The sequence below is a fragment of the Fictibacillus barbaricus genome, from assembly GCF_031457135.1.
GTDB lineage: Bacteria > Bacillota > Bacilli > Bacillales > Fictibacillaceae > Fictibacillus > Fictibacillus barbaricus_A.
This window is the reverse complement of the sequence record NZ_JAVDWA010000002.1, coordinates 461,372-576,358: the sequence shown is the minus strand read 5'-3', so window position 1 is coordinate 576,358 and position 114,987 is coordinate 461,372. Positions and strand designations below refer to the sequence as shown.

Genomic DNA, 114,987 nt, shown 5'->3' with positions numbered 1-114,987 from the left:
TATTTAGTAGGTTTTATGGGATGCGGCAAAACATCTGTTGGGAATCTCTTGTCTAAACAGCTGGAAGTTCCGCCTTATGATGTAGATACCACAGTTGAAAAACTTCGCGGTCAAACGATAAAAGAAATATTTGCGAGTGAGGGAGAAGAAGCTTTCCGGAATTATGAGTCCCTTGCTATAAGACAGCTGCCGCTTGAAAACGCTGTCGTTATGACAGGCGGGGGTGCTGTCGTTCGTGAGGAAAATTTATCTTATATGAAAAGCAAAGGAACCGTCATTTATTTAAAAACAAGCTTTCCTATATTATGGAAGAGGTTGATGAAGGAAGAGGAACGAAACAAACGGCCAATCCTTCTTACGAAAACCAAAGAAGAAGTTTTCGAACTATATCAAATGAGAAATGAGTTTTATGAAAAAAGTGATGTAACCATTATAACCGATCATTTAACGGCCGAAGAGATATGCATCCGTATATTGGATGAAATAAAACCGTTTAATTCCTGGAAATAAAGACAAGACTAAAAGTGATGTCTTAATAAAGGGGTTTAGAGATGGCTGCAGGAACGGATGTAGTGAAATATCTGACACAAAAAATCATAAAATATTTAGATGAGCCAAAAGCAGTAAGAACGGAAAGAAAACGTGCAAGAAAGAATGAAAAAGAACCAATGCTCACGTACTTATTTGGAATGGTTCCTATGGGAATAGGGATGGCAATGAAAAAGAAAAGGAAAAAAACGGAATAGGCTGGAAAAAGGTAGAGGATGATCCGATATTCGGGTCATCCTCGTTTTCGCTATCTTGCTAAATAAAATAGTCCGCCATTAATGATCTCAACCATGATTTTCGGCTCATATTGTGTACGGAGAGCTTCCTTTTCAACATGATAAGATTCGGGCTTTGTTTCAACTTCTTCATAAAAGCTTTCCAGTAATTCTTCATCTTCTTTCCACCGGTTTATCGCTTCATCTGCCCATGTATGTTCATCTTGGTTGATTGTCTCCTGAATTCTTCCTTCAATTCTTTTAAGGGCACTTTCGGGTTTTATAAATGGTGATAGGGTGTAACAAAAGTCAGGAATTCGCTTCGTTAATAATAATTTTTGGAGGCGCTGGTGGAATTGATTTTCAATCGTTCCATTGATCAGCTGAATCCCATAAGAAAGCACTTGGTCTTTCTTCTGATCACATTGATACGTCACTTTCACATTCAAACACAGCCAGGGTATAAGCGGAACTTGAGCACCTTGCTGAGGTACTGATTCATAAAGCCGAATAAAAGAAGCCAGTTTTTTTGATGATGCAAATATTTGATGAAGCCGAGGAGAGCCAAAATGGATAAACTCTCCTTTTCCATCCGGTGTTGGCTGTTGTCCTGTTACTAATGTAAGGGTCATCGGGTTAGGAGTGCCGCCTGTTTTTTCCAGGTAGTGCCAATAGAATGGACGGTTCATGAGCACTTTATCAAGATCGACAGTAAGCTGGACCTTCATATAGCTGAAATTTTTCTCGAGTATTCGGCATTCATTCGCATCAAAATACCTTTCAAGAAATCGATGAATCTCGTGCTGCTGCATGCTCTTCCCATCCTTTCTGTTTAATTCCGCCATCTAAGTTAATAAGGGAAGCCAGGTTATCCATCTTCACTCTTATTTCCCCTTCACTGTCGGAAGTGCTGAATATGTCAGCGATATGACGTTCAATGTTTTTAAGTTCAAACTTGGTTAAAATTTCATCGAGTTCACCGATTACACTCTCAAACAAATTAATCTTGTTATACAAAAGATTTAGAATGTGTTCTTCAATGGTATTTTGTGTGGCGAAATTATAAATATGAACATCACCTTGCTGGCCGATTCGGTGAATACGTCCTATACGCTGCTCGATTCTCATTGGATTCCACGGTAAATCATAATTAATGATGTTCTGGCAAAATTGCAGGTTGATTCCTTCGCCCCCAGCTTCTGTTGCGATTAGGACTTGAGCACGGGTTTTAAAAAGGTGTGTCATCCAATCCTTTTTGCTCCGTTTAAATCCGCCTCTAAAAGGAACAGATGAGATTCCATGCTGCTGCAGAAACCATTGAAGGTAGAGCTGTGTCGCCCGGTATTCCGTAAAAATAATGACCTTTGAATTGATCGATTGGATCAGTTCCAGTGCTTTTAAGGCTTTAGAATTTTGATCAACTAGTTCAATCTTTTTCATTAAGTTTAGGATTCGATTTTCCATAGCCGCTGTCGGGACATCTTTTTGAAGCATGTTCTTTAGTGTTAAGAATACAGCTTCTCTGGAACTGCAAGCTTCACGCTGCAATGTCACTATTGAAAATTTACTGCGGTCAAAATAGGAATCATTTTTTAAAGTAGTAATCTCATCATAAAGATCCCGTTCTGTTTTTGATAATGTAATAGGAATGGTTTTTACGATCCGTTTTGGCCATTCTAACCCAGTTTCTTCACGTCTGTTTCGAACCATCACTTTATTCACTAATTGCTTGAGCTTTTCTTCGTTTTTTAAAGAATGCTTATCTTCTTTAAAGTCCTTGTCAAAATTTTCTCGGTTACCTAAATGACCGGGTTTGAGCAAAGAAACAAGGTTGAATATCTCTTCTACACGGTTTTGAACAGGGGTGGCAGTCAGAAGAAGACAAAATTTCTTTTTGAGCAACTGGACAAACTCATAATTTTTCGTTTTCTTGTTTTTTAACTTATGAGCTTCATCGATAATGATTAAATCATAGTCCTGGTTTAGAACAATATCCCTATGTGGCGCACGTTTCGCTGTATCGATAGATGAGACAACAACATCGCATTGTTCCCATACGTATGCTTTTTTTTGAGCAACTGCAGGGATGAAAAATTTTGAGTTAAGCTCATTTGTCCATTGAATGACTAATGAAGCGGGAACTAAGATTAATATTTTCTTGGCCAGTCTTCGTATCATGTACTCTTTTAAAATCAAACCAGCTTCTATTGTCTTACCCAGACCAACTTCATCGGCAAGAATGGCTTTTCCGTTCATTTGTTCAATAACGGTCGTTGCAACGTCCAGCTGATGAGGAAGGAATGTCATATCCGGAAGATGATTGGGTGCCTGTAGTCCTAAAAATTCTGGGATGGCTAAGTGATTTTCAGCTTCAAGAGCTAAATTATATAATTCCCAATTAGCCCAAGGCCCATCTTCTTCTACACGTTTCAAAAATTCATCATGCCAATCACGCTGAAACTGAACGTCGATTTTCATACCGGATTTCCTTTCTTGTAAAAAAGTTCATTGCCTTTCCTTTTATAAAAATGATAGGATAATAATGTAGTAAACATAGTAATAGTATGTGCGACCTTGGACAATAACATACTCGCGAATGAAAGTAAGAGGAGAGACTGCGATTAGCGGCGCCGAAGGAGCAAACATATGTGAAACTCTCAGGCAAAAAGACTCTTACCCGACGCATCTCTGGAGAGTGCTTTTTTATAGATGAAAGCCACCAACGAAGAAACTCAGGTATCAATTTGAGAAACTTACCGGTTGCAGGACAGAGGACCTTTAAAAAACAGGGGTCTTTCTGTCCTTTTTTTGTCCAGAAGAATGATCGAAAATTTTAAGTTATGAAAAAGGAGGAGTTCACATGGCTACATTGCTGCGTACACCGTTGTTTGATATTTACAAAGAGCACGGTGGAAAAGTAATTGATTTCGGTGGTTGGGAATTGCCTGTTCAATTCTCAAGTATTAAAGAGGAACATGAGGCAGTTCGAACTAAGGCTGGATTATTTGATGTTTCACATATGGGTGAATTCGATGTTAAGGGACCAAACGCTTTATCATTCCTTCAGTACACGATGACAAACGATGTGTCCAAGCTGCAAAACGGACAGGCTCAATATACAGTGATGTGCTATGAGAATGGTGGTACAGTGGATGACCTTTTAGTCTATAAAAGAGCGGAAAATGACTACCTTCTAGTTGTGAATGCCTCAAATATTGAAAAAGATTTTGAATGGCTTCAAAGTCATATTACAGAAGGCGTAGAACTTATTAACGTGTCTTCTGAATATGCACAGCTTGCTATTCAAGGACCTAAAGCAGAAAACATTCTGCAGAAACTGACTGATACAGATCTATCTGAAATCGGCTTTTTCCGATTTAAAGATCAAGTTTCATTAGCAGGAATTACTGCTCTTGTTTCGAGAACAGGATATACCGGAGAAGATGGTTTTGAGATTTATCTCAACCAAGCAGATGCAGAGAAATTATGGACACAGATTTTAGATGCAGGCAGTGAAGACGGGTTACTCCCTTGTGGGCTTGGGGCCCGTGATACGCTTCGTTTCGAAGCAAAGCTTGCATTATATGGACAAGAATTAACAAAAGATATTACACCGCTGGAAGCTGGCATTGGATTTGCTGTTAAAACAGATAAAGCTGAAGACTTTATCGGTAAAGAAGTGCTTGCTCAGCAAAGAAAAGAAGGAGCGCCGAGAAAACTTGTCGGTATTGAAATGATCGATAAAGGTATTCCGCGTTCTCATTATGAAGTGTTTAAAGGTGACGTTAAAATTGGAGAAGTAACAACAGGTACACAGTCCCCAACATTAAAAAAGAATTTAGGGCTGGCGCTTCTTGATAAAGAACATAGTGAATTGGGAACTGAAGTTGAAGTTCAAATTCGCCAAAAACGTTTAAAAGCAAAAGTAGTAGCTTCACCATTTTATAAACGAGGAAAATAATCCTGAGTTAAGGGGGAGAAACCAATGACGTTCCGCTATTTACCTATGACAGACCAAGACAAAAAAGAAATGCTAGAAACGATTGGTATCGAAACGACAGAAGAACTTTTTCAAGACATTCCCGAGCAAGTACGTTTTAGAGGAAGATTAGATATTGAAGAAGCACTATCAGAACCTGCACTTGTAAAAGAAATGACTCGCCTTGCAGCAAAAAACAAGAACACGAAAGAGTATGCTTCATTTTTAGGTGCTGGTGTATACGACCACTACACACCTTCTATCGTGAACCATATGCTTTTACGTTCTGAATTTTATACAGCTTATACACCTTACCAGCCAGAAATTTCTCAAGGTGAGCTGCAGGCTATTTTTGAGTTCCAAACGATGATTTGTGAACTTACAGGGATGGACGTTGCAAACTCTTCTATGTACGACGGCGGAACAGCTCTTGCCGAAGCAGGGTTATTATCAGCAGCGCAAACACGCAGGAAAAAAATTGTTGTTTCCAAATCTGTTCATCCTGAGTCTCGTGACGTATTGAAAACATACGCAAAAGGCCAGCGTTTAGAAGTAGTCGAGGTTGAAACAGAGAATGGACTCACTTCATTAAGCGGATTACGCTCAGCTGTAAATGAAGAAACTGCATGTGTCATTGTTCAGTACCCTAACTTCTTTGGCCAAATTGAACCGTTAAAAGAGATTGAAGAAATTATCCACAGCCAAAAAGGAATGTTCGTTGTCTCGTCAAATCCACTTGCTTTAGGAGCAATAACGCCTCCTGGTAAGTTTGGGGCGGATATTGTTATTGGGGATGCTCAGCCGTTTGGAATTGCTCAAGGCTTTGGCGGACCTCATTGTGGCTATTTTGCAGTCACTTCAAAACTTATGCGTAAAGTTCCAGGCCGTTTAGTAGGCCAAACGGTTGATGAAGATGGGAAACGCGGTTTCGTATTAACTCTTCAAGCGCGCGAACAGCATATCAGACGTGATAAAGCGACGAGCAACATCTGTTCGAATCAGGCACTAAACGCACTCGCTGCCTCGATAGCTATGACTGCACTAGGGAAAAAAGGTGTGAAGGAAGTAGCTTATCAAAATATTCAAAAAGCGCATTATGCGAAGAAAGTAGTGGAAGAAAAAGGGTTGGCAGTTGCATTTGATGGCCCATTTTTCAACGAATTTGTTATTGAACTAAAATGTTCAGCAAAAGAAGTGAACAAGAAATTGCTAGAATCAGGAATGATCGGCGGATATGATCTAGGTCTTTCTTATCCAGAGCTGAAAAATCATATGCTGCTGGCAGTAACGGAAATGCGATCAAAAGAAGAAATTGACCAACTTGCAAATGTTTTGGAGGGATTATCATGCGTACAGAACATCAGTCATTAATTTTTGAATTATCGAAGCCGGGCCGTGTAGGTTACAGCATTCCTGAACTGGACGTTCCTGAAGTAGATGTAGAATCTATTATTCCTTCAGACTATTTGCGTGCGGAAGAAGCGGAACTTCCAGAAGTTTCGGAACTGCAGATTGTCCGCCACTACACAGCATTATCAAACCGTAATCATGGTGTTGACTCAGGGTTCTATCCGCTCGGTTCATGTACGATGAAATACAATCCGAAAATCAATGAAGATGTGGCCCGTTTCCCTGGATTTGCGAATATTCATCCGCTTCAAGATGAAGAAACCGTTCAAGGTGCGTTGGAAATGATGTATCGTCTTCAAACATCTCTTGCAGAGATTACAGGAATGGATGAAGTAACATTGCAGCCAGCTGCAGGAGCGCATGGTGAGTGGACAGGATTGATGATGATCCGTGCCTACCATGAAGCAAATGGAGATTTTAACCGTACAAAAGTAATCGTACCTGACTCTGCTCACGGTACAAACCCAGCATCTGCTACAGTTGCAGGATTTGATTCGATTACGGTTAAGTCAGATGAACGAGGACTAGTTGATCTAGAAGATTTGAAGCGTGTTGTAGATCAGGACGTTGCAGCACTAATGTTAACGAATCCAAACACACTTGGTCTTTTTGAAGAGCATATCCTTGAGATGGCAAAGATCATCCATGAAGCAGGTGGAAAGCTATACTATGATGGAGCAAATGCAAATGCTATTTTAGGTTTTGCACGACCAGGAGACATGGGCTTTGATGTCGTTCACCTTAACTTGCATAAAACATTCACGGGTCCACATGGCGGTGGCGGACCAGGATCAGGACCTGTCGGTGTGAAATCTGATTTGATTCCGTTCTTGCCAAAACCGGTTCTTGTTAAAGAAAATGATGTTTACAAGTTTGAGTACAACAGACCGCAATCAATCGGCCGTGTAAAGCCGTACTACGGAAACTTTGGTATCAATGTCCGTGCGTTTACGTACATTATGACGATGGGTCCAGATGGCTTGCACCAAGTATCTGAGAATGCTGTATTAAATGCGAACTATTTAATGCGCAGACTCGAGCCTTATTTTGATCTTCCATTTACACAGCATTGTAAGCATGAATTTGTATTGTCTGGACGCCGTCAGAAGAAATTGGGCGTAAGGACTTTGGATATGGCTAAACGTCTCTTAGACTTTGGCTACCATCCTCCTACAATTTACTTCCCGTTAAGTGTTGAGGAAGCAATCATGATCGAGCCTACGGAAACAGAGTCAAAAGAAACATTGGATGAATTTATCGATAAGATGATTCAAATCACAAAAGAAGCGGAAGAAAATCCTGAAATCGTTCAAGAAGCTCCGCACACAACAGTAGTAAAAAGATTGGATGAAGCAACAGCTGCAAGAAAGCCAATCTTAAAATACAGCAAGTAAAAATGAGAAGAGGCTGTTTCAAAAGTAATGTTACTTTTGAATAGCCTCTTTTGTTTGATGGTAGAATCTTTTTGTCTGAAGAGAGTGCATTTTTGTTTGGAGAGAGGTCATTTTTGTCTGAAGAGAGTTCATTTTTGTATGAAAGAAGAGTTTTTTTGTTTGAAGAGGAAACCAATTTTAATTGGTGAAGAATTTTATTGCTGTAATGTGCTTTTTTTAGGAAGAATTAATTAAAAAAAGCTAACTCTTTATGGCAAATTTTTAGCCTTAGAGTTAGCTTTCCATAATGTTTATGAATTTTTCACACGGCCTGTCCATTTTTTAAACCCGCCTTGCAGGTGGTGAAGCTGGCCGTATTTTTTCTTTTTTAAGAATTGTGCTGCACGTGCGCTTCTAAAACCGCTCTCACAATATAAATAAACAGGCTGATCGTTTCTCACTTCTTTTAACCTTTGTCTCATTTGAGATAGAGGGATGTTTCGTGCTCCGAGAATATGTCCTTTTTTAAACTCATCAGGTTCACGAACATCGATTAATTGTGCTTTGCGGTAACCAGCCTTGAACTCTTCTTCAGTTAATGTTTTTAAATATTTCTTTTGGTAAAATGCCATACCTACCATGTAGCCGATTACAGCTACTGCGATAACCAATAAAATAATCCATTCCATTACACTTGCACTCCTTTAAACAATCTACTCCAATTATAGCGATGACAAGCCATATAGGCAAAAGAAAAATAGATATTGAGCGATTGTTTTTGACACAACGAGTGTATTTGGTAAACTAGTTACGAATGAAGTGCAGGGAGACGAAAATACATGCAAAAAGAAAATTGGTATTTTATTGATTCAGGAAATTGTGAACCAGCGATTAACATGGCGTTAGACGAAGCACTATTAACGTGGCATAGTGAAGGGAAAATCCCTCCAGTTATCCGCTTTTATGGATGGAATCCGGCAACTTTATCGATTGGCTATTTTCAAAAAGTAGAAAAGGAAATAAATCTGGATGCTGTAAAAAAATATGATTTAGGTTTTGTTAGACGGCCAACTGGCGGAAGAGGAGTACTTCATGATAAAGAGCTGACGTATAGTGTCATTGTTTCTGAAGAACATGAAGCGATGCCCCAATCCGTTACAGAAGCATACAGGGTCATTTCTGAAGGGATTAAGGTAGGTTTCCAAAATCTCGGATTAGATGCGTATTTTGCAGTGCCGAAAACAGAAGAAGAACGTGAAGGCCTTAAAAATCCTCGTTCTGCTGTTTGTTTTGACGCACCCTCTTGGTACGAACTAGTAGTTGAAGGCCGGAAAGTGGCTGGAAGTGCTCAAACAAGACAAAAAGGTGTTATCTTACAGCACGGTTCCATTTTATTAGAGATAGAAGAGGATAAATTGTTCGATCTATTTAAGTATTCGAGTGAACGAGTACGGGAACGAATGCAAGCAGCTTTTAAGAAAAAAGCAGTTGCCATTAATGATTTAGTAGAGAAGCCTATAACAATAGATGAAGCCAAAGCAGCTTTTCAAAAAGGATTTGAAGAAGGACTTAATGTTAATTTAATACCTATGGCGCTTACAGATCAACAATGGGCTGAGGTAGAAGAAATCGCAAAAAATCGCTATCGAAACGATGAATGGACATATAGACGATAGACGGTAAAAATAGAAAATCGAAACCTTTAAACAAAGGCTTCGATTTTTTTATTTTCGAAACCTCTGCTGATAAAAACGAGTCAAGAAATTAATTTTTTTTCGAGTGAAAGAAGGAGATTTGCAAAAGTTTGGTTTGGTGCGGGTTACGAATAATTCCAAATAATACAAATCTAGTTTATAGCCAAATCTTTCATAAAATCATAAAAATTGATTTATTTTCACTAATTTTCGAGTGTTTACTCCTGATTTCAAGTTTGACAAGATTTTTTCTTTGACAGGCAGTTTACGTATATATAGTATAAGGGTAGAGGATATACATACAACATATAGATGATCAGCGTATGTACCATATTGGAAAAGGAGGAGTAAAATGGACACAGTTGCAACCGAAAAAAAAGGTATCGATTTTGATGCTTTAAATGCAGATATAGCCCATTTTCCACAAGTTCATCCCGTAACATCAGATATGAAAACAACCCATAAAGGTGTTTCCAGACTGGTGATGCTTGATCGATACAGCTTCAAAGACACGGAAAAGAAAACACTAAAGCCAGGTGACTTTGTCGTTTTAACCGTTAAGGAGGATCCAAAATTTCCAGCAAGAGGTCTTGGATTCATTCAATCTATTAATTGGGACGACAAAAGTGCAGTCGTTTTAGTAGAGGATGAATTTAAAGCCGCGCTTGATAAGCCGGAAGAAACAGAAAGCGGTCTGATTACACGTTCTCTTGATGTGATGGACAAGCCGTTGGAAGTTTATTACGAGCAGATTGCTCTCCGAAATGCAACAGGGCTTGCATCAGTGGAAACAACTGAAGAGAAGCGTCAAGAATCATTTGAGAAGTTTTATAGAGAGCTTTCAGAAATGAACTTTGTTCCTGCAGGAAGAGTCTTGTATGGAGCAGGCGCAGAAACAGACGTTACTTATTTTAATTGTTATGTAATGCCATACGTTAAAGATTCGCGTGAAGGAATCTCTGATCACCGAAAACAAGTCATGGAGATCATGAGCCGAGGCGGCGGTGTTGGAACAAACGGATCAACACTAAGACCAAAGAATGCTCTAGCACGAGGCGTTAACGGAAAGTCATCTGGATCGGTTTCATGGCTCGATGATATTGCGAAACTGACACATCTAGTTGAGCAGGGCGGTTCGCGCAGAGGCGCCCAGATGATCATGCTAGCGGATTGGCACCCTGACATCATTGATTTCATTATTTCTAAAATGCAGAACCCTAGAATTCTTCGTTATTTAATTGAAAACACAAACGATGAAAAAATTAAGCAAGTTGCTCAAGATAAACTTAAATTCACGCCTTTAACACCGGCTCAAAAAGCAATGTATGAAGGAATTCTGCGTTATAAAGATATTCCGGGAACAGGCGGTTTCGATTCAGACGTATTAAGAGATGCTGAAACAATGCTTCGTGATGGCGGGACTTACAGCGTTCATAATTCTGAATTCCTGACAGGGGCAAATATCTCTGTTACGATCACAAAAGAATTTATGGAAGCGGTCGAGAACGATGATGACTACTTGCTTCGTTTCCCGAGTGTAGAGTCTTACACACCTGAAGAAATGGAAGCTTACAACAACGAGTGGCATGAAGTTGGCGATGTTCGTGAATGGGAAGAAAAAGGCTATGGTATTCGTGTTTATAAACGCATCAAAGCAAACGAACTATGGAACTTGATCAATATTTGTGCAACCTACTCAGCAGAACCAGGCATTTTCTTTATCGATAATGCGAATGACATGACGAACGCTACAGCATATGGACAGAAGGTTGTAGCTACTAACCCATGTGGGGAGCAGCCACTCGCACCATACTCTGTCTGTAATTTAGCTGCAGTTAACCTTGGTAACATGGCAGATAAAGAAAGCAAAACGGTTGATTTTGATAAGTTGAAACAAACGGTTGAAGTCGGTGTTCGTATGCAGGATAACGTAATCGATGCAACACCATATTTCCTTGAGCCTAACCGAATACAAGCTCTAGGTGAGCGTCGTGTCGGTCTAGGGGTAATGGGACTTCATGATTTGTTGATTTATTGTGAGACTGTATATGGATCAGAAGAAGGAAACGCACTCGTTGATCAAATTTTTGAAACGATTGCTGTAACAGCTTATCGAACATCGATTGAACTTGCGAAAGAAAAGGGAAGCTTCCCATTCTTAGAAAGTACATCCGAAGAAGAGACTGCAGCACTTCGAAACCGATTTATCGAAACGGGCTACATGAAAAAACTGCCTCAAGATGTACGCGAAGGGATTGTAAAATACGGAATTCGCAACTCACATCTTTTAACTGTGGCTCCTACAGGATCAACAGGAACCATGGTTGGCGTTTCCACAGGATTAGAACCTTACTTCTCGTTCTCTTACTTCAGAAGCGGAAGATTAGGTAAATTTATTGAAGTAAAAGCGGATATTGTAAATGAATATCTCGATCGTAATCCTGAAGCGAATGAAAACAATCTTCCTGAATGGTTTGTTGCCGCGATGGAATTGAAGCCTGAAGCACACGCTGATACACAATGTGTGATCCAGCGCTGGGTAGACAGCTCGATTTCAAAGACGGTAAACGCTCCTAAAGGATATACCGTTGATCAAGTTCAAAAAGTGTACGAACGCCTATATAAAGGCGGTGCAAAAGGCGGAACAGTTTATGTTGACGGTTCTCGCGACGCACAAGTTCTAACACTTAAAGCTGAAGAGGCATTCGAACAAACTGAGATTGATCTAGGTATGGAAGAAGAAAAAAGCAAAGTTGTTATTTTAGATACGATCACAGATTTACGTGCGACTGATGTTACGATCGGTAATGAAGTAGGCAACACTTGCCCCGTCTGCCGAAAAGGGAAAGTAAAAGAAATCGGCGGCTGTAACACGTGTACAAACTGTAATGCACAGCTTAAATGTGGTCTGTAAAAATATTTAGGAAGGAACTGGAAAAGGTTCCTTCCTTTTCTTTTGGTTAAAAACGCACATACTAACTTCATCATTTTTTTGAAAAATTGTGGGGTGGAAATAGTATGGCCGGTGCTAATAAACCATTTATGCCGCAGCTTATTTATTTTGAGCCAAGAGCACTTGAATACCCTTTAGGGAAAGAGCTTTTTGAGAAATTCAGCAAGCTGGAAGTTGAGATTCGGGAAACAACATCACATAATCAAATACGAGATCTGCCGGGAGAGAATGATTTCCAAAAATATAGAACAGCCAAGTCTACATTGGTTGTTGGGATACGAAAGACGTTGAAATTTGATTCATCAAAACCATCTGCGGAATATGCGATACCGTTAGCAACGGGATGTATGGGGCATTGCCATTATTGTTATCTCCAGACGACACTTGGAAGCAAGCCGTATTTAAGAACATACGTAAATACAGATGAGATCTTTGCTCAGGCAGAAAAATACATGCAAGAGAGAGCTCCTGAAATCACACGGTTTGAAGCATCATGTACATCTGACATTGTAGGGATTGATCATCTTACTCATTCATTAAAAAAAGCGATTGAGTTTTTTGGTGCTACTGAACTCGGGAGACTTCGTTTCACAACGAAGTACCACCATGTTGACCATTTGCTCGATGCCAATCATCAAGGGAGAACGAGGTTCAGGTTCAGCGTGAACTCTCACTATGTGATAAAAAACTTTGAGTTAGGCACAAGCCCTTTAGAAGAAAGAATTAATGCCGCCATAAAAGTGGCTGAGGCAGGTTATCCGCTAGGTTTTATCGTTGCGCCTCTGTACCTTCATAAAGACTGGGAGGAAGGGTATAGAGAGCTTTTTGATATTTTAGAAGCAAAAATACCCAAGCATTTGACTAACGATCTTACGTTTGAACTCATTCAGCATCGTTTTACAAAACCAGCTAAACGGGTTATTGAAAAAAATTATCCAAAAAGCAAGCTGGAGATGAACGAAGAAGAAAGAAAATATAAGTGGGGAAGATATGGAATCGGAAAGTATGTATATCAAGATGATCAAGCGACAAAATTACGAGAGACCGTTGAAAATTACATTCAAACGATGTTTCCGAATGCAAAGATTGAATATTTCACCTAATTGAAGGTAAAGGACCTTCCCTTGTCACCTTTTTAGTTCTATAGTAAACTTTTAATAGACGCCATTAAGGTTCTAGTATAGGGAGGGAACATTTTGCCGCCAACCCCAAGTATGGAAGACTATATTGAACGCATCTATGCCCTGATCGAAGAGAAAGGTTACGCAAGAGTATCTGATCTTGCTGAAAACCTGGAGGTACATCCCTCTTCTGTTACGAAAATGATTCAAAAACTCGACAAAGGCAAGTATGTCGTTTATGAAAAATACAGAGGCTTTGTTTTAACTCCAAATGGGAAAAAACTCGGAAAGCGTTTAGTATACAGACATGAATTGTTAGAAGACTTTCTGAAAGTTATCGGTGTAGATGATGAAAATATCTTTCAAGATGTTGAAGGAATCGAGCATCATTTAAGTTGGAACGCGATCGACCGCATAGGTGATCTTGTTCAGTTTTTTGAAGAAGATAAAAATCGCATTAAAGATTTGAGAGAAGTACAAGCGAAAAATGAAGACCAAGAGCAATCATAATTTATTATGGTTGTTTTTTATTTGCCAAAAAGGCATAAAGGACATCTTCTGCATATTAGGATAATAGTGGAGGAGATGCTGAATGCGAATTGACGGCGTTTTTTCAGGCGGTGGAATCAAAGCTTTATCATTAATCGGCGCAGTGGAGGCTGCGGAAGATAAAGGTCTCAGTTTTGAGAGGGTTGCAGGAACAAGTGCAGGTGCGCTGATGGCTGCACTCGTAAAAGCTGGCTACAGGGCATCTGAATTAAAAGAAATCATCGACGGATTGGATTTTAGAAAATTTTTAGATAAGAGTCATACTTTTTTGCCTGTTCCGTTTACGAACTGGTTGAAGCTGTACTGGAAATTAGGGTTATTTAAGGGCGATTATTTAGAAAACTGGGTAGCTGCTTTGCTTGCAAATCGAGGGATCGTGACATTTGCAGATATACCGGAGGGAAGCTTGAAAATTATCGCATCTGATATTTCCAGAGGACGGTTAATTGTACTGCCTGATGATTTAGAGGAGTATGGACTTTTGCCAGAACGATTTCCGATTGCAAGGGCTGTCAGAATGAGCTGCAGTCTGCCTTATTTTTTTTATCCGATCAAGCTTTTCAATCGGGTCGGACAAAAAAGCTACATCGTTGACGGAGGTGTCCTTAGTAATTTTCCTATGTGGTTATTTCAAAGAAAGGACCGGATTCCGGTTCGGCCAGTGCTAGGGTTTCAGTTAAGTTCTTACCTGAATGATCATATTCCTGCCCATTATGTGAAAAATGCGTTTGATCTGTTTAGAGCGCTGTTTGAAACGATGATGCAGGCTCATGATAATCGGTATATTGATGCTTACGATGCGAGGGATATTATTTTTATGCCCGTTAAACAAGTATCTGTAATCGATTTTCAATTGTCATCTGAAGCAAAAAACGAACTTTATCAGTTTGGATATGAGCGGGCAGAACAGTTTTTGCAAGGATGGATCAATGAAAAAACATACCCTTCATACAAAAATCGAGCCTGATCCTTAAAAGGAGGCCCGATTTTTTTTCTTATTTTTTTTTCCTTCGATTACCGTTAGATTATGCTCCTTGACTCTCTTTTTCTGTGAGGCATTTTTCGTTTTTTTATTCGATGATAAAGGGGACGCTTTAGGTGATTTATTATTGGAACCATAGCGCTTCTGTGATTGTTTCACAGCTTTTTTGTATTTACCGTTAATTCCCGACGATGATGTTCTATTAAATATAAAGTAAAAAACGGCGATCACTGCTGCTCCAATCAGAAGGGTTGATATTAGTTGGCCTGGCGATGAAATCAATTGATAAAGGATTCCGACAACAGCAAGTACTATGACAAACCAAATGATAGGATGCAATCTTCTGCTATTTTGTTGCAACAGGCTCACCTCCTCATATTATACAATTTGAGTTGCGTTTTTCTCGTTTTCATAGGATGCATCACGTTTTAGCATTTCATTAAAAGAAAGAATAGATACTTCGATTTGTTTGTCATCAGGTTCTTTTGTCGTTATTAATTGCAGCCACAAACCGGGATACCCTAAGTATCTTAATACAGGTATATCTCGTAATTTATTTGTTAGCTGTAATACTTCAAATGATACCCCTAAAACGACCGGAATAAGCGCAAGCCGGGACAAAATTCTCAGCCAGAGCGGATTAAGCGGAAAGAAATAATAAATGAACATTCCTACTACGACAGTAAATAATATAAAACTGCTGCCGCACCGATAATGAAGTCTCGAGTGGCGCTTTACATTTTCAACAGTAAGTTCATCTCCTGCTTCAAATGTATTAATTACTTTATGTTCGGCTCCATGATACATAAATACTCTTTTTATAGCGGGTGTTAGTGAAACAAAATAGATATAGCTTAGTAAAAATAATAACTTGAACAAGCCTTCTAATAAGTTCTGTCCGAGATGACCAGGAACAATAAACTTGAATGACGCAGCTAATATTACGGGTACAAGCGTAAAAACAAACTTACCGAATAAAAAAGATAGGACACCAATGATCGCCATACTGAAGTATAAAGAAAGACCTGATGGTTTTTCTTCTTCTGCTGTTTGTTCTTCACCAGGTACTACGCCAAATCTTTCAGCTGAAAAGTTCAAGTGCTGTGTTCCGTTCATGCTTGCTTCAATGATGGCAATAACGCCTCTTAAAAAAGGTATCTTTTTTAATTTGCTAAGCATTGGAGCAGGTTCTTTTTTTATCTCAAAGTATTCTATTGAATCATCGTTTCTTCGAATTGCCGTTACATAGGTATGTTTTCCGGCAAACATAACCCCTTCCAGGACGGCTTGACCGCCATATGCGGGTTTTTTCTCTTTTGTCATGTTGAACCCCCAGCTATTATTTTGTAGGTACTTTCTATTCTACAGGAAAGCTGGTTAATCCTCCAGAAGGATTAAATGATTTGTATTTTTCCCATTTTATACAGGTTTTACACGGAATATGAATGAAAGGGCTGTTTCGTAATGGGTTGTGAAATTTGTGGCAATACTAGAAAGAGTCGGAGGTGTGTTCAAATGAATGAAAATATGCTTGAGCAAAATAAACAAGAATCCCAGTCTTCATTTTTCAGCCGTGTAGCGGGAATTGGTTTTTTTGGAGGTTTAATTTGGTCAGGGTTTGGATTTATTGCCTATTACTTAAACTTTTCAAAGGTGGGACCAGCATTAATTCTGGCACCATGGGCACTTGGCAAGTGGAAAGCTGAATGGCTTGGTCAGCTGATCAGTATCCTGATCGTTGCGTTGCTTTCTATATTAGTTGCAATCGGATATCGTTTTGCTTTTGCCAAAATAAACTCCATGTGGTCAGGTATTCTTTTTGGAGCTGGTTTGTGGGCAGTGGTATTTTATTTGCTGCATCCAATTTATCCGGGACTAGAGCCGATGAACGAAATTGGTAAAAATACGATAATAACAACTTTGTGCATTTATATATTATATGGTGTTTTTGTCGGATATTCTATCTCATTTGAATATAATGAGCGATTTGGTAAAACGGATGAGAAGAATCAGTCCACCCAGAGTACGTAACTATCCAAAGGATGAAAAGCTATGATAGAATGTTGTAAGAACATTCTATTTTTTTTGCCAAAAAGGTTAGGTGTAGTAAATGGAGAAAAGACAGCAAATCCTTGTCATTAATGGTCCTAATTTAAATCGGTTAGGGAAACGTGAACCAGCCATTTATGGTTCCAGCACGCTTGAAGATCTTCAAAAGGATCTTGAAAAAGAGGCAGCCGAGCTTTCTTTAAATGTTACTTTTAAACAGAGTAATAGTGAAGGAGATATCATTGATTGGATACATGATTCTGAAAATGTCCATCAAGGTATAATATTAAACGCAGGGGCTTTTACTCATTATAGTTATGCAATCAGAGATGCAATTGCCAGTGTGGATGTCCCAGTTATCGAAGTCCATTTATCCAATGTCCATGCGAGAGAAGATTTTCGTAAAGAATCAGTGATCGCGCCTGAGACAATCGGGCAGATTTCAGGATTTGGATTCTTGAGCTATAAGCTGGCACTTCAGGTATTTCGTTCGAAGTAGAGACAGGGGGAAATCATATGAATCGTATTGAAAAAGCGAGAGAACTGTTCAAGAATTTTGATCTGGATGCTTTGTTAATCACATCTTCTGCAAATCGTCTATATTTAAGCGGATTTACAGGAAGTTCAGGCGTTTTGCTGATCACAAAAGATGATGCAATACTGGTAACTGATTTTAGATACAGTGATCAATCCAGAGAGCAGGCAAAAGATTATAAAATCGTAATACATACAGCACCAATACCAGATGAAATTGCAAAACTTACAAAAGAACTTTCTATTAAAAAGCTGGGTTTTGAGCAGGATCATCTTACTTTTGCCGCATTTCGCACATATGAGGATCAATTAACTTCGTCTGATACAGAGCTTGTTCCTGTATCTGGACTTGTTGAAAAGTTGCGCTTGATTAAGGATGACTCAGAGATTAAGATAATAAAGGATGCAGCGTCAATTGCTGATGCCGCTTTTTCACATATTATTGAGTTTATACGTCCAGGAAAGACAGAACGTGAAGTATCAAATGAACTGGAGTTCTTCATGCGAAAAAATGGAGCAGCATCCTCTTCTTTTGATATTATCGTGGCATCAGGTTATCGCTCTGCACTGCCTCATGGAGTAGCATCAGATAAAATAATAGAAAAAGGTGAATTGGTTACTTTAGACTTTGGAGCATACTACAAAGGTTATTGTTCGGATATTACCCGTACTGTAGCGATCGGCGGCGTATCCGACGAGCTGAAAGAAATTTACCAAATTGTTTACGATGCACAAATGCTGGGAATGAAAGGCATTAAACCAGGAATGAGTGGAAAAGAAGCTGATGCATTAACGCGTGATTATATTGCTTCAAAAGGGTATGGCGATTATTTTGGTCATTCGACAGGACATGGAATTGGCTTAGATGTTCATGAAGGTCCTGCATTGTCATTTAAATCAGACACAATACTTGAACCGGGCATGATGGTTACAGTTGAACCAGGAATATATGTTTCAGGATTGGGCGGAGTGCGTATTGAAGATGATGCGCTGATTACGAAAGACGGGAATGAATCACTGACTCAATCCACCAAAACTCTTTTAACGATTAGTTAACCAAATCAGGAGGATTAAAACATGATTTCAGTAAATGATTTTAAAACAGGATTAACAATTGAAGTAGACGGCGGGATTTGGCAAGTACTAGAATTCCAGCATGTGAAACCAGGTAAAGGAGCAGCTTTTGTTCGCTCGAAGCTTCGTAACCTTCGTACAGGCGGAATTCAAGAAAAAACTTTCCGCGGCGGAGAAAAAGTAGCCAAAGCACATATTGAAAATCGCAAAATGCAATATCTTTATGCATCTGGTGATACTCACACGTTTATGGATAACGAATCATATGAGCAAACAGAACTGAATGCTTCACAAATTGAGTATGAGCTGAAATATTTGCTTGAAAATATGACGGTTCATATCATGACTTATCAAGGTGAAACAATCGGTGTTGAACTTCCGAATACGGTTGAATTAGTAGTAGCTGAAACAGAGCCTGGTATTAAAGGTGACACAGCTTCTGGCGGTACGAAGCCAGCTACGCTTGAAACAGGATTGATTGTGCAAGTTCCTTTCTTTGTTAACCAAGGAGACAAGCTTATTATCGATACAAGAAATGGAGCTTACGTGTCTCGTGCATAACAGAAATTAAATCATTAAATGAATCAGCCTCATTCCTTCAATGGAGTGAGGCTTTTTTGTATTCTTCCTTCCCTTCTTCTTCTCTTCTTCTCACAACTCTTCTAACCGGCTCATTATTGGCATAATACGAAAGAATCAGCCATACCTTTATAGTACGAGCCGTTAAAAGGAGATCCGGTTATGGAGAATATATTCAAACTTTTTCCAGATGAAATACAGCAACAGCTGAGAACTCAGTCTGTTCAAATTCTTCAGTCGATAGAAGAGATACGAATCAGGATCGGGCAGCCGTTAGAAATATTGTGCTCTGGAAAGCCAGTCTATCCGTCAGAAAGATTGATAACCGCCGAAGAAGCTCAAATTCTTTTGAATCGTTTAAGCCAGCATTCGTTATATGCATTAGAAGAAGAGCTAAAACGCGGATATATCACAATTGCTGGAGGCCACCGTGTCGGTCTGGCGGGGAAAGTCATCACAGAGCACGGCTTCGTAAAAGCCATTAAAGACATCAGTTCGTTTAATGTCAGGATAGCCCGACAAAAAATAGGAATCGCGGAACCGCTACTTCCTTATTTGTTTCAAAAAAATTGGATGAATACACTGCTGATTGGACCACCGCAAACCGGAAAAACAACATTGTTAAGAGACATTGCGAGGCTTGTCAGCAGTGGAGTCCGGCAAAAGAATATCCCTTCGTTTAAAGTCGGAATTGTTGATGAACGCTCGGAAATAGCAGGCTGCATAAAAGGTGTTCCGCAGCATACTCTTGGCAGGAGAGCAGATATTCTTGATGCCTGTCCGAAAGCTGAAGGAATGATGATGCTTATCCGTTCGATGAGCCCTCAAGTCTTGATCGTGGATGAAATTGGCCGAAAAGAAGACGGTGAAGCTATTTTGGAAGCGATGCACGCTGGCGTTCAGATGATTTTTACCGCACATGGAACCAGTATAGAAGATGCTTTGAAGAGACCTGTAATGTCTCCATTATCTGGTCTTTCATTGTTTCAGAGATACGTTATTTTAGGCAGAGAAAAAGGTCCGGGAACGGTACAAAAGATCTATGACGGTGATTTTAAAGAAATTTACCGGTCGTCAGGCGGTGCAGCATGATCAGCTGGATTGGTGCACTAGCTATATTGTCTGCTACTACGATTACAGGTTTTGAATTTGCCAAAAGAGTAAGAGAAAGACCAAAGAGATTGAGAGAATTAAAAGTGACCCTTCAGGCGCTTGAAGCTGAAATCATGTATGGCTCAACACCGCTGAATGAGGCATTTCAGCATATTGGAAAACCATTAAAAGAACCACTTTCTTCTTTTTTTCTAACCATTTCTGATCTGTTAAATCAAGGTGTTCTCTCTGTTCAAGAGGCCTGGGAGAAAGAGTTATCGGTTTTAGCGAAAGAGACATCCTTTAAAAGCGGAGAAATAGAAGTGCTTCGGCAATTTGGAGCAACACTCGGCAGACATGATAAGGAACATCAGCAAAAACAAATTCAATTGACGCTTGCGCACCTTAATCGTGAAGAAAAGGAAGCAAGAGACATACAGGAGCGTTATGAAAAAATGTGCAAAAGTCTTGGGGTCTTGATGGGACTTTTAATCATTATCCTTTTACTGTAACAGGAGGAAGCACGTATGGGCTTAGATGTAAATACCGTATTTCAGATTGCAGGGTTAGGTATTATTGTCGCGATGCTTCACACCGTATTAAAAATGATTGGGAAAGAGGATTATGCACATTGGGTGACATTATTAGGGTTTGTTGTAGCTCTTTTTATGGTGATCTCATTGCTTGATGACTTGTTTCAAAAAGTAAAGGATGTCTTTTTGTTCCACAGCTAAGGAGGGAGAACGCTTGGAAATCATCCAAATTGTTGGCTTTGGACTGGTTGCTGCTTTTTTAGCTTTAGTCCTTAAAGAACAAAAAGCTAATTTTGCCTTCTTAATAACACTTGTTGTAGGAGTAGGAATCTTTCTATTCCTAATCGATAAGATCGGACAGGTTTTATCGATGCTCGAGCGAATTGCGTTAAATGCCAATGTAAATATGATGTATGTAGAAACGCTATTAAAAATTATCGGAATCGCTTATATCGCCGAATTTGGTGCGCAGATTACAAGGGACGCCGGGCAAGGAGCCATTGCCTCCAAGATTGAATTAGGCGGAAAAATTCTTATACTTGTGATGGCTATTCCAATATTAACCGTCATTATTGAAACAGTTCTAACACTTATCCCCAAATAAGAAGGCGGGTTGTAAGTATGAAAAAACTTCTGATGCGGACAAGCTTTGTATTATTCATCTTCTTTTTATTCTTCTCAGAGGCGAAACCAGCAGCTGCTGCATCAAATAGTTCTTTTACAAAAGAAATTGTAGATCATCAAATTTCTTCGATGCAGCTTGATGAGGTTAAGGATTATTGGGACAGCATAACGAGAGAATATGGCGGTTTCTTGCCAGAAAGTCAAAAGGGTTCATTTTTGGAGTTTGTAAAAGGGGATAAACACTTTTCTCTAAAAGCGTACATGACAGGCTTGCTGAAATTTTCGTTTCATGAGCTGATTGTTCATGGCAAGCTTTTAGGTACTTTAATTTTACTAACCGTATTCAGCATGCTTCTTCAATCGATACAAAACGCATTTGATCGTTCGGCAATCTCGAAAGTAGCTTATGGAATCATTTATATGGTCCTCATTATACTGGCTCTTAATAGTTTCCATGTCGCAATTACGTATGCTGTTGATGCGATTGATAATATGCTGAATTTTATGATTGCCCTCATACCATTATTACTCGCTTTAATGGCGACTGTGGGAAGTATCGCATCGGTCGCTTTCTTTCATCCGGTAATTCTTTTTCTCGTAAATACGAGCGGATTGCTGATTAAAAATTTTGTACTTCCTCTTTTGTTTTTATCCGCTTTATTAAGTATTGTTTCCACAATGTCTGAACATCATAAAGTGACGCAGCTCGCAAAGTTATTAAGAAACATCGGGATTGGCACTTTAGCCATATTTTTCACCGTGTTTCTAGGTGTAATGAGCGTACAGGGAGCGACAGCAGCCGTTGCGGATGGAATTACGATTAAAACGGCAAAGTTCATAACCGGTAATTTTATTCCAGTGGTAGGACGTATGTTTACTGATGCAACAGATACTGTGATGAGTGCGTCAATCTTGTTGAAAAACTCTGTTGGAATAATAGGTGTCGTCATTCTCTTGCTGCTCGCTGTCTTTCCTGCTATTAAGGTACTGATCTTAGCATTTATCTATAACATCGCAGCGGCACTTCTTCAGCCACTAGGAGGAGGTCCGATCGTAGAATGCTTAGGAATAATCGGTAAAAGTGTCATGTTTATTTTTGCAGCTCTAATGACCGTATCCATCATGTTTTTTCTTGCAATAACCATTATCATAGCTGCTGGCAATGTAACAATGATGGTTCGTTAGGGGGTGCAGTGTGAGCTTTTTGACGGAGTGGGTAACCAATATTATCGTTCTTGTACTTTTGGCAGGAGTAATCGAACTATTATTGCCAGGAAACCAGTTTCAAAGCTATATCAAAATGGTGATCGGCTTGCTGATTCTTTTGGCAATGCTCTCACCAATATTTAAAATTCTCCATACAAATTTCGATCAAGTGTTTAAAGGAATGGATCTTCCTGCTGTTGCTAAAGAAAGTGAAATAAAAAATTCGATCGAAATAAATAAAAGTGAAATACAAGATACACAACGTGCATATATATTAAAGCAAATGGCTGTCCCATTGAAAGAACAAGTTCAGGAGGAGCTGAAAAAGACATATGGAGTAGAAATTGTCGATCTTCAAATCCAAACGGAGCGTAATCGTGAACCGTTAAAGCCTGAAGATATTTCCGGTGCAGAAGTGGTACTAGCACATTATAAAAAACAAGAAGGAATATCAGAAGTTTCGGAAGTGAATGTTTCTATTTCAAATTCGAAAAAAAGACAGCAAGAAACAGTCCCAGATGAGATTGTCCAATTTTTGGGTAAAGAGTGGGAGCTGGAAACGAAGCATATCGTTGTAAAAATGGAAGGGGGAGAGGAGTCATCCCAATGAAACATTCATTTTGGGAAGGGATAAAAAAATGGCTGCAGCTAAGTGACAAAGCAGGGAATAAACAAAAATATTTACTAATACTGCTTCTTATGGGAATTGCACTCATGTTCATCAGTAAAATGATAGACTCCCCTGCACAAACTAGCTCTATTGAAAACTTCAATACGGAATCAAAATCAAAAGCAGTTTTTAAGGAAGCAAAAGGCGTAACGAAAAAAAATATTAAATCCTATGAAGATCATTATTCAAATGAATTAAAGGATTTGCTTGAACAAATGCAAGGTGTTGGCAAAGTATCCGTCTGGGTTGAACTTTCTAGAACGGAGCAAAAAGAATACGCAACAGATGACAGCACACAGCGTCAAACGACCTCTGAAAATGATAAAAACGGCGGAAAACGAACGATAGAGGATCAAAAGGTAGATGAAAAGATTGTCATCATTTCAAATGATGGAAAAGAAGAACCCATTGTCGTTACGACTGAAAAGCCGAAGATCAAAGGTGTCGCTGTACTGGCAGAGGGTGCTGAAAAAATTCAAACAAAAGCAATGATTATTGATTTAGTAACAAAAGTTTTTGATATTGGGAGCAACGAAGTATTTGTCGGCCCAAAAAATTCTGAGGGGGAATAAAAATGTTATTAAAGAAACAAACGGTTTGGCTGTTGACGATGCTGAGTTTAATTATTGTTTTATCTGTTTATTACATTACTTCTCCAGGAAGTTCTGACGATTTAGCGTATTTGGAAGCAGGGAAGAAGTCAGGAAAAGATGCAACAGTCTCAGGAGTTGCCAGTGATGACATGTTCACGGCGCTTCGTCTAGAAAGAGATGAACTTCGTGATGAAATGGAATCAGATTATGTAGCAGTAGCCGGGTCAGAAGATGCATCAGCAGAGGTGGCAGCTGAAGCTTGGGAAAAACTGTCTGAGCTGCAGTCACTATCTATGAAAGAACAAACAGTAGAAACATTGATTAAGGCAAAAGGATTTAAAGACGCATTAGTAAATTCTGTTGATGATCATGCAGTAAAAGTAATTGTCAAAGCCGACAAACTATCTAAAAAAGATGTAGTCCAAATCATGAACTTAGCTAATGAACATCTAGGGGCAAATAAAACTGTAGCTGTTGAATTTCAAGCAGCTAAATAAGAGATGAAGAAAGCTGGATATTTATCCGGCTTTTTTCTTTTATTATCGTTTGTATTTCTTTATAATAGGTCAAAATAGATGAAAAGCTTCAATTTTTTCAGGAAACGCTTACAAAAAAACTCCCGGATTATGAAGCGTGATTGATGTATTCGTGAATCTCACTATCTATTAACAGAAAAATATGATATATTACTTTTGCTAATACCTAGTCACAAGAGATGGTACTAAAATATGGATAGGATATTAAAGGAGTCGAAATTTCATGCTAAAAATACAAGAAATTCGTGAATTAATTAAACTAATCGACAAATCAAGCATCAATGAATTTAAATTTGAAAATGACGGCGCAAAAATTGTTCTGAAGAAAAACAATTTAACGGTTGCTTCTTATCAGCAAGAAGAATCACAAGATCAACCTGTAGTACAACAAGCTGCACCTGCACCACAAGTACAGGCTGCTGCACCTGCAAAAGCAGAACCTGAAGCAAAACAAGAAACGCCAAAAGCAGAAGATGATGCTTCATTACATAAAATTGTTTCACCGATGGTTGGAACTTTTTACGCATCTCCATCACCAGACGCTGATGTTTTTGTAAAACCTGGTGATCAAATATCAAAAGACAGCATCGTTTGTATCATTGAAGCTATGAAATTATTCAATGAGATTGAATCTGAAGTGAATGGTGAAATTGTCAAGGTTTTAGTTGATAATGGACAATTAGTTGAATATGGACAGCCTCTGTTCCTTGTGAAAGCAGAATAGGGGGTATATTTATGATTAATAAGCTATTAGTAGCAAACCGTGGTGAGATTGCAGTACGTATAATTCGAGCGTGCAAAGAGCTGGGTGTTGAAACAGTAGCCGTTTATTCAGAAGCTGACAAAGATGCCTTGCATGTCCGTTTGGCGGATGAGGCTTATTGTATCGGACCGACTGCTTCTAAAGACAGTTATTTAAATTTCACAAATATTATGAGTGTAGCTACTTTAACTGGTTCAGATGCTATACACCCAGGCTATGGATTTTTGGCTGAAAATGCCGAATTTGCAGAGCTATGCCGGGAGTGCAATGTCACTTTTGTAGGCCCTAGTTCTGAAGCGATTAATAAAATGGGGATTAAAGATGTTGCAAGAGCTACAATGGCAGATGCTGGAGTGCCGATTGTTCCTGGTTCAGACGGGATCATCAGCGGGAAAGAAGAAGCCGTTGAACTAAGCGAGAAAATTGGATATCCTGTAATCATTAAAGCGACTGCCGGCGGCGGCGGAAAAGGGATCCGCGTTGCTAAGAACGAAGCTGAACTCTTAAAAGGAATCGCTATCACCCAGCAGGAAGCTGCAACTGCATTTGGAAATCCAGGTGTATATATCGAAAAATATATTGAAGACTTCCGTCATGTTGAAATTCAAGTATTAGCCGATAATCATGGGAATGTGATCCACCTTGGAGAAAGAGATTGCAGTATTCAACGACGATTGCAGAAGCTGCTGGAAGAAACACCATCCCCAGCAATTAATCCGGAAAAACGCCATGAGATGGGGGATGCTGCTGTTAAAGCCGCATTAGCTGTACAATATTCGGGTGCTGGAACGGTAGAGTTTATTTTTGACCATAATACGGGCGATTTTTATTTTATGGAAATGAATACCCGTATCCAAGTTGAACACCCTGTAACCGAGATGGTAACTGGAATTGATTTGATTAAGGAACAAATTAAAGTAGCTTCTGGCGAGAAACTAAAATATAAGCAAGAAGATATAGAATTTAATGGCTGGTCCATAGAATGCAGAATAAACGCTGAAAACCCTGATAAAAACTTCATGCCTTCAGCTGGAAAGATTGAAATGTATCTTCCTCCAGGCGGATTAGGAGTTCGTATTGATTCAGCAGTTTATCCTGGGTATACGATTCCTCCATTTTATGATTCAATGATTGCTAAAGTTATTACCTATGGAAATACTAGGAAAGAAGCGATCGATCGTATGAAGCGGGCGCTGAGTGAATTTGTTATCGAAGGCGTACACACGACTATCCCTTTCCACCTGCGTTTGTTAAACCATGAAACATTTGTAAATGGAGACTTCAATACGAAGTTTCTGGAAATCCATGATCTAACATCGAAAAGTAAATAATAGTATGGAGGTGCATGAAATGAACGAACTATCTTTTGAAATGGAAAGTTATGCTTCTGAATTAGGAAAAGTAGAAATTTCACCAGAAGTTATTGAAGTCATTGCAAGTATTGCAGCTTCGGATGTTGATGGTGTTGCTGCGATGAGGGGCAGTTTTGCAAGCGGCGTGGTAGAGCGTTTAGGAAAGAAGTCACATGGCAAGGGTGTTAAAGTTGAATTAACAGAAACGGGTATTTCCATAGACGTATATGTATCCATGAAATATGGCGTTTCTATTCCTGATGTGGCACAAAAGATCCAAGACCATATTCGCCAAGCTCTTTTAGACATGACGGCACTTGAAGCAACGGATATCAATGTGTTTGTAGTTGGGGTTCAGTTTGAGTCCAAAGAAAAACAACAAGAAGCACCTGAAATTTACTGATTAAAAGAAAATGCGAAAGAGCAGAATTCCTATTGTGGAAATCTGCTCTTTTTTAATTCCTAAAAAACTGAATGTTTTGAAGGGTTTTAGTTGTTTTGTTCGGATTGTAACCTCTGCTCTTAATATGGTATTATGCTAGATAGAAATTGTTCGCAAATAGAAAGGAAGTCGAAAGATGAAACGTAGACTTGCCAGAGAAAAAGCATTTCAATCGCTTTTTCAAATTGAAGTAAGTGACATTAGCGCCGACGAGGCAATGGAACATGTGCTGGATGGAGAACCATCTGATGAATTTTTGGAGAAAATCGTTAAAGGAACAGTAGAAAACAAGGAAGAAATTGAACGCTTTTTAACTCCATATTTAGAAAAATGGAGCTTTTCCAGACTAGCGAATGTAGAGCGTGTTGTTCTGCAAATTGCGGCATACGAATGGCTTTTCATGGACGATACACCGAAAAATGTAACGTTAAACGAAGCGATTGAAACAGCAAAAATATTTGGCGGTGAAGAAGCCGGCCGTTTTGTAAATGGTGTATTAGGAAAGATTGTTGCCGAAATCCGCAAAAAATAATTTTTTGAGGGGGAAATAGAATGACTGTTTTAGATGGAAAGCAAATTGCAAAAGAGATAAGAGAAAAGCTTGCTGATGAAATTAAAGAGCTTAAGCAAAAAGGAAATACTCCGGGCTTAGCGGTAATTTTAGTGGGTGATCATCCTGCCAGCCGCTCATATGTCCTTGCAAAGGAGAGAGCATGTAAAGAACTTGGCATGCACTCGGTTTTAAAAGAATTACCAGAGACCATTTCAGAAGGTGATTTATTAAACTGCATCCAATCCTATAACAGTGATGAACAAATTGATGGTATCCTTGTTCAGCTTCCCCTGCCTTCCCATATTAATGAATCAAAAATTATAGAAGCGATCATCCCAGAGAAAGATGTTGACGGTTTTCACCCTATCAATATCGGAAGAATGCACGCTGGCGATGAACATGCATTTATACCTTGTACACCTCTTGGTATTTTAGAGATGGTAAAGAAAACAGGCGAAGATATTTCGGGTAAGCATGTTGTTGTAGTAGGCAGAAGTAATTTAGTAGGAAAACCAGCTGGTCAATTGTTCCTTAAGGAAAATGCCACGGTTACTTATTGCCACTCAAAAACAAAAAATTTAAAAGAACAGACTCTGCAAGGTGATATTTTAATAGCAGCTGTTGGAAGACCGAATATCATTACAGAAGATATGGTGCGTCCAGGTGCTGTCGTTATTGATGTCGGTGTAAATCGGCTTGAGAGCGGTAAATTGTGCGGTGATGTTGATTTTGAAGCAATCAAATCAAAAGCAAAACATATAACACCAGTTCCAGGCGGGGTCGGACCTATGACAATCACGATGCTGATGAATAATACGGTACTTGCATCTAAATGGAGAAAGAAGATAAAGGAAGTACATTAATGCAAAACAATCGCTATGTTCCAATTTCTGCTGTTACTCGTTATATAAAGAGGCTATTTGAAAATGACGGCAATCTGCAAGAAGTTTGGGTGAAGGGTGAGCTGTCGAATGTGAAAATGCATAGCAGAGGCCATTTATATTTCACATTAAAAGATGAACAAAGCAGAGTAAGTGCTGTTATGTTTGCAGGCAATAACAAATATTTGAACTTCAAGCCCGAAGAAGGCATGAAAGTTCTGATTCAAGGCTCTTTTTCTGTTTACGAGCCACAGGGTCAATACCAGCTTTACGCAAAAACGATGCAGCAAGATGGTGTCGGAAATTTATTTTTAGCTTATGAAGCTCTAAAGAACAAACTGGAGCTTGAAGGATTATTTGATGTTTCACGAAAACGCCAGCTTCCAAAATTTCCTGTTCGTATTGGTGTTATCACTTCACCAACAGGCGCGGCAGTCAGAGATATATTCACGACCATTAAGAGGCGGTTTCCGTTAGCTTCCATTACATTATTTCCTGTACTCGTTCAAGGTCCAGGTGCTGCACCCTCGATTGTCAGGGCGATCGGTCAAGCCAATGAAATTAATAATGCAGATGTATTAATTGTTGGGCGCGGCGGTGGATCGATTGAAGAATTATGGGCCTTTAATGAAGAAATGGTAGCGCGTGCTATAGCTGATTCTAATTTACCTGTAATCTCAGCAGTTGGCCACGAGACAGACTATACAATTGCAGATTTTGTTGCAGATTTACGGGCTCCAACACCAACTGCGGCTGCTGAATTAGCGGTGCCTCACCTTGATGAACTAGGTGACAGGCTGCAGCATCGGAAAGTAAGGCTAAAACGGGTTATGGGGGAATATTACTTCGGTCTGCAGCAAAGCTTAATGCGCCTGCAAAAATCATACGCCTTTAAATATCCGACACAGCTGATTAGACAAAAAGAACAAGAGCTGGATAGAAGTATGGATAAGTTAAAGAAAACGGCGGCCATTTTTGTAGGTGAACAGCAAAAACAGCTTATACAGGCACAGAGACATCTAGCGCTGTTTTCACCAACTGGCCAGCTCAAAAAAGCAAGCGAAAGAGTAGAATCTCTTCATAAGGGATTAATAAAAGAATCTAACCGGCATTTAAAACTGCATCAAACAAATTTCTCTCATAAAATATCACGGCTCTCTTCTCTTAATCCATTGGCTATAATGGAAAGAGGATACAGTTTAACGTATAAAAAAGGGAAGACCGTGCTTGTGAAATCTATTAAACAAGTAAAAACCGGGGAAGCGTTAACGATTAAGCTAAAAGACGGACAGATCGATTGTCACATAATCGGAACGGAGGAATCCTTAAAAAATGGCAGAAAAAATGAGCAAAAAAATGACGTTTGAAGAAGCTATGGAACAGCTGGAGGAGATTGTTGAGAAACTCGAGCAAGGCGATGTTCCTTTGGAGGAAAGCATTGATCTTTATCAGCAAGGAATGAAGCTTTCAAAGCTTTGTCATACAAAACTTAAGAATGTTGAGAAAAAAATGGATACGATTTTACACGAAGATGGTGAAGAAGAGCCGTTCATCATTCAGGAGGAAGATCGTTGAGCGAATTTGAACGATATCTTAATGATAAAAAGAAAATAGTTGAAAACAGGATGTTGGATTACTTACAAGGTCTTCAAACTCCTGAAAATTTAAAAAAGGCAATGATTTACTCCGTAAGTGCTGGAGGGAAAAGACTGCGGCCTATTTTAACCTTGGCAGTTATGGAAGCTTTTCAACAAAACCCCATTCATGTTCTCGATGCAGCTTGTGCGGTTGAATTCGTTCATACGTATTCCCTTATTCATGATGATTTGCCCTCAATGGATGATGATGATTATAGAAGGGGCAAGTTAACGAGCCATAAAGTTTTTGGCGAAGCTAAAGCAATTTTAGCTGGAGATGCGTTATTAACAGAAAGCTTTACGCTTATTGCTGATAACAAGTATCTTAATGCAGATCAAAAGGTTAAAATTATTTCCCTGTTATCTGCTTCAGCAGGAGCTGCCGGCATGGTTGGCGGTCAAGTTGAAGATATTGAAGGGGAAAATAAAGAACTTTCCCTGGCTGAATTAGAGAGTATACATGAGAAGAAAACGGGTAAAATGCTGGAATGTTCTGTGTTAGCAGGCGGGATTGCTTCTGGTGCAACAGGTGATGAACTTACATATTTAAAGCATTATGCAAGACATATAGGGATCGCCTTCCAAATTCAAGATGACATTCTGGATGTAACCGGAAATCAAGAACAACTTGGTAAGCCTATTGGCAGTGATGAGGCAAATCGGAAGACAACTTATCCAAAGATTTTAGGGCTTGAAGGTGCAAAGAAAGAAATGGAAAATCACATAGAAGCCTCCTTAAGGTATTTAGGGAAAATAAACGCAGATACAGTCATATTAGTATCTATTGCGGACTACATTATAAAAAGAAACCACTAATGGATTGTTGAGTAATTGTAATTATGGTATGATATTATTTGCTTTGGAGTGGTGCAGTATTCTAGTCAGCCCCCCATTCCTGAAGGCGGGCCTAAAAATCCGCCAAAGGGCACATCGATGAAGTTCCTTGTGTTGGCTTGAGGCGCCCAGCCTTGGGTTAACGCTGGGAGTTAAGGTTGAAGGGCGATCCACAATGGCATGTGGGCGATGACCCTTCTTCCGCGGAGGCCCCCATATTTGCGGTTCGTGTTCAAAAGACCTTACTGCGAAATGGGGTTTGAACCTGCAAGGCCGCTTTTCTTGATTTCAGGAAAAGAAAAGGCGAGCAGCGTAGCCTGCCTTGAGTGGAGTTTGAGGGGATTATGGTGTGAAAAGCCAGTTTCGGTTGGCCGCTGATTTTGAGCTTTATACCATATGAAATCTTCTCTGCAAAAGAGGCTAGGGAATGTGCAAAAGGCTGTTGAGGAAAACTCCTAGACTGTTCTGTTATTTTGACACCTATTAGGGATTATAGTGCGGACTAAGTGGTAATCTAGTCTAACGTTTGGCGACAGCGTTAAGAAGAGAATAAAGGGAAACCGCGAATATGGCGACATTTCGTACTCTTCTGGGAAAACCTACTGGACCTAAGCCGCAGTCTTTACTTAATAAGGTGACCACTCCCTTATTACATAACGTGACCAAAAAAGAAGGAGTTATGCATGAAAAATTCCTTTTCAAAAACACTCAAATGGAGTACAAGCATTGCCGTTATCACTCTTGTGTTAGCGGCTATTTTTACAGTTGTATCTTCTTTCTTCTTAAATGGTGTTTCTTGGGCCATTGGGATGGGAATTGTTTTTTTAATTGTATTAAACGGTGTTATTTTTGATATTATAGGAGTTGCATCTACTGCTGCTAATGAAGTTCCATTTCATGCAATGGCATCTGAGAGGGTAACGGGTGCTAAACACGCAATTCTTATTACGAGAAATGCAGACAGGGTAGCCAATTTTTGCAACGATGTTATTGGAGATATTTCAGGTATAGTGAGCGGGACAGCTTCTGCTGCTGTTGTTGCAGAATTAACGGTTTCAATTGGAAATAACACGAGTTCCAACTTGGAATACATCGTGGCCATTATTTTTACAAGTGTAGTTGCAGCCATTACAGTAGGCGGGAAAGCACTTGGAAAATCATATGCGATTAATCACTCAACCTTTATTATTTTTCAGGTTGGGCGTTTATTATATTTTATTGAGGAAAAATTAAGAATTAAACTGCTATCGCCTGCTAAAAAAGAGAAGAAAAGGCGTTAATGGAAAGAGAGGTTTTATTCCATGAAACTGGAAGATATCCAAAATCCTCATTTTTTAAAAACTTATGAGACGGAAGACTTAAACAAAATTGCCGGTGATATCCGATCGTTTTTAATCGAAAGACTTTCAATAACGGGTGGTCATTTAGGGCCGAATTTAGGGGTTGTAGAACTAACCCTCGCCCTTCACAAGGTATTTGATAGTCCGAAAGATAAAATGATATGGGATGTAGGACATCAAGCTTACGTGCATAAAATCCTTACAGGAAGAGCTGCTCAATTTAATACATTAAGACAGCATAAAGGTTTGTGCGGATTTCCTAAACGGATCGAAAGTGAGCATGACGTATGGGAAACTGGTCATAGTTCGACTTCTCTTTCTGCTGCGATGGGAATGGCTGTTGCACGGGATTTAAAGAAAACGGACGATAAAGTCATTGCGGTAATTGGTGATGGGGCTCTTACGGGCGGAATGGCCTTAGAAGCACTAAACCATATCGGTCATGAAAAAAAGGATCTAATCGTTGTATTAAATGATAACGAAATGTCTATTGCTCCAAACGTAGGTGCACTTCATAATGTTCTTGGTCGTATGAGAACAGCAAGAAAGTACAACAAAGCAAAGGATGAACTGGAATCATTGATCCGTAAAATCCCTGCTTTTGGCGGAAAGCTTGCAGCGACGGCTGAACGGGTAAAAGACAGCCTGAAGTACTTGCTGGTCTCTGGTATGTTTTTTGAAGAACTTGGCTACACGTATTTAGGACCGGTTGATGGACATGATTTGGAAGACTTGATCGATAATCTGAAATATGCCAAAAAGACGAAAGGACCTGTCATCATTCACGTTCTTACGAAAAAAGGCAAGGGGTATGAACCAGCTGAAACCGATAAAAATGACAGCTGGCATGGTGTAGGACCTTATAAGATTGAGTCAGGTCAACAAATCAAGCCAAAACAAATTGGACCATCTTATAGTGGAGTTGTTAGCAAAACACTTGAAAAAATATCGGCAAAAGATGAGCGGGTTGTTGTCATTACACCTGCTATGACGATTGGATCTAAGTTAGTCGACTATGGAAAAGCTTTTCCAGACAGATTATTTGATGTAGGAATTGCAGAACAGCATGCTACAACTATGGCTGCGGGCTTGGCAACGCAAAACATGAAGCCTGTTTTATCGATCTACTCTACATTTTTGCAAAGAGGTTATGATCAAGTAGTTCATGACGTCGCCCGACAGAATCTAAACGTACTATTTACGATTGACCGTTCTGGATTAGTGGGTGCTGATGGAGAGACACATCAAGGTGTATTTGACATCGCATTCCTGCGTCATATTCCAAATATGGTCTTAATGATGGGGAAAGATGAAAATGAATTGCAGCATATGGTCTATTCTGCCCTTAAGTATGACGATGGCCCGGTTGCAATTCGTTTCCCTCGAGGTAATGGAATTGGAGTTCCAATGGACGAAGAGTTTGAAGACATTCCAATCGGCTCCTGGGAAGTGCTTAAAGAAGGTGATGACGTTGCAATCCTAACCTTCGGAACAACGATACCTATGGCACTTGAGGCGTGGGAAATCCTTGCAAAGTCCGGAATTTCAGCGCGTGTTATCAACGCACGTTTTATAAAGCCGCTTGATACAAAAATGCTGAATTTATTGTATGCGGAAAACATGCCGATCTTAACTCTTGAGGAAGCTGTCCTGCAAGGCGGGTTTGGAAGCGCAGTACTTGAACATGCGGCCGATCACCATGCAAATGCTATTATTGACCGTATGGGGATTCCAGATTGCTTTATCGAACATGGCAGTGTGACAAAACTTCTAGAAGAGATTGGCCTAACGACACCGGATCTAGTGGATCGCGTCAAGTCTCTCATGAAAAGAAAGACAGAGAAAGGCCTTTTTACATGAAAAAAGAACGGGTAGATGTTCTGCTTGTGAATCGAGGATTATGTGAAACGAGAGAAAAAGCGAAGAGGTCTGTTATGGCAGGACTCGTTTTTTCTGGTACATCACGATTAGACAAGCCGGGTGAAAAAATTGAACTAGATGCTCCATTACATGTGAAAGGTGATCTTATTCCCTATGTGGGAAGAGGCGGCTTGAAGCTTGAAAAAGCATTGAAGGTATTTTCTTTTGACGTAAAAGACAAGATCGGTATGGATATAGGGGCATCAACAGGCGGATTTACGGATTGCGCCCTTCAAAACGGAGCCAGCTATATTTATGCAATCGATGTAGGATACAATCAATTAGCATGGAAACTTCGCAACGATTCACGTGTTGCTGTTATGGAGAGAACTAACTTTCGTTATGTAACACCGGATCAGCTCGAAAACGGTACGCCGGAATTTGCTACAATTGATGTTTCCTTTATTTCTCTTCGAATCATTTTGCCTGTTCTAACGCAACTTATGGGCAAAGGTGAAGTCATTGCTCTCATAAAACCTCAGTTTGAAGCAGGTAGAGAAGAAGTAGGGAAAAAGGGTATTGTAAGAGACGAGAAAGTCCATGAAAGAGTTATCCTTGAAATTGTTGAATACGCAAAAATAAATGGAATAAATCCAGTTGATTTATCCTTTTCGCCAATTACGGGTGGGGACGGCAACATCGAATTTTTGCTTCATGGTGAAGTAAATAAAACAGAACGAACAGCAATTACGGATGAAAAGATTACACAAGTTGTTCGTGAAGCACATGATACATTTAAAAAGGAGCGGGGATAATTCCTCGCTTTTTTTGTGCTTCTTTTTTCTAAAGGTTTTTATCTGAAAGTTTGTTGCTAATAAGAGATTTTGGAGTGTTCTTCTTTGAACAGTTAATTGGAGTGGAGGGCGAGACTCCTGCAGGAAGAGTGGGACAGGTGAGACCAATCAATATCGCAAAGCGATGATTGGGCTCACCGCACACCCTGCGGAAAGCGAACCCTGGAGCGGAAATTAACCTCATTCAAAATGCAATTATTTCTTCTCATCATTGGGCAGTTGATTAGAGTGCAAAGTGTGAGACTCCCGCGGAAAGCGAGCAACCTGGAACGGAAATCAACCCTCACATAGTTTTCAAATGGAAAGGAAATTTACATCCTTTGCACAATAGTATAAGATAAAGGCAGAATGTGACAGTGTGAAAATTGAGGTGGAATTACTAGTGAATAAAGGACAACGACATATTAAGATTCGTGAAATGATTGCAAACCATGACATAGAGACACAAGATGATCTCGTTGATTTGCTGAAAAATGCAAATTTCAATGTTACACAAGCAACTGTTTCTCGTGATATTAAAGAGCTGCATCTCGTTAAAGTTCCGATGATGGATGGCAGATATAAATACAGTCTTCCTGCAGATCAGCGGTTCAACCCCCTTCAAAAGCTCAGAAGAACGCTGACAGACAGTTTCATCAGTATTGATCATGCAGATCATTTGATCATAATGAAAACACTGCCTGGAAATGCAAATGCCATAGGTGCTTTAATTGACAAGCTGGATTGGGAAGAATTAATGGGAACCATTTGCGGTGACGATACAATCTTGATCATTTGCCGTTCCAAAGATGTAAGTGAAGATGTTTCGCAGCGTTTCTTAGATATGCTTTAAAATTTTTAAATAAGGTGTGATGGATTTGCTGGCAGAATTAAGCATTCGTAATTTTGCTATAATTGATGAACTTAGTGTGTCATTTAATAAAGGGCTAACTGTGCTCACTGGTGAAACGGGTGCAGGGAAATCCATTATTATTGATGCGATCGGCCTTTTAATTGGCGGAAGAGGTTCTACTGAATTTGTCCGTTATGGTACTCCGAAAGCAGAAATTGAAGGTTTGTTTCATATTCATCCAGAACATCGTGTGTATGATAAATGCGGTGATGTTGGGATAAGTATTACAGATGAAATGGTTGTTTTAAAGAGAGACATCACCGATAGCGGAAAAAGCATATGCAGAGTAAACGGTAAGCTCGTAACCCTGTCTGTATTAAAAGAAATAGGACAAGCCTTAGTTGATATTCACGGTCAGCACGAAACGCAGTATTTAATGCAGCCTGATAAGCATTTGTTTTTGTTAGACAGTTTTGGCGATCGGGATTTTAAAGAAGAATTAGTGAAATACGAAAATGCATTTAAAGAATACAAAGACATTAACAAGCAATTATCCGAGCTCTCCAGAAATGAACAAGAAATTGCTCAGCGTATCGATCTTTTAGAATATCAATTAGAAGAGATAACCAGTGCAAATTTATTAACGGATGAAGATGTTAAACTGGAAGATGAGAAGAAAATGCTCTCAAATTTCGAGAGTATCCACGAACATCTTCAAGATGCATATTACAGTTTGTATGGAGAAGGTAAAGGACTTGAGTTAGTTTCTAAAGCTCTTGAAGAATTTTCTCAAGTGGCAGCCCTGGATGAGTCATTAAAAACGGATGAGGAGCAGTTCGGGAGCAGCTACTATGTTCTCGAGGAGCTTACATACAAAATTCGGGATATGTTTGATTCTTTAGAATACAATCCAGACCGGCTTAATCATATAGAAATGCGTTTAGATGAAATAAGCAAGCTCAAACGTAAATACGGTAATTCTGTGAAAGATATCATAATTTACGGTGATAAAATTTCTAAAGAGCTGGAGCTTATTCAAAATAAGGATAACCATATAGAAGAACTCAAAAGTAAACAGTCAAAAATTCTTACAAAGTTATCTGCATCAGGTAAGAAGTTAACAAAAAAACGAATAGACACAGCAAAAAAATTAAAGAATTCCATTCAGCAGCAATTGAAAGAACTTTACATGGAAAAAACGGAATTTGAGGTAATCATCAATCAAGTTGATGAAAATCAGTTTTTAAAAACAGGTATGGATAATGTTGAATTTTATATTTCTCCAAACCAGGGTGAACCATTAAAACCATTATCTAAAGTAGCTTCCGGCGGGGAGCTGTCCCGTGTTATTTTAGCATTGAAAACCATTTTTTCTGAAAATCAGGGAATTACCGCAATCATATTTGATGAGGTAGATACCGGTGTAAGCGGAAGAGTGGCACAGGCAATTGCCGAAAAAATTTATCGGGTATCTGTTGGTTCACAAGTATTGTGTATAAGTCATCTTCCTCAAGTAGCTGCTATGGCCGATACACATCTTCATATTTCTAAATTAGCCGCTCAAGGCAGAACTGTAACCAAAGTTCTTTCCTTGAAAACGGAAGAGAAGGTCAATGAAATAGGAAGAATGATCTCGGGTGTTGAAATAACAGACTTAACCAAAAAACACGCTGAGGAACTTCTTCAAATTGCCGAATCCATAAAAAAATCATCTTAATTATTTATGAAAAGCTATCCATTTAAGGAATAGCTTTTTCTTTTTTCTCGGTTATAATCTTATCCCCCGTAGGCTAAATTAAAGGTACAGCCATGGTGAGGGTGTGAGCTAGGAGCGAGGAGAGTGAAAGATGTATAGGGATTTTCTTCGGCGAATGATTGGCGTTATTCTCCTTGGGAGTTTGTTGGGGATTGGTTTTTTATCTCCAGTACAGGATTATGTTAAAATGCCTGATTCAATAACAGTTTTTGAAGGGCAAAATGTAAAACAGACGATTCCTGCAGGTACCAAACTGCAGCAAGAACAAAGGGATTTATATACAACTGAAATGGAAAGTTCGAAAGTCGTTTCGATTAAAGCCAAGAAATATGGTGATAATATGGCAACTCTCGAAGCATCAAGTTTTCCAATTAAAAAAATGAATGTAAAAGTATTATCTGAATTTAAGGTAATACCTGGCGGACAATCGATTGGTGTAAAATTAAATACACTCGGAGTACTTATTGTTGGTCATCACTTAGTCAATACTGCAGAAGGCAAAAGATCTCCTGGGGAAATTGCTGACATTCAAATCGGCGATATTATTACGAAAATAAATGGTAAATCCATTCAAAAAATGGGTGATGTCAGTCCATTTGTTAGAGAGTCTGGTGAACGAAGCCAGCCATTGGATGTTACGATAATCAGAAATGGTAAAACAGTGCATAAGACACTAACACCTCTGCAAGATAAAAATGATCATTCCTACAGAATTGGATTATATATAAGAGACTCTGCAGCTGGAGTCGGCACATTAACTTTTTATGATCCTTCTTCTTATAAGTATGGCGCTTTGGGGCATGTAATATCAGATATGGATACAAAACAGCCAATAAAGGTGAATAAAGGAGAAATATTAGGATCTACGGTCACTTCAATCGAAAAAGGGTCAAACGGTCATCCGGGGGAAAAATTAGCACGTTTCTCTGAAGATCAAAAAATCTTGGGGGATATTAATAAAAACAGTCCGTTTGGCATCTTCGGAACATTAAACCAAAAGCTAAGTAATGGAGGCTGGAATAAACCTTTGCCGATCGCTCTTTCGGATCAAGTAAAAGAAGGGCCAGCTAAAATTTTAACGGTGGTGGATGGCTCGAAGGTGAGAGAATTTGATGTCGATGTCGTAAGTTCTGTTCCACAGAAATTCCCGGCAACAAAAGGAATGGTTATAAAAATAACGGATCCTGAGTTATTGAAAATTACAGGCGGAATTGTTCAGGGGATGAGCGGAAGTCCGATTATTCAAAACGGAAGAATTATCGGTGCAGTAACACATGTATTTGTAAATGATCCAACTTCCGGCTATGGGGTTCATATAGAATGGATGCTGGATGAAGCAGGAATTAATATTTATGAAGAGAAAAAACAGGCGAGCTAATCAGTGCCTGTTTTTTTGATTTAGACATTTATAAGAAAATTTTGTATAATAAAAAACATAAAGAAAATTCGACAAAACTTAAGCTTTATATATCAATAACTGTCGAAAATGAAAGTAAAATAAAGAAAACAGCTTTTTCTACAGCAATTTTAAAATAATTTTAAAAAATTCACAACAAAATAAAGGGATTTAAGTTTAATTGTTGAAATCTTACATTGGGAAAACAAGAAATTGTTGGATGGGGAGGAAATAATGGTGCAAAACATTAAAGTGTGTTTAGCTGATGATAACCGGGAGTTAATTAGTTTATTGAGGGAATATCTCTCAAGCCAGGATGATATGGAGGTAATTGGAGTAGCCTATAATGGCCAGGAGTGTTTATCCGTTTTAGAAGGAAAAAATCCTGATGTTCTCGTTCTTGATATCATAATGCCGCATTTAGATGGTCTAGCTGTACTGGAGAAAATCAGATCCAGTGATGACTTGCCCCAGCCTAATGTAATTATGCTTACTGCCTTTGGACAGGAAGATGTTACGAAAAAGGCAGTTGATCTCGGTGCTTCTTATTTTATACTAAAACCATTCGATATGGAAAACTTAGCAAATCAGATTCGTCAAATTTGTGGGTCCGAAAAATCCAGCGTTAAACGTGCTTCAAACAATGTACGCAGCAATTTCCAAACCATGAATAAACCTCGTAACTTGGACGCAAGCATTACAAGCATAATCCATGAAATCGGAGTCCCTGCTCATATTAAAGGATATATGTATTTACGCGAAGCTATTTCTATGGTCTACAATGATATTGAACTGCTTGGTTCGATTACAAAAGTGTTATATCCTGATATTGCTAAGAAATTTAACACAACATCCAGCCGTGTTGAACGAGCAATCCGCCATGCAATAGAAGTCGCATGGAGCCGAGGAAACATTGACAGTATTTCATCTCTATTTGGCTATACCGTTTCTATGTCTAAAGCGAAACCCACGAATTCAGAATTCATCGCGATGGTCGCTGATAAATTAAGAATCGAACATAAAGCTGGCTGACTGCCATCTTATCATAAATGAATCAAAAAATGACTTATTGATCATTAAGATCAACAAGTCATTTTTTTTTGAACTTTAATTGAACTTTGTTTCTCTTTCGATCCCGATAGAAAATAAATCCCCCAACAAATGAAAGTCCTGCTGCAAAGCATAGAAAGCCGATTAAAAACTGAAGCCACAGAATAGGAAATGGAGCTTGCAGAACACCAAATAAAGTGTCTCTCATCCATTTTATCCCCATAACAGCCATAACTCCCGGTATTACGACTATGATTAATGCGATGTACCTGCCCATAACGACCTCTCCTTTACCGTATTATTGTACATAAACTTTAATTTATTGTCGATGCATTTTGGATTTGCAAACCCTTTCATGCTAATGTATGATTAGTGTATGAAGAATTTTGCACATGTTAAAAAAGATATGAAAGATTTGGAGGGGTGATGTTGCAAAGGGTTATATTAGCAGTAAATCATGATGAAACATTGCAGCTGCTCCATTTATTACGTTCTTCGGAAATATTTCAGCCTGTCGGTTTATATGTTCCAGATGACCGAAAGTCAGATACATACGCGCTAAATGACAAAATACAAAACTTTTCCTTGTCATCTGTTCCTGATATTGATGTGGAGTTTCTCGTTTTTTCTCACTCAAAAAAAAGGGAAGCAGAAGAGCTTCATAAACAGTTTCCTGATGCTTGTATGATTTCGTGTGATCAATTTCAAGGTCTTCTAAAACAAATGGAATCCGTATCAATGGAAACGAAAAATGACAGTCTGCATCAATTGAAAACGGTATTGGATAACACGCACGATGGGATGATTGTTATCAATAATCGGCTGGAGATTACAATATTTAATAAGAGTGCTGAGAAAATGACGGGCATTTCGAAAGAGGAAGCAATCGGTAAGTCCATTCTTAAAGTGATGCCGAACAGTCAGCTGCCTCGGGTCCTAAACTCAGGAATAGAAGAAATTAATCAAGAACAAATATTAGAAAATGGCACAAAGATATTTACGACAAGAACACCGATATTTGATCAGAATTCGAAAGTTCTCGGTTCATTTGCAGTCTTTAAAGATATTACTGAAATCGTAAATTTGGCTGAAGAAGTTACAAACTTAAAGAGTATACAAAGTATGCTTACTTCTATCATACAGTCATCCGAAGAAGCCATATCAGTTGTTGACGAACAAGGTAAGGGTATTTTAATTAATCCAGCTTATACAAGGCTTACCGGCTATACGGCTGAACAAGTTATTGGGAAACCTGCAACAACCGATATTTCTGAAGGTGAAAGTATTCATATGCAAGTGCTCAAGACGAGAAAGCCGATTAGAGGCGCACGGTTAAAAGTAGGACCCAACAGAAAAGATGTAATTGTAAATGTTGCACCGATGATTGTGGATGGACTTATAAAAGGAAGTGTCGGTGTTATTCTTGATGTATCTGAAATAAAGGGTTTAACTGAAGAATTGCATCGTGCCCGTCAAATCATCCGAACGCTTGAAGCGAAGTACTCATTTGAAGATATAATCGGCGAGTCTGAAGAAATGAAGTTTGCCATTGATCAAGGTAAACTCGCAGCATCCACTCCAGCTACGGTACTTCTACGAGGAGAGTCAGGAACTGGAAAAGAACTATTTGCGCATGCCATACACAATGCGAGCGATAGAAAATTCAATAAGTTTGTTAGGGTGAATTGCGCGGCTCTTTCGGAATCCTTATTGGAAAGTGAGCTTTTTGGATATGTTGAGGGTGCTTTTTCAGGTGCATTAAGAGGCGGTAAGAGAGGATTATTTGAAGAGGCAAACGGAGGAAGTATTTTCTTAGATGAGGTTGGAGAGCTATCCCAAAATACACAGGCTAAATTATTGAGGGTTTTGCAGGAGAATGAAATTCGCCGTGTGGGTGATACAAAAGCAATACCGATTAATGTACGCGTTATTGCAGCAACGAACGTGAATCTTGAAAAGATGATAGCGGAAAGTACATTCAGACAAGACCTCTATTACAGACTTAATCGAATGCCTATCTATATCCCGCCGCTTCGTCTAAGGAATAATGATATTTTATTACTTGCTAAACATTTATTGCAAAAACTAAATCAAGACTATGGAAGAAATATAGAAGTAATCAGCAAAGATGCGGAAAAATTTTTGCTCGATTATCATTGGCCGGGAAATGTTCGAGAGCTTGAAAACATTTTGGGTCGAGCAATTATTCACATGAGCCTTACAGATACACAAATAAATAGAAGTCACATTTCGTTATTATCCAATAATCATAATAAACTGAATGCAGCTTCCAAAAATGTTGCTGAAGCACAACTCCATGAAAAAACATTAACGGACCAATTAGATGAATTTGAAAAAGAAATTTTAATTGAGGCATTAAAGACATTTGACGGTAATAAAACGAGAGCAGCAAAATCTTTAGGAATTTCTCTGCGGAATTTTTATTACAAGCTTGAAAAATATGGCATAGATGATAAAGTGCGCAAATAATTTCATGCAAAAATTTTCATTATGCGCGCAAAAACTTGCAAGATTTAAAAGGGAAATGAAGTAATCGCGCATTTTTTCCTTTTGGCACGAAACTTGCATATTAGTATTACTGTAGTTAAGGGGGGATAAAATGCGTTTAGAACACTTGGTTAGCCAAGCCAAAAATCAAAAAGTGAAACCAGTCATCGCTGTGGCAGAAGCTGGCGATCAAGAGGTTATGGAAAGTGTTTTTAAAGCATATAAAGAGGGCTTAGCTCATTTTATACTTTTTGGAGATGGGGAAGAAATTTCCAAATTGTTAAATCAAAGAAATGAATCCACTCCTGGAATAAAAGTGGTTTCAACTGCGAAAGCCGCTCAAAATGCTGTAAAAGCCGTACATGACGGAGATGCTGATATCCTGATGAAAGGTCTCGTGCCTACTTCTGTTCTCTTAAAAGAAGTATTAAATAAAGAATATGGACTAAGAACAGGTAATGTCTTATCACATGTGGCCGCTTTTGAAATAGCAGGTTTTAACAAGCTGATATTTGTTACTGATGCAGCGATGAATATTGAGCCGGACCTTAATCAAAAAGCGCAAATACTGCAAAATGCAATGAATTTTGTTTTGCAAACAGGTGTTGAACAGCCAAAAGCCGCGGTTCTGACTGCAGTAGAAAATGTAAACCCTGCCATGCAGGCCACATTGGATGCTGCAAGCCTAACTGTAATGAATGCCAGAGGGCAAATTACAGGTGGAATCGTTGAAGGGCCACTCGCACTTGATAATGCGATTTCGAAAGAAGCTGCATCCCATAAAGGGATTACTGGAAAAGTGGCAGGTGATGCTGATATCCTGCTCGTTCCAACAATTGAAACAGGCAATGTTTTGTATAAGTCGTTAATTTATTTTGCTCGTGCAAAAGTCGGTGCAGTATTATGCGGTGCCAAGTCACCGATCGTACTGACGTCTCGGGCAGATTCAGCAGAAAGTAAATATTACTCAATTGCATTAGCTGTTAAATCAGTCATCACAGATAAAAAACTTTAGGAGGAAACAAACATGGAACTTTTTAAATATATGGAGACTTACGACTACGAACAATTGGTGATTTGCCAAGATAAACAATCCGGGCTAAAAGCCATCATCTGTATTCATGATACGACATTAGGACCTGCACTAGGCGGAACAAGAATGTGGACTTACGATTCAGAGGATGCAGCAATTGAAGATGCATTGAGACTTGCAAGAGGAATGACATACAAAAATGCAGCGGCTGGACTGAATTTAGGCGGAGGAAAAACGGTTATTATCGGAGATCCGAAAAAAGATAAAAACGAAGAAATGTTCCGTGCTTTTGGACGTTATATTCAAGGCTTGAATGGACGTTATATCACTGCTGAAGATGTTGGGACAACCGTTGAAGATATGGATTTAATTTATCAAGAAACACCATTCGTAACAGGAGTATCTCCAGCGTTTGGATCAAGCGGAAATCCTTCACCTGTAACTGCTTACGGCGTATACCGCGGTATGAAAGCTGCTGCTAAAGAAGCATTTGGAACAGATTCTCTTGAAGGTAAAGTGATTGCTGTTCAAGGTGTAGGTCATGTTGCTTATACATTGTGTAAACACCTTCACGAAGAGGGAGCTTCACTGATTGTTACGGATATCAATAAGGATGCGGTTCAGCGTGCCGTTGAAGATTTTGGTGCAAAGGCTGTTGATATTGATGACATCTACAGTGTTGACTGTGACATTTTTGCTCCTTGTGCGCTTGGGGCGATTATCAACGATTCTACAATCTCTCAAATTAAAGCAAAAGTTGTAGCAGGTGCTGCAAATAATCAGCTTAAAGAAACAAGGCATGGTGATGCTTTACATGAAATGGGTATTGTTTACGCACCAGATTATGTAATCAACGCTGGTGGGGTAATTAATGTTGCTGATGAACTTAACGGATACAATCGTGACCGCGCTATGAAGAAAGTTGAAACAATCTACGATAACATTGCAAGCGTTATTGAAATTTCTAAACGTGATAACATTCCAACTTATCTTGCTGCGGACCGTCTTGCAGAAGAGCGTATTGAGCGCAATAGAAATTCGAGAAGCCAATTTTTATTAAACGAAAGACATATCTTGTCTAATCGAGCTCGTTAAAAGGGTTCTGCAAATGGAGGTTTGAAACGTGCATCAAAAAGAATTTCGCATACTAGTGATCAATCCGGGATCAACCTCTACCAAGATTGGTATTTTTGATAACGAACGGCCTGTTTTTGAAAAAACAATTCGTCATGATACAGAGACCATCCATCAATTTGATTCTGTTATTGATCAATATTCATTTAGAAAAGACACTATTCTTGAAGCGCTTGATTATGAGGGGATTAATATCTCTAAATTAAGCTGCGTGGTTGGACGAGGCGGTTTGCTTCGTCCGATCGAAGGTGGAACTTATGGTGTTAATGAGGCGATGTTAGCTGATTTAAAGACTGGTTATGCAGGTGAACATGCTTCTAATCTTGGAGGTATTCTTGCCTATGAAATAGCAGAAGGACTCAATATCCCATCTTTCATTGTAGATCCTGTTGTTGTAGATGAAATGGATGAGATTGCCCGGATTTCGGGTGTCCCGGAAATGGAGCGTAAAAGTATTTTTCATGCGCTTAATCAAAAGGCTGTGGCAAGAAGGGTTTCAAAAATGCTCGGAAAATCTTATGAAGCATTGCGTCTGATTGTTGTTCACATGGGTGGAGGAATCACGGTAGGTGTTCATAAGGGTGGAAGAGTAATTGATGTAAACAACGGTCTACATGGTGAAGGACCGTTCTCTCCTGAGCGGGCAGGGACAGTTCCGATTGGGGATTTAGTATCGATGTGTTTTTCTGGAGAATACTACGCTGATGAAGTGATGAAAAAACTTGTCGGACAAGGCGGACTCGTTGCTTACCTTGGTACAAACGATGCTCGGACTGTAGAAGAAATGATAGAAAGCGGCAATGAGAAAGCGGAGCTTATTTATGACGCGATGGCATATCAGGTTGCAAAAGAAATCGGTTCTGCCAGCTCGGTATTATATGGACAAGTAGATGCGATTATTCTTACAGGCGGACTTGCTTTTGGCAAAGACTTCGTCAAAAAAATTACGGATCGCGTTGAGTGGATTTCAGATTGTATCATCCAGCCGGGTGAAAATGAACTTCAAGCTTTAGCAGAAGGCGGACTACGCGTCTTAAGGAATGAAGAACAGGCGAAAGAATATCCGGGAGCAAAAGCTTCAAAAGGATTGCAGCTGGACTAACAGCAAAAAGGAGATATGAGCGATGTCAAAAGATTTTGATTTGGTCATATTGGGTGGAGGAACTGGCGGTTATGTAGCCGCCATCCGCGCTGCTCAATTAGGAAAGACAGTAGCTGTCGTTGAAAAGGGAAAATTAGGCGGAACTTGTTTACATAGAGGCTGTATACCGAGCAAAGCTTTGCTTAGAAGTGCTGAAGTTTACAAAACGGCTAAAAAAGCAGCTGATTTTGGTGTGGAAATCGAAGGCTTAGGGCTTAACTTTGCGAAGATGCAAGAACGGAAACAATCGATTGTTAACCAATTGCATATGGGTGTTCAAAGTTTAATGAAAAAAGGAAAGATTGAAGTATATGAAGGAACTGGACGTATTCTGGGACCGTCAATCTTTTCCCCTATGCCTGGAACGGTTTCGGTAGAATTTAACGATGGAACAGAAAACGAAATACTAATTCCCCAAAACGTTATTATCGCAACAGGATCTCGACCGCGTTCTTTGCCAGGATTAGAAATTGACGGTAATTTCGTTATGTCTAGTGATGAAGCGCTGGAAATGGAAGCTTTACCAAGTTCAATTATTATTGTCGGCGGCGGTGTCATTGGAATTGAGTGGGCTTCAATGCTTAATGACCTTGGTGTGGATGTGACTGTATTAGAATACGCAGATCGTATTGTTCCGACTGAAGATGAAGATATTTCTAAAGAAGCTGCACGTGTATTAAAGAAAAAAGGAATCAAGTTAGTCACTTCTGCAAAAGTTCTCGCTGACACGTTAGAAATAGGCGATGGCGTGATGATTTCGGCTGAACACAAGGGTGATACAAAACAATTTTCTGCCGAAAAAATGCTTGTATCTGTCGGCCGTCAAGCCAACACAGAAGGAATCGGTTTAGAGAACACAACCATAAAAATTGAAAACGGATACATTTTGACAAATGAATACTTCCAGACTGATGAAAGCCACATCTATGCAATCGGTGATGTGATCGGTGGACTTCAGCTAGCTCATGTGGCTTCACATGAAGGTATTCATGCAGTTGAACATCTGAACAACATGAAAGTTGAACCTATAAACTATGCAAACATTTCAAAATGTATATACTCCAGCCCTGAAATGGCAAGTGTCGGGTTAACAGAAAATCAAGCAAAAGAACAAGGGTTTGAAGTTAAAGTAGGGAAATTCCCATTTAAAGCCATTGGGAAAGCACTTGTTTATGGTGAAAGTGACGGGTTTGTAAAAATCATTGCGAATAAAAACAATGATGATTTACTTGGAGTTCATATGATTGGACCGCATGTAACGGATATGATTTCTGAAGCTGGATTAGCAAAAGTACTCGATGCTACACCGTGGGAAATCGCTCATACAATTCACCCTCATCCGTCATTGTCTGAAGTGTTTGGTGAAGCAGCATTGGCTGTTGAAGGAAAAGCAATTCATTTTTAAGGAGGTCAAACAAATGGCAGAAACACGTCATGAACAATTAGGTTTATCAAACGAAGATGTTATTCATATGTACAGAACGATTCTGATGGCACGTAAAATTGATGAACGGATGTGGTTATTAAACCGAGCAGGTAAAATCCCGTTCGTAATTTCTTGTCAAGGCCAAGAAGCTGCTCAAGTTGGAGCTGCAATGGCTTTGGATAATGAAAAAGACTATGTATTGCCTTACTACCGTGATATGGGTGTTGTTTTGCAATTTGGCATGACAGCAAAAGATTTGATGCTCTCGGGATTTGCAAAAGCTGAAGATCCAAACAGCGGGGGGCGCCAAATGCCTGGACACTTTGGGTCTAAAAAGCTGCGTATCGCAACTGGATCTTCCCCGGTTACAACACAAGTACCTCATGCTGTGGGGATTGCGTTAGGCGGAGTTATGGAAGGAAAGGATCTAGTCACATTTACAACGTTTGGTGAAGGATCTTCTAACCAAGGAGATTTCCATGAAGGAGCAAACTTTGCCTCTGTTCATAAATTACCGGTTATCTTTATGTGTGAAAACAATAAGTATGCTATTTCTGTACCAATCTCTAAGCAATTAGCTTGTAAAAATGTTTCTGATCGTGCTATTGGCTACGGAATGCCGGGAGTTACGGTTGATGGAAACGATCCATTAGCTGTTTATGAAGCGGTGAAAGAAGCGGCAGACAGAGGAAGACGCGGAGAAGGCCCGTCCTTGATTGAAACGGTTGCCTACCGTCTAACACCTCACTCATCTGATGATGATGATCGTGCATACAGAACTCGTGAAGAGGTTGAAGAAGCAAAAGCAAAAGATCCGATTCATACATTTGCAGCTTACTTAAAGGAAAACGGAGTTATGTCTGAAGAGTTAGAGAAGCAAATGATTGACGAGATTCAAAAAGAAGTGGATGAAGCTACGGAGTATGCAGAGAACGCTAAATATGCTGATCCTGAAAGCGCGCTTCTTCATGTTTACGCAGAGTAAAGGGGGAAAACAAAATGCCGGTAATTTCATATATTGATGCAGTCACACAAGCTATTCGAGAAGAGATGCAGCGAGATAAGCGAGTATTTGTTGTAGGAGAAGATGTTGGTGTACGTGGAGGAGTTTTCCGTGCGACTACTGGTTTAATAGAAGAGTTTGGTGAGCAGAGAGTAATTGACGCTCCCTTAGCAGAATCTGCCATTGCAGGAGTTGGGATTGGTGCTGCCATGTATGGCATGCGTCCGATCGCTGAAATGCAGTTTGCTGACTTTATCATGCCAGCAGTAAACCAAATCGTATCAGAGGCGGCAAAGATTCGTTATCGCTCTAACAATGATTGGACTTGTCCAATTACAATCCGTGCTCCATATGGCGGAGGAGTGCATGGGGCATTGTATCATTCACAATCTGTAGAAGCTTTATTTGCGAATGTACCAGGGTTGAAAATAGTCATGCCTTCCACTCCTTATGATGTAAAAGGTTTATTAAAATCAGCTATTCGTGATGAAGATCCTGTTCTTTTCTTTGAGCATAAACGTGCATACCGATTGATTAAAGGTGAAGTGCCTGAAGAAGAGTACACATTGCCGATTGGTAAAGCAGATGTGAAACGTGAAGGCGAAGACATTACAGTTATTACATATGGACTATGTGTTCATTTTGCACTTCAGGCTGCTGAGAAGCTGGAGAAAGACGGAATTTCCGCTCATGTTTTGGATCTCCGTACGGTATATCCGCTTGATAAAGAAGCAATTATTGAAGCAGCTTCTAAAACAGGTAAAGTATTGCTTCTTACTGAAGATAACAAAGAAGGAAGTATCATGAGTGAAGTAGCAGCAATTATCGCTGAAAATTGCTTGTTTGAATTGGATGCTCCTATTCAGCGTCTTGCTGGTCCAGATGTTCCAGCAATGCCTTATGCACCTACAATGGAAAAGTATTTTATGGTTAATCCTGACAAGGTAGAAAAAGCCATGAGAGAACTTGCGGCATTTTAACATAAAGGAGGAACGTAAATGGCTACAGAAAAAATTACAATGCCTCAGCTTGGGGAGAGTGTTACGGAAGGGACGATCAGTAAATGGTTAGTTCAGCCTGGTGACACAGTAAAAAAATATGATCCTTTAGCTGAAGTCATGACAGATAAAGTGAACGCGGAAGTACCATCTTCTTTCAGCGGTACCATTAAAGAACTTGTTGCTGGAGAAGGAGACACACTCTCTGTTGGTGAGTTAATCTGTTATATCGATACAGAAGGAAGCGGAGGTTCTGAAGGGACTGAAGTTTCTGCCCCAGCTGATAAAAAGGCTGAACAAACAGAAGAATCGTCAGCGGCACCTGCAGAAAAAACAGCTCCTGCTCCCAAAAAGGATCAAGACGCTAGAGGACGTTATTCTCCTGCGGTAGTCCGAATGGCATCTGAGCACGGAATCGATTTAAATCTTGTTGAGGGAACGGGTCAGAGCGGAAGAATTACAAGGAAAGATCTTCAAAAACTTATTGATTCAGGTGAAATTCCAACTGCTGATTCCAAAGCTGTTTCAGCGCCAGTGACCGAACCAGCAGCTGATGCGAAACAAGAAACGCCTAAGCCGAAAGAAGCTTCGGCAGGCGGATTAAAGCCGATCTCAGTAGAAGCCATGCCTGGTGATATTGAAATTCCTGTTTCAGGCATTCGGAAAGCAATCGCACAAAATATGGTGCGCTCTAAACATGAAGCTCCACATGCTTGGACGATGGTCGAAGTAGATGTAACAAACCTTGTAGAGTACCGCAATTCCGTTAAAGGTGATTTTAAATCAAAAGAAGGCTACAACATTACCTTCCTGCCATTCTTCATAAAAGCTGTTGTTGAATCATTAAAAGAGTTCCCTCAGCTGAATTCGATGTGGGCTGGAGATAAAATCATCCAGAAGAAAGACATCAATATTTCTATCGCAGTTGCAACAGATGATGCACTGTATGTCCCAGTTATTAAAAATGCAGATGAAAAATCGATTAAAGGCATTGCTCGTGATGTAAAAGAGCTGGCTGATAAAGTAAGAACGAACAAACTTTCTGGCGATGATATGAAAAATGGTACATTTACTGTGAACAATACAGGTTCATTTGGATCAGTCATGTCAACTCCTATCATTAATTACCCGCAAGCAGCAATCCTTTCTGTAGAATCGATTGTTAAACGGCCCGTAGTAATGAATAACGGCATGATTGCAGTACGTGATATGGTTAATCTTTGTTTATCGCTGGATCACCGTGTACTTGACGGTCTTGTTTGCGGACGCTTCCTAGCTCGTGTGAAAGAACGTTTAGAAAACATGACAAAAGAAAATACATCAATTTACTAAAAAGAGGTTTATGAGGGGTTATTTCCGGGTACAGATTATCAGCAACACCTCCAAACCCCATACCCCCTAAGAAAAATGCCGTATATATAGCGGCATTTTTCTTTTTTATATGTCTATAATTGAGTACAATATAGAAGAAGGGAGCTGAATGAAATGAACTTTCAATTTAATTTATTCAATGATGTGGTAGAAACAGCTCGTAAAGAAATGGTGGAGGCTGGCTATACACAGCTATTTAATCCAGAAGATGTAAAAGAGGCTTTTCAAAAAGAAGGTACAACTCTTGTTATGATTAATTCCGTTTGTGGCTGTGCTGGAGGGATCGCACGTCCTGCGGCGTCATATTCAGTAAAGCAAGACGTACGCCCAAATCAGATCGTAACTGTATTTGCCGGGCAAGATAAGGAAGCGACAGAAACGGCAAGGTCTTATTTTACAGGGTATCCGCCTTCATCTCCATCGTTTGCTCTATTAAAAGATGGAGAAATTCAAATGATGGTTGAGCGTCATGAGATCGAAGGACATGAACCGATGGAAGTTGTAAATAAATTAAGAAATGCATTTGAAACTTATTGTAAGTAATAAGTAAAATGAAAAAGCTGGCTCGTGGGAGAGACTTGATCCCTTATGAGCCAGCTTTCATTTGGTCTAATTGTTGGTTCTAACTTAATCTTTTACAATCTTTTCTGAAGGATTGTGGCTTTTACTAACTTATTGTCTTCTTTGACAGTTGATTGGAGTGGAGGGTGTGAGACTCCTGCAGAACAGACGGGCAGGTGAGACACTTATACGTGAAACGTACGAATGTGGCTCACCGCCTGCCCTGCGGAAAGCGAGCAACTGAAACGGAGATCAACTACTTTCAAAAGCAACAATGAATGTGAAAACAGCCTAATCTTTTAAAGCAGAGTCCAGTAATTGTAAGGCTTCTTGTACAGCCCAGATATGAGAACGATGAAATAAAGTTTTCTCCGCCTCCGCAATATCCATCCATACGAGTTCATGATCGTCATCCACCGGTTGAATTATGAATTCCCCAAATGTGCCTGCATAATAACTGCCTTCATTCATAATATATTCGTCTTGTCTGGATTGAAAATATTGTTTTGCACTTCCTATATACTTTTCAATATGCAATGTATATCCTGTTTCTTCTTTACATTCTCTTTTTAAACACTCTATTAGCGTTTCGGGCTTTTTTAATCCTCCGCCAGGCAAGAAACCCTTCTTGTTATGAAGCATGACCGCCACCTTACTTGTTTGTTTATCCAATATCACTGCATAAACAGCCTTTCTAATTCTATAGGAAACACTTGGCTTTCTCTCTCCAAAATCCATAATAACCACTCCTATCTTTGAATAAAAATACATTCAGAATTATCTAAAAACTTAATTTAGAGGTTTTTTGTGTTAAAATTCATTTTGGTGAATAAATATAACTATTTTATAAGGAGATATAAATGATGATGAAGAAAAATTTCTTAATGATTTATTTTATCATAATTCTTGCTATGTTAGCGGGCTGTGGAGCTGTTGAAGATAAAGGTGCTTCAAATAGCGGCGGAGATGAGTCTGGTAAAACACTGATCATGGCAACTTCTGCAGATTATCCTCCGTATGAGTTTGTGGATACAGCAAAAGGCGGAGAAGTTCAAGGGTTTGATGTTGATGTGGCCAACCACATTGCAAAAAAACTTGGCTACAAAATAGAAATTAAAGACATGGATTTTAATGGACTTATCCCAGCCATTAACAGCGGGAAAGCAGACTTTGTTCTTGCAGGTATGACGCCAAATGCAGAAAGAAAGAAAAAAGTAGATTTCTCTGATGAGTATTATGCAGCTCAACAGTTAATCGTCACAAAAGACAAGTCAATAAAATCAGTCGAGGATCTTAAAGGTAAAACGCTTGGTGTTCAATTGGCTTCTATCCAGGAAAAAGAAGCAGATAAACTGTTGAAAAACCAAAAGTTTAATGTTGTAAAACGCAATAAGGTAACTGAACTTATACAAGAAATGAAATCAAATCGTGTAGATGCTGCGATTATTGAAGATGCAGTGGCATATGAATTTTTAAAGAAAAATAAAGAGTTAAGCTCTTTTGCATTGCCAAACACGGATGCAGCAGGTTCTGCAGTTGCATTTCCTAAAGATAGTGATCTTACAAATAAGTTCAATAAAGAGTTAAAGAAGATGAAAGAGGACGGCACAATGGACAAGCTTGTTGAAAAGTGGTTCGGAGTGAAAAAATAAGAAAAGAAAGAGAGTGATAGGCATGAACTTGGATTTTGCCCAGCTCGTGCCTTCTATTCCTTATATATTGTATGGAATATGGGTTACGTTGCAGTTTGTGGCTGTTTCATTAGTACTAGGTTTTTTATTGGGAACTGTCTTATCGTTTTTTAAGATTGGCAAAGTACGTGTTTTACGCTGGTTTGCAGATGCATATACTTCAGTTTTTAGAGGAACACCTCTCATTCTACAGATGCTGCTCATCTATTATGCAATACCGCAATTAACAGGTGTTGATATTGGGGCATTCACTGCAGGTGTATTAACATTCGCTTTGAATTCAGCAGCGTATGTTTCTGAAATTATTCGTGCAGGAATCAATGCCGTGGATAAGGGACAAAAAGAAGCTGCGATGGCTTTGGGTATTCCTTATCGAACGATGATGATGAAAATTATTCTGCCGCAAGCACTGAAAAATATATTGCCGGCATTAATGAACGAATTCATTACGTTAACAAAAGAATCAGCAATCGTTTCTGTTATCGGTGCTTTAGATATCATGAGACGCGCACAGATTGTTGGAGCAAGCAACTATGCTTTCTTTGAACCATTATTGCTTGCAGGTCTGATTTATTATCTCTTGGTAATGCTCTTAACAATAGCAGGAAGAGTATTGGAAAGGAGGTTAGCAAAGAGTGATTAACGTTGAAGGATTAAGAAAGAGTTTTGGTAAAAATGAAGTCTTAAAAGGGATTTCGACAAAAATCAATAAAGGTGAAGTGATTGCTGTGATTGGCCCATCAGGATCTGGGAAATCAACTTTTCTCCGCTGTATGAACCTCCTAGAAACGAGGGATGGAGGTTCTATCACAATTGAAGGTACAGACATTCAGCAGATGGAAGCTCATTTACGAAAAAAAATAGGTATGGTTTTTCAGCACTTTCATCTGTTTCCTCACTTAACAGTTTTGGAAAATATCACTTTTGCTCCTCTTCAAGTGCTTAAAAAGACAAAGAAGGAAGCAGAACATGCCGGTCTCGACTTACTTAATAAAGTAGGTCTTGCTGAGAAAGCACACGCATATCCTTCAAGTCTTTCAGGCGGACAAAAACAGCGTGTTGCGATTGCAAGAGCACTCGCTATGAATCCAGAAATCATGCTGTTTGACGAGCCTACGTCAGCACTCGATCCTGAAATGGTTAAAGAAGTGCTGCAAGTTATGAACGATCTTGCAAAAACAGGAATGACAATGGTTATTGTTACGCATGAAATGGGTTTTGCTAAGGAAGTAGCTGACCGTGTATTATTTATGGATGACGGAAAGCTTGTAGAAGATTCTTCACCACAGGTGTTTTTCGAGAATCCAAATACGGACAGAGCTAAAGCCTTTTTGGAAAAAGTGTTATAATGAGCGATGAGGACTTCAGTTGAGGTCCTCTTTTTCATTTTCATAAGTGACATTAAAGTCTTTGAAAATGGGAAAAGATGAAGAAAGAACTTTGAAAGTAGGCGTCAATCTATGAAATTCACAATTGGTTACCGAACGTTAAAAACTGCGATTGGTGCTGGTTTGGCCATTGCTTTGGCACAGTGGCTGAAGCTTGATTTTTATACATCAGCGGGCATCTTAACCATACTATGCATAAAGATAACGAAAAAACGGTCGGTCATTAGTTCTTGGGAGCGGTTTGCAGCCTGTCTGCTTGGTATTCTTTTTGCATCTCTTATCTTTTCGGTAATTGGCTACCATTTTTTCACGTTAACTATTCTTTTAACTTTGTTTATTCCGACTCTTGTCGCTTTTAATCTAAAAGAAGGGATTATTACGAGTTCCGTCATTATTTTACATCTGTATATGGTGGAAACGTTAAGCTGGCCGATCGTTTTGAATGAAGTTGGAATAATTGTTATCGGTATTGGCATGGGACTTATCATGAATCTTTATATGCCTTCAATGGAAAAGACGCTTTTAACGATGCAGCAGGACTTGGAGATTAAATATAAGAAGATTTTTCAAGAATTTCACTTATACCTCTCTCATGATGTGCACGAATGGGACGGAAAGGAAATTACGGAAGTAGCAGATTTGATTTCCCATGCAAAAAGCCTTGCTTTTCGTGATGTTGAAAATCACTTTTTACGCTATGAAAATCAGTACTATCATTATTTTAAAATGAGAGAAAAGCAATTCGAGATCATTCAGCGTATGCTGCCGAATATTTCTTCCATTGATAAAACGTATTTACAGGGTGAGAAGCTTGGCGCTTTTTTCGAACGATTAGGTGCTGCTGTTCATCCAGGAAACACAGCTGCTTATTTTTTGGAAGAATTAAATAATATGAGGCAGGAATTTAGAGAAATGCATCTGCCGAAGGACCGGCTAGAGTTTGAAACACGTTCGAAATTGTATCAGCTTCTTCAAGATATTGAAGAATATTTGCTCATAAAAAAGAAATTCAAAAAAAATGATCATGCTTGTGATGAGTCTTCCTGAATAATGAAATACTAATGAAAAAAGTCAAGGTGAGATCAACGAACGAAGAGTGCAATCCAACAAACACAAGGTGCAATCCGACAAACAAGGTACACGATTCAACAAAAGCACAACAAAAGGAATTTCGTCCTGCTACAATAATTAAAAAGGATGGTTTGGGAGTAAAGAGTCTCAAGCCATCCTTTTCTTTCATTAACTATTAAAAGAACAAGCTAATACCAGCAAGAAGGCTGCTTACAACTAGTGAAATCAGCATGATATAAACAATGGTTTTCATTAATCTTTGAGACACAGTTTATTCCCTCCTCATACAAATCCAATATAATTGTAACGTGTTTAAAAGGTAGAAACAAGATATCTGGGAATAGTCCTGCATTTTTCGTCGAAAATTTGCGAAAACAAGCAGGAAAAAGCGCTTTCAAAACGAAAGATGTTATGTTGAGAATATCTTTCGTTTTTAACAGGAGGCCACCAATGGATAAACAGCAACGTTTAAAAGAATGGCAAGATAAAACAGATCAATTAATGAATAGATTTCCAGAAAGACAAGAACGTTTTCATACTTCTTCAGATATTGAGATCGATAGATTATATGGTGCTGAAGATGTAAATTATCCTATGGAATCACTCGGTCTGCCAGGGGAGTATCCATATACGCGGGGCGCTCAGCCGACAATGTACCGAGCACGCTTTTGGACAATGAGACAATATGCTGGATTTGGATCAGCTGAAGAAACGAATAAAAGGTTTCAATATCTATTGAAGCAAGGTCAGACAGGATTATCCGTTGCTTTTGATCTGCCAACACAAATCGGCTACGATTCGGATCATCCAATGGCACGCGGAGAAGTCGGTAAAGTTGGCGTAGCCATCGATTCATTAGAGGATATGGAAGCATTATTAAAAGGAATTCCTCTTGATAAAGTGAGTACATCAATGACGATTAACGCACCTGCTTCCGTTCTTTTGGCCATGTATATCGCAGTTGCCGAAAAACAGGGTGTACCTTCAGATAAGATTTCAGGTACGATTCAAAATGATATTTTAAAAGAATACATTGCGCGCGGTACCTACATATTTCCGCCTAAGCCATCGATGCGTTTGATCACAGATATTTTCGGCTATTGCCAGGCAGAAGTTCCGAAATGGAATACAATCAGTATTTCTGGTTATCACATAAGAGAAGCAGGTGCCAATGCGGCCCAGGAATTAGCTTTTACGATCGCAAACGGGATCGCATATGTCGATGCTGCATTGGAAGCAGGGTTAAATATCGATGATTTTGCACCTCGCTTAGCCTTTTTCTTTAACGCACACAATCAGTTCTTTGAAGAAGCTGCGAAGTTTAGAGCAGCGAGAAGAATGTGGGCAAAGCTTATGAAAGAACAATATGGGGCAAAGAATCCGAAGTCATGGCAGCTTCGTTTTCATACACAGACTGGCGGTTCAACATTAACGGCACAGCAGCCAGATAACAATATTGTTCGCGTTACGACACAAGCTTTATCCGCTGTGTTAGGAGGCACACAAAGTCTTCACACGAATTCCAGAGACGAAGCACTCGCTCTTCCAACAGAAGAGTCTGCAAGAATCGCGCTGAGAACACAGCAAATATTAGCTCATGAAACAGGGGTTGCAGATACAGTTGATCCCCTGGCAGGTTCTTATTATGTAGAGAACTTAACAGATGAACTCGAAAGAAAAGCGAATGAATATATTGATAAAATTAAGCAGATGGGCGGGGCGGTTTCTGCGGTAGAACAAGGTTACATGCAGCGTGAGATCCATCATACTTCTTATGAAACACAGAAAAGAATCGAGAACGGCCAAGAAATTATTGTAGGAATGAACAAATTCATCGTGGAGAATGAGCCGCAGCCTGAATTGTTAAGAGTAGATCCGGCTTTAGGAGAAAAACAGCGTGAAAAACTCCAGCAGCTAAAAGCAAAAAGAGACGGAAACCGAGTGAGCGCTCAGTTGGAATCACTGCGAACAGCAGCTAAAAGCCAAGATAATCTAATGCCGGTTATTTTAGAATGTGTGAAATCCTATTGTACAGTTGGCGAAATCTGCGGCGTACTGCGTGAAGAGTTTGGCGAATATACAGGCGTCTAGACATAAAGAGGAGTGGACAGAGATGAAAAAAACAATCCGTGTTTTAATAGCAAAACCAGGTCTGGATGGGCATGATCGAGGAGCGCTTGTTATTTCACAAGCTTTAAGAGATTATGGCATGGAAGTAATCTATACAGGCTTGAGACAAACGCCTGAACAGATTGCAGCAGCTGCGATCCAAGAAGATGTCGATGCAATTGGGCTGTCATGTTTGTCTGGAGCACACAATGAACTTTTTCCTGAAGTTATGCGTCTCCTTCACGAACAGGGAGCCGATGAAATCATAGTAGTTGGTGGAGGAGTCATTCCATGGGAAGACATCCCCTTCTTAGAGGAAAAAGGGATTAAGAAAGTGTTCACACCAGGGACACCAACGATTGAAACAGCAAAATTTATTGAAAAAGCCGTATTTGAAAGAGACGGAATCGATACATCGAAAAAGACTGTACCACCTGAAAAAATTGATCATATCGGAATTGCTGTTTCATCACTGGATGAGACACTGCCCTTCTATGTCAATCAGCTAGGCTTAACATTGGAAGCGATTGAAGAAGTTGCATCACAACAAGTTAAAGTGGCCTTTATTAAAATTGGAGGGACGCGTTTGGAATTGCTTGAGCCCGTATCAGAAGACAGCCCGATCGCTCAGTTTATCCAAAAACGGGGACAAGGTGTTCACCATATAGCTTTAGGTGTTACCAATATTCAAGATCGCATTGATGATATGAAAGCGAACGGAATAAAAATGATCAATGAAACACCAGTACTTGGTGCAGGAGGTGCTTCAGTCGCGTTCATGCACCCTTCTTCCACACACAAAGTGTTATTCGAACTATGTGAAAAAGTGAAAAAGGAGGAAGTATAATGGACATCTACGATAAAATTAATGAACTCTATGAAAAAAAGAGAGAAATTGAAATGGGCGGCGGCGATGACCGCATCGATAAACAGCATGAGCGGGGAAAACTTACTGCACGTGAACGAATCGATCTTTTACTGGATGAAGGTACTTTTGTTGAACTCAATCCTTTTATTGAACATCGCTCGCATGATTTTGGTTTATCCGGAATGAAAGCACCAGGCGAAGGTGTTGTAACAGGGTATGGAAAAATACATGGACGTCCCGTCTATTTATTTGCCCAGGATTTTACCGTGTTCGGCGGAGCATTAGGTGAGATGCATGCTAAAAAAATCAGTGCGGTCATGGATTTGGCCGCGAAGAACGGTACTCCTTTTATTGGTTTGAACGATTCTGGTGGTGCCCGCATACAAGAAGGAGTAATGTCTTTAGACGGATATGGACATATTTTTTACAGAAATAGCATCTACTCAGGCGTGATACCTCAAATTTCTGTCATTATGGGACCTTGTGCGGGTGGAGCTGTATACTCTCCTGCCATCACTGACTTTGTTTTCATGGTGGAAAAAACAAGTCAAATGTTTATTACAGGACCTAAAGTAATTGAAACAGTGACCGGGGAAAATATTTCTTCAGAAGATTTAGGCGGTGCAGAAGTTCATGCATCTAAAAGCGGCAATGCTCATTTTACATCTTCATCAGAGGCAGATGTGCTTGAAGAGGTTAGAAGATTAATTTCCTATCTTCCGCAGAATAATAAAGAGAAGCCGCCTGTATTACCTTGGGGAGATGAGGAAGATTACCGTTCAGAATTAACTGAAATCATTCCTTTTGATTCGACAAGGCCATATGACGTTAGAAATGTAATCAATGAAATTGTTGATAAAGAATCGTTCATGGAAGTACATGCACAGTTTGCAAGAAATATTGTCGTAGGTTTTGCAAGAATTAAGGGTGAAGTGGTAGGATTAGTATGTAATCAGCCAAAAGTCATGGCTGGTGGTCTTGATATTGATTCTTCTGACAAAGCTTCACGTTTTATCAGAACTTGTGATTCATTTAATATTCCGATTATCACATTTGAAGATGTAACGGGCTTTTTCCCTGGAGTTAAACAAGAGCATGGGGGAATTATCCGGCATGGAGCAAAAATTTTATATGCTTATTCTGAAGCGACAGTTCCAAAGATTACGATTATACTTCGTAAAGCTTACGGCGGTGCTTATGTAGCACTGAACAGTAAATCAATTGGAGCAGACCTTGTATTTGCTTGGCCGAATGCTGAAATAGCAGTTATGGGACCTCAGGGAGCAGCAAATGTAATATTTGCAAGAGATATCGCGAACAGCGAAGACCCTGAGAAGACGAGGGCTGACAAAATTGAAGAGTATCGTACGAAATTTGCAAATCCATATATTGCAGCTGCAAATGGAATGGTCGATGATGTTATTGATCCAAGGGAAACAAGAATCAAGTGTATTCAGGCGTTGGACATGCTGCGCAACAAGCAAGAAGACCGACCATACAAAAAGCATGGAAATATACCACTATAAAAGCGAGGGAATACATAATGGTAAATGAAGAACGTCTATTAAATGAGTTTTTAGAGCTCGTTCAAATTGATTCTGAAACGAGAAATGAAAAGGAAATCTCTATCGTACTCAAGAAAAAGTTTGAGGACCTTGGATTAGAAGTGTATGAAGATGATGCGGAATCAAAAACCGATCATGCTGCAGGGAATTTAATCTGTACCCTTAAAGGCAACAAAGATGGTGTAGATACAATTTATTTCACGTCACACATGGATACTGTTACACCCGGAAAAGGGGTCAAGCCGTCTATTAAAGATGGTTATGTCGTAACAGACGGAACAACGATTCTGGGTGCAGATGATAAAGCAGGTCTAGCTGCGATGTTTGAAGCGATCAGAGTGCTAAAAGAGCAAAATATATCACATGGAGATATTCAGTTTGTTATCACTGTTGGAGAAGAATCTGGATTAGTAGGCGCTAAAGCTATGGATGCCTCTAAGATTACTGCAAAATATGGTTTTGCTTTAGACAGTGACGGTCCTGTTGGTGATATTATCGTAGCTGCTCCTACACAGGCAAAAGTTAGAGCAAAGATTTTCGGGAAATCAGCTCATGCTGGTGTAGCACCTGAAAAGGGTGTTTCAGCCATTACAATTGCTGCTAAAGCAATTGCACGTATGCCTTTAGGCAGAATTGATGAAGAAACGACAGCAAACATCGGCCATTTCCACGGTGGAGGAACAGGGGAACAGACGAATATTGTTTGTGACAGTGTGTTCGTTTTAGCCGAAGCCCGTTCTTTAATTCAAGAAAAGATGGAGACACAAACAGCGAAAATGAAGGAAGCTTACGAAACGGTCGCTTCTGAAATGGGCGGACGTGCAGAAGTAGAGATCGAAGTGATGTATCCTGGGTTTAAGTTTGGTGAAGGAGACCATGTCGTGGAAGTAGCGAAAAAAGCGGCTGAAAAGATCGGCCGTCCTCACCAGCTTCTTCATAGCGGCGGTGGAAGTGATGCAAATATTATTGCGGGTCACGGAATTCCCACTGTAAACCTGGCAGTAGGTTATGAAGAAATTCATACTACAAATGAAAGAATGCCTGTTAAAGAACTTACTAAAACAGCAGAAATCGTACTTGCCGTTATAGAGGTCGCTGCTTCAGGAAACGAATAATTTAAACGAAACTTGACGGAAATTTATCGTCAAGTTTTTGTTTTTTATAGGTAAAGATGCCTGTTTTTGTTAGAAAAGTTAACAAATTTAGAGATTAAAGTTGACAGTAACTTCAAAGGTTATGTAAGATGTTTTTATCATCTAAATATTGGTAATTTACTAATATTCTTATTTCAATGGGGAGGAAATGGGATGAGCCAAGTATCAGACAGACATATGATGGTTAACTATATGCGCGGTGTCTATAAAGTTTTAGAAGAAGACTGGCAGAAATCGGCGAAAGCGCTAGGTTTAACACAAGCAGAATTGCATATCTTATGGATAGTCTCCTTTGAAGAAGACATTACCATCTCTAAGATTGCTTATTATGGTTTATGGGATGTATCTACTGTTATGCAAGTCATTAAGAGATTGAAAGAAAAAGGACTCGTCGAACTAGAGAAAAAGAATGATGATCGACGCATATCCTACGTATACTTAACAGAAAAAGGCTGGGAAAAACAAAAGGAATCAGCCGATTTCAACTGCCAAGTATATGGTTTCTTGCAAAAATGGCTTGAAGATGGAGACAGAAGAGAATTTTATCGTGAACTTGTTCAATTACATAAGGATTTAAACAAACATTTCCACGGAGAAGATTTTGTGGACTGGGTAGAAGATACCGGTAAGAGATTACATAAGGCGAACGCTTAAGAAGAAACCGGCTCAATCGTGATAATTTCACTTTTGAGCCGGTTTTTTGTTATGTTTTTTCTAAAGGCTCAAAAAGATCGTTGTTTTTTAATCTTGTTTTATATTCTTCTTTGACAGTTGATTGGAGTGCAAGGTGCGAGACTCCTGCGGGACAGGTGGGCAGGTGAGACACTTATACGTGAAACGTACGAATGTGGCTCACCGCGTGCCCCGCGGAAAGCGAGCATCCTGTAACGGAAATCAACAACTTTCAAAAACAACAATGTATGCGAAAACAGCCTTTATTAATTAAATGTTTTGTTTTGAAAGCTCATCCGATATCATATACTAATAAATATAGAATCACCGAAGGAGTCATCATGTTATATCAACCCTCTATGCCAAAAAGAAGAATAATTTTTCATGTGGACATGAATAGCTTCTATGCATCCGTTGAGATGGCAAAGGATCCTAGTCTGAGAGGTAAACCCTTGGCAGTAGCAGGCAATGTTGAAGAACGTAAAGGCATCATTGTAACATGCAGCTATGAAGCGAGAGAAAAAGGAGTTAAAACAACTATGCCGTTATGGCAGGCAAAAAAGCTCTGTCCTCATCTTATAGTTGTACCTCCTGATTTTGAGACATATAAGTTGTATTCTTCTCAAATCTTTCGTCTTTTGCAGGAATATACCGAATGGGTTGAACCTGTTTCCATTGATGAGGGTTATATGGATGTTACTGAATGTCAAAATCAGCTGCAATTGGCACAAGAAATTCAGCAGCGGCTGCTCCATGAATTAAGTATGCCCTGCTCGATTGGCATTGCACCGAATAAATTTTTAGCTAAAATGGCATCAGATATGAAGAAGCCGCTTGGCATTACCGTCTTAAGAAAACGGGACATCCCTCACAAACTCTGGCCGCTGAAGGTAGGGGAGCTCCACGGGATCGGTAAAAAGACAGAAGAAAAATTAAATAAGTATGGAATTATCACGGTAAAAGACCTCGCACATGCAGCTGATTATGAAATGAAACAGCGCTTTGGCATCAATGGCTTAAAAATGAAAGAAAGAGCCAATGGTATTGATTCACGGATTGTCGACCCCTCGTCAGTCAGTGATCATCGGTCGATCGGCAGTTCAACGACATTAAGTCAAGATATTGAAACGCAGAGTGAGGCAGAACCTGTGTTCAAAGGATTATCAGAAAAAGTAACAAAACGGCTTGAAACTAAAGGATACCTTGCTTTAACCATTGCGATTACCATTAGATATAGTGATCGAAAAACTATTACAAGAAGTAAAATGCTAGAGAATCCTACACGAAATCAGGAAGAAATCTTTAAAACAGCAATGAAATTATTTAAACAGCATTGGTCAAAAGAAGCAGTTCGTCTGCTTGGAATTACTGCAACGGAAGTGATTGAGAAAGAAAATGCTACTGTTCAGCTTGATTTATTCTCAGTTGCCAAAAATGAAAAAGAAGCGCTTTTGCATGATGTCCTCTCTTCCATTGAAAGAAAACATGGTGAAGGAATCATAAAACGGGGGAAAAAATAGCAAGGGCTGTGAATGAATGACTCTTAAAGATAATAAGGTGAAAATTGTCGTCTATATTGCTGTTTTTATCATGTTCTTTTTTCTCTTTTCTGTACTTTATAAGCAGTCTTCTGTTCGGCAAATAGATGTTTGGGTAATGAAAAACATTGTATCTTGGCATAAAACAGGTTTAAATTCCGTGTTTATAACTTTAACTAATTTTGCTTCCAGACCTTATCAATATGCTGTATATATCTTTTTTGCTGTGATTTGGCTAATTGGTGAAAAAAAATGGAGAGAACCGCTAGTGTTAGGAATATGCATCATGGGTATCAGATACGGAAATCATTGGCTAAAAAACTTCTATGATCGGGATCGCCCTGTTTTTCATCCTGTCATTGATATAAGCGGCTATAGTTTTCCGAGCGGACATGCGATGATTTCAATCGCATTTTTCTCTATGCTAGCTTTTTTGCTTGTTCAAAACTATTCATTTATGAAGCCCAGAAAAAAAATAGTTTACGGATTGACAGGTCTGTTTGTGTTCTTAATCGGCTTTAGCCGCGTGTATTTAGGTGTCCACTATCCAACAGATGTCCTAGGCGGTTTTTTTGCAGGGGCTACTTGGTTGTTCATATGTATTTTACTTTATAAAATGCTGCAAAAAATAAGAATTGGCTAGGGTAACAAAGGGGAATACCCATAGATTAAATTGAAAAGCTGGCTCCGGACCTATTTGGTGCCGGGGCCAGCTTTCTAACGTTATTTTACCAGCCTCGTTCATATTGTTTTGGACTTTGGATGTCTTCTCTTAATTCTTCTGCAGCCGTTCTTGGCCAATACGGATCTCTCAAGAACTCACGTGCAATAAAGATCAGGTCTGCTCTTTGGTTTTGAAGAATTTCTTCAGCTTGACGGCCTGTAGTAATTAATCCGACGGCAGCTGTTGCGATGCCTGCGCTGTTTTTGATCAGGTCACTAAACGGAACTTGGTAACCAGGATAAGTGTTGATTCTGGCAGGCACAACGGCACCAGAGCTGCAGTCAACGAGATCAACGCCATCTTCTTTCATCCAAGAAGCGTATGTTACATAATCCTCGGGAGTGTTTCCATCTGGATGATAGTCATTAGCTGATATTCTAACGAACAGTGGGCCGTCCCATTCCAGCCTCATAGAAGCAATAATCTCTTGTAAGAACCGGTATCTTTTTTGCTGATTGCCGCCATATGAATCTGTTCGTCTATTCGAAAGCGGAGACAGGAATTCATTGATTAAATATCCGTGTGCTCCATGAATTTCAATAATATCAAAACCAGCTTCTTTTGCTCTTCTAGCAGCTGATCTGAACTGATTGACGGTTTCTGTTATCTGCTCTAAAGTCATTTCTTCAGGTGTTTTCATATCATCAGAAAAGGCAATAGCAGATGGTGCAATGATCGGACCGTCAATCACCGCTTTACGGCCGGCATGTGCAATTTGAATAGCTGCTTTTGCACCGTTATCTTGAATCGATTTTACGAGCTGTGATAATCCTTCGATATGGCTGTCATCCCAAATGCCTAAGTCTTCGGGGCTTATTCTTCCTTGTGGACTGACAGCAGTAGCTTCGGTCATGATCAAGCCTGTTTGACCTACTGCTCTTGATGTATAGTGAGTCATATGCCAAGGTGTAACTTTTCCATCTTGGTCGTAACAAGAATACATACACATCGGTGACATTACGATACGGTTCTTTAACGTTACATCACGAATGGTTAAGGGTTGAAATAGTAATGATTGAATAATAAACATCTCCTTTTCATTTAAAGGGCACTAGGCAAGCTAGGTTTATTGTAAATCTTTCACCGTCATTTTTAAAAATATCTGCTCGTATTATTTTGATGGATCGCCGTGCAGCACACTTCTCGCGATAAGCGGATAGTCAGTTATGATGGCTTGTGCACCCCATTTAAAAAAGTATTGCATCCATTTTTTTTGGTTAACTGTGTATGGTCTTAACGGAATATTGTTTCTTTTAAAACCCTCCATGATATAGGGATGAAGCGTTTTATAATATGGATGTGCACTTTGCGAGCTCACCACTTTCACATATTCCCATGGATCCAAAAGACCGTCCGAATAGAGAGGAGCCGTTTCAATATATGGATTTAACTTTCTTATTTTTATTAAACTATAATGATTAAAAGATGAAAGAACTGTCCGTTTCTCCATGCCATATCGGTGAAGAAGATCTAATGTTTTTTCCTCAAGGCCATCGTATTCGATCTCGTTATTTTTTAGTTCAACGTTTAACAACAAAGGCAAAGGAGCAATCCATTGCAATAGCATTTCGAGAGAGGGGATGTGTTCATTTTGAAATGCTTTTGAAAACCAGCTGCCCGCATCGATATTCAAAAGTTCTTCATATGTATAATCAGCTATATACCCTTTTTGGTTTGTTGTCCGGTCGATCTTCTCATCGTGGATAATAACAGGAACTCCATCTTTCGTAAGCTGTACATCTAATTCAATGCCGTCAGCTCCATCTTCAAAGGCTTTTTTGAAAGCAGCCATCGTATTTTCGGGACAATCCTTACTAGAACCTCTGTGTGCAAAAATATAGGTCATCATTTAACTCCTTCCAGCAGCCTTTTCTTATTAATTATGGATTAGTATAAGCGAAAATAAACGCGAAGGGAAATGAAAGAAACCCCTCCTGCAATCTTAGGAGGGGTATGTTTACCTGCGGCGTTTACGCCGTAATTTTTTTTCTTCTTTTTTATGTTCCTCAACATTGGCTCCTTTTTCTGTTAGCCAGCGAATAAATACTAATTCTTTTTCTGTTAAAGAACGTTTCGTGAATTTTTCAAACTGAATGCGCAATTCAAGGTATCTTTGGGAAATTTCAGTTTCTGCCACATCTATCCCTCCCTAAATCTAGCTCTTCATTAAATGATAAAATCCAGAAATAGGGTTGTCAATTTTTTCTAATCGTCAATTTTTGCAGAATTACAGAGAGAAATAGCACAAAATATATAAAAGGAGTGATTTTATTTGAAGATAACTATCAAATTATTTTCCGTTTTGCTAGCCGGATTGCTAATGATTTCTTTTGTAACGCCTGTTGTTTATGCGGCCTATCCTGGTATGCAAGAACCGTCTTATGCGAAATGGGGCAGGCTGGCTGTTTTTGAAACCGGAAAACGATACCCTGATTATCAAATTGTTGACTATTCGTATTTAGGTCGAAATTTGGCTCAAAACGGAGATAATGTCGAACGATTTAAGTTATGGCTAAGAAAAGGTGCTGCTGAAAAGGGGGTCGTCATTACAATTACCTTAACCCCTCAGCGGATATTTAAACATATTTCATTCCAAGAAACAACCCGATAACATTTAGAAATCACATGCTTCCTAATTCTTCAGATCTTTTCACCGCTTTTTTAATACAGGCTAAGAAGGCATCTTGTACTTTGTATTGATCAAGTGTACCAATCCCGGCTTCTGTCGTTCCGCCAGGGCTTGTTACTTTTTTACGAAGCTCGATCGGCGATGCGGCGGTAGTTTTTAGCATAAGTGAAGCACCTAGCAAGGTTTGAGAAATCAGATTCCTCGCTTCTTCTTCGGATAGACTTAGTTCTTCAGCCGCTTTTTGCATCGCTTCGGCAATATAATAGACGTAAGCTGGTCCGCTTCCAGACAATCCTGTAACGATATGAAGTTTATCTTCTGCAACATGTGTGACCGTACCAATCGTCTCAAACAGTTCAAAGGCTTTTTTTACATGCAGATCAGTTGCGAATTTTCCGTTAGAAAGGGCAGTTGCCGAATATCCGATTGATGCTGAAGTGTTCGGCATCGCCCGAATCACTGGATTTTCTTTTTTCGTCCAATCCGTAATATTTGAAGTAGAGATTCCCGCCATCACAGAGATAATCAGCTGTTCTTTTTTTATAAAGGGCTGCAAGCTTATTACGGCTTCACTTGCATCTTTTGGTTTAACAGCCAAAATGATAATATCAGCATTTTCTATCGTGTCTTTTATATTTATCGATAAAGAGACACCGTATTTGAATTGAAGTTCCTGAAGCCGCTCTTTGTTTGAGCGGTTTTTAATCGTGAGGTGCTGTGCCTGCCATTGATCTGTTTTCAGCATTCCCTCCATAACCGCTTCAGCCATTGCACCTGCACCAATAAACACTATTTTTTCTTTGTTCACGACAGATCCCTCCTCATATTTGAGTATAAAAAAACTCCCAGTCCTTCAAAAAGGACGGATGGGAGTGATCCGTGGTACCACCTTCATTGGCAGATGTGCTGCCCGCTCAAAATGTCATTATCGCAGAACTGCGTCGGATTTTCTCCGAATGCTCCAGGGCAGGTTCAGCATTTCCTTGCCGGTGAAACCTTACAGCCTTTGAGTTTCACTCTCTTAACGGAGGATAAATGCTTACTGATCCCTTTCTAAGCCGTCTTATATTCACGAATAATTAAGAATTTTCATTTTATATTTTAAAAGACATTATGCTATGATTTCAGTATGTATGTCAATAAGTTATTTAATTTGGAGGAAAAGATGACAAAAGCTGATACGATTATTCCCATAACTCTCCCTACTCCTTTTGATGTAGGTCCTGTCAATTGTTTTCTCCTTAAAGGCGAGGCGGTTACACTTATCGACAGCGGTCCCAAAACACATGAAGCAAGGGAACTTCTCCTTGCCTCGTTAAATGAGCATGGACTGAAATTTGAAGATTTAGATCAATACATTTGCACTCATTATCATCCTGACCATGCCGGTTTATCAAAAGAAATTCAAGAAGCGGGTGTCCAGACCATTATGCTGAAAGAAGCTGTTCCATATGTAAGTGGAAACAGTGAATTTTTAAAATGGACAGAGTCTTTTTATACAAAGCTTTACAGCCATTTTGGTGTTCCCGATTCATTCGGCAGATTGGAACTAGTAAAATTAAAAAAACTGCGATCGTATATGAGCACTTTTACACCTGATTTAACCGCTCTTCCTGGTGAGGCAGTGCCGGGTCATAGTGGTTTCATCTTTTTAAAAACACCTGGCCATGCACCTGATCATCTAGCGCTTTATCATGAAGAACAGGGGATTTTTATCGGAGGAGATGTACTATTGCCGCACATTTCATCCAACGCGCTCTTAGAACCGCCTGCCCTTTACGAAACAAAACGCCCTAAAACGCTGCTTCAATATCGTGAAACATTAAAAAATCTGTTAACCTTAAATCTTAGAACGGTTTATCCAGGTCATGGAGAGCCTTTTTCCAATGCAAGTGAATTGATCCAGAAGAGACTTCATGATCAAGAGGAACGGGCTAAAACGATCGAAAATTTACTAGGACAAGATTCGTTAACTGTTTTTGATCTTTGTGTACGTCTATTTCCTAAATTATTTGAAAGACAGCTTGGTCTTGTTGTTTCAGAAGTAGCTGGTCACTTGGATTTGCTTTTGGACGAAAACCGAATCATGAAGGATGAAAATCAAGGTTTATTTTATTTCAGCCAGACAGGAGCCATACGATGAGTTCAATCGAAAATAAAGTAGTTGTCATTACAGGTGCATCAGGAGGATTAGGGGCACACTTAGCTATGGATGTTGCCAAAAGAAAAGGCATTCCTGTTCTTCTTGCCAGAAGGGAAGAGCAGCTGAAAATTGTTCAGGACACAATTTTTCAGGAAACAGGGGTTAAGGCACCTTATTATGCACTGGATGTTTCAAAACAAGAAAACGTCCAAGGAGTCTTTCAGCGTGTTTTTATCGATTTGAAAGAGATACATATTTTAGTAAATAACGCGGGGTTCGGGGTATTCGAGGAATTTGCTGAAGCGGATTGGCAGACTGTAGAAAGTATGTTTTCAACGAACGTACTCGGATTGATGGCTTGTACGCAGGCTGTGCTTCCATACATGCTTCAAAAAGGCTCTGGCCATATTATCAATATCGCTTCTCAAGCAGGTAAAATTTCTACGCCAAAATCAAGTGTTTATGCTGCAACAAAGCATGCAGTCCTTGGTTTTTCGAATGGGCTCCGCCTAGAAGTTGCACATAAAGGAGTAGTTGTCACAACGGTGAATCCAGGGCCGATTGCAACTGATTTCTTTACACTGGCTGATCAGTCAGGGAACTACGTAAAAAATATTCAAAAGTTTATGCTTCAGCCTTCCCATGTTTCTAAGAAAGTCGTTGAAGCAATGGAGCATCCTGTACGTGAGTTAAACCTGCCTTGGTGGATGAACGCGGGAAGCACTCTTTACCAATTGATGCCAAGAGTAGTTGAAACCTTAGGCGGAAAATCATTTCGTCAAAAGTAAATCAACCATAATTTTATTATGTAAACAACATATTGCAGGTTCCACTTTATTTTAGAAGTGGGCCTGCTTATTTATTTGTAAAATAATCATAAATTACGTCTTGAACGATTGCATACACTGCTTCTTCTTGATTTTCTTCTTTGAGCCGTGTCATGATCTTTGTTTCCAATTCTCGCCATTCATCTTCATTTAATATGCAATCTTCCTCCTCCCATAAATAATCCTTTAATGCTCTTAAGATCATCTTTCTAAACAAAATATTCTCCATGCTATCACCTGTCTTTCCTTATAAATCCTAGACTTTTGATCCGGAAACGTCAATGTGCGAAAAATGCTGAAAAAATTACCATTGTTATAGGAACATACATTCGGTTAAAATGGGTATACATATAAAGAACAAACGTTCGCTAAAAAAGGGGGGCTATGCCAAATGAACTATGATGAATATCCGAAACGGACGATTATGTGCATGGATATGAAAAGTTTTTACGCCAGCTGCGCTGCTGTCCGGCTAGGTTTAAATCCGCTCACTTGTTATTTGGCGGTTGTAGGGGACACTGAGAGACAAGGCAGCGTGGTTCTTGCAGCTTCTCCACAGTTAAAAGCTGATTTCGGTATCCGGACAGGCAACCGCTTGTTTGAGATCCCTAAAAACAAAAATATTGTTGTAGTAAACGCACAGATGGCGTTCTTTCTAGAGCGATCGATGGAAATTACGAAACTGCTGCATCGCTATGTGCCTGCCGAATCGATTCACACATACAGTGTGGATGAAAGCTTTCTTCAGGCAGATGGTACAGAAAAATTATGGGGAAGTGCTGAGAAATTAGCTCAAAAAATACGAAGAGATATTTGGCGGGAGTTCGGATTGCCTTGTGCGATCGGAATAGGTCCTAATATGCTTTTGTCAAAGCTGTGCCTGGATTTAGAGGCTAAAAAAAAGGGTGTGGCGGAATGGACATATGAGGATGTAAAAAATAAGCTATGGCCACTTTCTCCACTAAGTCAGATGTGGGGAATCGGATCACGTGTTGAACGGACCTTAAACAGAATGGGAATTGTGACAGTGGGTGACTTAGCGCATTATCCGCTCGAGCTTTTGGAGAAAAAATTCGGTATCATGGGTAATCAGCTTTACTATCATGCCTGGGGAATAGACTTATCTGAGATAGGGGCTCCCATTCTGCAAGGACAGATCAGTTATGGGAAGAGCCAAATTTTACTCAGAGACTACACAGATGTTACAGAAATCAAACACGTTATGCTTGAAATGTGCGAGGAGGTAGCAAGACGTGCCAGAAGAGCACAAAAAGCTGGACGGACGATCAGCCTGGGGATAGGTTACAGCAAGGATGAAGGAGGCGGCGGTTTTCATCGCTCTAAAACGATTGATCAGCCATCCAACATTACGATGGAACTTTACGAAGTTTGCCTGGACTTATTTCAAACCTTTTATCAAGGACAGACGGTACGGAAAATTTCAATCGCTCTGTCGAATGTTTGTGAGGATGCAGAAACACAATTGACGCTATTTTCTTTAGATCATCCGCAAAAGCGGAAAATCGGTTATGTGATGGATGATATCCGGCAAAAATACGGCTCTAATGCTCTCTTGCGTGCAGTTTCTTATACAAAGGGCGGAACTGCCCTGCACAGAAGCCGGCTTTTAGGCGGACATAAGGCATAAGGAGGGAGCGCATTGATTCGCGACAGAGGAACAATCAAATGGACAGCAATGATGCTGCCTGAACATGTAAAGATGCTGAGAGAACATCAGAATGGCTTGAGTTATGGTAAAAAACCTGTTCTTGATGAACAAAAATATGAAGAATTTAATGAAACGATCTGTATCGCAATGGAGGAGAACAGTACGCTGAAGTTTACTTATTATCAAAAAGGGGAAATCAAACAGCTCGCGGGTCATGTTCACTATGTAGATGAATTCAAAAAGCAGCTGCGCATTATGAATCAAAGAGCAGAGGTTCAGCTTTTAAATTTAGCCGATATCATTGGCATCAATCACTCATAAAGAAAAAACCTAATGAAATTTCATTAGGTTTTTTACATAGGCTGTTTTCGCAATCATAGTTGCTCTTGAAAGGAGTTGTTCTCCGTTTCAGGTTGCTCGCTTTCCGCGGGGCAGACGGTGAGCCACATTCGTACGTTTCACGTATAAGTGTCTCACCTGTCTAGCTGTAGCGGTTAGCCCCTCGAGGTCAAAAGCTTAATGGTACCGAAGGCAAAAAGCGCCTTCTTAGCCCCATCTCCCTTTTGCTTGTCGGGGCTGACCAAACCGCTTCCGCTTTTCTGACTGCCAGCCTGTCCCGCAGGAGTCTCACACCTTTCACACCAATCAACTTATCATTGGAGTTAAATGACAGAATTACGCCAATAGCAACAATCTTTATAAAAGAGTCTTTACATAAGATCAGCTGAAGATTTCAGTTAAATAGATCATGATTAAGAGCCCTGTAATAAAGGATAAAGTAGCTGAACGGGCATGACCGTCTCCATGACTTTCAGGAATCAGTTCCTTATACACAATAAAAAGCATGGCGCCTGCCGCAAAAGATAAACCATAAGGAACAAGATTCTCAACATAAGAAGTCAATAAGAAGCCCAGCATACTGGTAATAATTTCAACGGCACCCGTTAATGTGGCAATAAGGAAAGCTTTAAACTTGTTCATTTTTTGATGAATTAAGAAAAGTGCTACAAGAAGTCCTTCAGGTGCGTTCTGAAGACCGATCGCAAATGCGATCAATCCGCCTAATCCTGTATTGTGGCTGGCATAGCTTACACCGACTGAAAGTCCTTCGGGTAAGTTATGCAGCGTGATAGCGGCAATAATTAAAGCAGCTTTGGAATCAATTCCTTTAAAAATCTTGGAATGGTCCAAGTCAACATGCGGAACGAATTTTTCCAGAAGCATTAAAGTTATTGTGCCTAACGAAATCCCAATTGTTAGTACATATAAATTTGATAATGCCAAGGCTTGTGGTATTAAGCTGAAAGTTGATGCAGCAACCATGATGCCTGCTGTAAGAGCAAGCAATATATCACGAAACCGGTGAGTGACATGGGACCAGAAGAGGATAGGCACGGCACCGAGACCTGTTGCTAAGGCAGATAAAACACTTCCGATTAATGCAGCTTCCATTTGAAAGGACACACCCTTAGATTAATAACCATTTTTTGTAAATATAGGCATCTGGCTCTTTTAGTATACATTTTTTTCGTTTTTAATAGAAGTAAGCGCGCTTTATGAGCGTTTAAATGGATTATAAGAAGGTGACATATTGAAGCTTGTTATAATTGATCCTGGCCACGGAGGAAGTGATCCGGGTGCAGTTTATAAGGAAAAAGATGAAAAAAAATACAACCTTGAACTAGCGAAGAAAATTGAGGCATATTTAAAGAACAACTACGAAGTAACAGTAAAGCTAACACGAAATACAGATGCAACTGTTTCATTAGATGCACGTACAGACTTCGCAAACAAAGAGAAAGCCGATTTCTATTTGTCCATACACCAAAACAGCGGTGGAGGAGAAGGTTTCGAAAGTTATGTATATAATGGAGCAGGTTCTGAAACAAAAGCAATTCAAAACGCCATACATGCAGAGACGGCTAAAATTATGCAAAAATATAATGTGAAGAACAGAGGGCAAAAGCAAGCAAACTTTCATGTTCTGCGTGAAACAAAAATGCCTGCTGTTTTATTGGAAGTCGTATTTATAGATAATGAACAAAACGCCGCTCTATTAATGAAATCAGAGTTTCAAAATGAAGCTGCAAAAGCAATAGCGATTGGGACAGCAAAGGCATTATCACTAAAGGAAGTTTCAAAGGATTTATTTTTAGTAAACGCGGGAGCTTTTGAAGAAAAAAAGAATGCAGCGGAAAGGATATCTTTCTTGGCAGAGAAAAAGATTGCTGCTTTTATAGATGAGACAGTAATCGATAACAAAACGTATTATAGAGTGCAAGCGGGTGCTTATGAAATACGGCAAAATGCAGATGACCAAGTGCAAAAAATCAAATCCTTAGGAATAAAAGATGCTTATGTAATGATAAAAGGCGAAGAAAATCCAAAACCCGAACCGGAGCCAAAACCCGAACCGCCAAAAGGTTTGACGATCAAAGGACAATCGGTGCTTACTGCAGCAGAAATGGAAAACGTTGTTCGGAAAGTAAATCCGAAAGCACCTTCATTGGCCGATTATTATGTGGAAATCGGACAAGTTTATGGAATTAGAGCGGACGTAGCTTATGCGCAGGCGATTCATGAGACAGGCTATTTTCGTTTTGAAAGCGGTGTGAAAGCTTCCCAAAACAATTTTTCTGGGATTGGAGCAACAGGTAAAGGAGAATCTGCAACATTCAAAACGCCTAAAGAAGGTGTACTTGCCCATATGCAGCATTTGTTTGCATACGCATCTAAGGATCAGCTTCCTGCACAATATCCATTAGTCGATCCAAGGTTTCAATTGGTCCAGAGGGGCAGTGCTTTAACGTGGAACCAATTAAACGGTAAATGGGCAGTACCTGGTACAAACTACAGTAAGATGATCTTGGAGATCTACCGAAAAATGCTAGTGGAATCTAAAATGCCGCTTGAACAAAAGATAGAGACGATAAATAGTCAATTAAAAGAAATTTAAGAAGCCGGAAGTTACCGGCTTTTTTTTAATCAAACTAGAAAAATTAGTAAATAAACCGCTTGTCATTATATAATTATAGAGAAATTCACAAGCATCCTGTGTTTAAACTAGCTATTAAAACTTTTAAAAAGTCCGGAAGACAACAATTTTTCTTCTAGTTGTATAGAAGGGGGATCGCAAATAATTTCAACAGGATCGTCTGGATAGATGGAAAGTGCGATAATGCCTAAAAAGCTTTTGCCATCAGCTGTACGGTCACCTTTTTTCAGATAAACGGACTCTTTGAAACTCCCTGTAACTTCAACAAGCTTAGCAGCAGATTGAGCATAAATAGGTTCAGTTGCTCTTACAATCACAAAATATACCTCCTTTGCCATTCACATTATGTATGGATATGTGCAGAAGAAGGAAAAATGCATACTAAATAGATTTTTCATGGAGGAAATATGAAAATCAATAAGAAATGGCTGCTGATTATATTAGGAATAACGGTAATACTTTTGATCGTTTTTTGGCTGCAAAGAAATTACAAACAATTCAGTCCAAATGATTTTAGGGATTGGATTATGCAATGGGGTCTGCTGGCACCGGTATTATTCATAGTGCTTTATACGCTTAGGCCTTTCGTACTGTTCCCGTCATCCATATTTGCAATAACAAGTGGACTTTCTTTTGGATTTTATTGGGGTTGTTTATATACATATCTTGGTTCTCTTGGAGGTGGATTAATCACTTACTTTGCGATTAACCGGTTAGGTCGCTTTAAAAAAAGCAAGCAATGGAAGAATGAACGATATGAGAAAATACGCAGCAATATTGAGAAAGAAGGGTTCCGGTACGTATTGCTGCTGAGGCTCCTGCCTGTACTTAACTATGATCTTGTAAGTTATTTGACTTCGATTACAAATATAAAATTTAAAGATTATGCGGCTGCAACAGCAATTGGAATCATTCCTGGAACGCTGGCATATACATATCTCGGAACATCGATGACAGCTGGGAGCAAGGAAGTGGTGTGGATTGGTACAACCCTGCTCTTTGTTCTTGTGGGAATACCACTGCTATTTAAGAGGAAGATGAAGGCGAAAATCGGCTTGTAAAATATTAATAAACCATTTTATTCGTCATTTTATTCATAGCGGATTCAGCATCAGCGCCTTCAACAATATAAAGGAAAGAATCGCCTTCTTTTAACGTTAAAAAGAATGAGACAAGCTGGGAAAGACCGGTTGCATGTATCGTCATGCCGTTCTTGCTCAAAAAGAGCTGACTGTTAAAATCTTTTGCAAATTGCATGATTTCAAGAGCTTTATTTACAGTGAATTTTGCGCTGACTTTTACTTTTCTTGAACAAATTTGTTTCATGGTTGATTACCTCCTGAAATGTATGAATTGCTGATATATTTCCCATGAAACCATAAATTGAAACCGGGTCTATTTTACTAATGTTCAACGGTGAAGAGGAAAATAGAAGTAAGAGTAGGCTGTTTTAAATGCAGGCTCTATTCTAAAAGATTGTTGCTTCTGAGAGACTTTGGAGGACTCTTCATTTAATAGTTAATTGGAGAGGAATGGCGAGTCATGGAATGGAGATTAACCTCATTTAAAAGAAACAATGAATTTGAAAACAGCCTAAATGAAAAAGGATTTAAATCTTCTGTTGGAGTTTAATCGGAAAAAATTTAGAAAAAGAAGAATAAGTAAAAAGAGACTGGCCGAGGATGGCACAGTCTCTTTTTTATTGGCTGATTTCGCATATATCTTTTTATTTATTATAAACTATTTTCACGTTTTGCCTGGCGTCTAAAAAACAGTTCATAAAGAACCGGGACAATAATCAATGTTAGAAGGGTAGAAGTAGTAAGACCTCCAATAACTACGATTGCCAATCCTTTAGAAATCAGTGTGCCTGATGATGTTGTCAGAGCAAGCGGAATCAAAGCAGCGATTGTAGCAAATGCCGTCATTAAGATCGGCCGCAATCGGGTCTTTCCAGCTTCGAGTAATGCTTCACGAACTGACATGCCTTTCATTTCGCGGTTCTGGCCAATACGATCAACTAATACGATCGCATTCGTTGTTACGATACCAATCAGCATCAAAACGCCAATCATGGCGCTGACAGACAGAGGTTCCCCAATTACGTAAAGACCACCAATAGCACCTACAGGAACAAAAAGTAAAGAAGATAAAATGATAAATGGAATACGAGCACGGCCGAACGTTATAAGCATCGTTAAATAAACGAGTCCAATCGCAACGAGCATTGCAAGTCCGAGATCGTAGAAAGTATCCATTGTATCTTCACTTCCGCCGCCTCCTTCAAGGGAAACGCCAGCAGGCAGATCAACTTTATTTTTAACACCGTTAATAACGTCTTTCGTTACTTTTTGAACATTATCACCTTTCACTTGTGCAGAAACTTGAGCGTAAACTTTTCCGTCCAGCTTCTGAATTCCTGTAAATGTTTCTTTTTCGGAAACATCAGCTACTTCAGAAAGTTTAATCGGACCTTTACTGCTAAAAACAGTCAGGTTTTTAATTTCATCGAGAGATTGAACAGATTTATCGTATTCAAGCTTGACGTTCTTTTCTTTGCCGTCGAGTGTCAGTTCACCGACGTCAACAGGCTTAGTAGCATCAGAGACAGCTCCTAGTATCGCATAACCCGATACTCCTAATTCTCCGGCTTTTTTTGTATCGATAGAAACAGCCCATTGTTTTTGTTTGTCTTTAAAGTTATTAGATACATATTTGATGGAGTCGAGACCTTTCATATACGTCTCAACCTTGCTGGCTGCATCATCAAGAGCAGCTAAATCGTTAGAATACAGATCAATATTTACTTCATTGTTAGAAGGAGGACCACCGCTGGATAGCTCTTGGAGGCTAATGACCGTTCCTTTTGCTTTAGCATCTGTAATTTCTTTGATGCCGGCTTCTAGTTCTTTTATTTCTGTTTCAACATCTGCACCTTTTTTGAGGTTAATAAAGTAATTGGCGACGTTTTGTCTTTTAAGACCAGTTTGAAAGTCACGTGAGCCTATGCCCGCAGTTACATCTTTTATCGTATCGCGGTTTGAGAGGAGATCCTCTACTTCGAGTGCGATTTCATTGGTTTTTGAAATATTTGTACTTGCTGGTAATTCAATATTTGCGGTTAATGTTTTCTGTTCTTCATTCGGCAGGAAAACCATTCCTAGTTTTGATGCAAGGAAGAAGGAGCCTCCGAGCAGAACGAATGAAGTAAACAAAACGATGAATTTGTGATTAAGAGATGATTTAATCAATTTTTCATAACCGCGCTGCAGTGGTCCGTCGTTATTTTCAGGTTTAACCTTTTTAAATGCATACTTGGCGAGTATAGGTACAATTGTGACAGCCACTAGCAAAGAAGCGAGCAGCGCAAAAACAACGGTTAGGGCAAAAGGAAGGAAAAATTCACCCGTCACCCCGCCGACAAGTCCTAGCGGTAAAAATACAACAACGGTAGTAATTGTAGATGAAACAATCGCTTTTAAAATTTCTTTCGTAGAATCAATTATTAATTCATCACGGTTATAAACAACGTCTGATTTTCTGATTCGTCTAAAGATATTTTCAATAACAACGATACTATCATCCACAACACGGCCGACTGCTACAGCCATTCCGCCGAGAGTCATGATGTTCAGCGTAATATCTAACTGGTTTAAGAAAATCGCTGAAACGAGTAAAGATAAAGGAATGGAGATGATCGCAATAATCGTCGCACGGAAGTTCCGTAAAAAAATAAGGACGGCTAGTGAGGCGAACAATGCACCGAATAAGCCTTCTTTAACGAGCGTATTTACGGAATCTTTTATTCCTTCAGCCTGGCCAAAACCAATCGAGTAATTTAACTTATTGTCATATTTATCTTTGTTGAGTGTTTGGATTACTTTTTCCGCTACTTCAACCGTATTGGCATCCTGTTTTTTTGTTACCGCCATTGATAGGGAAGCCTTTTGATTGAAACGGGTAATTTCATTTACATCTTCTGATTCTTTTATCGTGGCGATATCGCCGAGTTTAATTCCCTTTAAAGCTGGAACCGCTTGAGCTTGTGCAGGTCCCTCTGATCCGCTAGGCGGGCCAGGTTTAGAAGTCGAAGACCCTTGTATTGCACTTTCGGTAGACGGGCTGCTGTTTGTTAAAGTAATTTCTTTTAATTCAGAAACGGTTTCGACTGCTTCTTCCACACGCACTGGCACGGTAATCGTGTCATCGGTTACAGTTCCTGCAGGAAAAGAAAGATCTTTGCCATTAATCGCTTCTTTTATAGCATTTAACGAAATGCCAGCTCGCTGTGCCTTTTCACGATCGATTTGGATAGATACGAACGATTCTTTAATACCGCCGACAGAAACATTGTTCACACCCTGAATTTTCTTTAATTCAGGAACAAGTTCTTTGTCTACAAAGGATTGTATGTCCTCTCCTTTTTTGGTTGGGAAAAGGGAAATGTTATAAATAGGAATCGTTCCAAAAGAAAAACGGCTAACTTCAGGTTCTGTATTCTCAGGTAATTTTGTATCTTGAATAATTGAATTTACTTGATCTTCGACATCATCCATATTTGTGGAAAAAGGAAATTCTAGGCTGATTACCGAAACACTTTCTAAAGAAGTGCTTTTTACAGATTTTACACCTTCAACTTGCTTTAACTCTTTTTCTAGTTTGTCGGTGATTTGATTATTAACATCTTCAGGTGATGCTCCAGGATAAACGGTTTGTATCGTTAATTGCGGGAACTCAACATTAGGCAGTAAATCCACTTTTAAATTTGTAAACGAATAAACTCCGCCAACTACTAAAAGGAACGAAAAGATGAAAATAGCAACAGGATTTTTTAAGCTGAATTTTGTTAACCAGTTCATGGTGGCCTCCTATTCAAATTTATATGTGTATTTTCACATATGTATAACTATAATATAATAATAGTACCAGTTTTATAGCAAGCTATTTGAATTATTTATTTGTGAAAAATATGTTACAATTCAATCAGACTATGGATTAAGAGAAAGAAGGGTAATAAATGGCGTTAAGGTATGCGCTGTTAGGATTATTAGCGAAAAATGAAGCAACAGGTTATGAACTGAATCAGCAATTTAAAGAAACGGTTACTCATTTTTGGACAGCACATCATACTCAAATTTATCGAGAGCTCCTGAAAATGGAAGAAGAAGGACTGACTCAATCTAAAACAATTCATCAAAATGACTTTCCGGATAAAAAAATATATAAAATTACAGATAAGGGATTTGAACTGCTGCTGGAATGGATGTTGAATAAGCCTGTTAATATTCCGAAGCTCAAAGACGATCTTTTACTAAGGGTGTCGATGTTTCATTTTCTCCCATCAGAGCAGGCGATCGCTTTTCTGGAAAAAAGCAAGGAACATCATCAGATGGGACTCATGATGACGAAAAAGTGGCAGGATGAAAACTTCCCAGAAGGTACTTACAAAGAAAAGGAACTTGGAGAATATTTAACGAGTGAGTTTGGGATTCGTTATATGGAAAGCTGGTTATCATGGTGTGATTGGGCAATAAAAGTGTTAGAAAAGAAAGGATGAACAACAAGAATGGAACTTACGATTACAGACGCTGCATTGAATCGCTTGCAGCAAAAGATGCAAGGTAAAACAGGTTACTTGAAATTAAAGCATGACACTGAAGGCTGCGGATGTGTAGTAAGCGGAGTAGCAGCCTTAGTTTTAGTCGATGAAATAGAAGCCAACACTACAAAAATTCCAACGAATGGACCGGACCTATACTTGGAATACAATACTGAAGTCTTTTTTAACGAAAAGATGACAATTGATGCAGCAGCCGGAAACCATTTTACACTGAAGAGCCCTAATGAAATGCTGAATCCAGCCATGAAATTTTATGACCATACAGCAAAAAGCACGGACCGTTAAAACGGTCCGTGTTTTTTTATTTCTGTTCAATATTTTGATGCAATTTAAATTGTTTACTCGCTACCGGTTTAGATAAGAGGGGAGAGATATATGCTGCTGCTTCAAGCAATTTATCAAGGTGGATACCTGTTGAGATACCCATTTGAGTCAGCATGTATACGACATCCTCCGAAGCTACATTTCCAGATGCACCTGGTGCAAAAGGACATCCTCCAAGCCCTCCAGCTGAAGTATCGAATCGATCGATTCCAGCTTGCATACTTGCAAAAATATTGGCGAGTGCCATTCCTCTCGTATCATGAAAATGTGCTGTAATTAATGTAGTTGCACGAAGGTGATGTTTTAATAAGGTAAAAAGTTCATAGCATTCTTTAGGGTTAGCCATACCGATCGTGTCGGCAACACTCAGTTCGTCTACGCCCATTTCCTCAAATTCCTGACAAACTTTGAGAACCTCATACTCATCGACTTTACCCTCAAAAGGACAATAAAAGCTGGTTGAAATGCAAGCTCTTACAAAATAGCCTTTTCTTTTCAATTCTTCAATTTGCGGGCGGAGTTCATTCATACTTTCTTCAGTCGACTTGTTGATGTTCTTTTTGTTAAAAGAATTACTGACTCCAACGAAAACGGCGATGTGTTTAACGCCGGATTCAACAGCCATTTCAATTCCCTTTTTGTTTGGTGCAAGAACAAAATTACGCGAGTCGTCAAGACAATTTCCGATTACTTCACCAGCATCTTTCATTTGAGGAACCCATTTCGGTGAAACAAAAGAAGTTAGCTCCATTTCTTGAAAGCCAGCATCTTTTAAAAGAGAAATAAATTCAATTTTATTTTTTGCAGGAATAAAATTTTTTTCGTTTTGCAGTCCGTCACGAGGACCAACTTCAATCAGTGCGACTCTTTCAGGTAGTTCCATTAAAAAAATACCCCTCCTTGAAAGCGTTTCCTATTCTTTTATTTAACTGTAAAAAAGTCCGGGTTGCAATAAATTTCACTTCTTATGGTATGATAAAAAGGAATTTTCTGAATTATACATAGAATTTAAGGAGGAGACTTACAAATGGTTTCAAGTGAGAGAGATGCAGTCGTTGTAAGCGCTGTCAGAACACCGATCGGAAGTTTCATGGGAAGCTTTAAAACGGTTTCGGCTACAGAATTAGGGGCGATCGCTATTAAAGATGCTCTTAACAAAGCGGGTATTCCGCATGATTCAGTAGACGAAGTCATTATGGGAAATGTATTGCAAGCTGGTTTAGGACAAAATCCTGCTCGTCAGGCAGCGATTAAAGCGGGATTGCCAAATGAAGTCTCCAGTATGACGATTAACAAAGTATGCGGATCAGGATTAAAAGCCATTCATCTTGCGTGTCAATCAGTCTGGCTGGGAGAGGCAGAAATTGTTGTTGCCGGCGGGATGGAAAACATGAGCCAAGCTCCTTATCTATTAAACGGTGCAAGAGATGGACTCCGAATGGGGAATGCACCAATGGTGGATTCCATGATTCAAGATGGATTATGGTGTGCGTTTGGTGATTATCATATGGGAATTACGGCTGAAAATTTATGTGAGACACATGCCCTGAATCGAGAAGAACTAGATGCATTTTCAGCAGACAGCCAAAGAAAATGTGCAGAAGCTCAAGAGCAAGGAAAGTTTACTGATGAAATAACACCGGTAGAGATACCTCAGCGCAAAGGTGAAAGTATCGTAATTGATAAAGATGAATACCCGAAAGCAGGCACAACAGCTGAAAAATTAGGTAAGTTAAGACCGGCATTCAAGAAGGACGGTATGGTTACTGCTGGGAACGCATCTGGAATCAACGACGGAGCAGCAGCGCTTGTTGTGATGAGCAGAAAGAAAGCAGAAGAACTTGGATTGAAGCCGCTAGCTGTTGTAAAAGCAAATGCAAGTGCAGGTGTTGCGCCGGAAGTAATGGGAATTGGTCCTGTAGAAGCAGTGAAGAAAGTGTTAAGCAAAACAGGCATGAAAATGGATGACCTAGATCTAATCGAGGCAAATGAAGCATTTGCGAGCCAATCACTCGCTGTTGGAAAAGATCTTGGGTTTGATAAAGATAAATTAAATGTTAATGGCGGTGCGATCGCACTTGGACACCCAATCGGTGCAAGCGGTGCAAGGATCGTAGTGACATTGCTTCATGAGATGAAAAGAAGAAATTCAAAACTAGGATTAGCAACCCTTTGTATCGGTGGAGGGCAAGGAGTAGCCTCTATTTTTGAAAACGAAGAAAATTAAGTGAGAACCGGATTTGACAGTCAGATTCGATACTTACAAAAATAGAAAACAAAAAAATAATTGGTGTTTCAGAAAGGGTCTTTTCTAAAAGATTGGTGCTTGTGGATGAGGAACGGGTTGTAGTACCCCTACATGAGTACCGCAAGAACAAAATTGACGAAGAGATTCGACACTTATCAAACAAATAGATGGTGTTTTAGAAGCGAGAAGGTCGAGGAAATAAAGTTCTGAGGAACGACGAGCGCATCTTGCACGAAGACTTCGAGTTGCGACGAGTAACCGCAGGAGCAGATTTGAGTACCGCAAGAACAAGATTGACGAAGAGATTCGACACTTATCAAACACCATAAGAGGAGAGGTAGAACATGAAACCAGTACTTGATTCAGCATTAAAAGCAGTAGAAGAAATTAAAGATGGATCCACGCTTTTAGTTGGCGGATTCGGATTAGTAGGTATACCCGAAAACTTAATTCTAGCTTTAGTAGAACAAGGAACAAAAGATCTTACTGTGATCTCAAACAACTGTGGTGTAGATGATTGGGGTCTTGGCTTGCTGCTGAAAAACAAGCAGATTAAGAAAATGGTTGGTTCCTATGTAGGTGAGAATAAAGAGTTTGAAAGACAAGTATTGTCTGGGGAGATTGAAGTTGAACTGATTCCACAAGGAACACTTGCTGAGCGGATTAGAGCGGGTGGAGCGGGAATCCCTGCTTTTTATACACCTGCAGGAGTTGGGACTCCAATTGCTGAAGGAAAAGAAACACGCACCTTTAATGGGAAAGAATATTTGCTTGAAGAAGGAATCGTGGCTGATTTCAGTTTAATCCGTGCTGCGAAAGGTGATAAAGCTGGAAACTTAATCTATAACAAAACGGCCCGGAATTTTAGTCCGATGATTGCTGCAGCTGGGAAAGTAACCATTGCTGAAGTAGAAGAATTAGTGGAAATCGGGGATTTAGATCCAGATTGTATCCATACACCAGGTGTGTATGTTCAAAAAATGATTGTTGGTGCACAAGAAAAACGCATCGAACGTCTAACGGTAAAACAAGGGTAAGGGGAGGAATACGCCATGAACATTAGAGAAAGAATTGCTAAACGTGCTGAAAAAGAGATAGAATCCGGATTTTATGTGAATTTAGGCATTGGGATGCCGACGATGGTAGCTAATTTTATCACAGAAAATAAAGAGGTTGTTCTGCAATCAGAAAACGGACTTCTTGGTATCGGGCCGTACCCGGCAGAGGATGAGGTAGATCCTGATTTGATTAATGCTGGTAAAGAAACGGTTACTGCTATAAAGGGAGCTTCTTATTTTGATAGCTCAGAATCGTTTGCCATGATTCGCGGGGGACACATTGATATCGCGATCTTAGGTGGAATGGAAGTTTCTGAGAACGGAGACCTGGCAAACTGGATGATTCCAGGCAAGATGATTAAAGGGATGGGCGGTGCGATGGATTTAGTTCATGGTGCCAAGAAAATTATCGTAATCATGGAGCATGTAAATAAAGCAGGGGAAAGTAAAATCTTAAAAGAATGTCAGTTGCCATTAACAGGAAAAGGAGTAGTAGAAAGAATCATTACAGACCGTGCTGTAATGGACGTTTCTGAAAATGGACTGGTATTAAGGGAAGTTGCTGAAGGCTACACAGTGGATGATGTATTAAATTCGACTGAAGCTACACTTGAAGTTTCTGATGATGTTAAATTAAACGCCTATTAAAAGGGGTGTAATGACATGAGTATTTATATAATTGATGGTGCAAGAACACCATTTGGCACTTTCGGAAAATCTTTAAAAGATACTCAGCCAACAGAGTTAGGGGTAGCTTCAGCAGCAGAAGCGATGAAACGAGCTAATATTTTACCAGAAGATATTCAGGACGTAGTTTTTGGCAATGTAATTCATTCAAGTATAAATGCAGCCTATGTAGCCCGTCATACCGCGTTAAAATCTGGTGTTCCTGCAGAAGTTCCAGCTATGCTTGTGAACAGGTTATGTGGTTCGGGTATGCAGGCAGTTGTTTCCGCCGTCCAAAATCTTCGTGATTCGGAAGATGGCATCGCACTTTGCGGGGGGATTGAAAATATGTCTCAATCTCCGCATGCTACTTTCACGCACCGGTTTCAAAATCAAAAATTTGGTGCAATCTCTTTTGAAGATATGCTTCTTAATACGTTAAGTGATGAGTATCTAGGTTATGGAATGGGAATTACTGCTGAAAATTTAGCAAAAAAATATCACATTTCCAGAGAAGAACAAGATGAATATGCGAGCCTTAGCCATGAACGAGCGGCAAAAGCACAGGGAATCGGCCGTCTTGCAGAAGAAATTGTAGCTGTATCATTGAAAGGTGAACGGTCGCTTACTGAAGATGAAGGAATAAAATCAGAAACAACAGTTTCCAAGCTAAGTCAGCTCAGACCTTCTTTTCAAAAAGATGGCACGGTAACTGCGGGGAATTCTTCAACTATAAATGACGGAGCAGTCTCGCTGATCCTTGCGCATGAAAATGCAATGAGGAAAAAAGATTTGAATCCGCTTGTTGAAATTGTTTCATGGGCAGTAACAGGAGTAGATCCTTCCATAATGGGAATTGGACCGGTTCCTGCGATTAATCAGGCACTGAAAAGAGCAAATCTATCATTAAAGGATATAGGTTTGTTCGAAATCAATGAAGCATTCAGTGCTCAATATATAGCGGTTGAAAAAGAACTGAAACTTGATCGCAGCCGTACAAATGTGAACGGAGGTGCCATTGCGTTAGGGCATCCTGTTGGAGCAAGCGGCGCGCGATTAGCTTTAACGACTGCGTATGAAATGAAAAAAAGAAATGAAAAATATGGTGTGGCAAGCCTTTGTATCGGTGGCGGACAAGGAATCGCAATGGTATTGAAGCTTATAAACTAAAAAAAGAGTCCTGACATCGGTCAGGACTCTTTTTACTATACGCGGTGTGTCTCATAAACTTCGGCAAGAAACAGGGCATCTAGCTGCTGCAGTTCATTTTCATGTAAGGCAGTATGCTTAAGGGCATCAATATTTTCCAGTAACTGCTCAACTGAACTTGCGCCAGCTACCGCAGAAGACACCACAGGATGACTCAATACAAACTGCAGAGAAGTGGTCGTTAATTTTTCATGAGGCCGAATGTTATTCTCAATTTCAATTAACTTTTTTTGAATTTCAGCACCTTTAAAAGATAAGTAAGTATCCTCAGGATTTTTTGTATATCCTTTTTGGCTCAACCAGCCTTTTGCAACTGGCCCTCTTGAAATTACGCTGATATTTTTAGATTTCAGGTAGTCAAATAATTCTTCCGGACGGCGGTCTAATAAACTATACTGCATCATGACGCTTTGTATATTAGCGTTTTCGGCATAATACTGTATCGTATTTGGACGGATAGAAGAGATTCCATAATAACGGATATGGCCTTCTTGTACGAGTTCTTCAAAGGCTTCGATTGTTTCATCCATTGGATCATCGACGGTTCCCCCATGCAGCTGATACAAATCGATATAATCGGTTTGCAAGCGGCGAAGACTTTCTTTCAAAGCATACTTTATGTATTTTTTTGAAGGGTTCCAATTCCAATTATCTTCTTCTCTGTTCCATTCATTTCCGCCTTTTGTAGCTAAAATGATGTCATTCCGTACATCTTTTAATAGTTTCCCAATTAATTCTTCATTCCAGCCGAAACCGTAAAGATCAGCTGTATCAAAATAGTTGATCTCATGATCGAGTGCAGTCTTGATTATTTTTTCATTTTCTTTTCCAAGATCAGGAGAAAGGGACATGGTGCCAAACCCAAGTTCACTGGCATAGAGATCCGATTTCCCTATTTTTCTTTTGTTCATTGCCTATTTCAACCTCCCGTTATTTGCTTGGTAAATAAAATTTACTTATCAATAACGTATCACACCATGATACAAAAATAAAAACCTCCCGATTGACGGAAGGTTACTTTTTTGGTGCAGTTGCATTGATCCAATCTGAAACAAGTTCGTGCTGCTTCATATAATTTTTGAGCATATATTTAATTTGCCAGGCTTTCCCGACGAGGGTAATTCCATTTGGCTGTAAATATATTTTCACCATTCTTGCCCCCTTAACATGCTATTAATAGAAGTTTTCCAAAGTATGATAGACTTTATGTAAGGAAAGAAATAAATAGAACATTGGGGTGTGCCATATGGAAAATTTGACTGAAAAAACGGTAAGCAAAGAACAAATATACAGCGGAAAAATAATTGATTTATATGTTGAAGAAGTTGAACTGCCTAACAAAAAAATCGGTAAAAGAGAAATCGTAAAGCATCCTGGTGCTGTTGCTGTTCTCGCAGTTACAGAAGAAGGAAAGATATTAATGGTGGAACAATTCCGTAAGCCGCTTGAAAAAACAATCGTGGAAATTCCAGCTGGAAAGCTTGAGAAGGGAGAAGATCCGCTAGAGTGCGCAAAACGTGAGCTTCTAGAAGAAACGGGATACTCCTGTAAAAAAATAGAGTCGATTGGTTCGTTCTATACTTCTCCAGGTTTTGCAGATGAGCTTATTCATCTTTATTTTACGGATTCATTAATTAATAAAGGTGAACAAATGACAGATGAAGACGAATTTGTAAATGTATTAGAAATTAGTATAGATGAGGCAAAAGAAATGATGAAAAACCAACAAATTCATGATGCAAAAACTGTATACGGTGTTTTATACATGGAGCTAAATCATGCAAACCGAAAGTAATCTCCGTCCCTTTTTTGCCGATATGCACATTCATATTGGTGCTTCAAAATCAGGAAAACCAATAAAGATTACTGGATCACGTTCTTTAACATTGTCTCGTATTTTATCACAAGCAAAGCATAAAAAAGGTATGGATTTAATCGGTGTTATTGATTGTCATTCCCCAGAAGTTTTAGAAGAGTTAAACGAAATGGTAAGAGATGGCGCACTCGTTTTGCATGAGGAAGGCGGGCTCTCATTTGATGGCTTGACGTTAATACCCGGATCAGAAATTGAAATAAATGATGAACGATGCAACGGACCCATTCACGTATTGGTATTTATGCCTGATTTAATCAAGATGGAACTGTTAAGTAAGTGGCTTTCGAACCGAATAAAAAACATAAACTTGAGTTCGCAGCGCATGTATGGAACCGCAGTGGAATTGCAGCATGTAGTGAAGGAGCTTGGAGGGCTTTTCATACCTGCACATATATTTACGCCTTTTAAAAGTTTATATGGAAAAGGAGTGAAGACTTCTCTTAGTGAAGTGTTTGACCCGGATTTAATAGACGCGGTGGAACTAGGCTTAAGTTCTAATACAGAAATGGCGTCTGTCATTCACGAGCTTTCACCCTATACTTTCCTTTCTAATTCTGATGCACACTCGCTAGAAAAGATCGGCAGAGAATATCAAATGCTGGCTTTAAAGGAAGCTAGTTTTAATGAGTTTAAAATGGCTCTTAAAGGAAGTGAAGGACGAGGAGTCATCGCAAACTACGGTCTGAATCCTTATTTAGGAAAATATTACAATACCGTTTGCGGAAAGTGTTTACTTCCAAATACCTCATATAAGGCTTCCTTATGTGAAAATTGCAAAAGCAGAACAATTATTAAAGGGGTATTTGACAGGATTCAAGAATTAAAAAACAGCGAAGGCACCAGCTCAATAAAGAGACCGCCATATATTCATCAATTTCCTTTAGAATTCATACCTGGTCTTGGTCCTAAAAGTCTTCAAAAATTGCGTGAAACCTTTGGTACAGATATGGATATCATTCACTCTGTCCAGGTGGAAAACCTGAAACAAGTAGTAAAACCGGTAATTGCAGAAGCGATTTCGTCGGCAAGAAAAGGAACACTTTCTATTCAAATAGGTGGCGGCGGAACTTATGGAAAGATTATTGCAGACAAAACTATTAATAAAAATTAGGACATACCTTCCACTTAAATTCATAGAATAGAATTAAGAGTTTTAGGTGGAGGAGGCATTATACAATGGAAAATATTCGATATTATATGCAGCGTCATCTTCAGGAAAATAGGACATTGTATGCATTTGTCTGTGTGTTATTTTTAATGGGAGTCATATTTGGAGCGATTATCGTAAACAGTTTAAGCCTGAATCAAAAACAAGATTTATACACGTACTTATCCCGTTTTTTTATTCAAGCATCTGAAGGTGGATTTGCTAGTAAATCTGATATGCTCTTTCAAAGTTTTGGACATTATTTGAAATATATGGGTCTTATGTGGCTATTGGGTTTATCTGTAATTGGCTTGCCTGTCATCCTCATTATGCTTTTTCTTAAAGGTGTCGTAATGGGATTTACTGTAGGATTTTTAGTTAATCAAATGGGATGGTATGGATTTTTATTATCTTTTGTATCTGTACTTCCTCAAAATGTATTATTGATACCGGCTTTTATTATCGTGTCAGTAGCTGCCATTGCTTTTTCAATTAAAATGATCCGTCAATTAGCTTTTAAACATCATCATGTTCCATTTTTTCCACAGCTGATCCGATATACAGTCCTTGTCGCAGGAGTAGGGGTAATGGTGTTTTTAGCTTCTTCACTTGAAGCCTTTTTTACACCGGCATTAATGGAACAGGTTATAAAATGGTCCATTCATTAATTAATAATCACTATCTATTAATAATAAGTTTAACTCGTTATTTAAAATGACTTTAAATTGACATCCTTTTTTTCCTTGCTTATAATTGACTTGTGTATACATAAGGAGGAAAACGGGTATGGAAAGCAGAATTGACCGTATCAAAAAACAGCTGCATTCACAAAGTTATAAGCTGACTCCACAGCGTGAGGCGACCGTGAGAGTCCTCCTCGAAAATGAAGAAGATCACTTAAGTGCTGAAGACGTTTATTTGCTCGTGAAAGAAAAGGCACCAGAAATTGGTCTGGCTACTGTTTATCGCACCCTGGAACTTTTAACAGAATTAAAAGTTGTAGATAAAATAAACTTTGGTGATGGAGTATCCCGTTACGATTTAAGAACGGAAGGTGCAGATCACTTTCACCATCATCTTGTTTGTATCGAGTGCGGTGCGGTGGATGAAATACAAGAAGACCTTCTTGGTGATGTGGAAAAAGTCGTTGAAGAAGGCTGGAATTTTAAAATTAAAGATCATCGCCTGACATTCCATGGAATATGTCACAGATGTCATCCTAAGAATAACGATAACGATAATGAAGGAAGCGGAGAATAGCGCTTCTTTTTTTGCTCTTTAAAAAATAATAAGTATTGGACGGGAATATAGGAGTTTTTTGCTCGGAGGTTTTTTGACAGTCATTCTTTTTCATTGTAAAGAAATATTTACAAACCTGAAATATTGAGGTAACGTATGTGATGTAGCCATAACTTTTACGTATATTCTAGGAGTATGTGGGCATAACCTGTACTATATGAGGACAGGGGTGAACACAATGATTTCCTGGTTAAAAATAGTGTGGAATACAGCAAAGGTCTTTTTAGCTTTTTCACTTTGTACACTAGTTTTTTATTTCGGTTTACTTTGGATTAACCAAGAATATGAAAATTACCATAGATATGATGAACCTAAAGGGAAAGCAGTAAAAGTTTTTAATCTGGATTCAGATCAAGACTCGAATTTTGTGAAAAGGCTTTTTTATTTCTATCAAACCGGTGAATAAGGTGAATAAGGAGGGCTATGATGAACGACCATGTTCAGGATTTTCTTCAATATATTATTGTGGAACGTGCCCTTTCAAAAAATACAATAGAGTCATACAAACGAGATCTAACGCAATACGTCCGTTTTTTAGAAAATGTAGAATCGATTGAAACCATTCATCAGGTTGACCGTAATAACATTATGGGATATCTGTTATTTTTGAAGGAAAATGGTAAGGCTTCCACAACGCTTGCGCGCAACATTGCATCGATCCGAGCATTTCATCAATTTTTGTTTCGAGAAAAGATGACAAACCAAGATCCTACATTACATATCGAAACACCAAAAACAGAAAGAAAATTGCCTAAAGTATTATCAACGGATGAAGTGGAGGCTTTATTAGATACTCCATCCTCAAACGAACCGTTATCACAGCGGGATAAAGCAATGCTCGAACTCCTATATGCAACAGGAATTCGTGTATCTGAACTGGTTCAATTAGATCTCTCAGATATTCATTTATCTATGGGATTTATCCGCTGCATGGGTAAAGGGAACAAAGAAAGAATAATTCCGCTTGGTAAAATGGCTCAATCTGCTATTGAAAGCTATTTAAATGCAGGCCGTTCCGTTTTATTAAAGAGAAAAAAAACAGAAGCATTGTTTTTAAACCATCATGGCAATCGATTATCGAGGCAAGGTTTTTGGAAAATATTGAAGCAATTAGCTCTAAAGGCTAAAATAGATAAAGAACTGACACCGCACACGTTAAGACACTCATTTGCTACTCATCTTTTGGAGAATGGTGCTGACTTGCGTGCTGTCCAGGAAATGCTGGGTCATGCTGACATTTCTACGACTCAAATTTATACACATGTGACTAAAACAAGATTGAAAGATGTTTACTCCGCCTTCCATCCGAGGGCGTGAGATCTTTTTTTGCTATCAGTTGTCAGACTTCCGACATCATCTCCAACTTGTTTGCACGTTTAAGTTAAAGGAAATAGTAATTACAGTGAAGATATGATAGACCAGGAGGATATTATGAAACAAACACGCTTTAAACGTACTTTTTTAATTGTAATGGACTCAGTAGGGATCGGAGAAGCTCCAGACGCTGAGAAATTTGGAGATAAAGGCGCTCATACGCTAGGACATATTGCTGAACACATGAATGGTCTGAAAGTGCCGAATTTGGAAAAGCTGGGTCTTGGAAACATCGACCCATCTATTAAAGGAGTTTCCCCATCTGAAAGCCCGGAAGCGAATTATGCCAAACTCCCGGAATTATCAAATGGTAAAGATACAATGACAGGTCATTGGGAGATCATGGGACTTCATATTAAAGAGCCGTTTCAAACATTCCCTGATGGATTTCCTGATGAATTAATCGATATGCTCACAGAAAAGTGGGGCCGTGGAATATTAGGAAATAAAGCAGCTTCAGGGACGGAAATTATTACAGAGCTTGGTGAAGAGCATATGAAAACTGGAAAGCTGATTGTATATACTTCAGCTGATTCTGTTCTTCAAATTGCTGCACACGAAGATATCGTACCTATTGAAGAACTGTATAAAATTTGTGAGACAGCAAGAGAAATGACAAGAGATGGGAAATATATGCTTGGAAGAATTATCGCCCGGCCGTTTGTTGGTAAACCAGGTGCGTTTGAAAGAACGTCTAACCGCCATGATTACGCACTAAAACCTTTTGGAAGAACAGTGATGAACGAGCTGAAAGATAGCGGATATGACAGCATCGCCCTCGGAAAGATCTCAGATATTTTTGATGGTGAAGGAGTAACAAAATCCATTCGTACAAAATCAAACATGGATGGTATGGACAAACTTATTCAATCCATGGATGAAGATTTTACAGGACTGAATTTCTTAAATCTTGTAGATTTTGATGCTTTATTCGGACATAGAAGAGATCCTGAAGGGTATGGCAAAGCGTTAGAGGAATTTGATAATCGTTTGCCAGAAGTTTTTGAGAAATTGCAAGACGATGATTTACTAATGATTACTGCAGATCATGGAAATGATCCAGTGCATCATGGTACTGATCATACACGTGAATATGTGCCTTTATTGGTCTTTCATAAAGGGATGCAATCGGGTAAAGAATTAAAAGTTGGTCATACATTCGCTGATATTGGTGCAACAGTGGCAGAAATATATGATGTAAAAAAACCAGAAATCGGCAGCAGCTTCTTAAGTCAGCTGTAAGTTAAGGGGGAACTATGAACATGAAAACAAATCAATTACAGACTTCTGCAGAATTTATTCAATCGAAACTAACAACAACTCCTAAGATCGGTCTTATCCTTGGATCTGGACTAGGAATTCTAGCTGAAGAAATTCAAAATCCTACGATTATTCCATATTCAGATATTCCGGAATTTCCTGTTTCTACTGTAGAGGGACATGCAGGGCAACTTGTAATAGGAGAACTTGCAGGCAAGCAAGTAGTAGTCATGCAAGGCCGTTTTCATTATTATGAAGGCTATTCTATGGAAAAAGTAACATTCCCGGTACGAGTTATGAAATTAATCGGTGTTGAAACGATTGTAGTAACAAATGCAGCAGGCGGAGTTAATGAAGAATTTGAAGCAGGAGACTTAATGCTGATTACAGATCATATCAACAATTTTGGTGTTAATCCTCTTATCGGAGCAAATGATAATTCTTTCGGTGTTCGTTTTCCGGACATGAGTGAAGCGTATACAAGCTCCTTGCAGGAGGTTGCCAGATCGGTTGCTAAAGAACTGGGGCTAACTTTGAAAGAGGGCGTTTATGCAGGGAACACAGGTCCTTCTTATGAAACGCCGGCAGAAGTACGTATGCTTCGAGTTTTAGGTGCTGATGCAGTTGGCATGTCCACAGTTCCTGAAGTGATCATCGCTCGTCACGCAGGAATAAAAGTATTAGGTATTTCATGTATTTCAAATATGGCTGCCGGTATTTTAGATCAGCCTCTAACGCATGATGAAGTAATGGAAACAACAGAAAAAGTAAAAGCTAATTTCCTTTCCTTAGTAAAAGGGATTGTTACCAAGATCTAAAGATACTTTGGCACATGAAGCCAAAGCAATCGTAAGAATCCGAAATATATTCAATTAATAAGGCAGTTTTCTAAAAGTTGTTGCTTTTTAATCATAATATTTTATTGTCTTCTTTGACAGTTGATTGGAGTGGAAGGTTCCAGACTCCTGCGGGACAGGCGGGCAGTCCGAAAAGCGGAAGCGGTTTGTTCAGCTCCGACAAGCAAAAGGGGAAGGGGCTAAGAAGGCGTTTTTTGCCTTCGGGACCATTAAACTTTTGACCTCGAGGGGCTAACCGCTGCAGCTAGACAAGTGAGACACTTATAAGTGAAACGTACGAATGTGGCTCACCGCCTGCCCCGCGGAAAGCGAGTAACCTGTAACGGAAATCAACTACTATCAAGAGCAACAATAAATACGAAAACAGCCATTAATCAGATCTAGCTTTATAAGAAAGTGGTGCTTATATAATGAGAATGGTCGACCTAATCCAAAAAAAACGTGATGGAAAAGAACTGACAAAAGAAGAAATTAATTATATTATTCAAAACTATACAAATGGAGATATCCCAGATTATCAAATGTCTGCATTTGCGATGGCAGTCTATTTCCAAGATATGACTACAGAAGAACGTGCAGACCTAACGATGGCAATGGTTGAATCAGGAGATCAAATTGATCTCTCAGCTATCGAAGGCATAAAAGTAGATAAGCATTCTACAGGCGGTGTAGGGGATACGACAACGCTTGTACTTGCACCATTAGTTGCCGCATTAGGAGTTCCGGTCGCAAAGATGTCTGGAAGAGGACTAGGACATACTGGCGGAACGATAGACAAGCTTGAAGCTGTTCCAGGATTTCATGTTGAGATCGACAATGAACAGTTCATTGATTTAGTAAATAAAAACAAACTGGCTGTAATCGGGCAAAGCGGAAACCTGACACCTGCTGATAAAAAACTTTATGGTTTGCGTGATGTAACTGCAACGGTTAACTCGATTCCTTTAATCGCTAGCTCGATTATGAGCAAGAAGATAGCAGCTGGAGCTGATGCGATTGTACTTGATGTGAAAACAGGTGCTGGTGCATTTATGAAAACACCTGAAGAAGCGGAAGAATTAGCGAATGCGATGGTTAAAATCGGTAACGCCGTTGGAAGAAATACAATGGCCGTAATCTCAGATATGAGCCAGCCGCTAGGTCTCGCAATCGGCAACGCTCTTGAGATCAAAGAAGCGATCGATACGCTAAACGGCAATGGACCAAAAGATCTTGAAGAACTTTGTTTAACACTAGGATCTCATATGGTTTATTTAGCTAAAAAAGCAGATTCTCTTGAAGCAGCCCGTGAGATGCTGAAAGAAGCGATCACATCTGGTAAAGCACTTGAAACGTTAAAAGTATTCTTAAAAGCTCAAGGTGGAGATGAGTCAGTTGTTGATCATCCAGAAAACCTTCCGCAAGCAGCTCATACTTTTGAGTTAGAAGCTGATGAAGATGGCTATGTATCTGAAATCGTTGCTGATGAAATCGGTACTGCCGCTATGATATTAGGTGCAGGACGAGCTACGAAGGAGTCTGAAATTGATTTAGCAGTGGGTCTTATGCTGAACAAAAAAGTTGGAGATTCAGTATCAAAAGGTGATTCTCTTGTAACGATTTACAGCAATACAACAGATGTTGAGGATGCAAAGAAACGAATTAGTGAAGCATACACAATTTCTAAAGATCCCGTAACTGCTCCGCCATTGGTTTATAAAGAAATTAAAAAATAATTATAATTGAATCTAACACTAAAAGGCACTTGTTGTGCTTTTTAGTGTTTTTTTGCATTTTTACTTGTTTATTCAGTAAACAATCTTGCGGATTTTTTGAATACTACTTGTTCGTCGTTATATTCTTACATATTAAGAAAATAGTGTGGCTAAAGAATTCTAAATAAATTTCCTTTATTCAATACGATTGGTAAATGCGGTATAAAGTGAAAAATTATGGAAAAAATATAGCTATATGAATGGAGGGAAAAGCATGAAAGCCGTTATTTCTGGTTTATTAAGCATCTGTCTGCTGGCATCGTTTGCCATCCCAAAAGTGGAAGCGGCAGAAAAAGTGAAAGAAAAAATGAAGCTAGCCGAACAAAGTTCTTCAGCTATATTAATGGAACAAGACAGCGGAAGTGTATTATTCGAGAAAAATAGTCATAAGAAGCTGCCGCCTGCAAGTATGACTAAAATCATGACATTAATATTAGTGATGGAGGCAATCGACAAAGGAAAAATAAATTGGAATGACAAAGTTCGTGTGAGTGAATTCGCAGCGAGTATGGGAGGATCTCAAGTATTTCTTGAGCCAGGCGAAGAGATGAGTGTAGAGGACATGGTCAAAGGAATATCGATTGGCAGTGCCAATGATGCTTCTGTAGCAATGGCTGAACATATTGCGGGTTCAATGGAATCCTTCGTAAAAATGATGAACGATAAAGCTAACAAGCTTGGTCTTCATGATACCTTCTTTAAGAACCCGACAGGGCTGCCTACAGCGGGTCATTATACTTCTGCTCATGATATGGCAATAATGGGGAAAGAACTATTGAAACATGAAGAAGTTACGAAGTTCACAGGTTCTTATGAAGATTATTTAAGAGAGGATACCGACAAGAAATTTTGGCTCGTGAATACGAACAGGCTTGTAAAGTTTTATCCGGGAGTTGATGGGTTAAAAACAGGTTTTACAAATGAGGCGAAATACTGTTTAACAGCAACAGCCAACAAGAATGGCATGCGCGTAATTGCTGTTGTCATGGGTGCTCCTTCACCAAAAGAAAGGAATGCACAAGTTACAAATATGCTCGATTATGCGTTTACACAGTTTGCTACGAAAAAATTATATGATCGCCATGAAATAATTAAAGAAGTTAAAGTGCAAAAAGGCAATAAAGCAAAACTTCCTGTCGTCACGTCAGAAAACATTTCCCTTTTACTAAAAAAAGGTGAGACAGCAAAAAAAGTGAAGACTGAAGTTACAGTCGAAAACGATCTGAAGATGCCTGTTAAAAAAGGACAGCAAGTAGGTTCTTTAAAGATTTGGAATGGTAAAAAATTAATTACAGAATCCCCAGTATTAGCATCGGAAACCATTAAAAAAGCATCCTGGTGGAAATTGTTTAAACGAACAGCCGGGCAGATGTCAAAAACATCTTGATGCTCTCAAATTCTTAGCATAAAAAGACGAATTCCCACTAGTTTTGTCAGGAGTGAAGGAATTCGTCTTTTTTTATAGAACTTCACGTTATCCAAAAAAGAAGGAGAGGATAGCGTGGGATTAGCTGTCAATCTGGAACTTAAACACACCGTACTGTGCATCCGTTTAGAAGGTGAGCTTGATCATCATACTGCTGATGTACTTCGGTCACAGGTAGAAGATTATCTAAAAAAACATAAGGTAAACCACATCGTTCTAAATCTAGAAGGTTTAAGTTTTATGGATAGTTCAGGTCTAGGGGTCATATTAGGCCGGTATAAACAAATCAAGAGTCAAAACGGAGAGATGGTTGTATGTGCAATTTCACAGCCTGTCCGCAGACTTTTTGAAATGTCAGGGCTATTTAAAATTATTCGGTTAGAAGAAGACGAAGAGCTTGCCCTGCAGGCTTTGGGGGTGGCTTAAGATGAGAAATGAAATGAAGATTCAATTTTCGGCGTTAAGTCAAAATGAGTCGTTTGCCAGAGTAACTGTGGCGGCTTTTATTGCTCAAATAGACCCGACAGTAGATGAGTTAACAGAAATCAAAACGGTTGTATCTGAAGCCGTAACAAACGCAATCATACATGGCTACGATAATAAACCGACAGGAATGGTTTATATCGAGGCTGCAATCGAAGAAGATACGATCCATTTAACTATACGTGATGAAGGACATGGAATCACTGACTTGGGACAAGCCAGACAGCCTTTGTATACATCAAAGCCTGAACTCGAGCGGTCCGGAATGGGCTTTACTATTATGGAGAATTTTATGGATGAAGTAGAAGTCATCTCAGAGCCATCATTCGGTACGACGATTCACTTGACGAAATACTTAACCAAAAATAAAGCATTGTGCAATTAAGGGAGTATGTCTAATGGATGTCGAGGTGAGAAGCAGCAAAGGCGAACCGTTTCTAAAGGATGAGGAAATTAAACTTTTAATTAAGCGGAGTCAAGAAGGAGATCAAGAAGCACGGGACACCATCGTTGAAAAAAACATGAGGCTAGTATGGTCTGTTGTACAGCGTTTTTTAAACAGAGGTTATGAAGCGGATGATCTCTTTCAGATTGGAAGTATCGGCTTATTAAAATCAGTGGACAAATTTGATCTTTCTTATGACGTAAGATTCTCAACGTATGCTGTTCCAATGATTATTGGAGAAATTCAGAGATTTATAAGGGACGACGGCACTGTTAAAGTAAGCCGCTCCCTTAAAGAAACGGGCAATAAAGTTCGAAAAGCAAAAGACGAGCTGTCAAAATCTCTTGGAAGAACACCTACGATTAATGAAGTTGCTCAATATTTGGACGTAGCAGTTGAAGATGTCGTTATGGCACAAGACGCTGTCCGGGCACCTCAGTCCATTCACGAAACCGTCTATGAGAATGATGGTGACCCGATTACATTGCTCGATCAGATTTCTGATCATAGCGAAAGCAAATGGTTTGATAAAATTGCATTAAAGGACATGATGGACCGACTCGATGAACGTGAGAGACTGATTGTTTATTTAAGATATTTTAAAGATCAGACTCAATCGGAAGTAGCAGAAAGGCTGTCTATTTCACAAGTTCAAGTATCGAGACTGGAAAAGAAAATATTGCTTTTCATGAAAAATCAGATGGAGACTTAATAAGTCGCCGTCTGATTTTTTTATTTGGCTGTTTTTTAGATTGCTGCTATTAGCTCGTATTGTTCAATTACATCAACTACTCTCAGAGAAATCCTTTTAAAGAACACAATTCCCCAATCTGAAAATCAGTTTGGGGTTTTTTATGGTAGTTTCTGGATGTGTTCTTCTGTTAAGCATGATTAGAAATAACGAATCGCATACTAACTGTAAATGCGCTGAAGAAAAGAGGGGGAGTCATTTGGATAAAAGCATATACCTTCGCATGCGGCAACGCGTTCAAGTCCTTCAGCATCAAAAAGTAACGATTGGTGATGTTGCTCAAATTGTATCTTCAGATGAAAGTGAAAACGAGGTAAAGGAGCTTTTTATTTATGAAATTACTCCTGAAGACAAACACCTAGTAGTCATAGATGTGATGAAAGTGATAAGCACAATTCAAAGAAATGAACCAGGTGTAGATGTACAGACAATAGGACCTGCACAATCAATCTTAGAAATACAAATGAAACAAAAAACATTAGCCCCGGTTTATTTTGTACTTGTTTGGCTATTGCTTTTTATTGGTTCTGCGCTCGCGATTATGAATTTTCACGAGGATGTAAGCATGCAGCTCGTACACCAGAAAATTTATTATATGATGACCGGCCACTATAAAGAACAGCCTCTATTGCTTCAAATTCCTTACTCCTTTGGATTAGGAATTGGCATGATCCTGTTTTTTAATCACCTTTTTCGAAAAAGATTCAATGAAGAGCCCAGTCCGCTTGAAGTTGAGATGTTTAATTATCAGCAGGACTTAGATCAATATGTCATTGTCCATGAAAACAAAGAAACAGAGAAGAAGATCAATGGGGATTAAGGTTGTTTTAGTTATGTTTGTGGGACTCGGTGGCGGACTTGCAGTTGGATCTGGTTTGGTAGCTTTTCTGACTGTTCTTGGTATTGTTCCACGTTTGATGCAGCTTTCCAAGACGTATAGCTATATAAGAAGTTATGAGATCAGCATTATTTTAGGGGCAGTACTTGGCGGGTGGATGAATTTGCGGGATGCATCCTTATCGTTCCCTCCTTTTGTTTTAGTGCCGATTGGATGTATGGCAGGCATCTTTGTAGGAATGCTGGCAGCTGCCCTTACTGAAGTGCTTAATGTCTTGCCTATTCTTGCAAAAAGGGTTGGATTCGGAGAGAAAATTATCATCATACTCATGGCGATTGTGTTTGGGAAAATTTCAGGATCGTTGTTTCATTGGATCTATTACATTAATCATTAAGGACGTGAATTTGAATGGCAACAAAGGAAGAACAACAGGCGTATGCCGAAAAAATTAAGCCGATACAGCCAAAACCGCCTTATTTTATCAATTGTTTAAAAGCATTTTTGATTGGGGGTCTCATTTGTTTGATAGGAGAAGCTGTACAAAAGTTCTATATGACGTATTTTAATTTCTCAGCTGAAACAGCCGGGAACCCAACTGTAGCTACATTGATTCTCGTAGCAGCATTGTTAACAGGGCTTGGTGTATACGATAAAATCGGACAGTTTGCGGGGGCTGGATCCGTTGTTCCTGTTACTGGCTTTGCTAATGCAGTTACAAGTGCTGCATTAGAACATAAAAGTGAAGGACTCGTTTTAGGTGTAGCAACAAACTTATTTAAACTTGCTGGCGCAGTTATCGTTTTCGGTGCCGTCTCAGCGTACATTTTTGGCATGATCCGTTATTTATTTCAGCACTTAATGTAAGGGGTGTACTCATGAATTTACAAGGCAGACAAACATGGAAATTTACAAACAGTATTTATTTAAACGCCGCTGGGACATCAGTTGGCCCGTTAGAGAGTGAAGGACCTCTTGGAAGTTTTTTTGATAAAACATATAGCGATCTACATTGTAATCAGAAGAATTGGGAACTGGCCGAAAGACAGCTTATGGAAGATGCGATTGATGTCTGTTTGAAAAAAACGAAATTACAGCCAGAAGATATCAATTTTTTATTAGCAGGCGACTTATTAAACCAAATTGTTTCTGCTAACTATACCGCAAGAGGAAATGGCATTCCTTACTTAGGTGTATTTGGTGCTTGTTCAACATCTATGGAGTCTCTTGCATTAGGAGCCTTATTAGTAGACGGAGGCTATGCTAACCGAGTGATAGCAGCTGTAAGCTCACATAACGCTACGGCAGAGAGACAGTTCAGGTATCCGACTGAATATGGCGGACAAAAACCTGATACCGCAACATTCACGGTTACGGGTGCTGGCGCAGCACTTGTCAGTAAAGAAGTGTCTGACATAAAAATTACATCAGCGACGATCGGGAAGGTCGTAGATTTGGGGATAAAAGATCCGTTTGATATGGGTTCTGCGATGGCGCCTGCTGCAGCGGATACAATAGCAGCACACTTAAAAGAAATGAATGTTGCTGCTGATGAATATGACCTAATCGCAACAGGTGATTTGTCAGGAGTAGGAGCACCAATCGTTAAAATGCTTCTGAAAGAACAAGGAATAGATATTTCAGACAATCATAGAGATTGCGGTTTAATGATATACCGCCCTGATCAGCCTGTTTTTGCAGGTGGGAGCGGGTGTGCCTGTTCGGCAGTCGTAACTTACGGCTATATTTTAGATGAAATTCGAAAAGGCAATTTAAATAAAGTGCTCATGGTAGCAACAGGAGCCTTATTAAGCCCGGTAATGGTGCAGCAAAAAGAATCTATTCCAACTGTCGCTCATGGAGTTGTTTTGGAGCGAGCGGAAGGAGGGAACTAAATGGAATTTGTTTGGGCATTTCTAGTAGGCGGATTGATTTGCGTAATTGGACAGTTGATGATGGACGTTTTAAAACTTACACCTGCCCATGTGACAACATCATTTGTCGTAATCGGTGCATTGCTGGATGCTTTTGGCATTTATGATAAATTGATTGAATTTGCAGGGGCAGGTGCAACCGTTCCGATTACAAGCTTTGGTCATTCCTTGCTTCATGGAGCGATGGCCTCAGCAGAAGATCACGGATTTATAGGAATTGCAATGGGGATATTCGAACTGACGTCAGCGGGTATATCATCAGCAATTTTATTTGGATTTATTGTAGCAGTCATCTTTAAGCCGAAGGGGTGATTTCAAATGGTGAAAAAAAGGGTCATTTTTATTACGGATGGAGACCTCTATGCACTTCGTGTAGCAGAGCATGCGGCGGAACAAATTGGAGGACGATGCATCTCTCAATCATGGGGTAATCCAACAAGAAAGTCAGGACATGAGCTTGTTGAAATGATCCGGCAAACACCATTTGATCCCGTGCTGGTTATGTTTGATGATTGTGGTTTTAAAGGTGAAGGACCAGGTGAACAAGCGATGAGAATCATACATCAGCAGCCAGATCTTGAAGTGATTGGAGCTGTGGCTGTTGCTTCTAAAACACATTTTGCTGAATGGACAAAAGTTCACTGTTCTATAGATCGGTATGGTGAACTTACCGAATTCGGCATCGATAAAAGCGGTTTGCCTGATTTGGAAACAGGAAGAATTAATGGTGACACGGTTTATATTTTAGACGAATTAAATTTACCGATTGTAATTGGTATGGGCGATATCGGAAAGATGGCAGGCCATGATTCTGTGGAAAAGGGAGCTCCTATTACGATGAAAGCAATCAATCTAATCTTAGAAAGGAGTAAAGGACATGGCGAACACAAAAAAGAAAACACCAATTAGTAAAGATATACATGAAAACGAAAAATTTCTTAAAGAACGTCTCGGAATCGGTGTGAGTTTCGATTTAGGTGTAAGAAAGATCTTTGTTTTGAAAAAAGAACTGCAATTATATTATTGTACAGGTCTTTGTGACAGTGAATTTATTATTATGCTTTACCGTGAACTTATGGACATGGATCATGGACACCGGTCTCCGGCAAAAGTAAAGGATCTTGTACATAATCATCTTGCTCATCAGCAAGTTGAGCTAACAAAGTCGCTTGATGAAGCTGTCGACAGAATGCTGTCCGGGTTGATTGTCGTTTTTGTTGATGGAGAAGAAGAAGCGTTTATAGTAGATGTCAGAAGTTATCCTGGCAGGTCGCCTGAAGAACCGGATATTGAAAAAGTCGTACGGGGCTCTCGTGACGGTTATACAGAAAATATTATCATCAATACAGCTTTAACAAGAAGAAGGATTCGTGATGAACGGCTTAGGCATGAAATTTTACAAGTTGGAGAAAGATCCAAGACAGATATATGTATTTCCTATATACAGGATGTAGCTGATCCAGGATTAGTTGAAACAATAAAAAAAGAATTAAACAGTATTGAGATTGATGGAATTCCGATGGCGGATAAAACAATCGAAGAATTTATTGTGAAACAGGGATGGAATCCTTTCCCGCTTGTTAGATATACAGAACGGCCCGATGTAGCAGCTCAGCATTTGATGGAAGGTCATGTGCTGATCATTACAGATACATCTCCTAGTGTAATCATTACACCAACTACACTTTTCCATCATGTGCAGCATGCTGAAGAATATAGGCAGACACCATTTGTAGGCGCTTTTATAAGATGGATTCGTTTCAGCGGTATGATTATGTCGGTTTTTTTGGTGCCGATGTGGTTATTGTTTTCGATGCATAAAGGATTGCTGCCTGATTTTATTGACTATATTGGTCCAAATAAAAAGACACATATTCCATTATTCATGCAAATTATCTTTGCTGAAATAGGAATTGAAATATTAAGAATTGCGGCTATTCATACGCCTAGTGCCCTTTCAACAGCTATGGGATTAATCGCAGCAGTTTTGATCGGACAGATTGCAATTGACGTAGGGCTGTTTGTTCCAGAAGTCATTCTGTACGTTTCAATCGCTGCAATCGGTTCGTTCTCAACACCAAGTTATGAACTAAGTGTAGCCAATAAAGTGATAAGAATTGGTCTCATATTACTCGTCGTTTTATTTAATGTTCCAGGATACATGATAGGTGTTACGGTTTTCATCCTGTATCTGGCTACGATAAAAAATTTAAATACTCCTTATCTATGGCCGTTTATTCCGTTTAATCCAAAAGCGTTTATGCAGATTGTTATACGAGTGGCTGTTCCGTTATCAAAAACCCGGCCAAGTATTTTGCATCCGCAAAATCAGAAAAAACAGCCAACAAATTAGAGACCGTGTTGCCGATAAGGAAAATATATGTTAAAATTCATAACTAATTCTATATAATGCCTCATATGAGGTAGAGGCGCAAAACGAATAAGTAGCATATGGAGTTCATGGAAGACGATGAAATATGACGAAAGGTCAATTTGCCGAAGTGTAAAAAGAGATCCATTTCTTTTTATGCTGGGTCATTGCTGAACAAGCAATGGACTGTCACTACAATTGTAGTGGAGAGCTATTCCGACTGAGGGTACGGTTAATGACAGCCTGCCTTAATTGCGGCTGTCTTTTTGTATTGTCGGGATTGAAGTCTCCAGCAGAATGGAGAGGGGAATATACATGAACTTGCATGGTACGGCTCAAATAGGGAAAAATGAACATCTTTGGATAGGGGGAGCAGATACCGTAGAACTGGCAAAAAAATACGGAACTCCATTATATCTGTATGATGTTGCACTTATAAGAAACAGAGCAAAAGGTTTTAAAAAAGCGTTTGAAGAAAAAGGAATCGGTTATCAAGTGGCATATGCAAGCAAAGCCTTTTCATCGATTGCTATATTTCAGCTTATGAATCAAGAAGGATTGAGTTTGGATGTTGTTTCAGGAGGAGAGCTCTACACAGCACTTCAAGCAGGTTTTCCTGCTGATAGAATTCATTTTCATGGCAATAACAAAAGCCCAGCTGAATTAGAATTCGCACTGAAATCTCATATTGGATGTATTGTGGTGGATAACTTCCATGAAATTCATCTATTAAAAACGTTAGGTGAAAAACTAAATCAAAAAGTGAATATACTCCTCCGTTTAACACCTGGAATTGAAGCACATACGCATGACTACATTATTACGGGCCAGGAGGATTCTAAATTTGGATTTGATTTAGGCAACGGCCAGGCAGACAAAGCTTTACAAGAAGTATTGAAAAGTTTTCAGTTTAATGTACTTGGCGTTCACTGTCATATCGGTTCTCAAATTTTTGAGACGGATGGATTTACATTAGCCATTGATAAGCTGTTCAGCCATTTTAAATCCTGGAATAATGATTTTGGCTACTTCCCTGATGTAGTTAATCTAGGAGGCGGTTTCGGTATTCAATATACAGATGAAGACACACCTTTAAAGCCTGAACAATATGTGATGGCGATGATTGAAGAAGTTACAAAGCAAATGAGCAAGTTTAAAGATAAAAAAATGCCCGAAATATGGATTGAACCAGGAAGATCCCTTGTAGGTGATGCTGGAACGACGATCTACTCTATCGGTTCTCAAAAAGAGATTGAAGGAGTACGGCACTATGTTTCTGTAGATGGAGGGATGACCGATAACATTCGTCCGGCCCTTTATCAGGCGAAATATGATGCTTATGTTGCGAACAAGATGAACGAAACCATGACGAATATCGTTTCGATAGCTGGAAAATGCTGTGAAAGTGGAGATATGCTGATCTGGGACCTGGCACTTCCGAAAGTGAACGATTCTGATTACTTAGCCGTAACATGTACGGGTGCCTATGGATACAGTATGGCAAACAATTATAACCGTATACAGCGTCCGGCAGTAGTCTTTGTAGAAGACGGAGAAGAACAGCTCGTCGTCAAACGTGAGACATATGAAGACTTAATAAGACAAGACCTGCCATTGAAAACAAAGGTTTTTGTGTAAATTAGTTTACGGACATGTATTTTCACCGTACAATGGTAGTTGTAATGAAAGTTTAGGAGGTAGTAAACGATGAAAAAAGGTTCAATTGAATTTGAAAATGGCGAAAAAATCTTATTTGATCTGTATCAAGAAGAAGCACCAGGAACTGTAGAAAACTTTGAAAAGCTTGCTAACGAAGGTTTCTATAATGGCGTAACGTTCCACCGTGTTATTCCTGGTTTCGTAGCACAAGGCGGAGATCCGACTGGTACAGGTGCTGGCGGTCCTGGATATTCTATTCCATGTGAAACAGAAGGAAATCCTCACAAACACGTAGCGGGTTCTCTATCAATGGCACACGCTGGCCGTGATACTGGAGGAAGCCAATTCTTTATCGTTCACGAGCCGCAGCCTCACTTAAATGGCGTTCATACTGTTTTTGGACAAGTTACGGAAGGTATGGAAACTGTTTTACGTATTAAACAAGGCGATGTAATGAAAGAAGTTAAAGTCTGGGAAGAATAATAAAAAAAGAAGAAGGCGCAAATGTGTATGATACACGTTTGTGCCTTCTTTTTGATTTCTAGAATCATTTTTATATGTTTTTTAACGAATACTTGAAACAAACATTCTCTACAGTCATAATAAACATATTTTCATACCCATTTGAAAAAATGTTATTGAATATATTCACAGAGAATCAGATTATATCCAGGTTATTTTCAATATATCGATGAAAAATCGGATTATATCCACGTTAAATCGAAAAATATCCACGATCGCACATTCTTAACTAATTACAATCGTCCAGCCTAAATTACTTCAAACGATTTTTTATCTGCTTTTGCAGATCTCGTTCCTCAATAACTTGTGTACGGTCTCTTAATTTATGTTTATGAACGATCGTTTCATCAGGATTTTCATTCGATCCCCAGACTTGGCCCCTATTTTCTGCTTCCAAGCAGCAAGCTTCAAATAGTTCGTCAGTTAATGGGATTATAAAAGTCTGGTAATCTAATCCCTGTTCGATTTCTTTTTTTCTGTTTTTTAATTTTTTGAGTAAATGTTCAGTGTCGATACCTAAGTCGGTTAATGAAGATTTTTCAGTTGAGAGCTTATCGATACCGCTCGTTAGCATTCTTTTGGCACCGTTCAGATTTCCTCTCCTTTGATGATAGAGAGCTACAGCGATCTGAATCAGTCCCGGCCAGAGATTGCCGGTCATTCCTTCCTTTTTCCAATGTTCTTCTAGGACTTCGTGACATTCAAAAAAGTCTTGATCTGTATGGAAATAAATTAAATAATCAATCCAAGCCATCGGATAAACCAAATTCCACACCCCTTTGCTTTCGTGACTAAGTTTACCACATGACCTCGTGCAATAAAAATGCAATCCTTGCGATTTGAAAATGTGATATAATTTTATCAGATTAAAAATGTTAAAAAAACTGGGGAAATGTTATGCAATATAGTGTGAAGCTTGACGGATTTGAAGGTCCACTGGATTTGCTGCTTCATTTAATCCAAACATACGAAGTGGATATTTATGATATACCTGTAGCTATTATTACAGAACAGTATCTTCAATATATACATACGATGAAGGAATTAAAACTGGACGTTGCAAGTGAATTTTTAGTAATGGCAGCCACTTTGCTGGCTATTAAAAGTAAAATGCTTCTGCCCAAGCATGAAGAAGATTTTTTCGATCAGCAGATGGAACTCGATGTAGAAGATGATCCAAGGGACGAACTAGTAAGAAGATTAGTTGAGTATAGGAAATTCAAGCATGCTGCCGACGAACTGAAAGGCAGAGAAGCTGAGAGAAGTTTAATCTATACACGAGAACCGCTGGATCTTAGCTCATTTGAAAAAGAAGAGACCAATACACAGGTTACAAATGTTACCTTATTTGATATGCTGCAGGCGATGCAAAAGATTCTTCAGGAAAAAGTAGTAAGGGCACCTAGACAAACTACAATTGAACGACAGGAAATACCGATTGAAACGAGAATGACCCAAATAAAAGAATCACTGCGTTCATTCGGAGGAAAGAAAAAATTCAGAGACCTTTTTAATCAAGGTAATAAAGAGCATATGGTCGTTACTTTTCTAGCTCTTCTTGAATTAATGAAGGTGAAAACTGTCAACTGTGAACAACAAGACCATTTCAGTGAGATATATATTACATTGATAGAGGAGTAAAATGGAATTGGAACGAAATGAAATAAAAGCAGTAATCGAAGGTTTACTCTTTGTCAGTGGAGATGAAGGAATAGACCGGAAGCAAATTGCTCAAGTGCTTGAAAAAGAGAGTAAAGAAATTGATACATATATTGATGAATTAAAAGTAAGCTATTCTTCTCCTGACCGGGGAATGACAATCGTTGAATATGCAGGATCATTGCAATTTGTAACAAAACCTGATCATGCAAAATTTTATGAACGGCTGGTGGAAACGCCAGGTCACTCAACCCTTTCACAAGCTGCACTTGAAACACTGGCGATCATTGCTTATAAACAGCCGATTACGCGTTCAGAAATCGAAGAGGTAAGAGGTGTAAAAACAGAAAAGCCTCTGCAGACACTTACGGCTAAAGGACTTGTTAAAGAAGTTGGAAGAGCAGAAGGAACAGGCAGAGCAATTCTTTATGGCACGACAAAAGCATTTTTGGACCATTTTGGTTTAGAGAACATTAAGGAATTACCGCCACTCCCTGATAACATTCAGGAAGAAAACGTGGAACAGGAAGCGGATTTGTTTTTTTCAAAGTTTCAAGAATCAATAGCTGCTGAAGAAGAATAAAGGGGGAGTATTGCTTTGTTCATTCATCATATCGAAGGAAAAGAATTAGAAAAAGAAAAACCAAATACATCTGAAGACTATTTTAATCGTTCTGAAGCTACATATGAATGGAAAGGTGTAAAACACACACTTCATTTGCTGTATGTTCGGTTTTTTGAAGAAAAACTGGAAGATGAATTAACAAATGATGCCTTTTGGAAGCCATATCTTCAATCCTTTAAAATACGTGACTTAGCAGCCTTAGCTGCACTTGCTAAACATGAAAAATTTCTTATGAGAAAAAGAGTTTACATCAACGACTATGATGAATTTAGGAACCTATTCATCAATCCTGATAAAGACTTCTTAAATCAACATTTAAAACCATTGCTATAAAGTTCGAAAAAACAGAGGATGCCCCCAGGGAGGCATCCTCTGTTTTTTCATTAGCTCTTTTCTAATGAAATAAGTCATTTTTGTAAATAAACTTCAAGGAAAAGTGGAATTGGAGTGGAAGGTGCCAGACTCCTCGAAAATGGAAATCACATTTTCTTCGTGCGATATAGAACTGACGAAGCCTTCCTTGTCCTGCGGAACAGGCGGGCAGTCCGAAAAGCGGAAGCGGTTTGGTCAGCCCCGACAAGCAAAAGGGAAATGGGCTAAGAAGGCGCTTTTGCCTTCGGGACATTAAACTTTTGACCTCGAGGGGCTGACCGCTGCAGCTAGACAGGTGAGACACTTATAAGTGAAACGTCCGAATGTGGCTCACGGTCTGCCCCGCGGAAAGCGAGCATCAGGAACGGAAATCAACAGCTTACAAGAGCAACCAAGATCGCCTAAAACATCCTTTCACTTTTTACGTGTCCGTTTTATTTAACCGTTTAAGGGTAAATTAATGGAAATGAATTTGTGTTGAAGGAGAGAAACCTATTGCCTAAAATAGCAGCAGTTGAAACTGTCAATCCACCACACCGGATTTCTCAAAATGAAACGATGGAATTTGCACGAAATTTATTTAAAGGTGCATTTTCAGATATTGAACGGTTATTAAAAGTATTTCAAAATGGGGAGATTTCTTCTCGTTATTTTGCTATGCCGATCGAATGGTTCAAAGAGAAAAAAAGCTTTCAGGAAAAAAATGATTTATACATAGACTTTGCTACTAATCTTGGTGCTGATTGTATTCAGAAATGCATGGAAAACTCAAAGGTCCATAATCTAACTTATGAAGATATTGATGCGATTTTTTTTATTTCAAGCTCAGGTCTATCCACACCGAGCATAGAGGCGAGAATCATGAATATTCTTCCGTTTTCTTCGCACACAAAAAGGATTCCAATATGGGGATTAGGCTGTGCAGGAGGAGCTTCTGGGTTTTCAAGGGCTAATGATTATTGCAAAGCATACCCAAAGGCAAATGTCCTCGTATTGAGTGTTGAACTGTGCAGTCTTACTTTTCAGCATGAAGATTTATCGAAAAGCAATCTGGTAGGCACTTCTTTATTTGCCGATGGAATTGCTTGTGCATTAATTTGCGGAGATGAATCAAAGCATCTGGCTGATCAATCAAAAGCACTTCCACATATTTTAGATACAATGTCCACGCTTAAGCCGCATTCAGAAGATGTGATGGGCTGGGAAGTCAAGGATACAGGGCTTTATGTCGTCTTTTCAAGGGATATTCCTAACATTATCAGAACATGGCTTGAACCTAACGTAAATGAATTTTTAGAAAGGAATGAGCTAAAGGGAGAACAAATTACTCATTTTGTTGCACATCCCGGCGGTAAGAAAGTATTGCAGGCATATGTGGATGCTCTAGGTCTGCCGATTTCAAAAACAGATGTTTCGAGAGAGGTACTGATGACAAATGGCAATATGTCTTCCGTAACGGTATTTTATGTTTTGAAAAAATTCATGGATGGTAAAGTGACACAAGGGGATTTGGGTGTTATGGCGGCATTGGGACCCGGTTTCTCTTCAGAACTTTTGTTATTGGAATGGAGGTAGCATCGTGATGCTGTTTGCCGTCTTCATTTGTTTTCTTGCCATTCAAAGACTTAGTGAAGTAAGGATTGCTAAAAGAAATGAACGGGTTCTAAAAGCCAAAGGTGCTGTTGAAGCCGGACAAGATCATTATTTTTGGATGGTAACTATGCATGTCTCCTTTTTTCTGTTTCTTATAGGAGAAGTTTTGTTTTTGAATGGTTCTCCACCGAAATGGTGGATCATCCCGTTTGTTCTTTTTTTAATTGCTCAAGTTATTCGATTTTGGGCACTAATTTCACTTGGCGTGTACTGGAATACGAAAATCATTCTTTTGCCAGGTGCGAATGTAGTTGCAAAAGGTCCATACCGGTTTATTAGACACCCGAATTATTTAGTTGTCTCAATTGAGCTTATCGCCATTCCACTAATTTTTGGTGCGTACATTACAGCCGTTTTATTTACACTATTAAATATATTGATGCTTCGGGTAAGAATAGCAGCTGAAGAAAAAGCACTGATGCAACTTACTGATTATGAACAAAGCCACGGGAAAAAACAACGTTTCTTTCCTATTCAATAAAAGTACGGAATTAAATCCCATTCATAACCTGTCCTTGTTTGCATAAACTTTTACAAAATACCCTAAGGGCGGGATTATGAATGACGCAGACAACGAAACATTTGATCTATATGGTTATTTGCACCCTTTTCCTTGCTTTCTTCCCGCAAGAAGCTAAAGCTGTGCAACCAGGTGTATCAGCCAAAGCCGCAATCCTGATGGAACAATCCTCTGGGAGAGTGCTTTATGGCAGAAATGAAAATCGGCCAATGAGAATAGCCAGTATTACAAAGATTATGACTGCGATCCTTGCAATAGAGTCAGGAAAGCTTAAGAATACAGTAACGATTACAGAGCATGCTGCACGTACAGAAGGTTCTTCTCTTTATCTGAAGCCAGGGGAAAAGATCCCTTTAGAAGATCTTGTATACGGTTTAATGCTGCGCTCCGGCAATGATTCTGCTGTAGCGATTGCTGAGTATGTTGGAGGAAGTTTAGACGGATTTTCTTATTTAATGAACCAAAAAGCAGAAGAAATAGGTATGAAGCACACTCGTTTTCGGAACCCGCATGGACTTGACGATCATGAAGATCATTATTCCACAGCATATGACATGGCCCTTTTAACGAGATATGCAATGAACAATGAAACCTTTAAAGAAATTTCATCCACAAAGGTATACCGTTCAGAACAATCGGGTGAAAAGTGGGACAGAGTATGGCGTAATAAAAACAAGATGCTAAAGCTATATAAAAACGCTACAGGCGGAAAAACAGGCTATACGAAAAGAGCGAAAAGGACGCTTGTATCGACTGCTGAAAAAGACGGGATGGAGCTTATCGCAGTTACATTAGATGATCCTGATGATTGGGAAGATCATAGAAATTTATTTGAGTGGTGTTTTCATAACTATACATTAAAGGAATTAATTAAAGAGGGAGAAATATCAAGTATTAAAGACAAAGGATATAAAGGGAAAGTAGAAGCTGATCGTTCTTTTTACTATCCGCTGCAAAAAGAAGAGGTTAGCCATATCTCTTCTTCCATTGAATTGATAAAGCTTCCTAAATCAGGGGAGTGGAAAAAAGAAGAAGTCCCGATTCCTGTAGGAAGGTATTTGGTTGATTTGAATGGACAGCGAATTGCAGATCTGCCACTCTACTATGAAGGGAAAACCTTAATTAAAAGCGGCAAAGGTGGAATCTGGACAACGTTTAAAAACATGTTAAGCCAGTTGTTTTTCATAGCTAAGGAGAGAGACCGCCTATGGTAAATTATATCTGGGTTGGAATGCTGGTGATTGGTTTTGTTGTCGCAGGGTTCAACGGAAATATGGACAAAGTGAATGAAGCCATATTTTCCAGTGCAAAAGAAGCCGTTACGTTAAGTTTTGGTATGATTAGTATTCTCGTATTCTGGCTAGGAATTATGAGAATAGCAGAAAAGGGCGGTCTATTGGAAGTTTTAAGCTATTTATTCCGCCCGATTGTGAAACGTCTTTTTCCGGATATTCCACCAGATCATCCAGCGCAAGGGTATATATTATCGAATATGGCTGCCAATCTTCTTGGCCTTGGAAATGCAGCAACACCGATGGGAATTAAAGCAATGGAGCAGCTGAAAATTTTAAATGGCGGAAAAAATGAAGCAAGCCGCTCCATGATAACGCTATTAGCAATTAACACATCAAGTATTACCCTTATACCTACCACGATTATTGCAATTCGAATGACCTATCATTCCCAAACCCCAACAGATATTGTGGCACCTACTTTGTTAGCGACTGCAATCGCAACTATCGGCGCAATCACAATTGATCGCTTTTATTATTACCGGTCACTGCGTAAAGGGGGGAAATAAATGTCGTTTGTTCATTCATTTTCAGTTTGGTTCATTCCTTTCTTGATTGGATTCATCATTTTATATGGAACGTACAAAAAGGTGCCAACATATGAGACATTTGTTGAAGGAGGTAAAGAAGGGTTTTCAATCGCCATTAATATCATCCCTTTTTTAGTGGGGATGCTTGTAGCGATTTCCGTTTTTCGAGCATCAGGAGCATTGGATTATATTATGCTAGTAATGAAGCCGCTATTTTCATTGTTTCATATTCCAGCAGAAGTCGTACCATTAGGACTAATGAGGACGATCTCTGGAACAGGTGCATTAGGGATGACCTCCGACTTGATCGCTACACACGGGCCTGATTCTTTCATAGGAAGATTGGCTTCTACTATACAAGGAAGTACAGATACGACATTTTATGTGTTAACCGTTTATTTTGGAGCTGTAGGAATCAAGAAAATGGGGTACGCTGTGAAAGTAGGACTTTTAGCAGATTTAATTGGTTTTCTGGCATCAATCTTTGCTGTATCACTCCTTTTTCACTCATAAACAAGGCTGCTTTCTAAAATTTGTTCCTTTTGATAATGGGAAAGTTGATCGTAGAGTAAGTCTAAAATAAAAAAAGAGTCCTTTTGGGCTTTTTTTTTGCGTTTAACGAGGTTGTGAATTACGAATAATGAATGTATGATGAGACATGAGGTGAAATCATGGAAAGATTGCAAAAAGTAATTGCTCAAAGCGGTATTACTTCCAGAAGAAAAGCAGAGGAATTAATTCGTGAAGGAAAAGTAAAAGTGAACGGAAACGTTATCACTGAACTAGGAACAAAAGTAGGACCTAAAGATAAAATTGAAGTTAATGAAATTCAAATACAACGGGAAGAACCCGTTTATTTTTTGCTGTATAAACCTTCGGGCGTCATATCAGCTGTTTCAGATGATAAAAAAAGAAAGGTCGTAACGGACTATTTCAGAGATATTATCGAGCAGCGCGTATTTCCGGTTGGACGGTTAGATTATGACACAACTGGCGTACTGCTTATGACAAATGACGGTGAATTTGCAAATGTGCTTATGCATCCGCGTTATCAATTGGACAAAGTGTATATTGCTAAAGTCAAAGGAATTCCTGCAAGAGAAAAGATCAAGCTGCTAGAACGCGGAATTCATCTTGAAGACGGAAAAACGGCTCCGGCAAAAGTAAAAGTGACTTCCATCGATAAGAAAAAAGAAACAGCGATCGTAGAATTAACCATTCATGAGGGTAAGAACCGTCAAGTGAAGCGTATGCTAGAAGCAATCGGTTGTCCGGTAATGAAATTAAAGCGTGAAAAATACGGATATCTTGACCTAAAAGGCCTTAATCCAGGTGAGTTTAGAGAATTAACTCCACATGAAGTGAAACAGCTCCGAAACATGGCTGTCACACAAACGTCAAAAAAAAGCCGTAGATAGGCTTTTTTTTCAAGTTATAGTAAAATGGAAGCGGTCTAAAGGAGCGGATATTGTTGAAAAAGAAACGTCTAGTGTTTCGCTCAGTTCTACTTGCCATTATTTTGCTTGCGATCGGTTACACGATCTATAACAGTATATATGAAAAGAGCGGTACATACGTAAGTGAAGGAGAAATGGCTCCTAATTTTGTTTTAACTGATTTAAAAGGAAATCGTGTGGAACTGAGTGATTACAGGGGTAAAGGTGTATTTTTAAATTTCTGGGGAACATGGTGCAAGCCTTGTGAACGTGAGATGCCTTTTATGGAACGCCAATACAAGACCTTTAAAAAACAAGGTGTTGAGATTCTTGCAGTCAATGTGAGTGAGACGAATTTATCAGTGAAAAATTTTGCGGATCGATATGGATTAACGTTTCAAATTCCAATGGATAAAGACAGAGAAGTAACGAAAGCTTATGGCATCGGCCCGATTCCAACTACTGTTCTGATTGATAAAAATGGAAAAGTTGTCGGAAGAACAAGCGAGTCATTATCCACAAAAAAAATAGTATCATTCATGGAAAAAATTAAGCCGTAACGGGGTGAAAAGATGGAAACGATTGTATGTGAATGCGGCCACTCCAATCCGTACGGTACTAGTCTTTGTCAAGCTTGCGGTAAACCGCTGGAAAATGACGTAGAAGTACTAACTAGCATGCGTTATGAAGGAAGTGCCAGGAGATCACAGGTCTATAAAAAAACGATTGTTGATCAAGTTTGGAACTTTTTCTCGTCAGTTAAAGTAGGGGTTTGGCTAATTATTACCATATTGGTGGCAGCGGCAATAGGAACGATTTTTCCGCAAGTTACATTTATTCCGCCGAATGTAGATCCGGCTACTCATTATGAAACCGAATATGGAACGTTAGGAAAAATCTATTACTTGCTAGGCTTCCATAACCTTTATGGTTCTTGGTGGTTCATCGTTTTACTTGGATTGTTAGGATTATCGCTTATTATAGCGAGTCTTGACCGAGGCATACCGCTTTATAAAGCGCTTAAAACTCAACGAGTGACACGGCATAATAAGTTTTTGGAAAATCAGCGTCTATTTTCAGTCAGTAAAGAAGCTGATCTTGAAGAGATTAAATACACACTAGGCTCACTGAGATATAAAGTTCGGGAAGAAAACGGCAATTTGTTTGCTGAAAAAGGACGATTTTCCCGCTGGGGTGCATATGTCAATCATGTTGGCCTTATTATTTTCTTAACCGGGGCTATGCTTAGATTCTTTCCTGGCATGTATGTAGATGAAATTGTATGGGTAAGAGAAGGCGAGACAACGTCTATCCCGGGCACTAAGGATGACAATGGCCAATATTACTTAAGAAATAATGATTTTATACTTGAAAAGTACGATAAGAAAGATAAGAAGTTTAATAGTGCATTAAACTCTGTTGAAGGAGATGTAGCTAAAAATTATCAAAGTAATGTGACCTTGTTTAAATCAAATAAAGGTACGGTTATTGGTGAAAAAGGAAAATTAGAGAAAATAAAAGATGGTGTAATCCGCGTCAATGAACCATTGAAATTTGATTCGTTTGCTCTTTATCAAACTGATTTCAAATTGGATGAATTAAACAAGATGAGTTTTAATTTGGAAGACAAAACTTCTGGTAAATCATTTGGTAAATTAACAGTGGATTTACATGAGCCTGAGACAAAGTATGATCTTGG

The 114,987-nt window shown here is 39.2% G+C and carries 124 protein-coding genes, 2 riboswitches and 1 other annotated feature (2 of these 127 only partly in view); of the genes, 103 read left to right on the top strand and 21 right to left on the bottom strand.

Annotated elements, in window-relative coordinates:
* Positions 1-510, top strand: the 3' portion of a protein-coding gene (locus J2X07_RS08305; RefSeq protein WP_310258000.1) for a shikimate kinase. Its footprint begins 12 nt before the window's first position; only the last 510 of its 522 coding nucleotides appear in the window; the start codon falls outside the window, past its left edge; the stop codon is at positions 508-510.
* Between the two features lie 41 nt (positions 511-551).
* Entirely contained in the window at positions 552-746 is a 195-nt protein-coding gene (locus J2X07_RS08300) for a YqzE family protein (RefSeq protein WP_310257999.1), read from the top strand.
* 50 nt (positions 747-796) lie between these two features.
* Here J2X07_RS08300 and J2X07_RS08295 read toward each other — a convergent pair whose 3' ends face one another.
* Together J2X07_RS08295 and J2X07_RS08290 are read right to left on the bottom strand one after the other, a co-directional pair.
* Complete coding sequence (locus tag J2X07_RS08295; RefSeq protein WP_310257998.1) at positions 797-1,576, bottom strand: YqhG family protein; 780 nt, start codon at positions 1,574-1,576, stop codon at positions 797-799.
* The gene (locus J2X07_RS08290) at positions 1,545-3,242 is read right to left on the bottom strand and encodes a DEAD/DEAH box helicase (protein WP_310257997.1); all 1,698 of its coding nucleotides are present in this window, start codon (positions 3,240-3,242) and stop codon (positions 1,545-1,547) included. Before J2X07_RS08290 ends, J2X07_RS08295 begins: the two co-directional genes overlap by 32 nt.
* A 118-nt stretch (positions 3,243-3,360) precedes the next feature.
* A riboswitch (glycine riboswitch) is annotated at positions 3,361-3,447 on the top strand.
* A 177-nt stretch (positions 3,448-3,624) separates the two neighbouring features.
* On the opposite strand from J2X07_RS08290, the gene gcvT reads away from it, so the two are divergent.
* The 3 genes from gcvT to gcvPB are packed head-to-tail and all read left to right on the top strand — an operon-like array spanning position 3,625 to position 7,547.
* A complete protein-coding gene (gcvT, locus tag J2X07_RS08285; protein ID WP_310257996.1) occupies positions 3,625-4,725 on the top strand; it encodes a glycine cleavage system aminomethyltransferase GcvT in 1,101 nt (366 codons plus the stop codon).
* 24 nt (positions 4,726-4,749) lie between these two features.
* Positions 4,750-6,114, top strand: a complete 1,365-nt coding sequence (gene gcvPA / locus J2X07_RS08280; RefSeq protein ID WP_310257995.1) for an aminomethyl-transferring glycine dehydrogenase subunit GcvPA — start codon at positions 4,750-4,752, stop codon at positions 6,112-6,114.
* Positions 6,090-7,547 (top strand): aminomethyl-transferring glycine dehydrogenase subunit GcvPB, encoded by a 1,458-nt coding sequence (gene gcvPB, locus J2X07_RS08275; protein WP_310257994.1) that lies wholly within the window; start codon positions 6,090-6,092, stop codon positions 7,545-7,547. The genes gcvPA and gcvPB overlap by 25 nt, the downstream gene beginning before the upstream one ends.
* A 290-nt stretch (positions 7,548-7,837) precedes the next feature.
* On the opposite strand, the gene J2X07_RS08270 is transcribed toward gcvPB, so the two are convergent.
* On the bottom strand, positions 7,838-8,215 hold the full coding sequence (locus J2X07_RS08270; protein WP_310257993.1) for a rhodanese-like domain-containing protein: 378 nt from the start codon (positions 8,213-8,215) through the stop codon (positions 7,838-7,840).
* A gap of 150 nt (positions 8,216-8,365) precedes the next feature.
* Here J2X07_RS08270 and J2X07_RS08265 point away from each other — a divergent pair, with 150 nt between their 5' ends.
* The 5 genes from J2X07_RS08265 (at position 8,366) to J2X07_RS08245 (ending at position 14,810) form a co-directional block, all read left to right on the top strand.
* Complete coding sequence (locus J2X07_RS08265; protein ID WP_310257992.1) at positions 8,366-9,202, top strand: lipoate--protein ligase family protein; 837 nt, start codon at positions 8,366-8,368, stop codon at positions 9,200-9,202.
* Positions 9,203-9,572: 370 nt separating this feature from the next.
* On the top strand, positions 9,573-12,134 hold the full coding sequence (locus J2X07_RS08260) for a vitamin B12-dependent ribonucleotide reductase (protein ID WP_310257991.1): 2,562 nt from the start codon (positions 9,573-9,575) through the stop codon (positions 12,132-12,134).
* Between the two features lie 104 nt (positions 12,135-12,238).
* Positions 12,239-13,276 (top strand): spore photoproduct lyase, encoded by a 1,038-nt coding sequence (splB, locus tag J2X07_RS08255; protein ID WP_310257990.1) that lies wholly within the window; start codon positions 12,239-12,241, stop codon positions 13,274-13,276.
* Positions 13,277-13,387: 111 nt separating this feature from the next.
* A complete protein-coding gene (mntR, locus tag J2X07_RS08250; protein ID WP_310258201.1) occupies positions 13,388-13,804 on the top strand; it encodes a transcriptional regulator MntR in 417 nt (138 codons plus the stop codon).
* Between the two features lie 82 nt (positions 13,805-13,886).
* Complete coding sequence (locus J2X07_RS08245; protein WP_310257989.1) at positions 13,887-14,810, top strand: patatin-like phospholipase family protein; 924 nt, start codon at positions 13,887-13,889, stop codon at positions 14,808-14,810.
* Between the two features lie 3 nt (positions 14,811-14,813).
* Here J2X07_RS08245 and J2X07_RS08240 read toward each other — a convergent pair whose 3' ends face one another.
* Together J2X07_RS08240 and J2X07_RS08235 are read right to left on the bottom strand one after the other, a co-directional pair.
* Positions 14,814-15,185 carry an SA1362 family protein gene (locus J2X07_RS08240; protein ID WP_310257988.1) on the bottom strand — a complete coding sequence of 124 codons (372 nt, stop codon included), beginning with the start codon at positions 15,183-15,185 and terminating at the stop codon, positions 14,814-14,816.
* A gap of 18 nt (positions 15,186-15,203) precedes the next feature.
* Positions 15,204-16,148, bottom strand: coding sequence for a DUF1385 domain-containing protein (locus J2X07_RS08235; protein WP_310257987.1), 945 nt, complete (start codon positions 16,146-16,148; stop codon positions 15,204-15,206).
* Between the two features lie 192 nt (positions 16,149-16,340).
* Between J2X07_RS08235 and J2X07_RS08230 the strand changes: the two genes are divergently transcribed.
* From J2X07_RS08230 to spo0A, 27 genes are all read left to right on the top strand, one after another.
* Positions 16,341-16,856, top strand: coding sequence for a YqhR family membrane protein (locus J2X07_RS08230; protein WP_310257986.1), 516 nt, complete (start codon positions 16,341-16,343; stop codon positions 16,854-16,856).
* A 79-nt stretch (positions 16,857-16,935) separates the two neighbouring features.
* A complete protein-coding gene (aroQ, locus tag J2X07_RS08225; protein WP_310257984.1) occupies positions 16,936-17,373 on the top strand; it encodes a type II 3-dehydroquinate dehydratase in 438 nt (145 codons plus the stop codon).
* A gap of 17 nt (positions 17,374-17,390) precedes the next feature.
* Complete coding sequence (locus J2X07_RS08220; RefSeq protein ID WP_310257983.1) at positions 17,391-18,464, top strand: M24 family metallopeptidase; 1,074 nt, start codon at positions 17,391-17,393, stop codon at positions 18,462-18,464.
* Between the two features lie 21 nt (positions 18,465-18,485).
* Positions 18,486-19,043 carry an elongation factor P gene (gene efp / locus J2X07_RS08215; protein WP_310257982.1) on the top strand — a complete coding sequence of 186 codons (558 nt, stop codon included), beginning with the start codon at positions 18,486-18,488 and terminating at the stop codon, positions 19,041-19,043.
* Between the two features lie 180 nt (positions 19,044-19,223).
* On the top strand, positions 19,224-20,153 hold the full coding sequence (spoIIIAA, locus tag J2X07_RS08210; protein WP_310257980.1) for a stage III sporulation protein AA: 930 nt from the start codon (positions 19,224-19,226) through the stop codon (positions 20,151-20,153).
* Complete coding sequence (gene spoIIIAB, locus J2X07_RS08205; protein WP_310257979.1) at positions 20,150-20,665, top strand: stage III sporulation protein SpoIIIAB; 516 nt, start codon at positions 20,150-20,152, stop codon at positions 20,663-20,665. Before spoIIIAA ends, spoIIIAB begins: the two co-directional genes overlap by 4 nt.
* Before the next feature lie 15 nt (positions 20,666-20,680).
* On the top strand, positions 20,681-20,887 hold the full coding sequence (spoIIIAC, locus tag J2X07_RS08200; protein ID WP_310257978.1) for a stage III sporulation protein AC: 207 nt from the start codon (positions 20,681-20,683) through the stop codon (positions 20,885-20,887).
* A complete protein-coding gene (gene spoIIIAD / locus J2X07_RS08195) occupies positions 20,865-21,290 on the top strand; it encodes a stage III sporulation protein AD (protein ID WP_310257977.1) in 426 nt (141 codons plus the stop codon). The genes spoIIIAC and spoIIIAD overlap by 23 nt, the downstream gene beginning before the upstream one ends.
* A 17-nt stretch (positions 21,291-21,307) precedes the next feature.
* A complete protein-coding gene (gene spoIIIAE / locus J2X07_RS08190; RefSeq protein WP_310257976.1) occupies positions 21,308-22,495 on the top strand; it encodes a stage III sporulation protein AE in 1,188 nt (395 codons plus the stop codon).
* Positions 22,496-22,505: 10 nt separating this feature from the next.
* The gene (gene spoIIIAF, locus J2X07_RS08185; RefSeq protein WP_310257975.1) at positions 22,506-23,126 is read left to right on the top strand and encodes a stage III sporulation protein AF; all 621 of its coding nucleotides are present in this window, start codon (positions 22,506-22,508) and stop codon (positions 23,124-23,126) included.
* Entirely contained in the window at positions 23,123-23,758 is a 636-nt protein-coding gene (gene spoIIIAG / locus J2X07_RS08180) for a stage III sporulation protein AG (protein ID WP_310257974.1), read from the top strand. Before spoIIIAF ends, spoIIIAG begins: the two co-directional genes overlap by 4 nt.
* Positions 23,759-23,760: 2 nt before the next feature.
* The gene (locus J2X07_RS08175; RefSeq protein ID WP_310257973.1) at positions 23,761-24,276 is read left to right on the top strand and encodes a SpoIIIAH-like family protein; all 516 of its coding nucleotides are present in this window, start codon (positions 23,761-23,763) and stop codon (positions 24,274-24,276) included.
* A 262-nt stretch (positions 24,277-24,538) separates the two neighbouring features.
* On the top strand, positions 24,539-25,039 hold the full coding sequence (gene accB, locus J2X07_RS08170) for an acetyl-CoA carboxylase biotin carboxyl carrier protein (RefSeq protein WP_310257972.1): 501 nt from the start codon (positions 24,539-24,541) through the stop codon (positions 25,037-25,039).
* Positions 25,040-25,050: 11 nt separating this feature from the next.
* Positions 25,051-26,409, top strand: a complete 1,359-nt coding sequence (gene accC, locus J2X07_RS08165) for an acetyl-CoA carboxylase biotin carboxylase subunit (protein WP_310257971.1) — start codon at positions 25,051-25,053, stop codon at positions 26,407-26,409.
* Positions 26,410-26,428: 19 nt separating this feature from the next.
* Positions 26,429-26,833: an Asp23/Gls24 family envelope stress response protein gene (locus J2X07_RS08160; RefSeq protein WP_310257970.1), complete on the top strand. Its 405-nt coding sequence runs from the start codon at positions 26,429-26,431 to the stop codon at positions 26,831-26,833.
* Positions 26,834-27,008: 175 nt separating this feature from the next.
* Positions 27,009-27,404: a transcription antitermination factor NusB gene (gene nusB, locus J2X07_RS08155; RefSeq protein WP_310257969.1), complete on the top strand. Its 396-nt coding sequence runs from the start codon at positions 27,009-27,011 to the stop codon at positions 27,402-27,404.
* 20 nt (positions 27,405-27,424) lie between these two features.
* Positions 27,425-28,288, top strand: coding sequence for a bifunctional methylenetetrahydrofolate dehydrogenase/methenyltetrahydrofolate cyclohydrolase FolD (gene folD / locus J2X07_RS08150; protein ID WP_310257968.1), 864 nt, complete (start codon positions 27,425-27,427; stop codon positions 28,286-28,288).
* Positions 28,288-29,673 (top strand): exodeoxyribonuclease VII large subunit, encoded by a 1,386-nt coding sequence (gene xseA / locus J2X07_RS08145; RefSeq protein WP_310257967.1) that lies wholly within the window; start codon positions 28,288-28,290, stop codon positions 29,671-29,673. The genes folD and xseA overlap by 1 nt, the downstream gene beginning before the upstream one ends.
* Entirely contained in the window at positions 29,663-29,881 is a 219-nt protein-coding gene (locus J2X07_RS08140; RefSeq protein ID WP_396136056.1) for an exodeoxyribonuclease VII small subunit, read from the top strand. The genes xseA and J2X07_RS08140 overlap by 11 nt, the downstream gene beginning before the upstream one ends.
* A complete protein-coding gene (locus J2X07_RS08135; protein WP_310257965.1) occupies positions 29,878-30,759 on the top strand; it encodes a polyprenyl synthetase family protein in 882 nt (293 codons plus the stop codon). The genes J2X07_RS08140 and J2X07_RS08135 overlap by 4 nt, the downstream gene beginning before the upstream one ends.
* A gap of 701 nt (positions 30,760-31,460) precedes the next feature.
* Positions 31,461-32,057: a hypothetical protein gene (locus J2X07_RS08130; RefSeq protein ID WP_310257964.1), complete on the top strand. Its 597-nt coding sequence runs from the start codon at positions 31,461-31,463 to the stop codon at positions 32,055-32,057.
* 21 nt (positions 32,058-32,078) lie between these two features.
* Positions 32,079-33,977, top strand: a complete 1,899-nt coding sequence (gene dxs, locus J2X07_RS08125; protein WP_310257963.1) for a 1-deoxy-D-xylulose-5-phosphate synthase — start codon at positions 32,079-32,081, stop codon at positions 33,975-33,977.
* The gene (locus J2X07_RS08120; protein WP_310257962.1) at positions 33,974-34,792 is read left to right on the top strand and encodes a TlyA family RNA methyltransferase; all 819 of its coding nucleotides are present in this window, start codon (positions 33,974-33,976) and stop codon (positions 34,790-34,792) included. The genes dxs and J2X07_RS08120 overlap by 4 nt, the downstream gene beginning before the upstream one ends.
* A 421-nt stretch (positions 34,793-35,213) precedes the next feature.
* Entirely contained in the window at positions 35,214-35,663 is a 450-nt protein-coding gene (gene ahrC / locus J2X07_RS08115) for a transcriptional regulator AhrC/ArgR (protein ID WP_310257961.1), read from the top strand.
* Positions 35,664-35,688: 25 nt separating this feature from the next.
* Complete coding sequence (recN, locus tag J2X07_RS08110; protein ID WP_310257960.1) at positions 35,689-37,380, top strand: DNA repair protein RecN; 1,692 nt, start codon at positions 35,689-35,691, stop codon at positions 37,378-37,380.
* Positions 37,381-37,510: 130 nt separating this feature from the next.
* Positions 37,511-38,797, top strand: a complete 1,287-nt coding sequence (gene spoIVB / locus J2X07_RS08105) for a SpoIVB peptidase (protein WP_310257959.1) — start codon at positions 37,511-37,513, stop codon at positions 38,795-38,797.
* 255 nt (positions 38,798-39,052) lie between these two features.
* Positions 39,053-39,847, top strand: coding sequence for a sporulation transcription factor Spo0A (spo0A, locus tag J2X07_RS08100; RefSeq protein WP_310258200.1), 795 nt, complete (start codon positions 39,053-39,055; stop codon positions 39,845-39,847).
* Positions 39,848-39,905: 58 nt separating this feature from the next.
* On the opposite strand, the gene J2X07_RS08095 is transcribed toward spo0A, so the two are convergent.
* On the bottom strand, positions 39,906-40,142 hold the full coding sequence (locus J2X07_RS08095) for a DUF2627 domain-containing protein (RefSeq protein WP_310257958.1): 237 nt from the start codon (positions 40,140-40,142) through the stop codon (positions 39,906-39,908).
* Between the two features lie 149 nt (positions 40,143-40,291).
* Between J2X07_RS08095 and J2X07_RS08090 the strand changes: the two genes are divergently transcribed.
* The 9 genes from J2X07_RS08090 to J2X07_RS08050 all read left to right on the top strand — a co-directional run bounded on the left by J2X07_RS08090 (position 40,292) and on the right by J2X07_RS08050 (position 51,022).
* Complete coding sequence (locus J2X07_RS08090; RefSeq protein WP_310257957.1) at positions 40,292-42,355, top strand: sigma-54-dependent Fis family transcriptional regulator; 2,064 nt, start codon at positions 40,292-40,294, stop codon at positions 42,353-42,355.
* Between the two features lie 130 nt (positions 42,356-42,485).
* On the top strand, positions 42,486-43,388 hold the full coding sequence (yqiS, locus tag J2X07_RS08085; protein ID WP_310257956.1) for a phosphate butyryltransferase: 903 nt from the start codon (positions 42,486-42,488) through the stop codon (positions 43,386-43,388).
* Positions 43,389-43,400: 12 nt separating this feature from the next.
* A complete protein-coding gene (gene bcd, locus J2X07_RS08080; RefSeq protein WP_310257955.1) occupies positions 43,401-44,501 on the top strand; it encodes a branched-chain amino acid dehydrogenase in 1,101 nt (366 codons plus the stop codon).
* Positions 44,502-44,529: 28 nt separating this feature from the next.
* Complete coding sequence (buk, locus tag J2X07_RS08075) at positions 44,530-45,642, top strand: butyrate kinase (protein WP_310257954.1); 1,113 nt, start codon at positions 44,530-44,532, stop codon at positions 45,640-45,642.
* A 22-nt stretch (positions 45,643-45,664) separates the two neighbouring features.
* Entirely contained in the window at positions 45,665-47,086 is a 1,422-nt protein-coding gene (lpdA, locus tag J2X07_RS08070) for a dihydrolipoyl dehydrogenase (RefSeq protein WP_310257953.1), read from the top strand.
* 13 nt (positions 47,087-47,099) lie between these two features.
* On the top strand, positions 47,100-48,092 hold the full coding sequence (locus J2X07_RS08065; RefSeq protein WP_310257952.1) for a thiamine pyrophosphate-dependent dehydrogenase E1 component subunit alpha: 993 nt from the start codon (positions 47,100-47,102) through the stop codon (positions 48,090-48,092).
* A gap of 14 nt (positions 48,093-48,106) precedes the next feature.
* The gene (locus tag J2X07_RS08060; protein ID WP_310257951.1) at positions 48,107-49,090 is read left to right on the top strand and encodes an alpha-ketoacid dehydrogenase subunit beta; all 984 of its coding nucleotides are present in this window, start codon (positions 48,107-48,109) and stop codon (positions 49,088-49,090) included.
* Positions 49,091-49,108: 18 nt separating this feature from the next.
* Entirely contained in the window at positions 49,109-50,440 is a 1,332-nt protein-coding gene (locus J2X07_RS08055) for a dihydrolipoamide acetyltransferase family protein (protein WP_310257950.1), read from the top strand.
* 153 nt (positions 50,441-50,593) lie between these two features.
* The gene (locus J2X07_RS08050; RefSeq protein ID WP_310257949.1) at positions 50,594-51,022 is read left to right on the top strand and encodes a BrxA/BrxB family bacilliredoxin; all 429 of its coding nucleotides are present in this window, start codon (positions 50,594-50,596) and stop codon (positions 51,020-51,022) included.
* A 309-nt stretch (positions 51,023-51,331) separates the two neighbouring features.
* Here J2X07_RS08050 and J2X07_RS08045 read toward each other — a convergent pair whose 3' ends face one another.
* Entirely contained in the window at positions 51,332-51,778 is a 447-nt protein-coding gene (locus J2X07_RS08045; protein WP_310257948.1) for an NUDIX domain-containing protein, read from the bottom strand.
* Between the two features lie 128 nt (positions 51,779-51,906).
* Between J2X07_RS08045 and J2X07_RS08040 the strand changes: the two genes are divergently transcribed.
* From J2X07_RS08040 to J2X07_RS08025, 4 genes are all read left to right on the top strand, one after another.
* The gene (locus J2X07_RS08040; RefSeq protein ID WP_425590184.1) at positions 51,907-52,692 is read left to right on the top strand and encodes a transporter substrate-binding domain-containing protein; all 786 of its coding nucleotides are present in this window, start codon (positions 51,907-51,909) and stop codon (positions 52,690-52,692) included.
* Between the two features lie 22 nt (positions 52,693-52,714).
* A complete protein-coding gene (locus tag J2X07_RS08035; protein WP_310257947.1) occupies positions 52,715-53,374 on the top strand; it encodes an amino acid ABC transporter permease in 660 nt (219 codons plus the stop codon).
* On the top strand, positions 53,367-54,080 hold the full coding sequence (locus J2X07_RS08030) for an amino acid ABC transporter ATP-binding protein (RefSeq protein WP_310257946.1): 714 nt from the start codon (positions 53,367-53,369) through the stop codon (positions 54,078-54,080). Before J2X07_RS08035 ends, J2X07_RS08030 begins: the two co-directional genes overlap by 8 nt.
* Before the next feature lie 111 nt (positions 54,081-54,191).
* A complete protein-coding gene (locus J2X07_RS08025) occupies positions 54,192-55,166 on the top strand; it encodes an aromatic acid exporter family protein (protein ID WP_310257945.1) in 975 nt (324 codons plus the stop codon).
* A gap of 199 nt (positions 55,167-55,365) precedes the next feature.
* Here J2X07_RS08025 and prli42 read toward each other — a convergent pair whose 3' ends face one another.
* Positions 55,366-55,458: a stressosome-associated protein Prli42 gene (gene prli42 / locus J2X07_RS08020; protein ID WP_310257944.1), complete on the bottom strand. Its 93-nt coding sequence runs from the start codon at positions 55,456-55,458 to the stop codon at positions 55,366-55,368.
* Positions 55,459-55,640: 182 nt separating this feature from the next.
* Here prli42 and J2X07_RS08015 point away from each other — a divergent pair, with 182 nt between their 5' ends.
* The 7 genes from J2X07_RS08015 to J2X07_RS07985 all read left to right on the top strand — a co-directional run bounded on the left by J2X07_RS08015 (position 55,641) and on the right by J2X07_RS07985 (position 63,739).
* Positions 55,641-57,281 (top strand): acyl-CoA mutase large subunit family protein, encoded by a 1,641-nt coding sequence (locus J2X07_RS08015; protein ID WP_310257943.1) that lies wholly within the window; start codon positions 55,641-55,643, stop codon positions 57,279-57,281.
* 22 nt (positions 57,282-57,303) lie between these two features.
* Entirely contained in the window at positions 57,304-58,146 is an 843-nt protein-coding gene (mce, locus tag J2X07_RS08010; protein WP_310257942.1) for a methylmalonyl-CoA epimerase, read from the top strand.
* A complete protein-coding gene (locus tag J2X07_RS08005) occupies positions 58,146-59,693 on the top strand; it encodes an acyl-CoA carboxylase subunit beta (RefSeq protein WP_310257941.1) in 1,548 nt (515 codons plus the stop codon). Before mce ends, J2X07_RS08005 begins: the two co-directional genes overlap by 1 nt.
* A 17-nt stretch (positions 59,694-59,710) precedes the next feature.
* Positions 59,711-60,847 carry a M20/M25/M40 family metallo-hydrolase gene (locus J2X07_RS08000; RefSeq protein WP_310257940.1) on the top strand — a complete coding sequence of 379 codons (1,137 nt, stop codon included), beginning with the start codon at positions 59,711-59,713 and terminating at the stop codon, positions 60,845-60,847.
* Positions 60,848-61,039: 192 nt separating this feature from the next.
* Entirely contained in the window at positions 61,040-61,540 is a 501-nt protein-coding gene (locus J2X07_RS07995) for a MarR family transcriptional regulator (RefSeq protein WP_310257939.1), read from the top strand.
* Positions 61,541-61,899: 359 nt separating this feature from the next.
* Complete coding sequence (locus J2X07_RS07990) at positions 61,900-63,078, top strand: DNA polymerase IV (protein WP_310257938.1); 1,179 nt, start codon at positions 61,900-61,902, stop codon at positions 63,076-63,078.
* A 16-nt stretch (positions 63,079-63,094) separates the two neighbouring features.
* Complete coding sequence (locus J2X07_RS07985) at positions 63,095-63,739, top strand: phosphatase PAP2 family protein (RefSeq protein WP_310257937.1); 645 nt, start codon at positions 63,095-63,097, stop codon at positions 63,737-63,739.
* A gap of 85 nt (positions 63,740-63,824) precedes the next feature.
* Here J2X07_RS07985 and namA read toward each other — a convergent pair whose 3' ends face one another.
* The 3 genes from namA to J2X07_RS07970 all read right to left on the bottom strand — a co-directional run bounded on the left by namA (position 63,825) and on the right by J2X07_RS07970 (position 65,957).
* The gene (gene namA, locus J2X07_RS07980; protein ID WP_310258196.1) at positions 63,825-64,841 is read right to left on the bottom strand and encodes an NADPH dehydrogenase NamA; all 1,017 of its coding nucleotides are present in this window, start codon (positions 64,839-64,841) and stop codon (positions 63,825-63,827) included.
* 90 nt (positions 64,842-64,931) lie between these two features.
* Positions 64,932-65,666 (bottom strand): glycerophosphodiester phosphodiesterase, encoded by a 735-nt coding sequence (locus tag J2X07_RS07975; protein WP_310257936.1) that lies wholly within the window; start codon positions 65,664-65,666, stop codon positions 64,932-64,934.
* 111 nt (positions 65,667-65,777) lie between these two features.
* Complete coding sequence (locus J2X07_RS07970; protein ID WP_310257935.1) at positions 65,778-65,957, bottom strand: hypothetical protein; 180 nt, start codon at positions 65,955-65,957, stop codon at positions 65,778-65,780.
* A gap of 135 nt (positions 65,958-66,092) precedes the next feature.
* On the opposite strand from J2X07_RS07970, the gene J2X07_RS07965 reads away from it, so the two are divergent.
* A complete protein-coding gene (locus J2X07_RS07965; protein WP_310257934.1) occupies positions 66,093-66,431 on the top strand; it encodes a DUF3889 domain-containing protein in 339 nt (112 codons plus the stop codon).
* 10 nt (positions 66,432-66,441) lie between these two features.
* On the opposite strand, the gene proC is transcribed toward J2X07_RS07965, so the two are convergent.
* A complete protein-coding gene (gene proC / locus J2X07_RS07960; protein ID WP_310258195.1) occupies positions 66,442-67,218 on the bottom strand; it encodes a pyrroline-5-carboxylate reductase in 777 nt (258 codons plus the stop codon).
* An 86-nt stretch (positions 67,219-67,304) separates the two neighbouring features.
* Positions 67,305-67,514 (bottom strand) — a binding site (T-box leader).
* A 100-nt stretch (positions 67,515-67,614) separates the two neighbouring features.
* On the opposite strand from proC, the gene J2X07_RS07955 reads away from it, so the two are divergent.
* Together J2X07_RS07955 and J2X07_RS07950 are read left to right on the top strand one after the other, a co-directional pair.
* Positions 67,615-68,592, top strand: coding sequence for an MBL fold metallo-hydrolase (locus J2X07_RS07955; protein ID WP_310257933.1), 978 nt, complete (start codon positions 67,615-67,617; stop codon positions 68,590-68,592).
* The gene (locus J2X07_RS07950) at positions 68,589-69,380 is read left to right on the top strand and encodes an SDR family NAD(P)-dependent oxidoreductase (RefSeq protein ID WP_310257932.1); all 792 of its coding nucleotides are present in this window, start codon (positions 68,589-68,591) and stop codon (positions 69,378-69,380) included. Before J2X07_RS07955 ends, J2X07_RS07950 begins: the two co-directional genes overlap by 4 nt.
* Before the next feature lie 67 nt (positions 69,381-69,447).
* On the opposite strand, the gene J2X07_RS07945 is transcribed toward J2X07_RS07950, so the two are convergent.
* The gene (locus tag J2X07_RS07945; protein WP_310257931.1) at positions 69,448-69,648 is read right to left on the bottom strand and encodes a YqzH family protein; all 201 of its coding nucleotides are present in this window, start codon (positions 69,646-69,648) and stop codon (positions 69,448-69,450) included.
* Between the two features lie 162 nt (positions 69,649-69,810).
* On the opposite strand from J2X07_RS07945, the gene J2X07_RS07940 reads away from it, so the two are divergent.
* Together J2X07_RS07940 and J2X07_RS07935 are read left to right on the top strand one after the other, a co-directional pair.
* Positions 69,811-71,067, top strand: a complete 1,257-nt coding sequence (locus tag J2X07_RS07940; RefSeq protein ID WP_310257930.1) for a DNA polymerase thumb domain-containing protein — start codon at positions 69,811-69,813, stop codon at positions 71,065-71,067.
* A 12-nt stretch (positions 71,068-71,079) separates the two neighbouring features.
* The gene (locus J2X07_RS07935) at positions 71,080-71,409 is read left to right on the top strand and encodes a YolD-like family protein (RefSeq protein WP_310257929.1); all 330 of its coding nucleotides are present in this window, start codon (positions 71,080-71,082) and stop codon (positions 71,407-71,409) included.
* A 399-nt stretch (positions 71,410-71,808) separates the two neighbouring features.
* Here the strand turns inward: J2X07_RS07935 and J2X07_RS07930 are convergent, their stop codons facing one another.
* The gene (locus tag J2X07_RS07930; protein ID WP_310257928.1) at positions 71,809-72,540 is read right to left on the bottom strand and encodes a ZIP family metal transporter; all 732 of its coding nucleotides are present in this window, start codon (positions 72,538-72,540) and stop codon (positions 71,809-71,811) included.
* A 139-nt stretch (positions 72,541-72,679) separates the two neighbouring features.
* On the opposite strand from J2X07_RS07930, the gene J2X07_RS07925 reads away from it, so the two are divergent.
* Positions 72,680-74,044 carry an N-acetylmuramoyl-L-alanine amidase gene (locus tag J2X07_RS07925; RefSeq protein WP_310257927.1) on the top strand — a complete coding sequence of 455 codons (1,365 nt, stop codon included), beginning with the start codon at positions 72,680-72,682 and terminating at the stop codon, positions 74,042-74,044.
* Between the two features lie 107 nt (positions 74,045-74,151).
* On the opposite strand, the gene J2X07_RS07920 is transcribed toward J2X07_RS07925, so the two are convergent.
* Positions 74,152-74,400 (bottom strand): HPr family phosphocarrier protein, encoded by a 249-nt coding sequence (locus tag J2X07_RS07920; protein ID WP_310257926.1) that lies wholly within the window; start codon positions 74,398-74,400, stop codon positions 74,152-74,154.
* A gap of 90 nt (positions 74,401-74,490) precedes the next feature.
* Here J2X07_RS07920 and J2X07_RS07915 point away from each other — a divergent pair, with 90 nt between their 5' ends.
* Entirely contained in the window at positions 74,491-75,144 is a 654-nt protein-coding gene (locus J2X07_RS07915) for a TVP38/TMEM64 family protein (RefSeq protein ID WP_310257925.1), read from the top strand.
* A gap of 4 nt (positions 75,145-75,148) precedes the next feature.
* Here J2X07_RS07915 and J2X07_RS07910 read toward each other — a convergent pair whose 3' ends face one another.
* Both J2X07_RS07910 and J2X07_RS07905 read right to left on the bottom strand, forming a co-directional pair.
* Entirely contained in the window at positions 75,149-75,409 is a 261-nt protein-coding gene (locus J2X07_RS07910; RefSeq protein WP_310257924.1) for an HPr family phosphocarrier protein, read from the bottom strand.
* A 407-nt stretch (positions 75,410-75,816) separates the two neighbouring features.
* Entirely contained in the window at positions 75,817-78,942 is a 3,126-nt protein-coding gene (locus J2X07_RS07905) for an efflux RND transporter permease subunit (protein WP_310257923.1), read from the bottom strand.
* A 158-nt stretch (positions 78,943-79,100) separates the two neighbouring features.
* Between J2X07_RS07905 and J2X07_RS07900 the strand changes: the two genes are divergently transcribed.
* Positions 79,101-79,640, top strand: coding sequence for a PadR family transcriptional regulator (locus J2X07_RS07900; protein ID WP_310257922.1), 540 nt, complete (start codon positions 79,101-79,103; stop codon positions 79,638-79,640).
* A gap of 9 nt (positions 79,641-79,649) precedes the next feature.
* Positions 79,650-79,988, top strand: coding sequence for an iron-sulfur cluster biosynthesis family protein (locus J2X07_RS07895; protein ID WP_310257921.1), 339 nt, complete (start codon positions 79,650-79,652; stop codon positions 79,986-79,988).
* Between the two features lie 16 nt (positions 79,989-80,004).
* Here the strand turns inward: J2X07_RS07895 and J2X07_RS07890 are convergent, their stop codons facing one another.
* Complete coding sequence (locus J2X07_RS07890) at positions 80,005-80,910, bottom strand: hydroxymethylglutaryl-CoA lyase (protein ID WP_310257920.1); 906 nt, start codon at positions 80,908-80,910, stop codon at positions 80,005-80,007.
* A 144-nt stretch (positions 80,911-81,054) separates the two neighbouring features.
* On the opposite strand from J2X07_RS07890, the gene J2X07_RS07885 reads away from it, so the two are divergent.
* From J2X07_RS07885 to J2X07_RS07870, 4 genes are all read left to right on the top strand, one after another.
* Positions 81,055-82,254, top strand: coding sequence for an acetyl-CoA C-acetyltransferase (locus tag J2X07_RS07885; RefSeq protein WP_310257919.1), 1,200 nt, complete (start codon positions 81,055-81,057; stop codon positions 82,252-82,254).
* Positions 82,255-82,619: 365 nt separating this feature from the next.
* Positions 82,620-83,312: a CoA transferase subunit A gene (locus J2X07_RS07880; protein WP_310257918.1), complete on the top strand. Its 693-nt coding sequence runs from the start codon at positions 82,620-82,622 to the stop codon at positions 83,310-83,312.
* Between the two features lie 15 nt (positions 83,313-83,327).
* Entirely contained in the window at positions 83,328-83,981 is a 654-nt protein-coding gene (locus J2X07_RS07875; RefSeq protein WP_310257917.1) for a CoA transferase subunit B, read from the top strand.
* A gap of 15 nt (positions 83,982-83,996) precedes the next feature.
* The gene (locus J2X07_RS07870; protein ID WP_310257916.1) at positions 83,997-85,169 is read left to right on the top strand and encodes a thiolase family protein; all 1,173 of its coding nucleotides are present in this window, start codon (positions 83,997-83,999) and stop codon (positions 85,167-85,169) included.
* 35 nt (positions 85,170-85,204) lie between these two features.
* Here the strand turns inward: J2X07_RS07870 and J2X07_RS07865 are convergent, their stop codons facing one another.
* Positions 85,205-86,119, bottom strand: coding sequence for an aldo/keto reductase (locus J2X07_RS07865; RefSeq protein ID WP_310257915.1), 915 nt, complete (start codon positions 86,117-86,119; stop codon positions 85,205-85,207).
* Positions 86,120-86,222: 103 nt separating this feature from the next.
* Positions 86,223-86,357, bottom strand: a complete 135-nt coding sequence (gene mciZ / locus J2X07_RS07860; protein WP_310258193.1) for a Z-ring formation inhibitor MciZ — start codon at positions 86,355-86,357, stop codon at positions 86,223-86,225.
* A gap of 97 nt (positions 86,358-86,454) precedes the next feature.
* On the opposite strand from mciZ, the gene J2X07_RS07855 reads away from it, so the two are divergent.
* From J2X07_RS07855 to J2X07_RS07750, 22 genes are all read left to right on the top strand, one after another.
* Positions 86,455-87,003: an NUDIX hydrolase gene (locus tag J2X07_RS07855; RefSeq protein WP_310257914.1), complete on the top strand. Its 549-nt coding sequence runs from the start codon at positions 86,455-86,457 to the stop codon at positions 87,001-87,003.
* The gene (locus J2X07_RS07850) at positions 86,987-88,195 is read left to right on the top strand and encodes an endonuclease Q family protein (protein ID WP_310257912.1); all 1,209 of its coding nucleotides are present in this window, start codon (positions 86,987-86,989) and stop codon (positions 88,193-88,195) included. Before J2X07_RS07855 ends, J2X07_RS07850 begins: the two co-directional genes overlap by 17 nt.
* A 65-nt stretch (positions 88,196-88,260) precedes the next feature.
* Entirely contained in the window at positions 88,261-88,899 is a 639-nt protein-coding gene (gene spoIIM / locus J2X07_RS07845) for a stage II sporulation protein M (RefSeq protein ID WP_310257911.1), read from the top strand.
* 118 nt (positions 88,900-89,017) lie between these two features.
* On the top strand, positions 89,018-89,491 hold the full coding sequence (locus tag J2X07_RS07840) for a Fur family transcriptional regulator (RefSeq protein ID WP_310257910.1): 474 nt from the start codon (positions 89,018-89,020) through the stop codon (positions 89,489-89,491).
* A gap of 217 nt (positions 89,492-89,708) precedes the next feature.
* A complete protein-coding gene (locus J2X07_RS07835) occupies positions 89,709-89,936 on the top strand; it encodes a YqzK family protein (RefSeq protein WP_310257909.1) in 228 nt (75 codons plus the stop codon).
* Between the two features lie 20 nt (positions 89,937-89,956).
* On the top strand, positions 89,957-90,847 hold the full coding sequence (gene xerD, locus J2X07_RS07830) for a site-specific tyrosine recombinase XerD (protein ID WP_310257908.1): 891 nt from the start codon (positions 89,957-89,959) through the stop codon (positions 90,845-90,847).
* A gap of 114 nt (positions 90,848-90,961) precedes the next feature.
* Positions 90,962-92,146, top strand: coding sequence for a phosphopentomutase (deoB, locus tag J2X07_RS07825; RefSeq protein WP_310257907.1), 1,185 nt, complete (start codon positions 90,962-90,964; stop codon positions 92,144-92,146).
* A 20-nt stretch (positions 92,147-92,166) separates the two neighbouring features.
* A complete protein-coding gene (locus tag J2X07_RS07820; RefSeq protein WP_310257906.1) occupies positions 92,167-92,982 on the top strand; it encodes a purine-nucleoside phosphorylase in 816 nt (271 codons plus the stop codon).
* A gap of 449 nt (positions 92,983-93,431) precedes the next feature.
* A complete protein-coding gene (locus tag J2X07_RS07815) occupies positions 93,432-94,736 on the top strand; it encodes a pyrimidine-nucleoside phosphorylase (RefSeq protein WP_310257905.1) in 1,305 nt (434 codons plus the stop codon).
* A gap of 253 nt (positions 94,737-94,989) precedes the next feature.
* Positions 94,990-96,162, top strand: a complete 1,173-nt coding sequence (locus J2X07_RS07810; RefSeq protein ID WP_310257903.1) for a D-alanyl-D-alanine carboxypeptidase family protein — start codon at positions 94,990-94,992, stop codon at positions 96,160-96,162.
* A gap of 114 nt (positions 96,163-96,276) precedes the next feature.
* Positions 96,277-96,627 (top strand): anti-sigma F factor antagonist, encoded by a 351-nt coding sequence (gene spoIIAA, locus J2X07_RS07805; protein WP_310257902.1) that lies wholly within the window; start codon positions 96,277-96,279, stop codon positions 96,625-96,627.
* 1 nt (position 96,628) lies between these two features.
* Positions 96,629-97,069 (top strand): anti-sigma F factor, encoded by a 441-nt coding sequence (gene spoIIAB, locus J2X07_RS07800; RefSeq protein ID WP_310257901.1) that lies wholly within the window; start codon positions 96,629-96,631, stop codon positions 97,067-97,069.
* Positions 97,070-97,082: 13 nt separating this feature from the next.
* Positions 97,083-97,841: an RNA polymerase sporulation sigma factor SigF gene (gene sigF, locus J2X07_RS07795; RefSeq protein WP_310257900.1), complete on the top strand. Its 759-nt coding sequence runs from the start codon at positions 97,083-97,085 to the stop codon at positions 97,839-97,841.
* A gap of 238 nt (positions 97,842-98,079) precedes the next feature.
* Positions 98,080-98,700, top strand: coding sequence for a stage V sporulation protein AA (locus tag J2X07_RS07790; RefSeq protein WP_310257899.1), 621 nt, complete (start codon positions 98,080-98,082; stop codon positions 98,698-98,700).
* Positions 98,690-99,112, top strand: coding sequence for a stage V sporulation protein AB (locus J2X07_RS07785; protein ID WP_310257898.1), 423 nt, complete (start codon positions 98,690-98,692; stop codon positions 99,110-99,112). Before J2X07_RS07790 ends, J2X07_RS07785 begins: the two co-directional genes overlap by 11 nt.
* Before the next feature lie 14 nt (positions 99,113-99,126).
* Entirely contained in the window at positions 99,127-99,582 is a 456-nt protein-coding gene (spoVAC, locus tag J2X07_RS07780; protein ID WP_310257897.1) for a stage V sporulation protein AC, read from the top strand.
* Between the two features lie 11 nt (positions 99,583-99,593).
* Positions 99,594-100,610 (top strand): stage V sporulation protein AD, encoded by a 1,017-nt coding sequence (gene spoVAD, locus J2X07_RS07775; protein ID WP_310257896.1) that lies wholly within the window; start codon positions 99,594-99,596, stop codon positions 100,608-100,610.
* On the top strand, positions 100,611-100,961 hold the full coding sequence (spoVAE, locus tag J2X07_RS07770) for a stage V sporulation protein AE (protein WP_310257895.1): 351 nt from the start codon (positions 100,611-100,613) through the stop codon (positions 100,959-100,961). It begins immediately after the preceding gene.
* A 6-nt stretch (positions 100,962-100,967) separates the two neighbouring features.
* Complete coding sequence (locus J2X07_RS07765; RefSeq protein WP_310257894.1) at positions 100,968-101,558, top strand: stage V sporulation protein AE; 591 nt, start codon at positions 100,968-100,970, stop codon at positions 101,556-101,558.
* A complete protein-coding gene (locus tag J2X07_RS07760; protein ID WP_310257893.1) occupies positions 101,527-103,002 on the top strand; it encodes a spore germination protein in 1,476 nt (491 codons plus the stop codon). Before J2X07_RS07765 ends, J2X07_RS07760 begins: the two co-directional genes overlap by 32 nt.
* A 63-nt stretch (positions 103,003-103,065) precedes the next feature.
* A riboswitch (Lysine riboswitch) is annotated at positions 103,066-103,242 on the top strand.
* A 93-nt stretch (positions 103,243-103,335) separates the two neighbouring features.
* Complete coding sequence (gene lysA / locus J2X07_RS07755; RefSeq protein ID WP_310257892.1) at positions 103,336-104,658, top strand: diaminopimelate decarboxylase; 1,323 nt, start codon at positions 103,336-103,338, stop codon at positions 104,656-104,658.
* A gap of 69 nt (positions 104,659-104,727) precedes the next feature.
* The gene (locus J2X07_RS07750) at positions 104,728-105,162 is read left to right on the top strand and encodes a peptidylprolyl isomerase (protein WP_310257891.1); all 435 of its coding nucleotides are present in this window, start codon (positions 104,728-104,730) and stop codon (positions 105,160-105,162) included.
* Between the two features lie 292 nt (positions 105,163-105,454).
* On the opposite strand, the gene J2X07_RS07745 is transcribed toward J2X07_RS07750, so the two are convergent.
* Positions 105,455-105,967: a DUF309 domain-containing protein gene (locus tag J2X07_RS07745; protein ID WP_310257890.1), complete on the bottom strand. Its 513-nt coding sequence runs from the start codon at positions 105,965-105,967 to the stop codon at positions 105,455-105,457.
* Positions 105,968-106,098: 131 nt separating this feature from the next.
* Here J2X07_RS07745 and J2X07_RS07740 point away from each other — a divergent pair, with 131 nt between their 5' ends.
* The 11 genes from J2X07_RS07740 to resB all read left to right on the top strand — a co-directional run.
* Positions 106,099-106,842, top strand: coding sequence for a segregation/condensation protein A (locus J2X07_RS07740; protein ID WP_310257889.1), 744 nt, complete (start codon positions 106,099-106,101; stop codon positions 106,840-106,842).
* Between the two features lie 7 nt (positions 106,843-106,849).
* Complete coding sequence (gene scpB / locus J2X07_RS07735; protein ID WP_396193798.1) at positions 106,850-107,443, top strand: SMC-Scp complex subunit ScpB; 594 nt, start codon at positions 106,850-106,852, stop codon at positions 107,441-107,443.
* Positions 107,444-107,458: 15 nt separating this feature from the next.
* Complete coding sequence (locus J2X07_RS07730) at positions 107,459-107,818, top strand: hypothetical protein (protein ID WP_310257887.1); 360 nt, start codon at positions 107,459-107,461, stop codon at positions 107,816-107,818.
* Between the two features lie 534 nt (positions 107,819-108,352).
* On the top strand, positions 108,353-109,432 hold the full coding sequence (locus tag J2X07_RS07725) for a type III polyketide synthase (protein ID WP_310257886.1): 1,080 nt from the start codon (positions 108,353-108,355) through the stop codon (positions 109,430-109,432).
* Between the two features lie 7 nt (positions 109,433-109,439).
* A complete protein-coding gene (locus tag J2X07_RS07720) occupies positions 109,440-109,991 on the top strand; it encodes an isoprenylcysteine carboxyl methyltransferase family protein (protein ID WP_310258192.1) in 552 nt (183 codons plus the stop codon).
* 80 nt (positions 109,992-110,071) lie between these two features.
* Entirely contained in the window at positions 110,072-111,244 is a 1,173-nt protein-coding gene (locus J2X07_RS07715; protein WP_310257885.1) for a D-alanyl-D-alanine carboxypeptidase family protein, read from the top strand.
* Positions 111,238-111,831 (top strand): nucleoside recognition domain-containing protein, encoded by a 594-nt coding sequence (locus J2X07_RS07710; RefSeq protein WP_310257884.1) that lies wholly within the window; start codon positions 111,238-111,240, stop codon positions 111,829-111,831. The genes J2X07_RS07715 and J2X07_RS07710 overlap by 7 nt, the downstream gene beginning before the upstream one ends.
* The gene (locus J2X07_RS07705; protein ID WP_310257883.1) at positions 111,832-112,365 is read left to right on the top strand and encodes a spore maturation protein; all 534 of its coding nucleotides are present in this window, start codon (positions 111,832-111,834) and stop codon (positions 112,363-112,365) included.
* A gap of 158 nt (positions 112,366-112,523) precedes the next feature.
* Positions 112,524-113,270 (top strand): pseudouridine synthase, encoded by a 747-nt coding sequence (locus J2X07_RS07700; protein WP_310257882.1) that lies wholly within the window; start codon positions 112,524-112,526, stop codon positions 113,268-113,270.
* 53 nt (positions 113,271-113,323) lie between these two features.
* Positions 113,324-113,848 (top strand): thiol-disulfide oxidoreductase ResA, encoded by a 525-nt coding sequence (resA, locus tag J2X07_RS07695; protein WP_310257881.1) that lies wholly within the window; start codon positions 113,324-113,326, stop codon positions 113,846-113,848.
* Positions 113,849-113,860: 12 nt separating this feature from the next.
* Positions 113,861-114,987, top strand: the 5' portion of a protein-coding gene (resB, locus tag J2X07_RS07690) for a cytochrome c biogenesis protein ResB (protein WP_310257880.1). 481 nt of this gene lie beyond the right edge of the window; the window shows 1,127 of its 1,608 coding nt (coding positions 1-1,127); its start codon is at positions 113,861-113,863; the stop codon falls past the right edge of the window.

Coding starts and splice junctions, on each gene's coding strand:
- J2X07_RS08300 (WP_310257999.1), top strand. CDS start 552: ATGGCTGCAGGAACGGATGTAGTGAAATATCTGACACAAAAAATCATA.
- J2X07_RS08295 (WP_310257998.1), bottom strand. CDS start 1,576: ATGCAGCAGCACGAGATTCATCGATTTCTTGAAAGGTATTTTGATGCG.
- J2X07_RS08290 (WP_310257997.1), bottom strand. CDS start 3,242: ATGAAAATCGACGTTCAGTTTCAGCGTGATTGGCATGATGAATTTTTG.
- gcvT (WP_310257996.1), top strand. CDS start 3,625: ATGGCTACATTGCTGCGTACACCGTTGTTTGATATTTACAAAGAGCAC.
- gcvPA (WP_310257995.1), top strand. CDS start 4,750: ATGACGTTCCGCTATTTACCTATGACAGACCAAGACAAAAAAGAAATG.
- gcvPB (WP_310257994.1), top strand. CDS start 6,090: ATGCGTACAGAACATCAGTCATTAATTTTTGAATTATCGAAGCCGGGC.
- J2X07_RS08270 (WP_310257993.1), bottom strand. CDS start 8,215: ATGGAATGGATTATTTTATTGGTTATCGCAGTAGCTGTAATCGGCTAC.
- J2X07_RS08265 (WP_310257992.1), top strand. CDS start 8,366: ATGCAAAAAGAAAATTGGTATTTTATTGATTCAGGAAATTGTGAACCA.
- J2X07_RS08260 (WP_310257991.1), top strand. CDS start 9,573: ATGGACACAGTTGCAACCGAAAAAAAAGGTATCGATTTTGATGCTTTA.
- splB (WP_310257990.1), top strand. CDS start 12,239: ATGGCCGGTGCTAATAAACCATTTATGCCGCAGCTTATTTATTTTGAG.
- mntR (WP_310258201.1), top strand. CDS start 13,388: ATGGAAGACTATATTGAACGCATCTATGCCCTGATCGAAGAGAAAGGT.
- J2X07_RS08245 (WP_310257989.1), top strand. CDS start 13,887: ATGCGAATTGACGGCGTTTTTTCAGGCGGTGGAATCAAAGCTTTATCA.
- J2X07_RS08235 (WP_310257987.1), bottom strand. CDS start 16,148: ATGACAAAAGAGAAAAAACCCGCATATGGCGGTCAAGCCGTCCTGGAA.
- J2X07_RS08230 (WP_310257986.1), top strand. CDS start 16,341: ATGAATGAAAATATGCTTGAGCAAAATAAACAAGAATCCCAGTCTTCA.
- aroQ (WP_310257984.1), top strand. CDS start 16,936: ATGGAGAAAAGACAGCAAATCCTTGTCATTAATGGTCCTAATTTAAAT.
- J2X07_RS08220 (WP_310257983.1), top strand. CDS start 17,391: ATGAATCGTATTGAAAAAGCGAGAGAACTGTTCAAGAATTTTGATCTG.
- efp (WP_310257982.1), top strand. CDS start 18,486: ATGATTTCAGTAAATGATTTTAAAACAGGATTAACAATTGAAGTAGAC.
- spoIIIAA (WP_310257980.1), top strand. CDS start 19,224: ATGGAGAATATATTCAAACTTTTTCCAGATGAAATACAGCAACAGCTG.
- spoIIIAB (WP_310257979.1), top strand. CDS start 20,150: ATGATCAGCTGGATTGGTGCACTAGCTATATTGTCTGCTACTACGATT.
- spoIIIAC (WP_310257978.1), top strand. CDS start 20,681: ATGGGCTTAGATGTAAATACCGTATTTCAGATTGCAGGGTTAGGTATT.
- spoIIIAD (WP_310257977.1), top strand. CDS start 20,865: ATGTCTTTTTGTTCCACAGCTAAGGAGGGAGAACGCTTGGAAATCATC.
- spoIIIAE (WP_310257976.1), top strand. CDS start 21,308: ATGAAAAAACTTCTGATGCGGACAAGCTTTGTATTATTCATCTTCTTT.
- spoIIIAG (WP_310257974.1), top strand. CDS start 23,123: ATGAAACATTCATTTTGGGAAGGGATAAAAAAATGGCTGCAGCTAAGT.
- J2X07_RS08175 (WP_310257973.1), top strand. CDS start 23,761: ATGTTATTAAAGAAACAAACGGTTTGGCTGTTGACGATGCTGAGTTTA.
- accB (WP_310257972.1), top strand. CDS start 24,539: ATGCTAAAAATACAAGAAATTCGTGAATTAATTAAACTAATCGACAAA.
- accC (WP_310257971.1), top strand. CDS start 25,051: ATGATTAATAAGCTATTAGTAGCAAACCGTGGTGAGATTGCAGTACGT.
- J2X07_RS08160 (WP_310257970.1), top strand. CDS start 26,429: ATGAACGAACTATCTTTTGAAATGGAAAGTTATGCTTCTGAATTAGGA.
- nusB (WP_310257969.1), top strand. CDS start 27,009: ATGAAACGTAGACTTGCCAGAGAAAAAGCATTTCAATCGCTTTTTCAA.
- folD (WP_310257968.1), top strand. CDS start 27,425: ATGACTGTTTTAGATGGAAAGCAAATTGCAAAAGAGATAAGAGAAAAG.
- xseA (WP_310257967.1), top strand. CDS start 28,288: ATGCAAAACAATCGCTATGTTCCAATTTCTGCTGTTACTCGTTATATA.
- J2X07_RS08140 (WP_396136056.1), top strand. CDS start 29,663: ATGACGTTTGAAGAAGCTATGGAACAGCTGGAGGAGATTGTTGAGAAA.
- J2X07_RS08130 (WP_310257964.1), top strand. CDS start 31,461: ATGAAAAATTCCTTTTCAAAAACACTCAAATGGAGTACAAGCATTGCC.
- dxs (WP_310257963.1), top strand. CDS start 32,079: ATGAAACTGGAAGATATCCAAAATCCTCATTTTTTAAAAACTTATGAG.
- J2X07_RS08120 (WP_310257962.1), top strand. CDS start 33,974: ATGAAAAAAGAACGGGTAGATGTTCTGCTTGTGAATCGAGGATTATGT.
- spoIVB (WP_310257959.1), top strand. CDS start 37,511: ATGTATAGGGATTTTCTTCGGCGAATGATTGGCGTTATTCTCCTTGGG.
- J2X07_RS08095 (WP_310257958.1), bottom strand. CDS start 40,142: ATGGGCAGGTACATCGCATTAATCATAGTCGTAATACCGGGAGTTATG.
- J2X07_RS08090 (WP_310257957.1), top strand. CDS start 40,292: ATGTTGCAAAGGGTTATATTAGCAGTAAATCATGATGAAACATTGCAG.
- yqiS (WP_310257956.1), top strand. CDS start 42,486: ATGCGTTTAGAACACTTGGTTAGCCAAGCCAAAAATCAAAAAGTGAAA.
- bcd (WP_310257955.1), top strand. CDS start 43,401: ATGGAACTTTTTAAATATATGGAGACTTACGACTACGAACAATTGGTG.
- lpdA (WP_310257953.1), top strand. CDS start 45,665: ATGTCAAAAGATTTTGATTTGGTCATATTGGGTGGAGGAACTGGCGGT.
- J2X07_RS08065 (WP_310257952.1), top strand. CDS start 47,100: ATGGCAGAAACACGTCATGAACAATTAGGTTTATCAAACGAAGATGTT.
- J2X07_RS08060 (WP_310257951.1), top strand. CDS start 48,107: ATGCCGGTAATTTCATATATTGATGCAGTCACACAAGCTATTCGAGAA.
- J2X07_RS08055 (WP_310257950.1), top strand. CDS start 49,109: ATGGCTACAGAAAAAATTACAATGCCTCAGCTTGGGGAGAGTGTTACG.
- J2X07_RS08050 (WP_310257949.1), top strand. CDS start 50,594: ATGAACTTTCAATTTAATTTATTCAATGATGTGGTAGAAACAGCTCGT.
- J2X07_RS08045 (WP_310257948.1), bottom strand. CDS start 51,778: ATGGATTTTGGAGAGAGAAAGCCAAGTGTTTCCTATAGAATTAGAAAG.
- J2X07_RS08040 (WP_425590184.1), top strand. CDS start 51,907: ATGAAGAAAAATTTCTTAATGATTTATTTTATCATAATTCTTGCTATG.
- J2X07_RS08035 (WP_310257947.1), top strand. CDS start 52,715: ATGAACTTGGATTTTGCCCAGCTCGTGCCTTCTATTCCTTATATATTG.
- J2X07_RS08025 (WP_310257945.1), top strand. CDS start 54,192: ATGAAATTCACAATTGGTTACCGAACGTTAAAAACTGCGATTGGTGCT.
- J2X07_RS08015 (WP_310257943.1), top strand. CDS start 55,641: ATGGATAAACAGCAACGTTTAAAAGAATGGCAAGATAAAACAGATCAA.
- mce (WP_310257942.1), top strand. CDS start 57,304: ATGAAAAAAACAATCCGTGTTTTAATAGCAAAACCAGGTCTGGATGGG.
- J2X07_RS08005 (WP_310257941.1), top strand. CDS start 58,146: ATGGACATCTACGATAAAATTAATGAACTCTATGAAAAAAAGAGAGAA.
- J2X07_RS08000 (WP_310257940.1), top strand. CDS start 59,711: ATGGTAAATGAAGAACGTCTATTAAATGAGTTTTTAGAGCTCGTTCAA.
- J2X07_RS07995 (WP_310257939.1), top strand. CDS start 61,040: ATGAGCCAAGTATCAGACAGACATATGATGGTTAACTATATGCGCGGT.
- J2X07_RS07990 (WP_310257938.1), top strand. CDS start 61,900: ATGTTATATCAACCCTCTATGCCAAAAAGAAGAATAATTTTTCATGTG.
- J2X07_RS07985 (WP_310257937.1), top strand. CDS start 63,095: ATGACTCTTAAAGATAATAAGGTGAAAATTGTCGTCTATATTGCTGTT.
- J2X07_RS07975 (WP_310257936.1), bottom strand. CDS start 65,666: ATGACCTATATTTTTGCACACAGAGGTTCTAGTAAGGATTGTCCCGAA.
- proC (WP_310258195.1), bottom strand. CDS start 67,218: ATGGCTGAAGCGGTTATGGAGGGAATGCTGAAAACAGATCAATGGCAG.
- J2X07_RS07955 (WP_310257933.1), top strand. CDS start 67,615: ATGACAAAAGCTGATACGATTATTCCCATAACTCTCCCTACTCCTTTT.
- J2X07_RS07950 (WP_310257932.1), top strand. CDS start 68,589: ATGAGTTCAATCGAAAATAAAGTAGTTGTCATTACAGGTGCATCAGGA.
- J2X07_RS07945 (WP_310257931.1), bottom strand. CDS start 69,648: ATGGAGAATATTTTGTTTAGAAAGATGATCTTAAGAGCATTAAAGGAT.
- J2X07_RS07940 (WP_310257930.1), top strand. CDS start 69,811: ATGAACTATGATGAATATCCGAAACGGACGATTATGTGCATGGATATG.
- J2X07_RS07930 (WP_310257928.1), bottom strand. CDS start 72,540: ATGGAAGCTGCATTAATCGGAAGTGTTTTATCTGCCTTAGCAACAGGT.
- J2X07_RS07915 (WP_310257925.1), top strand. CDS start 74,491: ATGAAAATCAATAAGAAATGGCTGCTGATTATATTAGGAATAACGGTA.
- J2X07_RS07910 (WP_310257924.1), bottom strand. CDS start 75,409: ATGAAACAAATTTGTTCAAGAAAAGTAAAAGTCAGCGCAAAATTCACT.
- J2X07_RS07905 (WP_310257923.1), bottom strand. CDS start 78,942: ATGAACTGGTTAACAAAATTCAGCTTAAAAAATCCTGTTGCTATTTTC.
- J2X07_RS07900 (WP_310257922.1), top strand. CDS start 79,101: ATGGCGTTAAGGTATGCGCTGTTAGGATTATTAGCGAAAAATGAAGCA.
- J2X07_RS07895 (WP_310257921.1), top strand. CDS start 79,650: ATGGAACTTACGATTACAGACGCTGCATTGAATCGCTTGCAGCAAAAG.
- J2X07_RS07890 (WP_310257920.1), bottom strand. CDS start 80,910: ATGGAACTACCTGAAAGAGTCGCACTGATTGAAGTTGGTCCTCGTGAC.
- J2X07_RS07885 (WP_310257919.1), top strand. CDS start 81,055: ATGGTTTCAAGTGAGAGAGATGCAGTCGTTGTAAGCGCTGTCAGAACA.
- J2X07_RS07880 (WP_310257918.1), top strand. CDS start 82,620: ATGAAACCAGTACTTGATTCAGCATTAAAAGCAGTAGAAGAAATTAAA.
- J2X07_RS07875 (WP_310257917.1), top strand. CDS start 83,328: ATGAACATTAGAGAAAGAATTGCTAAACGTGCTGAAAAAGAGATAGAA.
- J2X07_RS07870 (WP_310257916.1), top strand. CDS start 83,997: ATGAGTATTTATATAATTGATGGTGCAAGAACACCATTTGGCACTTTC.
- J2X07_RS07865 (WP_310257915.1), bottom strand. CDS start 86,119: ATGAACAAAAGAAAAATAGGGAAATCGGATCTCTATGCCAGTGAACTT.
- J2X07_RS07855 (WP_310257914.1), top strand. CDS start 86,455: ATGGAAAATTTGACTGAAAAAACGGTAAGCAAAGAACAAATATACAGC.
- J2X07_RS07850 (WP_310257912.1), top strand. CDS start 86,987: ATGCAAACCGAAAGTAATCTCCGTCCCTTTTTTGCCGATATGCACATT.
- spoIIM (WP_310257911.1), top strand. CDS start 88,261: ATGGAAAATATTCGATATTATATGCAGCGTCATCTTCAGGAAAATAGG.
- J2X07_RS07840 (WP_310257910.1), top strand. CDS start 89,018: ATGGAAAGCAGAATTGACCGTATCAAAAAACAGCTGCATTCACAAAGT.
- J2X07_RS07835 (WP_310257909.1), top strand. CDS start 89,709: ATGATTTCCTGGTTAAAAATAGTGTGGAATACAGCAAAGGTCTTTTTA.
- xerD (WP_310257908.1), top strand. CDS start 89,957: ATGAACGACCATGTTCAGGATTTTCTTCAATATATTATTGTGGAACGT.
- deoB (WP_310257907.1), top strand. CDS start 90,962: ATGAAACAAACACGCTTTAAACGTACTTTTTTAATTGTAATGGACTCA.
- J2X07_RS07820 (WP_310257906.1), top strand. CDS start 92,167: ATGAAAACAAATCAATTACAGACTTCTGCAGAATTTATTCAATCGAAA.
- J2X07_RS07815 (WP_310257905.1), top strand. CDS start 93,432: ATGAGAATGGTCGACCTAATCCAAAAAAAACGTGATGGAAAAGAACTG.
- J2X07_RS07810 (WP_310257903.1), top strand. CDS start 94,990: ATGAAAGCCGTTATTTCTGGTTTATTAAGCATCTGTCTGCTGGCATCG.
- spoIIAB (WP_310257901.1), top strand. CDS start 96,629: ATGAGAAATGAAATGAAGATTCAATTTTCGGCGTTAAGTCAAAATGAG.
- sigF (WP_310257900.1), top strand. CDS start 97,083: ATGGATGTCGAGGTGAGAAGCAGCAAAGGCGAACCGTTTCTAAAGGAT.
- J2X07_RS07785 (WP_310257898.1), top strand. CDS start 98,690: ATGGGGATTAAGGTTGTTTTAGTTATGTTTGTGGGACTCGGTGGCGGA.
- spoVAC (WP_310257897.1), top strand. CDS start 99,127: ATGGCAACAAAGGAAGAACAACAGGCGTATGCCGAAAAAATTAAGCCG.
- spoVAD (WP_310257896.1), top strand. CDS start 99,594: ATGAATTTACAAGGCAGACAAACATGGAAATTTACAAACAGTATTTAT.
- spoVAE (WP_310257895.1), top strand. CDS start 100,611: ATGGAATTTGTTTGGGCATTTCTAGTAGGCGGATTGATTTGCGTAATT.
- J2X07_RS07765 (WP_310257894.1), top strand. CDS start 100,968: ATGGTGAAAAAAAGGGTCATTTTTATTACGGATGGAGACCTCTATGCA.
- J2X07_RS07760 (WP_310257893.1), top strand. CDS start 101,527: ATGGCGAACACAAAAAAGAAAACACCAATTAGTAAAGATATACATGAA.
- lysA (WP_310257892.1), top strand. CDS start 103,336: ATGAACTTGCATGGTACGGCTCAAATAGGGAAAAATGAACATCTTTGG.
- J2X07_RS07750 (WP_310257891.1), top strand. CDS start 104,728: ATGAAAAAAGGTTCAATTGAATTTGAAAATGGCGAAAAAATCTTATTT.
- J2X07_RS07740 (WP_310257889.1), top strand. CDS start 106,099: ATGCAATATAGTGTGAAGCTTGACGGATTTGAAGGTCCACTGGATTTG.
- J2X07_RS07720 (WP_310258192.1), top strand. CDS start 109,440: ATGCTGTTTGCCGTCTTCATTTGTTTTCTTGCCATTCAAAGACTTAGT.
- J2X07_RS07715 (WP_310257885.1), top strand. CDS start 110,072: ATGACGCAGACAACGAAACATTTGATCTATATGGTTATTTGCACCCTT.
- J2X07_RS07710 (WP_310257884.1), top strand. CDS start 111,238: ATGGTAAATTATATCTGGGTTGGAATGCTGGTGATTGGTTTTGTTGTC.
- J2X07_RS07705 (WP_310257883.1), top strand. CDS start 111,832: ATGTCGTTTGTTCATTCATTTTCAGTTTGGTTCATTCCTTTCTTGATT.
- J2X07_RS07700 (WP_310257882.1), top strand. CDS start 112,524: ATGGAAAGATTGCAAAAAGTAATTGCTCAAAGCGGTATTACTTCCAGA.